Source organism: Geotalea sp. SG265, assembly GCF_022808985.1.
Classification (GTDB): domain Bacteria; phylum Desulfobacterota; class Desulfuromonadia; order Geobacterales; family Geobacteraceae; genus Geotalea.
Window position 1 is genome coordinate 173,015 of record NZ_JAKZFT010000006.1, and the last position, 115,343, is coordinate 288,357.

Annotated in this window: 106 protein-coding genes, 1 tRNA gene and 2 riboswitches (2 of these 109 running past the window's edge); of the genes, 39 read left to right on the forward strand and 68 right to left on the reverse strand. The window is 55.5% G+C overall.

The features are described from left to right. Positions 1-560, reverse strand: partial view of a Sir2 family NAD-dependent protein deacetylase gene (locus ML541_RS09385; protein WP_243372514.1) — the 5' portion only. 220 nt of this gene lie to the left of the window's left edge; 560 of the gene's 780 nt are visible here — the first part of the coding sequence; it begins with the start codon at positions 558-560; the stop codon falls past the left edge of the window. 81 nt (positions 561-641) lie between these two features. Continuing rightward, positions 642-1,130 carry an aminoacyl-tRNA deacylase gene (locus ML541_RS09390; protein WP_243372515.1) on the reverse strand — a complete coding sequence of 163 codons (489 nt, stop codon included), beginning with the start codon at positions 1,128-1,130 and terminating at the stop codon, positions 642-644. 134 nt (positions 1,131-1,264) lie between these two features. Here ML541_RS09390 and ML541_RS09395 point away from each other — a divergent pair, with 134 nt between their 5' ends. Continuing rightward, the gene (locus ML541_RS09395; protein ID WP_243372517.1) at positions 1,265-1,678 is read left to right on the forward strand and encodes a response regulator; all 414 of its coding nucleotides are present in this window, start codon (positions 1,265-1,267) and stop codon (positions 1,676-1,678) included. Positions 1,679-1,684: 6 nt separating this feature from the next. Here ML541_RS09395 and ML541_RS09400 read toward each other — a convergent pair whose 3' ends face one another. After that, positions 1,685-2,023 carry a DUF2845 domain-containing protein gene (locus ML541_RS09400; RefSeq protein ID WP_243372519.1) on the reverse strand — a complete coding sequence of 113 codons (339 nt, stop codon included), beginning with the start codon at positions 2,021-2,023 and terminating at the stop codon, positions 1,685-1,687. A gap of 107 nt (positions 2,024-2,130) precedes the next feature. Between ML541_RS09400 and ML541_RS09405 the strand changes: the two genes are divergently transcribed. Further along, the gene (locus ML541_RS09405) at positions 2,131-2,370 is read left to right on the forward strand and encodes a TIGR03905 family TSCPD domain-containing protein (RefSeq protein WP_243372521.1); all 240 of its coding nucleotides are present in this window, start codon (positions 2,131-2,133) and stop codon (positions 2,368-2,370) included. Between the two features lie 27 nt (positions 2,371-2,397). Next, complete coding sequence (locus ML541_RS09410) at positions 2,398-2,646, forward strand: hypothetical protein (protein WP_243372522.1); 249 nt, start codon at positions 2,398-2,400, stop codon at positions 2,644-2,646. Between the two features lie 15 nt (positions 2,647-2,661). Here ML541_RS09410 and ML541_RS09415 read toward each other — a convergent pair whose 3' ends face one another. Next, a complete protein-coding gene (locus ML541_RS09415; RefSeq protein ID WP_243372523.1) occupies positions 2,662-4,278 on the reverse strand; it encodes an HD domain-containing phosphohydrolase in 1,617 nt (538 codons plus the stop codon). Between the two features lie 139 nt (positions 4,279-4,417). Between ML541_RS09415 and ML541_RS09420 the strand changes: the two genes are divergently transcribed. The 9 genes from ML541_RS09420 (at position 4,418) to nuoB (ending at position 15,106) form a co-directional block, all read left to right on the forward strand. After that, positions 4,418-5,188: an enoyl-ACP reductase gene (locus tag ML541_RS09420; RefSeq protein ID WP_243372524.1), complete on the forward strand. Its 771-nt coding sequence runs from the start codon at positions 4,418-4,420 to the stop codon at positions 5,186-5,188. Positions 5,189-5,246: 58 nt separating this feature from the next. Further along, the gene (hflX, locus tag ML541_RS09425; RefSeq protein ID WP_243372525.1) at positions 5,247-6,887 is read left to right on the forward strand and encodes a GTPase HflX; all 1,641 of its coding nucleotides are present in this window, start codon (positions 5,247-5,249) and stop codon (positions 6,885-6,887) included. A 162-nt stretch (positions 6,888-7,049) separates the two neighbouring features. Continuing rightward, entirely contained in the window at positions 7,050-7,739 is a 690-nt protein-coding gene (locus ML541_RS09430; protein ID WP_243372526.1) for a PTS sugar transporter subunit IIA, read from the forward strand. Positions 7,740-7,771: 32 nt separating this feature from the next. After that, positions 7,772-9,775 (forward strand): proton-conducting transporter membrane subunit, encoded by a 2,004-nt coding sequence (locus ML541_RS09435; RefSeq protein WP_243372527.1) that lies wholly within the window; start codon positions 7,772-7,774, stop codon positions 9,773-9,775. 24 nt (positions 9,776-9,799) lie between these two features. After that, positions 9,800-10,708 (forward strand): NADH-quinone oxidoreductase subunit H, encoded by a 909-nt coding sequence (locus ML541_RS09440; RefSeq protein WP_243372528.1) that lies wholly within the window; start codon positions 9,800-9,802, stop codon positions 10,706-10,708. A gap of 3 nt (positions 10,709-10,711) precedes the next feature. After that, positions 10,712-11,350 carry a hydrogenase gene (locus ML541_RS09445; RefSeq protein WP_243372529.1) on the forward strand — a complete coding sequence of 213 codons (639 nt, stop codon included), beginning with the start codon at positions 10,712-10,714 and terminating at the stop codon, positions 11,348-11,350. Positions 11,351-11,354: 4 nt separating this feature from the next. Continuing rightward, the gene (locus ML541_RS09450) at positions 11,355-12,788 is read left to right on the forward strand and encodes a proton-conducting transporter membrane subunit (RefSeq protein ID WP_243372530.1); all 1,434 of its coding nucleotides are present in this window, start codon (positions 11,355-11,357) and stop codon (positions 12,786-12,788) included. Next, positions 12,785-14,308, forward strand: coding sequence for an NADH-quinone oxidoreductase subunit C (locus ML541_RS09455; RefSeq protein ID WP_243372531.1), 1,524 nt, complete (start codon positions 12,785-12,787; stop codon positions 14,306-14,308). The genes ML541_RS09450 and ML541_RS09455 overlap by 4 nt, the downstream gene beginning before the upstream one ends. 27 nt (positions 14,309-14,335) lie before the next feature. Further along, complete coding sequence (gene nuoB, locus ML541_RS09460; RefSeq protein ID WP_243372532.1) at positions 14,336-15,106, forward strand: NADH-quinone oxidoreductase subunit NuoB; 771 nt, start codon at positions 14,336-14,338, stop codon at positions 15,104-15,106. A 32-nt stretch (positions 15,107-15,138) separates the two neighbouring features. Here the strand turns inward: nuoB and ML541_RS09465 are convergent, their stop codons facing one another. Next, positions 15,139-16,173 (reverse strand): cache domain-containing protein, encoded by a 1,035-nt coding sequence (locus ML541_RS09465; protein ID WP_243372533.1) that lies wholly within the window; start codon positions 16,171-16,173, stop codon positions 15,139-15,141. 332 nt (positions 16,174-16,505) lie between these two features. Here ML541_RS09465 and ML541_RS09470 point away from each other — a divergent pair, with 332 nt between their 5' ends. From ML541_RS09470 to ML541_RS09485, 4 genes are all read left to right on the forward strand, one after another. Further along, the gene (locus tag ML541_RS09470) at positions 16,506-16,841 is read left to right on the forward strand and encodes a hypothetical protein (RefSeq protein ID WP_243372534.1); all 336 of its coding nucleotides are present in this window, start codon (positions 16,506-16,508) and stop codon (positions 16,839-16,841) included. 102 nt (positions 16,842-16,943) lie between these two features. After that, entirely contained in the window at positions 16,944-18,422 is a 1,479-nt protein-coding gene (locus ML541_RS09475) for a tetratricopeptide repeat protein (protein ID WP_243372535.1), read from the forward strand. Positions 18,423-18,430: 8 nt separating this feature from the next. After that, on the forward strand, positions 18,431-19,426 hold the full coding sequence (locus ML541_RS09480) for a FecR family protein (protein WP_243372536.1): 996 nt from the start codon (positions 18,431-18,433) through the stop codon (positions 19,424-19,426). A 15-nt stretch (positions 19,427-19,441) separates the two neighbouring features. Then, the gene (locus ML541_RS09485; protein ID WP_243372537.1) at positions 19,442-21,361 is read left to right on the forward strand and encodes a hypothetical protein; all 1,920 of its coding nucleotides are present in this window, start codon (positions 19,442-19,444) and stop codon (positions 21,359-21,361) included. 288 nt (positions 21,362-21,649) lie between these two features. Here ML541_RS09485 and ML541_RS09490 read toward each other — a convergent pair whose 3' ends face one another. Then, on the reverse strand, positions 21,650-22,156 hold the full coding sequence (locus ML541_RS09490) for a DinB family protein (protein WP_243372538.1): 507 nt from the start codon (positions 22,154-22,156) through the stop codon (positions 21,650-21,652). A gap of 92 nt (positions 22,157-22,248) precedes the next feature. Here ML541_RS09490 and egtD point away from each other — a divergent pair, with 92 nt between their 5' ends. Together egtD and ML541_RS09500 are read left to right on the forward strand one after the other, a co-directional pair. Then, on the forward strand, positions 22,249-23,316 hold the full coding sequence (gene egtD / locus ML541_RS09495) for an L-histidine N(alpha)-methyltransferase (protein WP_243372539.1): 1,068 nt from the start codon (positions 22,249-22,251) through the stop codon (positions 23,314-23,316). Continuing rightward, positions 23,317-26,721, forward strand: coding sequence for an IscS subfamily cysteine desulfurase (locus tag ML541_RS09500; RefSeq protein WP_243372540.1), 3,405 nt, complete (start codon positions 23,317-23,319; stop codon positions 26,719-26,721). It begins immediately after the preceding gene. On the opposite strand, the gene ML541_RS09505 is transcribed toward ML541_RS09500, so the two are convergent. From ML541_RS09505 to ML541_RS09590, 18 genes are all read right to left on the reverse strand, one after another. Next, positions 26,665-27,003, reverse strand: a complete 339-nt coding sequence (locus tag ML541_RS09505) for a PQ-loop repeat-containing protein (protein WP_243372541.1) — start codon at positions 27,001-27,003, stop codon at positions 26,665-26,667. The two genes, ML541_RS09500 and ML541_RS09505, sit on opposite strands and share 57 nt — an antisense overlap. Before the next feature lie 155 nt (positions 27,004-27,158). Continuing rightward, positions 27,159-27,243: riboswitch (cyclic di-GMP riboswitch) on the forward strand. An 82-nt stretch (positions 27,244-27,325) separates the two neighbouring features. Continuing rightward, positions 27,326-29,158, reverse strand: a complete 1,833-nt coding sequence (locus ML541_RS09510; protein WP_243372542.1) for a glycoside hydrolase family 15 protein — start codon at positions 29,156-29,158, stop codon at positions 27,326-27,328. Positions 29,159-29,162: 4 nt separating this feature from the next. Further along, positions 29,163-29,783: a DNA-3-methyladenine glycosylase gene (locus ML541_RS09515; RefSeq protein ID WP_243372543.1), complete on the reverse strand. Its 621-nt coding sequence runs from the start codon at positions 29,781-29,783 to the stop codon at positions 29,163-29,165. Between the two features lie 11 nt (positions 29,784-29,794). Further along, positions 29,795-30,430: an O-methyltransferase gene (locus tag ML541_RS09520; protein WP_243372544.1), complete on the reverse strand. Its 636-nt coding sequence runs from the start codon at positions 30,428-30,430 to the stop codon at positions 29,795-29,797. A gap of 80 nt (positions 30,431-30,510) precedes the next feature. Next, on the reverse strand, positions 30,511-31,083 hold the full coding sequence (locus tag ML541_RS09525; protein WP_243372545.1) for a hypothetical protein: 573 nt from the start codon (positions 31,081-31,083) through the stop codon (positions 30,511-30,513). A gap of 98 nt (positions 31,084-31,181) precedes the next feature. Beyond that, positions 31,182-33,437 (reverse strand): hypothetical protein, encoded by a 2,256-nt coding sequence (locus ML541_RS09530; RefSeq protein ID WP_243372546.1) that lies wholly within the window; start codon positions 33,435-33,437, stop codon positions 31,182-31,184. 49 nt (positions 33,438-33,486) lie between these two features. Further along, a complete protein-coding gene (locus tag ML541_RS09535; RefSeq protein WP_243372547.1) occupies positions 33,487-34,260 on the reverse strand; it encodes a cytochrome C in 774 nt (257 codons plus the stop codon). 16 nt (positions 34,261-34,276) lie between these two features. Next, positions 34,277-35,503, reverse strand: a complete 1,227-nt coding sequence (locus ML541_RS09540; protein ID WP_243372548.1) for a hypothetical protein — start codon at positions 35,501-35,503, stop codon at positions 34,277-34,279. A 295-nt stretch (positions 35,504-35,798) separates the two neighbouring features. Continuing rightward, on the reverse strand, positions 35,799-36,581 hold the full coding sequence (locus ML541_RS09545) for a DUF3108 domain-containing protein (RefSeq protein ID WP_243372549.1): 783 nt from the start codon (positions 36,579-36,581) through the stop codon (positions 35,799-35,801). A 479-nt stretch (positions 36,582-37,060) separates the two neighbouring features. After that, a complete protein-coding gene (locus ML541_RS09550) occupies positions 37,061-38,857 on the reverse strand; it encodes a hypothetical protein (protein WP_243372550.1) in 1,797 nt (598 codons plus the stop codon). Between the two features lie 28 nt (positions 38,858-38,885). Then, positions 38,886-39,587 carry a cytochrome C gene (locus tag ML541_RS09555; RefSeq protein ID WP_243372551.1) on the reverse strand — a complete coding sequence of 234 codons (702 nt, stop codon included), beginning with the start codon at positions 39,585-39,587 and terminating at the stop codon, positions 38,886-38,888. Positions 39,588-39,602: 15 nt separating this feature from the next. After that, on the reverse strand, positions 39,603-40,817 hold the full coding sequence (locus ML541_RS09560) for a hypothetical protein (RefSeq protein ID WP_243372552.1): 1,215 nt from the start codon (positions 40,815-40,817) through the stop codon (positions 39,603-39,605). 165 nt (positions 40,818-40,982) lie between these two features. Further along, positions 40,983-41,330 carry a hypothetical protein gene (locus ML541_RS09565; RefSeq protein WP_243372553.1) on the reverse strand — a complete coding sequence of 116 codons (348 nt, stop codon included), beginning with the start codon at positions 41,328-41,330 and terminating at the stop codon, positions 40,983-40,985. Beyond that, positions 41,317-42,495, reverse strand: a complete 1,179-nt coding sequence (locus ML541_RS09570) for an MFS transporter (protein ID WP_243372554.1) — start codon at positions 42,493-42,495, stop codon at positions 41,317-41,319. The genes ML541_RS09565 and ML541_RS09570 overlap by 14 nt, the downstream gene beginning before the upstream one ends. A gap of 134 nt (positions 42,496-42,629) precedes the next feature. After that, on the reverse strand, positions 42,630-44,540 hold the full coding sequence (speA, locus tag ML541_RS09575) for an arginine decarboxylase (protein WP_243372555.1): 1,911 nt from the start codon (positions 44,538-44,540) through the stop codon (positions 42,630-42,632). A 296-nt stretch (positions 44,541-44,836) separates the two neighbouring features. Further along, positions 44,837-45,991 (reverse strand): carboxynorspermidine decarboxylase, encoded by a 1,155-nt coding sequence (gene nspC, locus ML541_RS09580; RefSeq protein ID WP_243372556.1) that lies wholly within the window; start codon positions 45,989-45,991, stop codon positions 44,837-44,839. 155 nt (positions 45,992-46,146) lie between these two features. Beyond that, positions 46,147-47,340, reverse strand: a complete 1,194-nt coding sequence (locus ML541_RS09585) for a saccharopine dehydrogenase family protein (protein WP_243372557.1) — start codon at positions 47,338-47,340, stop codon at positions 46,147-46,149. A 284-nt stretch (positions 47,341-47,624) separates the two neighbouring features. Next, positions 47,625-48,173 carry an XRE family transcriptional regulator gene (locus ML541_RS09590; protein WP_243372558.1) on the reverse strand — a complete coding sequence of 183 codons (549 nt, stop codon included), beginning with the start codon at positions 48,171-48,173 and terminating at the stop codon, positions 47,625-47,627. A gap of 256 nt (positions 48,174-48,429) precedes the next feature. Between ML541_RS09590 and proC the strand changes: the two genes are divergently transcribed. Then, on the forward strand, positions 48,430-49,242 hold the full coding sequence (proC, locus tag ML541_RS09595) for a pyrroline-5-carboxylate reductase (RefSeq protein WP_243372559.1): 813 nt from the start codon (positions 48,430-48,432) through the stop codon (positions 49,240-49,242). Positions 49,243-49,474: 232 nt separating this feature from the next. Here proC and ML541_RS09605 read toward each other — a convergent pair whose 3' ends face one another. From ML541_RS09605 to truD, 6 genes are all read right to left on the reverse strand, one after another. Next, positions 49,475-50,299 carry a polysaccharide deacetylase family protein gene (locus tag ML541_RS09605; RefSeq protein ID WP_243372561.1) on the reverse strand — a complete coding sequence of 275 codons (825 nt, stop codon included), beginning with the start codon at positions 50,297-50,299 and terminating at the stop codon, positions 49,475-49,477. Between the two features lie 312 nt (positions 50,300-50,611). Beyond that, positions 50,612-51,421: a sugar phosphate isomerase/epimerase gene (locus ML541_RS09610; RefSeq protein WP_243372562.1), complete on the reverse strand. Its 810-nt coding sequence runs from the start codon at positions 51,419-51,421 to the stop codon at positions 50,612-50,614. A gap of 6 nt (positions 51,422-51,427) precedes the next feature. Beyond that, positions 51,428-52,660 carry a putative nucleotidyltransferase substrate binding domain-containing protein gene (locus tag ML541_RS09615; RefSeq protein WP_243372563.1) on the reverse strand — a complete coding sequence of 411 codons (1,233 nt, stop codon included), beginning with the start codon at positions 52,658-52,660 and terminating at the stop codon, positions 51,428-51,430. 70 nt (positions 52,661-52,730) lie between these two features. Further along, a complete protein-coding gene (locus ML541_RS09620) occupies positions 52,731-54,254 on the reverse strand; it encodes a VC_2705 family sodium/solute symporter (protein ID WP_243372564.1) in 1,524 nt (507 codons plus the stop codon). Continuing rightward, positions 54,247-54,570 (reverse strand): sodium/substrate symporter small subunit, encoded by a 324-nt coding sequence (locus ML541_RS09625; RefSeq protein WP_243372565.1) that lies wholly within the window; start codon positions 54,568-54,570, stop codon positions 54,247-54,249. Before ML541_RS09625 ends, ML541_RS09620 begins: the two co-directional genes overlap by 8 nt. A gap of 25 nt (positions 54,571-54,595) precedes the next feature. Continuing rightward, a complete protein-coding gene (gene truD / locus ML541_RS09630) occupies positions 54,596-55,792 on the reverse strand; it encodes a tRNA pseudouridine(13) synthase TruD (protein ID WP_243372566.1) in 1,197 nt (398 codons plus the stop codon). 204 nt (positions 55,793-55,996) lie between these two features. Here truD and ML541_RS09635 point away from each other — a divergent pair, with 204 nt between their 5' ends. The 3 genes from ML541_RS09635 (at position 55,997) to ML541_RS09645 (ending at position 59,801) form a co-directional block, all read left to right on the forward strand. Then, the gene (locus ML541_RS09635; RefSeq protein WP_243372567.1) at positions 55,997-57,568 is read left to right on the forward strand and encodes a hypothetical protein; all 1,572 of its coding nucleotides are present in this window, start codon (positions 55,997-55,999) and stop codon (positions 57,566-57,568) included. Between the two features lie 36 nt (positions 57,569-57,604). Next, positions 57,605-58,570: a rhomboid family intramembrane serine protease gene (locus tag ML541_RS09640; RefSeq protein WP_243372568.1), complete on the forward strand. Its 966-nt coding sequence runs from the start codon at positions 57,605-57,607 to the stop codon at positions 58,568-58,570. 85 nt (positions 58,571-58,655) lie between these two features. Continuing rightward, positions 58,656-59,801: a DUF1343 domain-containing protein gene (locus ML541_RS09645; protein ID WP_243372569.1), complete on the forward strand. Its 1,146-nt coding sequence runs from the start codon at positions 58,656-58,658 to the stop codon at positions 59,799-59,801. A gap of 132 nt (positions 59,802-59,933) precedes the next feature. Here ML541_RS09645 and ML541_RS09650 read toward each other — a convergent pair whose 3' ends face one another. The 14 genes from ML541_RS09650 to fdnG (ML541_RS09715) form a co-directional block, all read right to left on the reverse strand. Further along, the gene (locus ML541_RS09650; protein ID WP_243372570.1) at positions 59,934-60,350 is read right to left on the reverse strand and encodes a hypothetical protein; all 417 of its coding nucleotides are present in this window, start codon (positions 60,348-60,350) and stop codon (positions 59,934-59,936) included. A gap of 137 nt (positions 60,351-60,487) precedes the next feature. Continuing rightward, the gene (locus ML541_RS09655) at positions 60,488-61,831 is read right to left on the reverse strand and encodes a porin (protein ID WP_243372571.1); all 1,344 of its coding nucleotides are present in this window, start codon (positions 61,829-61,831) and stop codon (positions 60,488-60,490) included. Positions 61,832-62,066: 235 nt separating this feature from the next. Continuing rightward, the gene (locus ML541_RS09660) at positions 62,067-62,231 is read right to left on the reverse strand and encodes a YezD family protein (protein ID WP_243372572.1); all 165 of its coding nucleotides are present in this window, start codon (positions 62,229-62,231) and stop codon (positions 62,067-62,069) included. A gap of 21 nt (positions 62,232-62,252) precedes the next feature. Further along, complete coding sequence (locus ML541_RS09665; RefSeq protein WP_243372574.1) at positions 62,253-63,323, reverse strand: sulfate/molybdate ABC transporter ATP-binding protein; 1,071 nt, start codon at positions 63,321-63,323, stop codon at positions 62,253-62,255. Positions 63,324-63,352: 29 nt separating this feature from the next. Further along, entirely contained in the window at positions 63,353-64,225 is an 873-nt protein-coding gene (gene cysW / locus ML541_RS09670; RefSeq protein ID WP_243372575.1) for a sulfate ABC transporter permease subunit CysW, read from the reverse strand. Between the two features lie 86 nt (positions 64,226-64,311). After that, a complete protein-coding gene (gene cysT / locus ML541_RS09675) occupies positions 64,312-65,139 on the reverse strand; it encodes a sulfate ABC transporter permease subunit CysT (protein ID WP_243372576.1) in 828 nt (275 codons plus the stop codon). Positions 65,140-65,175: 36 nt separating this feature from the next. Continuing rightward, entirely contained in the window at positions 65,176-66,180 is a 1,005-nt protein-coding gene (locus ML541_RS09680) for a sulfate ABC transporter substrate-binding protein (protein ID WP_243372577.1), read from the reverse strand. 77 nt (positions 66,181-66,257) lie between these two features. After that, the gene (locus ML541_RS09685; RefSeq protein ID WP_243372578.1) at positions 66,258-66,719 is read right to left on the reverse strand and encodes an Rrf2 family transcriptional regulator; all 462 of its coding nucleotides are present in this window, start codon (positions 66,717-66,719) and stop codon (positions 66,258-66,260) included. 78 nt (positions 66,720-66,797) lie between these two features. After that, entirely contained in the window at positions 66,798-67,568 is a 771-nt protein-coding gene (fdhD, locus tag ML541_RS09690; protein ID WP_243372579.1) for a formate dehydrogenase accessory sulfurtransferase FdhD, read from the reverse strand. A 236-nt stretch (positions 67,569-67,804) separates the two neighbouring features. Then, entirely contained in the window at positions 67,805-68,476 is a 672-nt protein-coding gene (locus ML541_RS09695) for a molybdenum cofactor guanylyltransferase (RefSeq protein WP_243372580.1), read from the reverse strand. Beyond that, a complete protein-coding gene (locus ML541_RS09700; protein ID WP_243372581.1) occupies positions 68,466-69,308 on the reverse strand; it encodes a formate dehydrogenase accessory protein FdhE in 843 nt (280 codons plus the stop codon). The genes ML541_RS09695 and ML541_RS09700 overlap by 11 nt, the downstream gene beginning before the upstream one ends. A gap of 3 nt (positions 69,309-69,311) precedes the next feature. Further along, entirely contained in the window at positions 69,312-69,923 is a 612-nt protein-coding gene (locus ML541_RS09705; protein WP_243372582.1) for a formate dehydrogenase subunit gamma, read from the reverse strand. Further along, positions 69,916-70,689, reverse strand: a complete 774-nt coding sequence (locus ML541_RS09710) for a 4Fe-4S dicluster domain-containing protein (protein WP_243372583.1) — start codon at positions 70,687-70,689, stop codon at positions 69,916-69,918. The genes ML541_RS09705 and ML541_RS09710 overlap by 8 nt, the downstream gene beginning before the upstream one ends. A 5-nt stretch (positions 70,690-70,694) precedes the next feature. Continuing rightward, positions 70,695-73,862, reverse strand: coding sequence for a formate dehydrogenase-N subunit alpha (gene fdnG, locus ML541_RS09715; protein WP_243372585.1), 3,168 nt, complete (start codon positions 73,860-73,862; stop codon positions 70,695-70,697). Between the two features lie 461 nt (positions 73,863-74,323). Between fdnG (ML541_RS09715) and ML541_RS09720 the strand changes: the two genes are divergently transcribed. Beyond that, complete coding sequence (locus tag ML541_RS09720) at positions 74,324-75,163, forward strand: hypothetical protein (RefSeq protein WP_243372587.1); 840 nt, start codon at positions 74,324-74,326, stop codon at positions 75,161-75,163. Between the two features lie 82 nt (positions 75,164-75,245). On the opposite strand, the gene ML541_RS09725 is transcribed toward ML541_RS09720, so the two are convergent. Together ML541_RS09725 and ML541_RS09730 are read right to left on the reverse strand one after the other, a co-directional pair. Then, the gene (locus tag ML541_RS09725) at positions 75,246-75,659 is read right to left on the reverse strand and encodes a type II toxin-antitoxin system MqsA family antitoxin (protein ID WP_243372588.1); all 414 of its coding nucleotides are present in this window, start codon (positions 75,657-75,659) and stop codon (positions 75,246-75,248) included. Continuing rightward, positions 75,652-75,969, reverse strand: coding sequence for a type II toxin-antitoxin system MqsR family toxin (locus ML541_RS09730; protein WP_347710797.1), 318 nt, complete (start codon positions 75,967-75,969; stop codon positions 75,652-75,654). The genes ML541_RS09725 and ML541_RS09730 overlap by 8 nt, the downstream gene beginning before the upstream one ends. A 269-nt stretch (positions 75,970-76,238) precedes the next feature. On the opposite strand from ML541_RS09730, the gene ML541_RS09735 reads away from it, so the two are divergent. From ML541_RS09735 to ML541_RS09755, 5 genes are all read left to right on the forward strand, one after another. Next, positions 76,239-76,709, forward strand: a complete 471-nt coding sequence (locus ML541_RS09735) for a mobile mystery protein A (RefSeq protein ID WP_243372590.1) — start codon at positions 76,239-76,241, stop codon at positions 76,707-76,709. Continuing rightward, positions 76,706-77,290 (forward strand): mobile mystery protein B, encoded by a 585-nt coding sequence (locus ML541_RS09740; protein WP_243372591.1) that lies wholly within the window; start codon positions 76,706-76,708, stop codon positions 77,288-77,290. Before ML541_RS09735 ends, ML541_RS09740 begins: the two co-directional genes overlap by 4 nt. Before the next feature lie 27 nt (positions 77,291-77,317). Next, entirely contained in the window at positions 77,318-77,482 is a 165-nt protein-coding gene (locus ML541_RS09745) for a hypothetical protein (RefSeq protein WP_243372592.1), read from the forward strand. A gap of 140 nt (positions 77,483-77,622) precedes the next feature. After that, complete coding sequence (locus tag ML541_RS09750; protein ID WP_243372593.1) at positions 77,623-78,534, forward strand: pirin family protein; 912 nt, start codon at positions 77,623-77,625, stop codon at positions 78,532-78,534. Positions 78,535-78,563: 29 nt separating this feature from the next. Beyond that, positions 78,564-79,817, forward strand: a complete 1,254-nt coding sequence (locus ML541_RS09755) for an amidohydrolase (protein ID WP_243372594.1) — start codon at positions 78,564-78,566, stop codon at positions 79,815-79,817. Between the two features lie 78 nt (positions 79,818-79,895). On the opposite strand, the gene ML541_RS09760 is transcribed toward ML541_RS09755, so the two are convergent. The 5 genes from ML541_RS09760 to fdnG (ML541_RS09780) all read right to left on the reverse strand — a co-directional run bounded on the left by ML541_RS09760 (position 79,896) and on the right by fdnG (ML541_RS09780) (position 85,956). After that, a complete protein-coding gene (locus ML541_RS09760) occupies positions 79,896-80,060 on the reverse strand; it encodes a twin-arginine translocase TatA/TatE family subunit (RefSeq protein WP_243372595.1) in 165 nt (54 codons plus the stop codon). Continuing rightward, complete coding sequence (locus tag ML541_RS09765; protein WP_243372596.1) at positions 80,060-80,722, reverse strand: molybdenum cofactor guanylyltransferase; 663 nt, start codon at positions 80,720-80,722, stop codon at positions 80,060-80,062. The genes ML541_RS09760 and ML541_RS09765 overlap by 1 nt, the downstream gene beginning before the upstream one ends. A 17-nt stretch (positions 80,723-80,739) precedes the next feature. Further along, on the reverse strand, positions 80,740-81,939 hold the full coding sequence (gene nrfD / locus ML541_RS09770; protein ID WP_243372597.1) for an NrfD/PsrC family molybdoenzyme membrane anchor subunit: 1,200 nt from the start codon (positions 81,937-81,939) through the stop codon (positions 80,740-80,742). Between the two features lie 133 nt (positions 81,940-82,072). Beyond that, positions 82,073-82,927, reverse strand: a complete 855-nt coding sequence (locus ML541_RS09775) for a 4Fe-4S dicluster domain-containing protein (RefSeq protein ID WP_243372598.1) — start codon at positions 82,925-82,927, stop codon at positions 82,073-82,075. Next, on the reverse strand, positions 82,924-85,956 hold the full coding sequence (gene fdnG, locus ML541_RS09780) for a formate dehydrogenase-N subunit alpha (RefSeq protein ID WP_243372599.1): 3,033 nt from the start codon (positions 85,954-85,956) through the stop codon (positions 82,924-82,926). The genes ML541_RS09775 and fdnG (ML541_RS09780) overlap by 4 nt, the downstream gene beginning before the upstream one ends. A gap of 252 nt (positions 85,957-86,208) precedes the next feature. Between fdnG (ML541_RS09780) and ML541_RS09785 the strand changes: the two genes are divergently transcribed. Together ML541_RS09785 and ML541_RS09790 are read left to right on the forward strand one after the other, a co-directional pair. After that, positions 86,209-87,588, forward strand: coding sequence for a sigma-54 dependent transcriptional regulator (locus ML541_RS09785; RefSeq protein ID WP_243372600.1), 1,380 nt, complete (start codon positions 86,209-86,211; stop codon positions 87,586-87,588). A 1-nt stretch (position 87,589) separates the two neighbouring features. Further along, positions 87,590-89,584: a cache domain-containing protein gene (locus tag ML541_RS09790; RefSeq protein ID WP_243372601.1), complete on the forward strand. Its 1,995-nt coding sequence runs from the start codon at positions 87,590-87,592 to the stop codon at positions 89,582-89,584. A gap of 51 nt (positions 89,585-89,635) precedes the next feature. Here ML541_RS09790 and ML541_RS09795 read toward each other — a convergent pair whose 3' ends face one another. Next, complete coding sequence (locus ML541_RS09795) at positions 89,636-90,076, reverse strand: MOSC domain-containing protein (protein WP_243372603.1); 441 nt, start codon at positions 90,074-90,076, stop codon at positions 89,636-89,638. A gap of 17 nt (positions 90,077-90,093) precedes the next feature. Then, a complete protein-coding gene (gene moaA / locus ML541_RS09800; protein ID WP_243372605.1) occupies positions 90,094-91,074 on the reverse strand; it encodes a GTP 3',8-cyclase MoaA in 981 nt (326 codons plus the stop codon). A gap of 164 nt (positions 91,075-91,238) precedes the next feature. Further along, positions 91,239-91,369, forward strand: a riboswitch (molybdenum cofactor riboswitch). Positions 91,370-91,497: 128 nt separating this feature from the next. Here moaA and ML541_RS09805 point away from each other — a divergent pair. The 4 genes from ML541_RS09805 to pta all read left to right on the forward strand — a co-directional run bounded on the left by ML541_RS09805 (position 91,498) and on the right by pta (position 95,155). Continuing rightward, entirely contained in the window at positions 91,498-92,187 is a 690-nt protein-coding gene (locus ML541_RS09805) for an ABC transporter permease (RefSeq protein WP_243372607.1), read from the forward strand. 84 nt (positions 92,188-92,271) lie between these two features. After that, positions 92,272-93,489 (forward strand): gephyrin-like molybdotransferase Glp, encoded by a 1,218-nt coding sequence (gene glp, locus ML541_RS09810; protein ID WP_243372608.1) that lies wholly within the window; start codon positions 92,272-92,274, stop codon positions 93,487-93,489. Positions 93,490-93,507: 18 nt separating this feature from the next. After that, positions 93,508-93,987 (forward strand): cyclic pyranopterin monophosphate synthase MoaC, encoded by a 480-nt coding sequence (gene moaC / locus ML541_RS09815; protein ID WP_243372609.1) that lies wholly within the window; start codon positions 93,508-93,510, stop codon positions 93,985-93,987. Positions 93,988-94,153: 166 nt separating this feature from the next. After that, the gene (gene pta, locus ML541_RS09820) at positions 94,154-95,155 is read left to right on the forward strand and encodes a phosphate acetyltransferase (protein ID WP_243372610.1); all 1,002 of its coding nucleotides are present in this window, start codon (positions 94,154-94,156) and stop codon (positions 95,153-95,155) included. Between the two features lie 110 nt (positions 95,156-95,265). On the opposite strand, the gene ML541_RS09825 is transcribed toward pta, so the two are convergent. After that, positions 95,266-96,531: an acetate kinase gene (locus tag ML541_RS09825; RefSeq protein ID WP_243372638.1), complete on the reverse strand. Its 1,266-nt coding sequence runs from the start codon at positions 96,529-96,531 to the stop codon at positions 95,266-95,268. Positions 96,532-96,564: 33 nt separating this feature from the next. Here ML541_RS09825 and ML541_RS09830 point away from each other — a divergent pair, with 33 nt between their 5' ends. Then, on the forward strand, positions 96,565-96,702 hold the full coding sequence (locus ML541_RS09830) for a hypothetical protein (protein WP_243372611.1): 138 nt from the start codon (positions 96,565-96,567) through the stop codon (positions 96,700-96,702). Positions 96,703-96,790: 88 nt separating this feature from the next. After that, positions 96,791-96,958, forward strand: coding sequence for a 4Fe-4S binding protein (locus tag ML541_RS09835; protein WP_243372612.1), 168 nt, complete (start codon positions 96,791-96,793; stop codon positions 96,956-96,958). A gap of 142 nt (positions 96,959-97,100) precedes the next feature. Here ML541_RS09835 and ML541_RS09840 read toward each other — a convergent pair whose 3' ends face one another. Continuing rightward, complete coding sequence (locus tag ML541_RS09840; protein ID WP_243372613.1) at positions 97,101-99,056, reverse strand: DUF3426 domain-containing protein; 1,956 nt, start codon at positions 99,054-99,056, stop codon at positions 97,101-97,103. Between the two features lie 20 nt (positions 99,057-99,076). Continuing rightward, a complete protein-coding gene (hpt, locus tag ML541_RS09845) occupies positions 99,077-99,601 on the reverse strand; it encodes a hypoxanthine phosphoribosyltransferase (protein WP_279342422.1) in 525 nt (174 codons plus the stop codon). A gap of 138 nt (positions 99,602-99,739) precedes the next feature. Between hpt and ML541_RS09850 the strand changes: the two genes are divergently transcribed. After that, complete coding sequence (locus ML541_RS09850) at positions 99,740-100,426, forward strand: DUF1573 domain-containing protein (RefSeq protein WP_243372616.1); 687 nt, start codon at positions 99,740-99,742, stop codon at positions 100,424-100,426. 1 nt (position 100,427) lies between these two features. Here the strand turns inward: ML541_RS09850 and ML541_RS09855 are convergent, their stop codons facing one another. Continuing rightward, positions 100,428-101,309 (reverse strand): MBL fold metallo-hydrolase, encoded by an 882-nt coding sequence (locus tag ML541_RS09855; RefSeq protein ID WP_243372618.1) that lies wholly within the window; start codon positions 101,307-101,309, stop codon positions 100,428-100,430. A 126-nt stretch (positions 101,310-101,435) separates the two neighbouring features. Between ML541_RS09855 and ML541_RS09860 the strand changes: the two genes are divergently transcribed. Next, a tRNA-Arg gene (locus tag ML541_RS09860) sits at positions 101,436-101,512 on the forward strand. Between the two features lie 293 nt (positions 101,513-101,805). On the opposite strand, the gene ML541_RS09865 is transcribed toward ML541_RS09860, so the two are convergent. From ML541_RS09865 to ML541_RS09895, 7 genes are all read right to left on the reverse strand, one after another. Next, entirely contained in the window at positions 101,806-102,138 is a 333-nt protein-coding gene (locus ML541_RS09865; RefSeq protein ID WP_243372620.1) for a hypothetical protein, read from the reverse strand. 47 nt (positions 102,139-102,185) lie between these two features. Then, positions 102,186-103,121, reverse strand: coding sequence for a TniQ family protein (locus tag ML541_RS09870; protein WP_243372622.1), 936 nt, complete (start codon positions 103,119-103,121; stop codon positions 102,186-102,188). Continuing rightward, positions 103,114-104,247, reverse strand: coding sequence for a TniB family NTP-binding protein (locus ML541_RS09875; RefSeq protein WP_243372623.1), 1,134 nt, complete (start codon positions 104,245-104,247; stop codon positions 103,114-103,116). The genes ML541_RS09870 and ML541_RS09875 overlap by 8 nt, the downstream gene beginning before the upstream one ends. Further along, a complete protein-coding gene (locus ML541_RS09880) occupies positions 104,244-106,973 on the reverse strand; it encodes a DDE-type integrase/transposase/recombinase (protein WP_243372624.1) in 2,730 nt (909 codons plus the stop codon). The genes ML541_RS09875 and ML541_RS09880 overlap by 4 nt, the downstream gene beginning before the upstream one ends. Before the next feature lie 271 nt (positions 106,974-107,244). Next, the gene (locus ML541_RS09885) at positions 107,245-108,030 is read right to left on the reverse strand and encodes a hypothetical protein (RefSeq protein WP_243372625.1); all 786 of its coding nucleotides are present in this window, start codon (positions 108,028-108,030) and stop codon (positions 107,245-107,247) included. Positions 108,031-108,144: 114 nt separating this feature from the next. After that, positions 108,145-109,386: a type II toxin-antitoxin system HipA family toxin gene (locus ML541_RS09890; RefSeq protein ID WP_243372626.1), complete on the reverse strand. Its 1,242-nt coding sequence runs from the start codon at positions 109,384-109,386 to the stop codon at positions 108,145-108,147. Next, positions 109,379-109,672 (reverse strand): helix-turn-helix domain-containing protein, encoded by a 294-nt coding sequence (locus ML541_RS09895; RefSeq protein ID WP_347710798.1) that lies wholly within the window; start codon positions 109,670-109,672, stop codon positions 109,379-109,381. The genes ML541_RS09890 and ML541_RS09895 overlap by 8 nt, the downstream gene beginning before the upstream one ends. 230 nt (positions 109,673-109,902) lie before the next feature. Between ML541_RS09895 and ML541_RS09900 the strand changes: the two genes are divergently transcribed. Beyond that, positions 109,903-110,685: a type IV toxin-antitoxin system AbiEi family antitoxin domain-containing protein gene (locus ML541_RS09900; protein ID WP_243372628.1), complete on the forward strand. Its 783-nt coding sequence runs from the start codon at positions 109,903-109,905 to the stop codon at positions 110,683-110,685. A 12-nt stretch (positions 110,686-110,697) separates the two neighbouring features. On the opposite strand, the gene ML541_RS09905 is transcribed toward ML541_RS09900, so the two are convergent. From ML541_RS09905 to ML541_RS09920, 4 genes are all read right to left on the reverse strand, one after another. Continuing rightward, a complete protein-coding gene (locus ML541_RS09905) occupies positions 110,698-111,579 on the reverse strand; it encodes an Abi family protein (RefSeq protein ID WP_243372630.1) in 882 nt (293 codons plus the stop codon). Between the two features lie 573 nt (positions 111,580-112,152). Further along, complete coding sequence (locus ML541_RS09910) at positions 112,153-112,605, reverse strand: hypothetical protein (protein WP_243372631.1); 453 nt, start codon at positions 112,603-112,605, stop codon at positions 112,153-112,155. A 71-nt stretch (positions 112,606-112,676) separates the two neighbouring features. After that, positions 112,677-113,681, reverse strand: a complete 1,005-nt coding sequence (locus ML541_RS09915; protein ID WP_243372632.1) for a hypothetical protein — start codon at positions 113,679-113,681, stop codon at positions 112,677-112,679. 86 nt (positions 113,682-113,767) lie between these two features. Next, on the reverse strand, positions 113,768-115,343 hold the 3' portion of the coding sequence (locus tag ML541_RS09920) for an SEC-C metal-binding domain-containing protein (RefSeq protein WP_243372633.1). Its footprint extends 899 nt past the window's final position; the window shows 1,576 of its 2,475 coding nt (coding positions 900-2,475); its start codon lies off the right edge, out of view; the stop codon is at positions 113,768-113,770.

Genomic DNA, 115,343 nt, shown 5'->3' on the forward strand with positions numbered 1-115,343 from the left:
CAGCCGTAGTCGCCGAACATGAGGATATTGGGGCGGGCCACGCCTTTACAGCTGATGCAGCGGGGGATGGAACGGGCGCGCATGGTGTGGGTATCGACGGGAATGGTTTCCCGGTTGTCCCAGATATTAAGGGAACAGGGAACGGTGCACTGGAGATGGTGAATGGAGCCGTGAACCTCCAGCATTCGATCATCGGCAAAGCCCGCCTTCTGGAAGTGGCCGTCCACATTGGAAGTGACGACGAAGTGCTCAAGGCGGAACCGCTCGATCCAGGACATGAGCAGGGAAAACCCGACATGGGGCATGGTCTGGCGATAAAGGTTGGTGCGGTGGCCGTAAAAGCCCCAGCCGAAGGCGGGATCTCGCTCGAAATGCTCGGGATTGGCGGCACCGACAAAGCTGATGCCGAGCCGCTCGTACATGGGATAGGCCTGCCAGAAGCCCTTATCGCCGCGGAAATCGGGAAGACCAGAGTCCACCCCCATCCCGGCACCGGCAGTTATGACCAGCGCCTCCGCATTCCTAACAGCCTCGGCAGCCCTGCAGCAGACATCGTCCATCCCCTCACCCCTCACCCCTCACCCCTCACCCCTCACCCCTCACTCTTCACTCTTCACTCTTCACTCTTCACCCTTCACCCTTCACCCTTCAACCGCCACCCGCACCAGTACCGGCTTCAGGAGCCGCACCGCTTCCTTCGGGTCCATGGCGACCAGGAAGCCCCGCTTGCCGCCGTTGATATATATCTGCGGCAGGTCGAGGATCGTCTCCTCCATGTAAACCGGCATCGCGTGCCTGGTACCGAAGGGGGAAGTGCCTCCCACCAGGTATCCGGAATGCCGGTTGGCAACATCCGGAGCGCAGGGGGCAACACTTTTTACTCCACGAACCCTGGCCAGTTCCTTGGTGGAGACCTGGCAGTCACCATGCATGAGCACAATGAGCGGCTGCCTGGCGTCATCCTCCATGATCAGGGTCTTGATGACGCAATGTTCATCAACCCCCAATTCGCGAGCGGAGACAGCCGTGCCCCCTTTTTCTTCGTAATGGTACAGGTGTGGAACGAAGTTGGCTTTTTCCGCTCGAAGCATGCGTACTGCCGGTGTAACCGGTATTTTTTCCTTTGACATTGTCCTCTTCCCTGTGTTTCCATACCGGCAAGAGGTAAACTGCTGCATTTATCCCACTTGCCATGGCCGTCGTATACCTTAATATTGTTCAGGAGCAAGCATTTCTCGGCCGTCTGCGCATGGAAGGATAGAGCATGGAAAAGCTGGAGTCATTACCGGCAAAGAAGATTCTCGTCATGGACGACGATGAGATGATCCGCTTTATTGCCGAGCAAACCATGAGCAAGGCCGGCTACGAGGTTATCTGCGTTGCCGATGGGACAGCGGCAGTGGAAGCATACCGCGCCGCCCACGATGGGGGAAACCCATTCGCGGCTGTGTTTCTCGATCTCAACATCCCCGGAGAAATGGGGGGCAAGGAGGCGATGATACGCCTTCTGGAAATAGATCCGGCGGCCAAAGGCTTCGTCATGAGCGGAGACCCTACTGATCCGATCATGGCGGACTATGCCCTCTACGGCTTCCATGGTGCGGTAGAAAAGCATATTCTTTACATGAGGACGGAGATGGATGCCCTTCTGAAAGCCACAGTTGATGGTGCAGCTTAATCTCTCTTAATATCCGTAATCGAGGCTGTCGATCCGCTCTACCCTGCCGTCGGCAAACCTGATGGCATACATGAAGGCATTGGGACCGAAGTTGTAGCTCCACTCATCGATGGTGACGATGCTGAAGCTCTTCTTATTCCTGTCTTTGTCCTGCAGCACCCTTTTTTCCTCGCGCTGGGTCTTGACAGTGGGCTCGCCGCACTTGGCAATGACCTCAACCATTGCGTCGCCGATGGAAACGATGCCGTTGCCGCAACGACAGGTTTCTGATTCCGTCGCGGCAGCCGAAGAAAAGAAGGCCAACGACAACATCCCGGCAAAAGCGAAACAGAACAGACTCTTCATGGGTTCTCCCTCCGATCGTTTAAGTAAGTGATCGTGTTTTAGCAGAAAAACCGTAAAATCTGAATAAAAAATCATTGGGACCGGCTGTCCCGAAAGAAGGAGATGCAGTGCAGATACGATACACGACCCATGGCTCATGCGCATCGAGGATCGACATAGAAGTGGAAAACGGCATCATCCAGTCGGCTTCCTTTATCAATGGCTGTGCCGGAAACACCCAGGCTGTCGGCGCACTGGTAAAGGGAATGGCCGTGGAAGAGGCGATCAGAAGGCTCAAGGGAATTGCCTGCCAGGGGGACACTTCGTGCCCCGATCAATTGGCCAGGGCGCTGGAACAGGCGCTGTAACCGACCCGCACCAGGAAGGAGAGCTCCATGGAGGTATTCGGCGGTTTCATGATGATGGCTTCGATCCTCGGGTTTTTCCTGACGGTGATCTGGTTCATTCTCCCCTTCGTCATCTTCAGTATCAAGGGCAAGGTTGACCGGATGGTGATGCTGGCGGAAGAGGGCGAGCGGAGACTGACGGCAATCGAAGCACGGCTGGCAAGGCTGGAAGCGGTTGAAACGCCTCCACCGGGCGATACGGCCCCAATATCACCGGTAGAGTCCGCCGGGGACTGACCTGAAAACAGGCCGCTACTGATTCTTCATTTTATCTCGAATGTGACGGCAGAAACATTCAACAACGCGCGGATCGAACTGGGTCCCGGCGCATCGCTGCAATTCCTGCAACGCATCCTCCACCGAATACCCCTTTTTGTAAGGCCGCACTGAAACCATGGCGTCGAAGGAATCCGCCACGGTGATAATCCGCGCTTCGAGCGGGATATCCTCGCCTTTCAGCCGGCCCGGATAACCAGTGCCGTCGTAGCGCTCGTGGTGGTGCAGTATGCCCGGCAATATATCTTTCAACTGCTCGATGGGCGCAAGTATCGCCACCCCCTTTTCGGGGTGAAGGCGCATGGGAGGAAAATCGTCTTCAGCGATTTTTTCCGGCTTTTCCAGGAGCGCTTCGATGATGCCGATCTTGCCGATATCATGGAGCAGCCCTCCGATCTTCACCCGTTCTATGGTTCCCTCATCCAGCTTGAGAGCCTTGGCCAGGTCGCCCGCAACGCGCATGACCCGCTCCGAGTGCCCTTTGGTCCAGGCCGATTTGGCATCTATGGCATTGGCAAGGCTTGTAACGGTACCGATGAAGAGATTTTCCAGGTCTTCGTAAAGCTGGGCATTGACAAGCGCCACGGCTATCTGCCCGGCAATTTTCTCCACGGCAAAGATATCATCCTTGAGAAAGCGGTCAGCATCGGCATCGCCAAGCAGCAGCACACCTCCTACCTTTTCCTTGCTTATCATTGGAAGGGCCAGCAAAGACTGCATTCCTTTCGAGCAGAGCAGATCATCCAGGTAGGACAGCCCCCCCATCGTCCTCAAGGTGCCGATGGAACAACTCTCGCCACTCTCGAAGGCCTTGTTGACACAACTTCCTTCCAATTGAGGACGGGCACCCTTTCGCAGCTCCTCGGAGAGATCCGCAGAAAAGCAGGCCGAGGCCATAATGGCGAGAGCGCCGTTCTCCGCACCGAAAAGGACCACCAGATCGCATTGGATGAGCCGCTCTATGTTCTGCATGGCCGTAGCAATGATCTTTTCCCGGCTCAAGGAGGACGAAATGGCCTTGTTGATTTCATCCAGGGCGAAAATGATATCAACCCTTCGCCCCATCTCCACGGCCAGATCGAGAGATTCGTCCAGCAAGATAGAATAGCTGGCGGCAAGCGCGGCATTGGAGACGATGTCCTGAACGAGGCTTATCTCCGCCGTGCTGAAGGGTTGATGCACCCCTTCCCTGGCAATCAGAGCAACGCCCGTCATCCGTTTGTTGACCAGCATCGGCACAAAAATCAGATGGAATTCCTCTCGGAAATGGTCGAGCACCGGCGCAAACAGCGACAGGCCCTCCGGCTCTTCCGGGAGAAGATAGCCTCTTTCCTGAAGAAGCTTTTTCAGGAGATGGCTCTTTTTCGGCAACAAGGGCATGCTGCCGAGCAGGTCGAGCCGGGCGGAAGAATAGTCGCAGCTGCGCCCCTGGGTGAATTCCTTCAAGTCCCTGTCGAGCAGATAAATGACGACCCAGCTGCAGTGCGCCGTTTTTGCCAGTAACCGGCAAAGGCTCTGCACGGCATTATCCACATGGGCCATCCGGGCTCGCCGCTCGGTCTCCTCCACGATTTCGGAAAGATTTTCTGGCACAGCCGGTCTCCTCCAGTGTTATTAAACCATATTGCAGCCATATTTCTTGCCAAAATAAGTATTTTTTACTAATATCGCCGTTCATTGCGCATTAAGACATGAGGGTTTTGCAGCCTTTGAATTTAGAGGAGGTAGCAGCATGGGTTTGCTGAAAGGAAAAAAAGCTTTGATATTCGGCGTCGCCAACGACAAGAGCATCGCATGGGCCATAGCCGAGTCTTTCCGGCAGCAGGGAGCGGAAGTCGCCCTTGCCTATGCCAACGAAGCGGTCGCCAAAAGGGTCATTCCCCTTGCCGAGAGCATCGGTGCGGCAATGACCATCCCCTGCGATGTGAGAAACGACGACGACATCAAACAGGTCATGGGCCAGGTGGGGGAAAAATGGGAAGGTCTCGATATTCTCGTCCACTCCATTGCGTTTGCCAACAAGGATGAGCTGAAGGGTTCCTTTCTCAATACGACCAGGGAAGGCTTCGCCATGGCCCTGGACATCAGCGCCTATTCCCTCATCGCCCTGGCACGGGAAGCGATGCCGCTGCTGCAGAAGAATAACGGCAGCATCCTGGCCCTCACCTATTACGGCGGCCAGAAGGTATTCCCCAATTACAATGTGATGGGGGTCGCCAAGGCAGCACTGGAGATGAGCATCCGCTACCTTGCCGAAGCGGTGGGACCGGATGGCATTCGAGTTAATGCCATCTCTGCCGGACCGTTGCGCACGCTGGCATCGTCCGGCGTCGGCGGCTTCAACCAGATAGCGGGGCACGTGGCATCCAAAGCACCCCTGCGCCGCAACATCACCCAGGAAGACGTGGCCGGAGCGGCAGTCTACCTCTCCAGCGAGCTGGCACGGGGCGTTACCGGAGAAATACATTTCGTCGATTCGGGCTATAATATTATAGGACTTTGAGTGTAATTCTCGCCTCGGGAGAACTCATATAAAACAACTTCACGGCAATCTCACCGGCTTGAAGCCGAGCCAGCACAAGGGACTGGAGCGGCTCTACCGCCGGCGCGTCCCTCCCCATGAGGTCGTTACCACTGACCTTGCCCGGGAACTGGTGGAACTCTCCCGGGAAATACGGCGCCAGTTGGGACTCCTGGTCAACCGTTCCGGCGATGTAGAGTACGTCATCGTCGGCGACGAGCGGGGGCTCTATATCCCGGAGCTTTCCGATTACCCGCTGGGCAAGAAGCTACTGCGGGAACTCCGCCTGATCCACACCCACCTGAAGGGCGAATCCCTGACCGACGACGATTTGACCGACCTGGCCCTGCTCAGGCTCGACCTGGTGGCCGCCCTGCAACTCTCGCCGGTGGAGGGTCAGTTTTCCATCCAGATAGGCTACCTGGCCCCCCACACCCCCGGCAAAGCCCCCTACAGAACGGACCGTCCCCAGCCCTTTAGCCGCTTCGATCTGGATTTCAGCGCCTTCGTCGAAACGCTTGAAACCTCCCTGCACCAGGCTGCCAACGGCACGCGGGTGGTGAAGAAAGGGGAAGAGCGCGGCATCCTTATTTCCGTGACCAAGGCATCCCTGGACGAGGCGGAGGACTCCATTGAAGAGCTGAAGGAGCTGGCCAGAACCGCCGGGGTGGAAGTTCTCGATACGGTCATCCAGCGGCCGCGCCAGTTCAACCCCCGTTTCCTCATGGGAGAAGGGAAGATGCGCGATGTGGTGATCCGTGCCCTCCAGCTGAATGCATCGCTCCTGGTTTTCGACCAGGAATTGAGCCCGACCCAGATCCGCTCCATTTCAGCCATGACCGAACTGAAGGTCATCGACCGCAGCCAGCTGATTCTGGATATTTTCGCCCGCCGCGCCCAAAGCCTGGACGGAAAGGTGCAGGTCGAGTTGGCCCAGCTCAAATACCTGCTGCCGCGCCTGACCGGACGGGGTGTGCAGATGTCGCGCCTGATGGGGGGGATCGGCGGCCGCGGACCTGGTGAAACGAAGCTGGAAATAGACCGGCGACGCATTCGCGACCGGATTGCCCGGCTGGAAAAGGAACTGAAGGAGCTCTCCCACGGCCGTTACCAGCGCAGGCAGAAACGGGTCCGGGCGGGATTGCCGATCATCTCCATCGTCGGCTACACCAATGCCGGCAAATCGACCCTCCTCAATACCCTCACCCAGAGCGACGTCTTCACCGAAGATCTGCTCTTCGCCACCCTCGACACCTCGACCCGGCGGCTCCGCTTCCCCCGGGACCGCGAGGTGATCATCACCGACACGGTCGGATTCATCCGCTCCCTTCCCAAATCGCTCATGGGTGCATTCAAGGCCACTCTGGAAGAATTGCAGGATGCGGACCTGCTGCTCCATTTGGTGGATTGCTCCAATCCGCGCTTCGAGGAGCACATTTCCCAGGTGGAAACGATCCTGGAAGAACTGGACCTGGGTGCCAAACCGCGACTGCTGGTCTTCAACAAGGCCGACCTGCTCCCCGACATGAAAAAACGAGATCCCTTGACCGCCATGAAGGTGCGGCAGGTCTCCCGCCGCCTGGACGCCATCGCCATCTCCGCTACCGACCGCAAGAGCCTCGCACCGCTCATGGACGAACTGCAGCGCCGGTTCTGGTCGAATGAAGCTGCTGCCGAATAGAGACAAACTCCCGCCCCGCCCTGCCGAAAATCGCCACATTCCAGCTGCTGCCGATTCTTTTCTTTAATTTCAGGCTTTCTAATTATTGACATCCCCCCCTGCGGGGTTATATCATTACAAAATCTGTCAAGTATTCATCCTTAACGTGCGTAGAGGAATTTCATGCTCCTGACCGTCTCACAGGCGGCAAAACTGCTCCATGTCCCTGAAAGAACCGTTTTGCGCTGGATAAAAAAGGACCAGATCTCGGCCTGCAAAGTTAACGAGGAATACCGCCTCAACCGCGTGGACCTTCTCGAATGGGCCACGGCACAGCGACTGAGCCTCTCCCCGGAGATATTCACCGAACCAGAAGAACCCGACATAAACATGCCCAGCCTGTCACAGGTCCTGAAGGCGGGGGGAACCCACCAGGATATTGCGGGAAAAACCAAGGATGAGGTGCTGAAGAATATCATCTCCCTCCTCAAGCTCCCCCCCCAGGTAGATAAGGATTATATTCTCCAGGTGCTCATGGCCCGGGAAGCGCTGGGGACCACTGCCATCGGCGACGGCATCGCCATTCCCCACGTAAGAAATCCCATCCTGCTCCACGTGGACACCGCCATGATCACCCTCTGCTTTCTCGCCAATCCCATTGATTTTAAAGCCATTGACAATAAACCGGTAGATACCATTTTCCTGCTCATCAGCCCCACGGTAAAAGTCCACCTGCACCTGCTGTCCAAGCTGGCTTACGCCCTGCGCGATCCACGATTCAAGTCCGTTCTGCAGCGCCAGGGGCCGCAAAGCGAGATTTTCGCCACCGTGAAACTTATCGAAGGCGAACTGGCAGTCGGCACCGCCCGCTAAGTATACAGAAGTATCCCACAGGAGTATAAGCCATGAACACAACGGAGATTATTGACCCTGCCCATATCATCATGACAGGGGCAATTTTCGCCGGTCTTTCAGGAGTCCCCGGCCTTTTCCCACGCCTTGGCGCAACGGTTGCGCAAAAACTGGCGACCATCATCGCCTGTCTGGGCTCCCTCCTCGGGCTCGGTGGAGCGATCGTTGTTGCCGTCTCCGGCATGACGGAGCACCTTGTTCTGGACTGGAGCCTTCCCTTTGGTCCCTGCGATATCTGGATCGACCCCCTGGCGGCATTTTTCCTGATCCCCATATTTCTCGTCTCGGGTGCCTGCGCAGTTTATGCCAATGGGTACTGGCCGGCGGGAAAGCACCCCGGCACCTCAAGGGTTCTCGGCTTTTTCCTCGGCCTGCTCGCCTCGTCCATGGTGCTGCTCATCACTGCCGGCAACAGTGTCTTCTTCCTCATTTCCTGGGAGGTGATGGCGGTCTCGGCCTATTTTGCCATCACCGCGGAGAACGAGGACCACGAGGTCCGCAAGGCAGGTTTCGTCTATCTGGTTTGCACCCACGTGGGGACATTGGCCCTGTTCGTCATGTTCATCGTCCTGCGCCTGATGACCGGCTCCTTTGCCATTCCCCATGCCGGAACCCTCTCCCCCCTCGCACCGGGAGCGGCGGTCATTTTTTTCACCGCCATCTTCGGCTTCGGCATGAAGGCAGGCATCATGCCGCTCCACATTTGGCTTCCGGCCGCCCATGCCAACGGGCCGAGCCATGTTTCTGCCATGATGTCCGGGGTAATGCTGAAGATGGGCATTTACGGCATCATCCGCATTGTCTCCCTCTTCTCTCCCATCCCGCTTTGGTGGGGGGTCGTCATTCTCGGAGCCGGCATAGTCTCCGGCCTGGCCGGTGTCATTTCCGCCATTGGCCAGCACGATCTGAAACGCCTTCTGGCATACAGCAGCATTGAAAATATCGGCATCATCACCATCGGGCTGGGTACGGCACTGATCGGCATGGCTGTGGGGCATCCCCCCCTGGTCATCATGGGCATGGGGGGATGCCTGCTCCATATGCTCAACCATTCCCTGTTCAAATCCCTGCTCTTTCTGGGAAGCGGTGCGGTCATCCATGCCACCGGAACCAGGGAGCTTTCCCGCATGGGGGGGCTTGCCCGTCACATGCCCCGCACCGCGCTGCTCTTTTTCATTGGTTGTGTCGCCATCTGCGGCTTGCCGCCGCTCAACGGCTTCGTCTCTGAATACCTGCTCTATTTCGGCTTTTTCAACGGCATCAACGGCAGCAGCATTCCGGTCTTTTCGACCATGGTGCTGGCCATCTTCTCCCTGGCCCTCATCGGCAGTCTGGCCCTTGCCTGCTTCGTCAGGCTCTGCGGCATCGCCTTTCTCGGCCAAAACCGCTCCTCGGAAACGGGAGCCCTCCATGACGCTCCGTTGACCATGGTGGCCCCCATGGCCCTCCTTGCTCTCTGCTGCCTGGGAGTCGGTCTGCTGCCGCTCTCCGCGGTCCATCTTGTGGAAATTCCGGTTCTGGCCGTATTTCCCCCAGCCATGACGGCAGGAAAGAACATTTCCTCCATTGCTCCGTTGGCATGGCTAGAGGCATGCGGACTGCTCCTGACCCTGGTCATCGTCGCCTTTATCGGGCTGTACCTGCGGCGGCTGAAGGCGAATCCGCCGGTCCCTGCCTCCACCTGGGGTTGCGGCTACCTGCAACCCACGGCACGAATCCAGTACAGCGCCACCTCCTTTGCCGAAATGCTGGTACACTTTTTCCGCGGCGTCCTGCAGCCCCGGTATGCCATGCCCAGGATCAGCGGCTTTCTTCCCAACACGGCACGGTTTTCAAGCCGTATCCCGGAAACGGTGCTGGAAGGCCTGCTGCTTCCCTTCATGCGGCTCACCGGCCTTGTTTTTTCGTTCCTACGCCGCCTGCAGCACGGCGAACCGAACCTATACGTGCTCTATATCTTCGTCACCCTGGTAATGATGCTGGCCTGGTCCTACTAGCAACTGCCGAAAGAGGGTTCATTCATGACCGACATACTGATCCATGCACTTCTCGTCATCCTCATGCCGCCGCTCCTCTTGGGGGTCATCGGCAAGACCAAGGCTGCCTTTGCCGGCAGGGTCGGTCCGTCGTACTTTCAGCACTACTACGACCTGGCGAAACTGATCCGCAAGGGAACGGTGATCAGCGATACCACCACCTGGATTTTCACCGCCGGGCCGGTCATCACCCTTGCCGCAACACTGGTTGCCGCTCTGCTTCTTCCCTTGGGAAACCACGCTGCCCCCATTGCCTTTGCCGGCGATATGGTGCTCTTTGCCTATCTCTTTGCCCTCGGCCGGTTTTTCACCACCCTGGCCGCCCTCGATACGGGCTCCAGTTTCGAAGGGATGGGGGCCGCGCGGGAAGCGACATTTGCCTGTCTCGCCGAACCGGCGCTCTTCTTCGCCCTGATAACCCTGAGCAGAATGAGCGGCACCCTTTCCCTGTCCCCCATGATGACCAACCTGTCGGTCTCCCTGTGGTTCAGCTCCGGCGCCGCGCTCCTTTTGCTCATCGGCGGACTGTTCATCGTGCTTCTGGCGGAAAACTGCCGCATTCCCTTCGACGATCCCACGACCCACCTGGAACTGACCATGGTTCACGAGGTAATGGTCCTGGATCACAGCGGCCCCGCCTTTGCCTATATCCTCTATGGCGCCGCCATGAAGCTCTTTGTCATGGGGGCATTCTTCATCAACATCGCCCTCCCCCTGAAAAGCGGCAACGCCATGCTCGATTGGGGCATCTTCATCCTGCTCATGCTCGGACTGGCGGTGGCCATCGGTGTCGTGGAATCCATCATGGCCCGGCTCAGGCTTGTCCGCATCCCCCAGATGCTGGTCGCCGCCTGTATCCTGTCCGGCTTTTCAATGCTCTTGATCCTGAGGTGACACATGGATATATTTGCCGATCAATTACTGGTCTTCGTCATGCTGATCAATTTCGTCGTCCTCGGCTCAAGCCGGATGACAATGGCCATCCGCGCCGTTGCCGTACAGGGGGTGGTCCTGGGGCTTTTGCCAGGCATCATTCACCATTTTTCCTGGCACCTGGTCGCCATAACCGTCGGCATCATTCTCGCCAAGGGGGTCATCATTCCCTGGCTGCTTTTCCGCGCCATGGACAGGATCCAGATCAAGCGCGAGGTGGAGCCGTTCATCGGCTATGTCTCGACGCTGATCATAGGCGCCGTCACCACCGCCCTCGCCTTCGTCTTTGCGGCTAAACTGCCCCTGGCCCCGGAGCATCAGGGGCTGCTCTTTGTACCGGCCTCCATCGCCACCATGATGACCGGCTTCCTCACCCTGACCACGCGGCGCAAGGCCATCAGTCAGGTCATCGGCTACCTGATCCTGGAGAACGGCATTTTCATTTTCGGTCTGCTCCTCACAACGGCCATGCCGGTCATGGTCGAGGCCGGAGCGCTTCTCGACCTGCTCGTCGGCATCTTCGTCATGGGCATCGTCATCAATCATATCAGCAATGAATTTTCATCCATCGACACCTCGCGCCTGACGGCACTGAAGGAGTAAACAGATGTACTACAGCCTGATTCTGCTACCACTGGTCGGCGCACTGGCGGCCTGGTTCATCCCCTCCAACCGTCACCGGCCCCTGGTACTTCCCCTTTTTGCCGCGCTGCACCTCAGCCTGACCATCGATCTCCTCGTCGCCACCCCTCCCCCGTCTCCAGGAGGATGGCTGGTGCTGGACCCCATCGGCAAGCTGTTTCTCGGCGTAGAGACGGTGCTCTTTTTCACCTGCGCCGTCTATGCGGTTGGCTACCTCTCCCATCGGCAGGAGCGCTCCAACAAGGTCCTGTGCATGGGACTTCTCGTTTGCCTTTCCGCCATGAGCCTCGTCACCGTCGCCCATCACCTTGGGCTGCTCTGGGTCGCCCTTGAAGCCACCACCCTGACAATGGCGCCGCTGATCTATTTCAACCGCAACGCCCGCAGCCTGGAAGCCACCTGGAAATATATGCTCATCTGCTCGGTGGGGATAGCCCTGGCGCTTCTCGGTCTCTTCTTCCTCGCATATTCCACCGTCGTCGCCCAAAAGGAGGCAACCCTCCTCCTGGAGCCCCTGATCGCCTCGGCCCGGCAGCTTTCACCGGCCTGGCTCAACGCCGCCTTCATCTTCCTGCTGGTCGGCTTCGGCACAAAAATGGGGCTGGCCCCCCTACACACATGGAAGCCTGACGCCTACGGCGAGGCACCGGGTCTGGTGGGAGCACTGCTCGCCGGAGGGCTGGTCAACTGCGCCTTTCTGGCCATCATCCGGGTCTACCAGATATGCATGAAAGCCACCGAAACTGCCTTTTACCATAATGCGATGATTGTCATGGGCCTTGTTTCCATGGCCTTCGCCGCCGTGTTCGTGGTGCGGCAGGCAGATTTCAAACGGATGCTGGCCTACTCAAGCGTCGAACACGTCGGCATTCTCGCCATCGCCCTGGGGATCGGGGGTGACGCCCTCTTCGGCGCCCTGTTTCATGTCATCAACAACGGCCTGACAAAGGGGGTGCTGTTCCTGACCTCCGGCAACATCCACCGCTCCTACGGCAGCAAGAATTGTGAACAGGTGAAAGGGGCTCTCCACCGGGTACCATGGTCAGGAGCACTGTTCCTGGCTGGCTTCATCGCCATTACCGGCTCCCCCCCCTTCAGTCCGTTTCTCAGCGAATTCACCATCGTCAGCAGCATCTTCGGCCAACGACAGGCGCTGGTCGGCACCCTGTTCCTGATCTTTCTCGCCATCATTTTCCTGGGCATGGCATCCTCGGTGCTGCCGGTGGTCATGGGCAAGATGACCCCCGCGGTCGTCCGGACCTCCTACCGGGACAGCTTCCTTACCGTCGGTCCACCGCTATTCCTGATGGCGGTCATCCTGGTGCTAGGGCTGTGGCTGCCGGCCCCCCTGAAGACACTGCTGCAGCAATCGGCCCAGCTTCTGGAGGTACGGCCATGACAGACGCCTCCTTCATGAAGACCTTCTACAATGGCGAATCCCTCCCCCTTGATGCAGTTCCCGAGGTAAAGCTGAATGACTTTCTCCAGGCGATCATCGATGCGGCCGACCATGGCTGGAGAATTTCCGCTCTTTTCGGTGAAGGAACCGGACCCGAATTAACCCTCTACGCTGTGCTCTCCGCCACCGGCGATGGGCTGATCGGCGTCATGCGCAGCCGCTGCAACGGCAATTTTCCGTCCATCACCCCCTACTGTCCTCAGGCAAACCTCTTCGAGCGCGAAATTGCGGAGCAATTCGGGGTTGTGCCGGAAGGACATCCTTGGTTCAAGCCGCTCCGCTTTCACCAATCGTTCCGGCCCGGTTACGATGCCTGGGGGCGTGCCGACAGGAGCGCCATCCTCCCCGGCATCACCGATTTCTACCGGGTGGAGGGTGACGAAATCCACGAAGTGGCCGTGGGACCGGTCCATGCCGGGGTGATCGAACCGGGGCACTTCCGTTTTCAGTGCCACGGCGAAGAAGTCTTCCACCTGGAAATCGTCCTGGGATATCAGCATCGGGGAATCGAGTCGGCGTTGATCGGCGGGCCGAAACCGGGAACCCTGCATCGGATGGAGACTATAGCCGGAGATACTACCATCGCCCATACCTGGGCCCATTGCATGATCCTCGAATCCCTGGCAGCGGTTCATATCCCCGCCAAGGCAGAGGTGCTCAGGGGCATCGGCCTGGAGCTGGAACGGCTGGCGAACCATACTGGCGACCTTGGGGCCATCGCCGGTGATACGGGCTACCTCCCCACCTCCTCCTACTGCGGCAGAATCAGAGGGGACTTCCTCAACATGACCGCCGTTATGTGCGGCAGCCGCTTCGGCAGGGGGCTGATCCGTCCGGGGGGCACCGGCTTCGACTGCAGCCAGGATCAATCTGATGAGCTCCTGCGACGGATTGCCGCGGCCCGAGCCGACCTGACCAACGCCGTCGATCTCATCTGGGCCACCCCTTCGGTGCTGGCCCGTCTCGAAGGTACCGGCATCGTCGCCAGGGAAACGGCCAAAGAGCTGGCCCTGACCGGCCCCGCAGCCCGTGCATGCGGCATTGCCATGGATGTGCGGCAGAACTTCCCTTACGGCATCTATCAGATGAGCCAGATTCCGGTGGTCACCGCCAGAAGCGGCGACGTCTACGGCCGCACCTTGGTCCGGTGGCTGGAAGCGGAAAAGTCGCTGGAGTTCCTGGAAGAGCAGCTGAGCCAGCTTCCCAGCGGCCGTTACGCCACCCACATGAAACAACCTGCCGGCGAAAAAATCGCCGTGGCACTAACCGAGGGATGGCGCGGCGAGGTCTGCCATGTGGCCCTGACCGACAAAGCGGGCAGATTCAGCCGTTACAAGATTGTCGATCCGTCGTTTCACAACTGGCCGGGCCTGGCTATGGCCCTGCGCGGTCAGCAGATATCGGACTTCCCCCTGTGCAATAAGAGCTTCAACCTGTCCTATTGCGGTTTCGACCAGTAATCGCCGCAATAGTTCTTAGAGGATATCATGCTCAAAACCATACTCGCCCGCATCCACCAGAAACACCGCACCATGAAGTATCCCGACGAACCGGCGCAGCTGCCCGAGCTCTTCCGAGGTTACCCCGTCCTCAATGCCGAAGCCTGCCCGGCCGGATGCCGGCTCTGTGCCGATGCCTGCCCCTTCGGCGCCTTGAGCCATGAGACAAAGACTCTCTCCCTGGACATGGGCAAGTGTCTCTTCTGCCGGGAATGCGAACTGGCGTGTCCACATGGGGCCATCAGTTTCAGCCGTGACGAGAAACTGGCAGCGAGAAATCGCGGTGATCTGATTGTGCGGTCGGATGGGGAACGGAAGCTGACCGAAGCGCTGGAAGCCAAGATGCGCTCACTCTTCGGTCGGTCGCTGAAACTGCGTGAAGTAAGTGCGGGGGGATGCAACGCCTGCGAGGCGGATGTCAATGTCCTGTCTACGGTGGCCTGGGACTTGGGGCGGTTCGGCGTCCAGTTCGTGGCATCGCCGCGCCATGCGGATGGGATACTGGTGACGGGGCCGGTGACTGAAAATATGAGGGAGGCGCTGCTGAAGACCTATAAGGCGGTGCCGGCGCCGAAAATCGTCATTGCCAGCGGCGCCTGCGCCATCAATGGGGGACCGTTCATCGGTTCGCCGGAGGTGCATGACGGCGTGGACGGGCTTCTCCCCGTCGATCTATATATCCCTGGGTGTCCTCCCCACCCCTTCACTATCCTGGACGGGCTGCTCAGGCTGCTGGGCCGGATCGAGCAGCGGGGATGAAGTTCGCTCTGCCGTTACCTATGGAACCGGTTTCAGGGCTCCTTGACCGCTGAGGCCGTCTCCTTCGGTGGAGTATTCTCCTTGTGATGGAGATATTTGATATACCAGTCGAAGAAAGCCAGCGCCAGCCCGGAGATTGCCAGCGTCAGCAACCCGAGCCTAAGCAGCAGATTATAGATGCTTCTTTCTTCCCTGGACACATCCGAAAATAGCACGAATTTGCCGACAATGTTTCCCGCTGCATCGATGGATGCGTCAAACCCGCCATTCAGCCTCCGCCCACCTGAATTCATCATGAACGTCCGCGTTTCTGTCACATCCAGAACCCGGTCTAATCCGGGGTATTTACGGTCATTATTTGTGGAAACGACAACGTAGTGCTTGTACTGGTCCCAGTCGCCGTAGCGACCGGACATTTTCAATCCCTGCTCCCATTTCCCCTTGTCGAGAAATTTTTTGTCCACAACTGAGATCAATTCCATGTTCATCAGTTTTGAGATCCGTGCAGTCAGCTGCTCCACGTCTTCACCAAGCTCGAGATAGCCGGCCAGCCTGCCCTTTATGAACCAAGGATGGACCGAACGCAATGCCACTGTCCCATACGGACCCATTTCGATCCCGTTTGCAGGTTTACCCAGATGGGCAGCAATGTCCAGAGTGGTGCGATCAATCATGTCGCCGAAGGCGTCAGGCTTGTGTACCCGGAGGAAACATTTCTTATCGGAGGTGATGAAGTAAAAGTGGGTAATCAGACTCCGCTTGCGTATCTCGTCGAAAATGGGTTGAGCAGCATGCAGCACAGCCTGTCGGTCCCCGGAGAGCCAGGCTCTCTGCAGACTTTCATTCTCTTTGAGCAGCACGAGAAAGCCGTTGAGAAGGTCGGTTTCGTTTTGGATCTGATACTGATAGTTCTTGTGGAAAGCATCCAGCCGGCTTTCCGTGTCGGCCTGGATATGGTCCCACTGCAACCGGTAGACCGTGTAGATGAGGCCGCAGAGGAACAGGAGCATCGACATTACGAGGGGAATGAACAGCTTTCTCCGTACCTTTTCTATCTTAAAAGCCATAGAACCTACCTACCTGGGTCATCGGACCCCACGAGCATGATCCGCCATAATAGGATACTCACCACCCCTTTTCAAGAAAAACCTGAATCCGAATCCGGCGCCGCCATGACCGACAAAACTCCTAACAGCTTGCTGAAAAATGTCATAAGGAGATCGCTATGCAAGGCTTAAGCGAGCGAGGAGACGAGGTACCCTCTGTACGTTGAGTTTCCCAGTGAGCGGCAACACAGCAGCGCGGGCCCGCATAGTTTTTCAACAACCTGCTAAAGCCGCTGCCTCACCTGCCGATATATACCATTATCGCAACTCTATAAAAGTATCGGAGAAAAACCATGGCTGATCTGATAGACGTGCCACCCGACATGACCGTCAAAGACATCATCATCATGAAGCGCCTCCAGAACGACTATTTCGCGGAAGTGCGACTGGTAATGAGAAACGGTCAGTATGAGGCCGCCCTGTTTCTCAACGACCGATTCAAGCCGGGTCCGCCGATTCCCCAACCGCTGGACAATCCCAGCGGCGACCTCACCCACTGGATGGGGGTCAGGCCGAGCGTCGGGCTTACGGCAGAAGAAGCAGAGCGGATACTGGACGAGGTCAGTTCGGAAAATGCCATCCACCACAAGAAGATGAACGAGCGCTGGGGCAAAAACAACGATTACTAACCTCATTAGATCCATTAAATCGTCAGGAAGTGTAAAGAAATTTGACATTGGCGAAAAATTAGAGAAAATCTCACACAATATAACGCTGTTTCAGGAGCTGCCATGCTACGCCTATTGTTACTGCTGGTGGTAACTCTGCTGCCGTCTATATCACTGGCAAGTCAGGAACTGCTTGAACGGGGCATAGCCGAATACCGGGAGGAGCGCTTCGAGGAAGCGCAGGAAAGCCTGGCGGCAGCGCAACAGGAGCAGCCCCTGTCCTCGACTGCAGCCTATTACCTGGGGCTTGCCCTGAAAGAGACCGGCAACCCAGAGAGAGCCGTCGCCAACCTGAAACAGAGCCTGAAACTCGATCCACCGGTCACCGATGCGTACCCTGAGCTCATCGAGCTTCTTTATCAGCAGAACAATCTCGCCGAGGCCGAAAAATTCATCGCCGGAGCCGAAAAAGCCGGAGTCAGGCCGGCCAGGGTGTCCTTCCTCAGGGGACAGGTACTTGCCGGAACCGGTGACAATCAAGGAGCAACGGACGCCTTCGTCAAGGCCAGGGAACTTGATCCGGCACTGACGCAGCAGGTGGACTTCCAGCTGGCCCAGATCTATCTGAAACAGGGAAACCGGGAAAAGGCCCAGGAAAGCCTGGAATCAGTCATTTCCGGCGACCCGTCGTCGGACCTTGCCGGTTTCGCACGGGAATACCAGAGGAGACTCACTGCGGCCGCGCCTCGCAACTGGCATCTGTTTGCCGGAGTAAACCTGCAGTACGACGACAACGTGGTGGTGAAGCCCTCACAGGACATACCTGGCCTGGTTCTGCCCGGTGCACGTGACTGGAGCAGCAGCCAGAATCTGCGCCTCCTCTACGACATGCCTGCCAAAGGGCCGTGGCTTTTCACCACCCAATACTCCCTCTACAACAATTCCTATTTCAAGCGTGACGAGTACAGCCAACTTTCCCAGGGCATCACCCTATCCCCCGCCTATCGCCTGACTTCCGGGACAATGCTCTCCCTGCCCGTCTCCTTCAATTACACCCTTCTCAGGTATGAAGCGTATGCCAACCAGGTAGCCGTAAAGCCAACCGCCACCTTCTTTTTCGCTGAAGATCACCTGGGACAGGCATCGTTCGGTTACACCAGGCGCAACTATCTGCAGAATACCGCAGCAGTGGAAAATCGCGATGCAAACGGCTATGCGGGACAGCTGGGCTATATTTACATCTTTGCCGGGGAAAAGGGCTTTTTTAACCTCCGTTACGAGCTTTCCCTTGAAGACGCCAAGGGAAACAACTGGTCCTACCTTGGAAACAGGCTTAACGCAGACATCCTTCTCCCCATCACCGTGAAAACCAACGCTATCGTAGCCCTGGAAGGATTCTGGCAGAATTACTCCAATGCCCATTCCGTCTACGGCCTGAAACGGAACGATACCACCCTTACGGCCACCATCACCCTCAGTCGCCAGGTCGTGGAGGGGCTTTTCGCCAATCTCCAGTATTTCCACGCATCGGATTTTTCAAATATCCCCCTCTATGAATATGACCGCAATGTCTATTCGGCCGGGGTCGAGGTGCGCTTCTGAGGTGAACCATGTTCCACAGACCGGGAAAAGCCCTGCTCCTGCAGGCGATTCTGCTTCTGGCTCTCTTCTGCGTCGGGACAACACCGGCAATGGCAGCCGAAGAAATTGCTTCCTTCAAGGTGGTCAGCGGCACCGTCGAGGTGCTGCGTAACGGCAAGCTGCCGGCAGTGTCGGTCAAAATCGGGGACAGCCTCGGTGAAGGCGATTTCGTCCGCACCCGAAGCGGCAGCTTTGCCGAGATTCGCTTCAAGGACGGTACCATCCTTAAGGTGGCACAGCGGAGCCGCATCGATATCGGTTCCTACTTTCCCGCCCAGAAGAAAAACGGTGCAAACGTCCGACTCCCTCGGGGCAAGGTGGAAGCCATCGTCGATCCGGCCAGGGTCAAACAAGCGGGGGAAGGGCGTCGCTTCGAAGTCCATACCCCCAATGCCGTGGCCGGTGTCAGGGGAACCGATTTCATCGTCAGCCACGACCGCAACCTGACCGGCGTCCTGGTTCGCCAGGGAAGCGTCTACACCTATAATCGCCACATGCCCGACCGCATGGTCACAGTTACGGCTGGCAATATCACCACCATCTCTTCCGCCGCTCCGCCGCAGCCACCACGCCAGGCCCTGCCGTCCGAGATGCAGCACATGGAAAGAGGTGTAACGGCGGCAAAAACAGAGAACGGCAGTCAATCCGCCACCCAAGGAAGCAGTCAGCCTGCTGCCACCCAGGCAACCCAGGCAACCCAGGCTGCACAGGGAACCACCTCCGAAACCCGGACGAGCAGTGGCGATCTGCTCAGCCAGTCGGCACCTCTTTCGACCACTCTTGCACCCACAGCGGGGACACCGCTTCTTTCCGGCGCCAGCCTGACCGCGAGTACAGTCACAGCCACGCCCACATCCACCGTCACAACCGCGACCCAACCACCACCGCCACCACCGCCGGTGGTTACCGCTCCACCGCCGGTGGTTCCGACAGCCACCAATGTCAATGTGAATGTCAACTTCTGACAGGGGGACGGGAATATGGGAAAAAGATACTTATACGGCGCCTTGCTCACATTGATATTGTTTACCGCTGCAGCCTGCTCCGGAGGCGGCAGTAAAAGCACCAGCACAGTGACACTCAAGTTCGGCACCAATGGTAGCGCAACTGCCGCAAAAACGGTCTTTGCCGGTTCCACAACGGCAACCGCCGCCGGTGGCATACCTTCCATCGTCAAAAAGGTGGTCATCACCGTCACGGCGGCGGATATGTCGACGATCACTAGGACTATCGCCATTGCCACAGGGCAAACTGCCGTCACCGACTCATTTACCGTGGCGAACGGCACCGGCCGCACCTTTACGGTCGAGGCATTCGACAATTACGGCAACAAGCCCTATGCCGGCAGCACCGTTTCCGACCTGAACGGTACCAATGTCTCCCTCACCATCGGCATGGTCGAAGATGTCAATCAGGCCATAACCGCCAAATTGTACCAGTACTTTAAGGACACCATCGAAGCCAAGGGAACGGCATTGACACCCGCAGACATGGATCCATTCTATGCCCAGAGCTTCGGCATCCACAACGGCATGTCCCGGAAAGCCACCATCGATTATGATGTCAAGGATTACGCCTACGGAGGTGTGCTCACCAAGGGAATGGTCAGCCTTACCGTGACCTCCACCCCCCTCTCTGCCACCCTGGGAAGCCCGGTCAAAGTGACCGGCAAGGGATACTTCAAGGATGGGTCCTACGGTTTTCCCGATGGCGGCTTTCTCATGATCAAGGAAAACGGTGAATGGAAGATCACTGGCAATAACTACCGCTCTGCAGTTGAGATGAGGGGCATTACCACCCAATGGCTGGGTCTGCCCACCGGAGTCCGGGTAGAATCCGGGTTCATGGTCCGAGTGGAAGACCGTGGCAACACCGGTCTTGTCTCAGCGGTGGTTAAAGGACCGGGGCTGCCCACCAGCGGCATTGTCCTCGCCCAGGACACCATGTTCCCGCAGCAGATGCGGCTCGGCAATGCCTACTGGGCTATACCCCAACTGCCGACGAAGCAGTGGGAGATGTACGTCATCGATGATGCCACCCTCGGCTCCATAGCCTCCAACTCCGTCTATACCTTCAGCATTTACGACAGTAGCAATGTGGTAGTGGAAACGAGGACTATAACCATGCCGACACGGCCGTGGCTGCGCTCCGAGGTCACAGCCGCCTATTTCCCGGCACTCTCAGGGCTGTCCCCTGTATCAGCAGCAACTAACGGTCATTATCTCGCCGACGCCCGGCTCGGCAGCACCCTGGCCTACGGCGTTGCCGTGCCCACCGCCTTCAAGGCGAGCTGGTTCGAGACCTCCCTCGACTATTACGGTTGGGACTCCCTCGGCAAAGCTGGGTATTATTTCCAGAGGGACCTGCTATTGAACGATACCAGCGCATCCTTCAGCAGCGCACTGCCGGTCCTGGCCATCGGCGGCAATCTCACCGTCACCGCAGAGGATTTCGACAACCGGCGAGAGATCGAGACCACCTGGCTCTTTTACGGTCCCCCATCTCCCATGCAGATTTCCTCGGTCATACCGTTCATGACCTCCAACTTCCAGGATCCCACCGGGGTAACCGCCCCCGCAGGAGGCACCGTCTGGAAATTCGGCACAGCGCCCCCCACCATTACCTGGGGCGGATCGCTCCTTACCACTTCGGGGGTCGAGATCTTTCTGCTGGCCGACGACCCGGGCAAACTGGCTATACCCGCGGGCTTCGGCGATCCTTTCCCAGGCAGCATGTGGGTCAAGCTGACGCCGACGGTAGTTCCTGCTTCCACCGGCGCCCTCACTCTTTCGGCACCTGTGGAAGCCCTGGGCATCGTCGGCAGCGGCTGCCGGATCATGGTAGTCTCCACCTCCGGCGATGTATGGGCGCTGTCGGCACCATTCACCATTTCGCCCTAAACAGGTTGTCGAAAAACTGTTGCGGGGCCAATCTGCGGCGTTGCCCTCAACCATTCGGCAACTTACTTCCGGGAAAGGCAGTCGCGGCATCGGGAGTGAGCGACGAGCCACAGCGGCGAGCGGACACCCGCCGCATGTCGAACGGAGGCAACCTGCCGGTTCAAGCATCGTGCATTAATTACGAGGACGACACCGCAAGGTCCGCAGCTGTGGCGAAAGAGCGAGCGGACGATGTCGCGACTGCTTTTTATTTCACAGAATTCCCGGATGAAGTATTTTTTATCTGCCTCAGGCCCTGCCGGCCAGATACTCGAACCCCTTTGGCCAGATCCCCAGCACCTGGCGCAGCAGCGCCAGCTCGCCAATGTGGTAGGCATTGTGATCTGCCGCCAGCAGTATCTCCCGAAAGATGGTGTAATTGGGCGCATGGGGAAGCGGGGCAAAAAAATCCGTCGCCCGGTCGGTGACGATTTCCCGCAACTGTTCCAGGTCCTCAAGGACCCCCGCCACGCTCCGCTCCCACCCTGCTTCGTCAGTTTTTTCATCGGGTTGCGGCCGGTACCCCTCCGGGTACTCAGGGGACACATGGTCCGGATTTATGATGAACTGCAAGATATCCCACTGGGCGATGCGCAGGTGCTCCACGAAATGCCAGCAGGAATAGGGCGTATGGGGCGCCTTGCTGTTGATGTGGACCATGGGAAACCGGGCAACCACATCGGCAAAGTCCATGTGCGCCTCCCCTCCCGACAACAGGGCCAGTAGTTCCTTTCGCAGCAGGTCGTTACCCTTCATAGTGCCTCCCGGAGATTGACTCCCCCCTGTCTTTATTTATACTTTTTAATATTATTGCCCATTTCCCCCCTGCTGTCCAAAAGGGAGCTACGATGCAGACAACTCTTCTGTCGACCGGCGGGCCGGTCCGCAAGTCCTTCCGCCAGGCCCTGAACCGTTCCGGCATGATAGTCAGGCAATATACGAGCGAGGCTGAGCAGTTGATGGATTTTGCCGCCTCCACCGCAGCCGGGCTCGGCTCCAGGCCGCGCAGTATCCAATGCCGGTTTCTCTATGACGCCCGCGGCAGTAGGCTGTTCGACCTCATTACCCGTCAACCCGAGTATTACCTGACCCGCACCGAAGCGGGCATCCTTGCAGAGAAGGCGCCTCTCATCAGGAAAATCTGCGGCCCCACCACCCTGATCGAGCTCGGTTCCGGCAGTTCCGAAAAAACCGATCATCTGCTGGATGCATGGCTTGCCCGCGGTTCTTCGGTCAGATACATTCCGGTGGATGTGAGCGAGTCGGCACTGAGGGAAGCCTCACGCACCATTGTCGCCAAGTACCCGGCAGCGCAGGTCCTCGGCATCAGCAGCGATTACCGTGGAGCGTTCCCTCTCTTCCGCGACACCTCACCGGTGACACTGGTCTTCCTCGGCAGCAGCATCGGCAATTTCGCCCCGGAAGAGATGACCCTGTTTCTCCATGAGCTTTCCCAGTCCCTGTGCCGGGGCGACTTTTTCCTGCTGGGTATTGACTTGGTCAAGGACCGAAAGATTATCGAGGCCGCATACAACGATGAGGCCGGGGTGACCGAGGCATTCACCCGCAATGTTTTCGTTCGCATGAACCGGGAGCTGGGCAGTTCCGCCGACCCTGCCGCCATCGAGCATGTGGCGGTGTACAACGAGGCAAGGGAACGGATGGAGATCTGCGCCCGGTTTTGCCGCCGGCAGGTAATCCGCATTGCCCCCCTCGGGCAGGACTTTGTTATCGATGACGGGGAAGAGATACATACCGAAATCAGCCGCAAATTCAGGATTGAGCAGTTTATCCCCTTTTTGGAGGGCTTCGGTTTCACGACCGAAGAGGTCTTTACCGATGCTCGGAGCTGGTTCGCCCTTCTCCTCCTGCGCCGCAACGGCAATTCCCCTGCGGGACAGGGAGGGCGATCATAGATGGCCAATGAAGAGCTCGAAATTCGCCATGGCCTGTGCGGCATCTGCCCTGCCGGATGTTTCGTCACGGCAAAACTCAAAAAGGGACGCCTGATACAGGTCGAGCCCCAGGCAGATCATACCCTGGGGATGATCTGCCACATCGGCCGTCATTCTCCCCAGATCGTCCACGATCCGGACCGGCTCCTCCACCCCCTGCGCCGCACCGGGCCCAAGGGAACCTACGAGTTCGAACGCATTTCCTGGGATGAAGCCTTCGCTGCCATCGTCAGCCGTTTCCAGGAAATAAAAGAGACCTCCGGTCCCGAAGCGGTAGCCATCTATACCGGCCGGGGCAGCTTCGACATGGCCCTCTGCGATATTTTCCAGCCGGCGGATGTGGCTGTTTCCTCCGCCTCCAGCGTCCTTTTTCCCTTCGGCTCTCCCAACACCCTGGGGGTGGGCGCCCTCTGCTACGTCTCCTTCGCCATGATCGCCCCCCATGTGACCATGGGTGAAATGCTCGTAACCATGGAGGCGGATATTGAGCAGGCGGAGCTGATCGTCATCTGGGGGGCCAACCCCGCCACCGACTCTCCTCCCCTCAATCACCAGCAGATACTGAAGGCGCGCCGACGGGGCGCCCGGGTTATCACCATCGACCCGCGCCTTGGGGAGACCGCCTTGGAAACCCAGGCACGCTGGGTGCCGATCCGTTCAGGGACCGATGGGGCACTGGCTCTGGGAATGATAGCCGTCCTGCTTGAGGAAGAACTCCATGACGAGAAATTCGCTTCTAACTGGACGGTCGGCTTCGAAGAGCTGCAGCAGCTGGTCCAGCACTACCGGCCGGAGGTTGTGGAGGGGATAACGGGGGTCCCAGCCGGGACGGTCCGGGAGCTGGCGCGGGAAATCGCCGCAGCGCGGGGGGCGGTGCCGGTCATGTACACGGGACTGGAATACTCCGACAGCGGCGTCCAGGCCATTCGCGCCGTTTTCACCCTTTTTGCACTGGCAGGACAGCTGGACGTGCCCGGGGGGCTGGTCTTCCGCATGAAGGAAAACCTCTTTCCCCAGAACCGCTCCAGGCTCATCCCCAATCCAGACATGAAAAAGGCGCTGGGACGGGACCGTTTTCCGGTCTACAGCGCCTACCGGGGCGAATCCCATGCCTCCGCCCTCCCAGATGCAGTACTGTACGGCAGGCCCTATCCGGTTCGCGCCCTGACCGTGCTCGGAGGCTCGATCATCACTGCCTGGCCCAGGCCGGAGCTGTGGCGCCGAACCCTCGCCGCCCTGGATTTCCTGGTGAGCATCAACCGCTACCACACCGCCGACTCCGCCTATGCCGATATCGTTCTCCCCGCCGCCACCTATTACGAGATTACCTCCTACATGCGCTTCGGCCCTCTCTTCAAAATCCGTGAGCGCATGGTGGAGCCACAGGGGGAGGCTCGCAGCGATTTCCTCATCCTGGCGGAGCTGGCGGAGCGCCTAGGCTACGGGCAGCTCTATCCACAATCGGAAGAGGATCTGCTCCGTCACGCCCTGGAGGGGAGCGGCTTCTCTCTGGAAGAAGTGCGGGCTGCCGGGGGGGAGGTCCGCATCAAGGGAACCATGATGCAGTACCGCAAATGGGAAAAGGGACTCCTGCGGCCCGATGGGCAACAGGGGTTCAACACCCCCAGCGGCAAGTTCGAGATCGCCTCCTCCATCCTGGCCGAGCATGGCTACGATCCCCTGCCGGTCTATACGGAACCGGCAGAAGGGCCGCTGGCTGCAGCGGAACTGGCCCGGGACTTTCCCCTGGTATTCAACTCCGGTGGCAGGACCAGGTTCGATTTCCGCAGCCAGCATCACGGGGTGGCATCACTGGCAGAGCACCACGCTTCCCCGCCGGTGGTGATGAACAGGGGGGAGGCACTTGAAGCGGGCATCGCCGAAGGGGAGCAGGTCTGGGTGGAAACTCCCCGTGGCCGCACCCTGTTAACCGCCAGGCTTTCCGATCACATGATGCGTGGCACCATCGACGCCGCTATGGGGGGTGGGGGACCGCTGGGGCCGGTGGAATGGCAGCAGTGCAACGTCAACGATCTTACGGATATGGAGCGCTACGACCCCATTTCAGGCTTTCCCATCTATAAAACCCTTCTCTGCAGGGTTGTCAAGGCCGACGGCCGCAGGAGGGCAACAGATACGGACACGGCAACGGGAGAACAGGCAGCAGCCGGTGCCGGTCCAGCCACTGTAATGATGCCCAAGCAGACAGTCTACCTGGACCACAACGCCACCACCGCCGTGGCGCCCGAGGTGCGCGAGGCAATGCTACCCTTCCTGGGGGAACGGTGCGGCAATCCGTCAAGCATTCACCGCTGCGGCACGGCGGCCCGGACCGCCGTGGAGGCCGCCCGCAGGGCCATTGCCCAGGGGCTCAACTGCACAGCCCGGCGCATCGTCTTCACCGGTGGTGGTTCCGAGGCGGACAACCTTGCCATTTGCGGTCTGGCAGCGGCCAGTGGCGGCACCCGGCGGCATGTCATCACCAGCAGCATCGAGCATCCCGCCGTGCTCGCCCCCTGCCGGGCCCTGGCAGCACAGGGCTATGAGCTGACTATCCTGCCGGTGAACACATCGGGGGTGGTCGAGTCGGCAACCCTTGCTACCGCCATCCGTCCCGATACCCTGCTGGTTTCCATCATGCTCGCCAACAACGAAACGGGTGCCATCCAACCGGTGCGGGAGCTGGCGGAAATCGCCCACCGCTCGGGGGCCGTCTTTCACACCGACGGGGTACAGGCCTTCGGCAAAATTCCGCTGGATGTGGCTGAGCTGGGGGTGGATCTGCTCTCGGTGTCGGCCCACAAGCTTCATGGGCCGAAGGGGGTAGGTGCGCTGTATGTGCGGAAGGATCTGGTTCTGGATCCACTTATCAGGGGGGGAGGACAGGAATGGGGACTTCGTGCCGGCACGGAGAACGTGCCGGGCATTGTCGGCTTCGGCAAGGCGGTGGAGCTGGCGCTCATCCGGTTGAACGGCGATGAACCGGCCCGGCTGGCAGCCCTCTGCGAGAGGCTGGCAAAAGGAATCACGACCATCTTGCCCGAAGCGAAGAGAAACGGGCCAAAGGAAGCCAGGCTTCCCAACACGGTCAGCATGACCCTGCCGGAGATCCGGGGGGAATCGCTAGTACTCATCATGGATCGGCGAGGCATCGCCTTCTCCTCCGGTTCCGCCTGCAAGTCCGGCAATCCCGAACCATCCCACGTCCTTACTGCCATGGGGCTCTCCCCCCACGAGGCCCATTGCTCGGTCCGCTTTTCCCTGGGAAGCGACAACACCGAAGAGGAAATCGATTACCTCCTCCGTTGCCTAGCCGAAATTCTCGGCGAGACGTTCAGCGCCGTCCGCTTTGTTCCGTGCCGCTGATCTGTCCCGTGCGGCACTGCATTTTTTCAGGCGGCTTGCGGCAACCAGGCTGAAGACCGTCCCGGACCCGAGCATGTTGGCCAGGCTCACGGTCCCGAAAAGGGGATCTCGGACGAAGGTCCAGGCATAGAGGGTGGTGATGACCGAGCCCACCGACCAGCCGCCGAAAGTGACGAGAGAGAAGGAGCCGACGTTTGCCCGGTTTTTGAGGATGCTCCTGATCTGCGGCAGGTAAAGCAGTACGGCTACGATGCCGTTCAAGGCATAAAGAGATCGTATCAATGGCGATACTCCTTTCGTTTTCCAATGTGATCTCTTCACCCTACCCGATGGTTTTCGATTTTTGCGTGAGCCATATCACCCGAAAGAATTATAAAATTAATTTCATAATAAACCCTTTACATATCACTACTGTTCGATATAGTTATATCAGCCTGTTTCCGAAAGGGTAATCTGGAAGAAATTCCAGTGACACAAAGCATACGGATCTGTTATTCAATAACAGATAGCCGGGCTGCCGAAGAAACAGGTGAAAAATCAAAAAAAGCCGCGGATCACAACCCTCCGATCCGCGGCTTTTCCCGTTCCTATCATGAGGCTTCCATCATCCCTCTTTTCCCTCCATATCCTCCAGTGCCACCGCCGCCATGATCAGAGAAAGGTGGGTGAGTCCCTGGGGAAAGTTGCCGAGCATCTCTCCTGCCGCAACGTCATACTCTTCGGAGAAAAGCCCCAGGTCGTTGCCGGCGGCTGCCGCCCGGGCAAATGCCAGTCTGGCTTCGTCAAGTCGCCCTTGCCGCGCCAGGCATTCCGCCAACCAGAAAGAGCAGGGCATAAAGATCCCCTCCAGTCCCGGCAGCCGGTCTATCCCCCGCGGATACCGCAGCAGCAGGCCATCCTCCCCTAATTCGGCGCACACGGCATCCACCGTCCTGACCATGATCGGATCATCGTAGGCAACAAAACCGGCCATGGGGAGAAGAAGCAACGCCGCATCCATGGCATGGCTCCCATAGGCACGGATGAAAACACCTCTCCTGCGGTCGTAGCCATGGGTCATGACATCGTTCCTGATCCGATCGCGGGCTTTCTCCCAGGCCGGCACCGGCGCCGGGCGCTCTAAGTCGCGGGCTAGCGAGATGGCACGATCGACGGCAAGCCAGCACATGACCTTGGAGTGAACAAAATGCTGCGACTCCCCCCGCACCTCCCAGATGCCCCGGTCCGGCTTATGCCAGTTGCGAACGGCTCGGTCGGCTATCTGCAACAGGAATTGCCAGTAATCGTCATCGGGTGACTGGCCACTCAGGTGCCACCGCCAGGCGCTGTCCAAAAGCTCGCCATACATATCATGCTGCTTTTGATACGCGGCGGCATTGCCTATGCGAACGGGCCGCGAGGCACGATAGCCGGCGACACCGTGAAGATCCCGTTCATGGAGAAGTCGCTCGCCACCAACGCCGAATAGAACCTGGAGTTCGTCGGCGCTGCCGGCTGCGCTCCGTTCCACGAAGCGTCGAAAGCCGTCCGCCTCCTTCAGGTGCCCCAGTTCGGCGAGAGAACGGATTGAAAAGACCGAGTCCCGCACCCAGGTGCAGCGATAATCCCAGTTGCGGATGCCGCCGATGGATTCGGGCAGGGAGGTGGTTGCCGCAGCGGCAATGGCTCCAGTGGGGGCATTTGACAGTCCCTTGAGGACAATGGCCGAACGCTGCACCAGTTCGCCGCCGCTGGACACCGTTCTCCCCCGGGCACTCCAGTCGCGCCACCAGGTAATGGTCTCCACCAGGCGACGGTCCAGCTCCCCCACCGTCGGGGGGGCTATCCGCTCACCGTCCAAGACTTCGGGGCGTCTGAACATAATGGACAGGTGATAGCGCTGACCAGCCCCTACAGTGATGCTGCCGACCAGGTCGTGCCGGTTTCGTATTTTCAGGGAGATATCACCGGAGATGTGCAGACCGTTGCTGCCGCCGAAGGCAGCAAAGTAGCCGTCTTTCTCGACTATCCACGGCAGGATGCTGCCCAGATGGAAACGGGGGAGAACCTCGATGGCAAACGTAACTTCGCCGCTGCACCCTTCAATCAGGCGCAGGATTTGCTGATATGGCTTTGAACGCCCGCCGCGGCACATGGGGAAGCAATCCGTGACTGTCGCTTCTCCTCCTTCTGTCAGGAAGCGGGTTTCCAGCACCAGGGTTCCGGGAAGATAGCGCCGTTCAACCCGGTAGGCAGCCGGGGCTATCCTGCAATAGCCCCCGTTTTCCCAGTCTAGGATACGGCCGAAGATGCTCCCGGAGTCCAGGCGCGGCATGCAACACCAGTCGATGGAGCCATCCCTGGAAACCAGGGCGGATGAATGGCAGTCGGAAAGAAAACCGTAGTCTGCTATGGGAGGGTAGCGATCATCCCCATCGTTCCGTTTTCGCCTCTTCATGGTTCTACTCTCGGTATCGGGGATGGAGTCCACTGCTGCGAGGCCCGCTGACGAAAGGATTCCCCGCCTCATAGTACCGCCACAGCCGGTAGGCCTCCCGGGTGATGCCGATACGGGTGCTGACGGTGATCTCACCCACTGGCCCAGTTTCCCTCCCGAGCCACAGGCTCTTATCACTGAAGAGATCGATGCCGTCGTAACGTCGGTCGATGCCCAGAGCTGCCGCCAGTCTGCCCGGTCCCCGCGCCAGATCGCGAAGGCGATCGGTGCCCCTGCGCTCTTCCATGAGCCGGATGCCCTCCAGCGGTTCCAGCGAGCGCAGGAGTACGGCTGCCCCGATACCAGCCGGCTCGCTGACCACATTCAGCATATGATAAAGACCGTAAATGAGGTAGACAAAGGCATGGCCGTAATCCAGGTAAAGGGATTCGTTTGCCGCGCTCTTTCCGCTGAAGGCCCTCCCCGCAGCATCTCCGGGTGGATAGGCTTCCGTTTCCACAATCCGACCACTGAGCCGCACGCCCCCCTGCTCCACCACCAGCGTCCGGCCGATGAGAAACCGGGCCATGGCCTGGGTCTCGGAAGGCAGCTCCTCACGCTTCAACGGACGGATATGGAGGCCCATGACGTGACGGATCAGGTTTCCGTCAGTTTGTAGGCAAGGAGGACCCCATCCCGCAGGGGCACTATAGAAGTAAAGAAGTCCTTGCTAGTGAACATATGGCGGTTGAATCTATCAATAGCTTCGGTGTCCCGGTCCTGCACCACTTCGGCAACGTTGCCGTGCCAGAGGGTGTTATCGGCAATAACCAGGGCATTTTTGGCCAGCAGGGGAGTGACGGCAGTGATGGCGTCCAGATACTGATGCTTGTCCAGATCCATGAAGAGCAGGTCTATTCCCTGGTATTCCCGGGCGATCTGCAGGGCGTCCCCCACCCGGAATTCGGCCCGGTCGAAGAGGTCGGCATCGCTGAACACCTTGCGGGCGTGGGCGATATGCTGCGCCTCCCGGTCGATTAGCACGATCTTGCCGCGGAGGCTCAACGCTCTGGCAAACCAGTATGAGGAATATCCAAAACCAGAGCCCATCTCGACGACAAGCTGCGGCTGCTTCAGGCGGGTGAGAAGGTAGAGAAGCCTTCCCACCAGACGCTCGACGATGGGAAAGTCCGCTGCCTTTGCCTTCTTTTCCATTTCCAGCAGCAGGGAATCGTCCTGTTGGGTGAGATTCATGAGGTATGCGTCGATACGGGGATCGGTGATCTCAATCATGACATGACCTCGGCATTAGTGTTATTCACTGAATTATAACAGGGAAGGCGCGCTCTACAAGCCGCGGGAAGAGTGCAGGTCTATTTGAATCTGAAGATGATGCGCGTTCCGAAGCGTTCCTCGGAGAGGGACCGCCCCGATTGGTAGAAATCGAAGGCATTTTGGTCGTAATAGATGGTCATCTCTGCGCCGAGACCTAGGCGAACGCCCACTTCGCCGGTCCAGAGCAGGTTGGATGAAGAAAGATGGGTGAAATCGTAACGATGTACGGCAGTCGGCATCTGCGAGGAAAAGAGACCGAGCCGGGTGTCGGTCAGCCCATAGGTATAGATGGGGAGCTTGGCGGCAGCTGAAAAATAGAAGCGGCGGTCCAGATCGAGCCTTCCACCCGCATGGGCCTGTATCTTGTGAAGCGATTGATCAAACCCGACCCCCGATTCCCGCTCCCTGGCCACATACCCGAGCCCCACCTGTGGTTGCAGACTGTAGTCTTGCTGGACCCGGTATTTCTCCGTCACCGCCAAGAGATAGCGGTCCAGATCGAAGAATTTACGCACCACCAGGCTTTCCGAAAGTTTCGAGGCGCCCAGGTCCAAGGCGGCGGCGGGCGATGTCGCCAACATCGCGGCTATGAAGGCAATGATACCGAACATGATTCCACTATAGCAAAACCTGCTGGCTTTGTGTCCCGGCAAAACAAAAAGCCCCGAAGAAACTTCGAGGCTTTTTGCTTTGCTTCGTCTGGAAAAAGCTACTGGCCGGGGCCGTAGACCGTTGCCGGTCGCACGTCTGCCGGCCTGAATGCGCCGGGAATCGGGGCGCCACTCAAATCTGTGATTGAATCTTGCAGCAGCTGTATGCAGTATTTGTAGTCATGTGCAGCAGCAGAACCGTTTGGCACATTGGCCTGTGAGGTTGCCCCCGAGGGAAGTCCCTTGACCACAAAGGAAAGATTGAATGCTGCTTTGTAGGTTGCCGGGGTCCACGCGGTAAAGCTGTTGGTTGAGGCCGAATCGGCAAAGAAATATGGATATTTCAGGTCATTGTAGAAAATAGGTGTCGCCTGGGCCGCCAGTAAGCCTATCAGCCGCTGCTGCAACGACCGAATTGCATCGGCAATACCTTGGGTGGCGCCGTTAGCATCACCGGAGTAATTGTTTGTGTCGAAGGTCGCACGGTATGTACTTAAATCAGGAGTCACCGTACCGGCAACTGCGGGAATTGGGCCGAACCCGCCATGACAGGATGCGACATTGCAGGTTGCCACGTTTCGTTCCCAGGTATGCCCCCCGGCAAGGTTGTCGGGAGTGGGATTGGCCATGTGGCAGGTTGTGCAATTGGCCGCCTGGTGAGCTGTATTAAAGCTGTAGGATTTGCCAGCATATTCATAGCCGTTTGCGCCCCAAAGCATTGCAGCCGTTCCCAGGTAGTGCGGATTTAAGAAAGGAAGACCTGCGACCGGTTTACCCGGTGCCAGCTTCGTACGATAGAGGGTGAAACCGCTCTCCCGGCCCTGGTGGCAGAAAATGCAGATGGTCGCGTTGGCGTTGTTCTGGGGCACCGGCTGGTTGTCCAGAAAGACGTTGCCGAAGATCTTAACGGCCGCGGTGGAATAATTGGTCATGGCCACCGGCACATTGACATTATTCGTGGTTTGGGCACCGTTGGCAAAGGTTCCATTCTGGTGCGGATCATGACAAGTAATGCAGGTGGCGGTCACATCGCCGAAGATCACCGGTGCCGCCGGCGTTCCCTGGATATTCTGCTGCCAGGCGGTGGAGCCGATACCGTTGTGGCACTTGAAGCATGGGAAGTTGTCATTAAATCTTGTCCCACTGGGCACGGCTGCATTCTGCGTTGCCGTCGCAGTGGCCCCTGATGCCTTCAATGCCATGTCAAAGGGATAGATGGTCTGATGTCCTGTATCCGCAGGGGTATAATTGAGGCCTGTGTTTGGGTTGATATAAGAGGTCGGACTTGCCGAAAATTCTGCCCAGGCAGGATCGTTGTGCTCCGCATGGGCGGAATTGCTCCACTGAGGATAAACATTATTCTGATGGGTGGAGAGGTTGGAGAATTTATACTTACTCACGGTGTGGCAAGCCGCGCAGATAAGCTCCGGGTTTATCTCTTTCTTTGTTGCCGAAACAGTAGGAGTAAGTGTGCTGTTCGGTGCCGTTCCTTCCGGTACGACGGCCCCCCGGAAAGCCCCCAGCTCATGGGTGCTGTAGCGGCGATAGATCGGATAGCCGACCGGAGTGCTGCGCTGGGGGATCTTCACCATCTGCTGGGGCTGGTGGGCATCGTGACAGCCGGCACAGGAGACGGCCGGATTGATATAGCGGTCTCGGAAGTTGGTGCTTTCTTCGCTCTGGTTGTTTCCGGTATCGCTGGGGAATACCCTTTGGGAGGGCCTGAAAAGATTGGTGCTGTAGGCGACGAAGCGCTGATTCGGATTATGGCAGACCGAGCACTCGACGATGTGCTGGGACTTGTTCACCGGCTTCCCATCCGGGGTCACCTCCTGGACGTCCTTTCCGTTTCGCAGTCTCAGGTCTGCCTGGCCGCTGCCGGGATCCCCCTGGAAGAAAAACTTGTCCGGCCCGAAAGGTGTCCCTTGGGCATGGGTGTTGGCATGGGCGGTCTGGTTGAAGCCGGAGAGGAAAGAAGCATGGCATTTGGCCTGACTGCACTGCTCGGCCTGTGGAATGGGGAAGGGCATGGGCCCCACACCCCAATGGAGGCTGCCACCGCCGTGACAATCCTCGCACTGCACACCCTGGACGGTGGTGTGGGTGGTGTTCGCCCAGGTCTGGGCGATGACATTGCCGGTAATATCCTTCGTGGTACTGTGACAAGTATTGGTGCAGCTTTCAGAACCGACCTTGGTTGCAGTTGCAGGCTGGCCCTGCCCGGCGCCTTCCTTTTTCGACGAGCCGCAGCCCGTAACGAGGCCGGACACCAGGAAAGCCGCAATCATGAAGCGTAAACCGTTGCTTCTGCCCATTGATGTTTCCTCCTTTCCGAAGTGTTTGCTTTTTCAGTTATGGTGAAACCTAAAATCTGTCATGGCAGCGGATACAGGTCCTGCCGCTGCTCTTATCCCTGTAGTTGCCCTTTACATCGTTCCAGTTGCGGGGATGGGGATTAACCCTGAGGCCGGTCCGTGCACTGTGGCAGGTCATGCAGACGTCGCCGTCACTGTGGCAGGTGCCGCAGGACTGCAGGTTGCGCCGCGCCTCCGATGCGTGATCGGATGACCATTGATGGCTAGGCAGAATTCCGCCACTGTGACAGGTGGGGCATTGGGCGGCAGTGAAGATGGAATGATTGGGGCCGATGTCGCTCAGCTTGATGTCCCGAAACTGTCGCCGGTGTGACTGGAACTGCAGGTCGGTCGGCCTGAACCGGTCGTGGCACTGCTGGCAGTTCTTTTGGTCGTGGCAACGGGTGCAGGACTGGGGATTGTCCTGGGCCTTGATGGGGTGGATCTCTATCCAGTCGCTTTTGTGGCTTTTGGGGATATAGTCGCGCCGGTAGTTCTGGGTGGACAGATCGGCATTGATGCCTCCACCCGTATGGCAATCGAGACAATAGGACTGATCATGGCACTGGCCGCAATTGGAGCTGCCCCGCTGGGCCAATAGCCGGTGCCCCCGCAACCAATCGGCATCATGGTTGAGGGCGATTCCCTCGTTCTTATGACAGTCGTTGCACTCGGCGATTTTCATGGAGGCATAATCCCGGTGCGTCTGCTTCTGGGCCACTGCCTGCTGCACATAGACAACTGGCAGGGAAATGAACAGAAAAACGAAAAGCCAGTTTTTCACCGCCGTACCCCCCTTTCTAGAAATCGTAATTAAAGATGAAACGTCCCTGGACGTTGTTGTTGTAGGTCACATTGATGTCGTCTTCGATGCGCAGCGAGGCAGACAGGTTGTTGGCCACCTTCAGCCTGCTGCCGAGCCAGTATTTCTGCGCGACCTGCTTGCCCGTGGAGCTCATGAATATCTCCCGGTCATAGGCATCCACAGTCAGGCCGCCCGATAGCTGAAAGACCTTGGTCATGTCCCAGGCAGCTTCGAAAAGGCCCCCATCCAGGCTGCTGTCATCGCTGCCGATGCCGACCCGGCGGTCATACTCGAAGGTCAGCTGCAGATCGGTGAGCGGCCGCAGGTTGACCCCCGCTTCAATAACGTTGGCACTGGCGCCGTCGCCGAATTCTTCACGGGTATAGCCTCCATAGACCGACAGGAAACGGTTGACCGTGTAATCGGCCCGCAGTACCCCTTCCTGGTAACGATCGGCGGCAAAGACGGAGAAAATATCGGTTGTATCGAAGGTAGGATAACTCTGGAACCATTCGCCGGTGAAGACCAGGTTGGCGGTGGGAAAATATTTGACGCCGGCGAGGGCTTCGTTGAAGACCTCGGCAGTAATGTCATAGCGGGCATTGCCGTAGAGCTTTACCCGGTCCAGCAGGTACTGTTTGAAGGAGGCTCCCATGATGTCCCGGGAAACATCTCCCGAGTCCCATTTGCGAAGCCAGCTTACGTCCAGATCCGTCTTTCTCAGGCCGTTCAGGTAAGCCGCAGCACCGAAGGCATAATTGCCCGCATGCCCCAACTCGCCGTCGATACCGAAGATCACATCGCGCCCACCCAGGGCCGTCAGGCCTATGGGTCCGATGTTTTTCACGATCAGTTCGCCACCGTCGATAATGGTGGTTCCTGCCGAAAGATTGACGAACTGACGGCCGACCTTTATGTCGAAGGTGTTGAGCAGATCCCGGTAATCGCCATAGAGGAAGTAGAGGCGGCCGTTCAGCCCCTCACCATTGGTAAAGTCCTGGGTCCCGCGCCCATAGCCGTAAATGGAGAATTTGCCGTCACTGGTCAGCTTTGCTGCTGCAAGTCGAAGATACTCGGCTGCTTCTATCTGGCGACCATTGTAGAAGTCATTGAACCAGAGCACCTGAGTAGAACTGCGGCCATGTATATCCGCTGCCCAGCTGCTTGTCCCGCTCAACAGAAAGACCAGCAACAACCAATACCAGACCCTTTTGTAGCCCATTCAGTGAACCCTCCTTTCCAGTATATGTAAACGCCGATATTTAATTAGTTATAATTAATTTACTTGTACAAATTTACCATCCTTTGGCCTTTATGCCACTGCTCGCGGAAAATTATTTTTCGAGCAGGGCAATCTGCTGTTAAGCGTATTAATCAGTTTTTGGTTTTCCTGTTAACATTCGTGCAGATTCGTGAAAATTCGTGGCTAATAAAGCTTCAAGTCAAGCTGTAGCCACGAATGGACACGAATAAGACGGTGAATTAAGGCGTGGAAAAGACCTTGCGTGCTCAGGGGGTTATTGTTTTTGGGGTGTGGCGGGAGGTGCGGGTGTGGCAGGTTCCAGCTTGTCCACCTGGGACGAAACCAGCTCGGCAGTGATCTTGCCCAGGGGGATGCTCGTTTCGAGACGGACCGGCACGTGATATGCGTCGTCGGTGAGCCAAATGGTCACGTCGCCGGTTCTCTTGAAGATGCCGTCTGTCTTCAGGTTGGGCTTCAACACTATGGTGTCGGCCTGTCTGAACGCTGGGAGGGATATCGGCTCGCGGCGGAGGATCTCCACCGGAACCTGTGTGTAGGTGTCGCTGTCATAGACATGAAGCGCTTCCGTGGTGCCGACCTGGAGCGGCCGGTTTCGCAGATAGTAAAACGCCGACATGAGGTCGAGCACTTGGGAATTGGGGATGGCCTCCCTGCTGCTGCGGTTGCGCAGGAGATCCATCCAGAAGACGCTCCGGTCGCGGAGAAAGATGGTGAAGCCCCGGTGGCTCCTGAAGCTCCCTTCCTGCTGCCTGATCTTGGTGATGATGAAGTTGCCGGCAATGTGGCGGGTCTCAATCAGGTCATCCACCGGGTAAATCGCAGATATGGCGGGTGTCGATTTGACCTTGAGGGAGATGTTGATCTCACCTTTGTCGTTCTTCGCCTGCAGTTCGGCAGTGCCGATGGGCATGCCCAGGAGGCTGATCCGGTAGTTCAGCTGTTCACGTTTGGTAGAGGTAAATTCGACGGCAGTCCGCAGGGGGGGAGGAACGTCCGGCAATGGCGATGAAACCTGAGCCTTTACTTCGGCAGGCACTGAAGGGGCGCCGGCAGCTTTCGCAGTTGGAAGGGGCGCAGGCTCTTGAGGGCCGGGATCATGAGCTGTGCCAGTAGAAACGGCGGGTGAAGGTGCAACAGGTCGCCTTTTGAAAGCTGTTTTTTGCACGGGCTTTGAGAGCGGTTTCTGCGCCGTTAGCGGAACGGGCAGAGTTCTAACTTCCGTGACAGAAAGATCCACCATCACCGCCTGCAGCAGGCTAACCGGGCTCGCAAAATGATAGCTGCCATACTTTGCCAGGGGAAAGAGCAGCAAGATGTGAATTACAGTCGACAGGGCTAAAGCAAGGCGAAACCCGCTATGAGGGTAAGATTGGCTGAACATGGCTACTATTGTTGTTACAGATGAAAGACAGGCTTGCAAGTGAAATCTCAATCTTTTTGTGCTTAGTACGCTCGTGTAAAAAAAGCCCCGCCTCTTTCGAGGCGGGGCAGGTAGAGCCTTAAATACAGACAGATTTATGGACGCTCTGGACTGTTCCAGGTCTTGGCCTTTCTGTCGTAGCCTAACAAAAAGAGCATCGCGTCGGTAGTACCAGTTGCTGTGTCTGCAGACGTTCCTTTAACGAAAATTGTCGGCTGAAGCGTGGTTGCAGTCACGCTAACCGAGCGGTCCATCGCGTTGTTATCCAGGAAATCGATGGTATCATAGGCCAGCCGGCGGCTATAAGTACGTGCGTGGGCGTAGGATGCCTCGTCCTTGGTCAGCAGTTGAATGTTGAAGCAAGCACCCATCAGCCGCTTTGCATCTTTGGCAGACAACGCAGTGGAGAGTACTTTGCTCCGTGTCCAATCTTTGACTGCCTGGGGCTTGCCACTGGCATCCAACCCAAGCTGGTCATCATAGAAGTATGGGTAGGCGTCAGGATTAAAGGTGATCTTGTAGGTGTCCTTAAGTATTTTGCTGGCAAGTCCGATAGCCTCACCAAGGATTGCATGCTGCTCTTCAAGGAAAGTGGCCAGCTTGGTGGCATCGGTATTGGTTGCAGTAGTACCATCTGTGGTGATTTCAGCAGCATGGCATTTTTTACAGACCTGGTCACCGGCATAGATGTCGATCTTGAGAGTGTGGGCTGCTCCATTTGCCCCACCTTTGTTCAGGTGGCATACGATGCATGGTCCGCTGGTGGTCATGTTGGTGTCGCCAGAAGTAATACCGTGATCGCCGATAATGGCTGAGGTGCCGAATTTGCGGTGGGTGCTGCCAAGCTGGCCGCCATCTTCGGTAGTGGTCAGTGATTCAGTATACTTGAATTCCCTGGTAACGCCACTGGTGTCCTTACCCACAGTGCCGCTGAGGGTGTTAGCCGGATCATCTACAAAGGCAGTGAAACCACCTTTTGCATACATGGTAGCAGCGGCTGCAAGGTAGTGAGGGTTTTTGAAGCTGGTATTGCTAATAGCAGTATCGGTGACTGCAAGGACTGTTGCCCCACTTTCGCGGCCACTGTGGCAGGAGATACAGATATTTGAGTTCCCAACATCTGGGAATGTAGCCGGGCTTTTGCCGCTGTTGTAAGGAGCAACGTACTGCTTGGCAGCGCGGACGCTGTTCTTGAAGTTGTAGTTGCTGTGGCAAGCATCGCAGGTCAGGACCTGATAGGTCTTGTCACCTGCAGTGGCAAAGGTCGTTGTCGCCAGCTTCCAGCCGGAGGTGATGTAGTTCTTGTAGCCGGTTGCGGTGTGACAACGGATGCAGCCTGTATTTTCTTTGAAATCCTCGTCCATCCAGGCTGCGCCGTTAACATCACCATGGGCCGACTCAGCCCATTCACCGTGCTGCGGTGTAATGCCTTTATCAGCTTTATGGGGATCATGGCAGCTGGTGCAAGAATTCTGGTAAAGGCTGCTTACGTATTGAGCTGGATGGGTAGCCGCTGTATAAACGGCAAAATGTGCTTTAGGCAGATATTTTTGGTGGCACTCGAAGCACTTGCCTGAAGCATCGGGATTGGTATAGGGGATCGGTCCGACGCCGTTATGCTGTGCGCCACCACCGTGGCAATCCTGGCAACCTACCTTGTGGAAAGTGTTCAAGTTGTGGATAGAACCCAAGTAGTCTTGAAGAATGTTGTCGCCGGTAACAGGCTCAACTGAGGTTGAGTGGCAAACCCTGCAGGAAGCTTCATCCACTTTTGCCACGTTGGCCAAGCTGGATGCCGAACCTTCCTTGTTGCTTGATCCGCAGCCTGCAAAAAGCGCGGTCGCGAGGAGTGAAGCAATTACGGTTGAATAACGAAAGATGTTTCTACTCATGCTGTTTCCTCCTTGGTTTATTTAACTATCAATAGGTCCCGGGCAAGTGGCACTTCGTACAGACCTTGTTACCTGCTTTGTCCTTGTAGTTGTTTTTGATGCTGCCCCAGTTCCTCGGGTGCGGATTGGCTCCACCAGGTTTGGCGCTGTGGCACTGAATGCAGACATCCCCATCGGGATGGCAGGACTGGCAGGCCTGCAGGTTGCGACGTGCTTCGGCAGGATGCTCACCGAAGGCCACACTGTTGATTTTCTGGGTGTCGCCAGACATCAGGTGCGATTTGATGCGCATCTTGCCCTTGGGGAAGCGGTCATGACAGGCGGTGCAGTATTTCTGGTCATGGCAGCGGTAGCAGGTCTGGGGGTTATCCAGTGCCTTGATGGGATGGATGTTGACGAAGTCGCTGCGATGGCTTTTGGGAACGTAATCCCGCCCGAAGGTGTCCACAGTCAGGTCGGCATTTATGCCGCCCCCCTGGTGGCAATCAAGACAGTAAGACTGATCGTGGCATTGGGCGCAATTGTTGCCGGCCTTGCTTGCCAACGTGCGGTGGCTGCGTACCCAGTCACCATCGTGATTGGGGGCTATGCCTTCAGCCTTGTGGCAATCGGCACACTCGGAAAGCTTGGAACCGGCATATTCCTTGTGCGGCTGCTTCTGGGCCGTCGCCTGCTGTACATAGAGGGCAGACATCAGCAGAAGAATGCAGATAAACAACACTTTTTTCACAGTGGCACCTCCTTTCTAGAAATCGTAATCGAACGTCACGCGCCCGGAAACGTTTGTGCTGAAACGGGCATTGACATCATCTTGAATACGGCCGGAGACCGCCATATTTTTGGCAATTTTGTATTTCCCGCCCAACCAGTAACGACGGGCAATTTCATCTCCGGTCAAGGAATCTCTCTGGTAGACGTCGTAGGTGATACCACCGGCAACCTGGGCAACCTTGTTGACGTCGTAAGCAGCATCGATGATAGCACCGTTGGTGCTGCCGTAGTAGCCGTTGCGGTTGTCGTATTCCACATTGAACCGGAGCGGTTCGATGGGGCGCAGGGAAAGACCCACGTGGTAGACGTTGGCATGTGCGCCTTCGCCGTAGAACTGACGGTTGTAGCCGCCATTGACCGAAACCATATCGTTGAAGGTGTAGTCAACGCGAAAGAGACCTTCACGATATTTATCCACGGCAAAGACGGAGTAGAAAGAGGTGGTGTCGAAGGTGGCATAGCTCTGGTAGTATTCGCCGGTGAAGATCAGGTTTGAGAGCGGGAAATACTTCAAGCCGCCCTGCACCTCGTTGAAGGTTTCGGCGGTGAGGTCGTACCGGGCATTACCGTAAACCTTGACATTGTTGAACAGGTACTGCTTGCCGGACAGGCCCAGGATGTCTCTGGCGATGTCCCCCTGATCAAATTTGCGAAACCAGCTCACTTCGGCATCGGTGTTCTTGAAGCCGGCCAGATAAGCTCCCATACCGAGGACGGTGTTGGAGGCATCGCCGATTTCACCGTTGAGACCGAATTGGACATCACGGCCTCCCAGGATGGTGAAACCTACAGGGCCGATGTTTTTGATGTCCACCTGACCACCGTCGATAATGGCGCTTCCTGCGGCAAGATTGACGAACTGACGGCCGATCCTGATGTCCGCCTTGTCGAAGAGGTCGCGGTATTCGCCATACAGGTAGTAAAGACGGCCATTCAGGCCTTCTCCATTGGTGAAGTCCTGCGAGGCCCTGCCGTAGCCGGTGATGGAGAACTTGCCGGCCTTGTCGATGTTGGTAATGGAAAATCGCAGATACTCGTTCAACTCGATCTGACGATGGTCATCCAGCAACTCATTGTTGTACGAGAGAAACTGGGTGGAACTTCTGCCGTGAATCTCTGCCGCCATACCTGTTGAAGCACACAGCAGGGAACCGAACAGAAGCATTCGTAGTAACCCTTTAATCCCCATTAATTGAACCTCCTTTCCTTACGTTAATACATCTGAAACATAACAAGCTGCTTTCGGCTAAGGATCACCTCCCCATGGTTCTATATATTGCCTGTAATGTAAAATGGCTTTTTAATTAGGGGTATAACAGCATAAACCTTGCCATTTTGCATTAACAGAATATAACTACTCATTTTTTAACTCGTATTTGATCCCGCAGATGTACTGCACAGTTAGGCTGGCGATTTTCCGAATAATTAATAAAAGCAGCTCACTAAAGAACAAATCGGCTTTCCTGACCTTGTCGCTAGTCAACATACTGACGTCATGAAGTTGACAGAGATGGCCGGACAGACACGGGGTTTTAACGGAATCAGGCCGATTGGATACACCGTTACCTACTCGACAGGTAGGGTATAAAACTTGAGGCTTTTTTTCGAGGAGGGCATTTTTGCCCTGCGATGGATTTATTTCAAAGGCAGGAATGAGAACAGAACAGGGGGAAACCGGAATAGCAGCATCAGCAGGTGTCACCTGGCCGGCTGCTTCCGGCAGTTATGAGAAAAAACATGAGCAGAGCGGCAACGGCGGCAAGTCCGGCACCGAAGGCAAACGCCGCCCCTGCCCCGGCCGACTGCCAGACAAAACCGAAGAGGAGACTTGCTGGGAGCGCGCCGGCGCCGACTGCAAAATTGTACCAGCCAAAGGCCGTACCACGTTCGCTCACCGGGGCGATGTCCATCAGGAGGGCTTTTTCGACCCCTTCCGTTAGCCCGTAGAAAAGCCCGTAGAAGGCGAAGAGGAGCCACACCTGCAGTTCGTTCGCTGCCAGGGCAAAGCCCAAATAGGTCAGAGCATAGATGCACCAGCCACATAGAATTATGCCGCGGCGGCCAACCCGGTCAGAAAGGGCACCGAAGGGCATGGAAGAGGCCATTTTTATGACATGGAAAAAGGTCCAGAGCAGGGGTATACGCGCCGGAGTGACACCTAGCTGGCCGGCCTTGAGCAGGAGAAACGCATCGGAAGAGTTGCCCAGAGTAAAAAGGAAGAGGATGAGAAGGTAGGTGCGAAGCGTTCCCTTGGGAGCAGCCCTGAGGAAATCGCCGGCGCTTTCTTTTCTGGTACGGGGCACTTCCCTGACCCGCATCAGGATCAAAAGCACCGCCAGCAGCCCCGGCACGGCCGCAAGCCAGAAAACCGTCCGCAGATCTTTCGTCAGGTAAGCCAGGAGAAAAGTCGCAACCAGCGGGCCGATGACGGCACCGGCATGGTCCATGGAGCGGTGAAAGCCAAAGGCCTTGCCGCGCAGGGAGGGATCGACCGAATCGCCGATGAGGGCGTCCCGGGGTGAGGTCCTAATCCCTTTTCCGATGCGGTCGGCAAAGCGGATGAAGAGAACTGCCGCAGGAGATGCAGCGGCGGCCATAAGCGGACGGGCCAGGGAGGACATGGTATAGCCCCAGAAGACGAGCCGCTGCCGGTTTTTTGTCCGGTCGGAGACAATGCCGGAGAAAAGCTTGAGAAAAGAGGCTGTAGACTCCGCCACCCCTTCGATGACGCCGAGGAAGGCGGGGCCGCCACCGAGAACGGTGGTGAGAAACAGCGGCAGCAGCGGATATATCATTTCACTGGAGACGTCAGTCAGAAAACTGACGACGCCGAGGATGAGGACGTTGCCGGTAATGCCGCGGAACACGGAACCTCCAAGAACCCTTTAACCACGAATGTCACGAATTTTCACGAATTAAAATTCAAAACCGATCTATTGATTTTTATTCGTGTCCATTCGTGCCATTGGTGGCTGCTTGACTAAGGCCTTTGCGGGTGTGGCTATTCTCCCAGATAAGTATAGCCCAACAGTGTTTTGTCCAACAGCTCGATGAAATGGCTGCTCTCCTCGATGGAGACCTTGCGCTGGGCGACCCCCTTCTCCAGGTGTTCCCTGACGCACTTGAGGATCTCCGGCCCCTTGTACTGCACGTATTTGAGGCTCTCCCAGCAGACGTCGCCGTTGATGACCGTGTCGATCATGTAGCCGGTCTTCTTGTTGAAGGTGATGTGCACGGCGTTGGTGTCGCCGAAGAGGTTATGCATGTCCCCCAGGATCTCCTGGTAGGCGCCGATGAGGAAGAAGCCGATGTAGTAATCCTCGTCCTTGCGGATCTTGTGCAGGGGGAGGAATTTCGTCCGGCCGTTCTCACCGACGAAGCTGGTGATTTCCCCATCGGAATCGCAGGTGATGTCGGCGATGGAGGCAATAACGTCCGGCTTCTGGTTCAGGCGCTGGATCGGCACAATGGGAAAGAGCTGGTCGATGGCCCAGGAGTCGGGAATGGACTGGAAGAGGGAAAAGTTGGCAAAATAGGTCTGGCGCAGAGCCAGCTGGAAATTCTGCAGTTCCTCGGGGATCGGCTTGATCTTCTCGACGATACTGTTGATTTTGCGGATGATCTTGCCGTAGAGCCATTCGGCCATGGCCCGCTCGTTGAGGGTCAGGTAGCCCAGGTTGAAGAGGCTCACCGCCTCCTGGATCAGCTGCAGGGTGTCGTGGTAGTCTTCCCGCAGGCTGTAGCGGTCGATGCTCTTGTGGATGTCCACCAGCTTCTTGACCGTCGGCGCCAGCTTTTCCGCAGCCGCCAGTTCCTCTTCGAAATCGGGGGTCAGTTGCTGGGTGTTGGTATTGAGGACGTTGGTCACCAGCACCGAGTAATGGGCGACGGTCGCCCGTCCCGACTCGGAAATGATGTTGGGGCACTCTACCCCGGCGTCATCGCAGATGTTCTTGATCTGGTAGATGACGTCGTTGGCATATTCCTCCACCGAATAGTTGACGCTGGAAAAGTAGCTGGACTTGGAGCCGTCGTAATCCACCCCGAGACCGCCGCCGATATCCACGTACTCGACTCCAACCCCCATCTTGCGCAGTTCCGTATAGACCCGCGCCCCTTCGATAAGGGCCGTCTTTATCTTGTCGATCTTGGTGATCTGGGAACCGATATGGAAATGGATCAGCTTGACCTGGCCGATGAGACCGTTCTCTTCCAGAAGGTCGATGGCGGCAATGATTTCCGACATGCGCAGGCCGAATTTGGCGTCTTCTCCACCTGAAGTGGCCCATTTGCCGGTTCCCTTGGAGGAGAGTTTGACGCGGATGCCCAGCCTGGGCTGAATGCCAGTCTTCTTCACCAGCTCGATAACCTTCTCCAGTTCAAAGAGCTTTTCGATAACCAGGGTGATGTCGTAGCCGATGGCGGTGGCATAGAGCACTGTCTCGATATATTCGCTGTCCTTGTAGCCATTGCAGATGATGGGCAGGTTGTTGCCACTGGAAATACCGATGCCAGCCACAAGCTCCGGCTTGGAACCCACTTCGAGGCCGATGTTGTATCGCTTGCCGTAACCGGCGATCGCCTCCACCACCTGGCGCTGCTGGTTCACCTTAATGGGAAAGAACGTTTGGTACTTTGCAGGATAGTCGTTTTCCGAGATGGCGCCTCTGAATGCGCGGTTGATACTGGCAATGCGCCCCTGGAGAACATCCATGAAGCGGAGCAGGATGGGAGGCTTGATCTTTCGCTTGATCAGGTCATCCACCAGCACCCGCAGATCGATCGAGCTCTTGGAGCTGGACGACGGGTGAACGCAGATGTTCCCCTTCTTGTTGATTGAAAAAAGATCCGCGCCCCAGTTGTCCAGGTTGTAGATTTTGGAACTATCATTAATAGACCAACGCTCCGACATCTTACCTCCAGGGCGGCGCCATATTTGCGCCCTTCCGCCGTCTGCTCCTCGTCAGGCTCCTCGACGTAGCGCTGCTACGCCTGCGGGCCTTCCTCGTCACAGCCAACGGAATCATCGCAAATCTGTCACCGCTGCAACTTCTTGCTAGTGAAAAAAGCATTTTACAACAACCGGGGCGAGAGATTTCGGCCAGGTCGGCGCACCCGCAGGAAGCTCCGGCGGAGGCGTAGCAGCGCTACGCCGCACAACGAGAGCTTCCGAGGACGCGTCGAGATGGTCGGAAGGTATCGCCCCCCCTACGACAACCTGCTCTTGAAATCAGGATAACCAAACTGCCGCACCACCTTCAACTGCTCCGTCTCCGGCTCCCAGGTGCAGATGGCCGGATGCTGGATACCGTTGAAGGTGGTGGTCTTGACCATGGTGTAGTGGGACATGTCCTCGAAGGCGAGCCGGTCTCCCGGCTTGAGCGGCTCATCGAACGACCAGTCGCCGATGACGTCCCCAGCCAGGCATGATGGCCCACCCAGGCGATAAGTGTAGCGCTTCTCACCGGGGTCGAAGCCGCCGGTGATTCCTGGACGGTAGGGCATCTCCAGCACGTCAGGCATATGACAGGTGGCGGAAACGTCGAGGATGGCGATGTCCATACCGTTCTTCACCACATCCATCACTTCGCCGACCAGGATTCCGGTGCCGATGGCTATGGCCTCGCCAGGTTCCAGGTAGACCTCCACGCCGTACTTCCCCTTCAGGCACTTCACCAGTTCCACCAGTGCGTCGATATCATAACCCTCACGGGTGATATGGTGCCCTCCCCCCAGGTTGAGCCATTTCATGCCGGCCATGAAACGGCCGAATTTCTCGTCGAAGACCTGTACCGTCCGCTCCAGAGGCTCGAAAAGCTGCTCACACAGGGTATGGAAATGGAGCCCCTCCACCCCCTCCAGGGAACGTCCCTCGAACTCACGTCGCGGTATACCGAGCCTGGAATTGGGTGCACAGGGATCATAAATGGCGGTATGCCCCTCGGAATGTTCCGGATTGACCCTGAGCCCCACCGACACCCTTCCCTGTTCCTTTTCCCATAGGGGCCGGAAGCGCTCCAGCTGGTTGAATGAATTGAATACCAGGTGATTGGAGAGCTGCAGCAGTTCCCTGACATCGCTCTCCTTGAACGCTGCGGCGAAGGAATGCACCTCGCGCCCGAACTCCTCGCGTCCCAGGCGCGCCTCCCACCGGCTGCTGGCGCAAACTCCGTGGAGCGTCTCCCGGATGATGGGGAAGACCGACCACATGGAGAAAGCCTTCAGCGCCAGAAGAATCTTCGCGCCGCTCCGGCGCTGGACGTCATCGAGGATGGCCAGGTTATGGCGCAACCGCCCCAGGTCCACCACATATGCGGGGGAAGGAGCCAGCTTAAGGATTTTGTCGATGTCGATACCAGTCATGGCCTATGCCTTTTTAAAAAGAACATCTGGGGCGAGAGGTTTCCGCCAGGTCGGCGCACCCGCAGGAAGTCCCGCGGAGGCGTAGCCGCGCTACGCCGCACAAGGAGGCCGCCGAGGACGGCGTCGAGATGGGGGGAAGGTATCGCCCCTTTACTTTACAGTTCCGGCCACGCCCCTTCTACCACCACCTCCGGCAGCCCCATCGGCCCCAGCTCCGCCAAAAACACCTCCGGATCGAACTGCTCCATGTTCCACACCCCCGGCCCGTGCCACTTGCCGGTCATCATCATAATGGCGCCGACCACTGCCGGAACCCCCGTAGTGTAGCTAATGGCCTGGGATTTCACCTCTTTATAGCAGGCCTCGTGGTCGCAGATGTTGTAGATATAGACCTGCTTGCGTTTGCCATCCTTGAGCCCACGGGCAATGACGCCGATGCAGGTCTTCCCCTTGGTCAGCGGCCCAAGTGAGCCCGGATCGGGGAGCAGCGCCTTCAGGAACTGGATGGGGACGATCTTCTGCCCCTGGAATTCCACCTCGTCGATGCGGGTCATCCCCACGTTCTGCAGCACCTCCAAGTGCTTCAGGTAATTGTCGGAGAAGGTCATCCAGAACTGGGCCTTCTTGATGGTGGGGATATGCTTGACGATGGACTCCATCTCCTCATGGTAAAGGCGGTAGATGTTCATGGGACCGATACCCTCCGGGAAGTCGAAGACGCGCTTCGTGGACAGCGGCGGAGACTCCTGGAATGCGCCGTTTTCCCAATGGCGGCAGGTGGCGGTTACCTCGCGGATATTGATCTCCGGGTTGAAGTTGGTCGCAAAGGGTTGGCCATGGGAGCCGGCATTGGCATCGATGATGTCCAACTCCTCGATCACATCCAGGTACTTTTTGGCGGCCAGAGCAGTATAGACGTTGGTGACACCGGGATCGAAGCCGGAGCCGAGCAGGGCCATGATGCCCGCCTGTTTGAACCGGTCCTGATAGGCCCACTGCCAGGAATACTCGAATTTGGCCGTGTCCAGCGGCTCATAATTGGCGGTATCCAGGTAATCGACGCCGGTCTCAAGGCAGGCATCCATGATGTGCAGGTCCTGGTAGGGGAGCGCCACGTTGATCACCAGCTTCGGCTGCACCTTTTTTATCAGGGCGACCAGTTCGGGCACGTTGTCCGCATCGACCTGGGCGGTGTTGATGGGGGAGGAAATCTGGGCGGCGATGGCATCGCATTTGGCTTTGGTCCTGGATGCCAGAGTGATCTCGCTGAAGATGTCCCGCCGCTGGGCGCATTTGTGGGTCACGACCTGGCCAACACCGCCGGCACCAATTATCAGTACTTTGCTCATGGAACGCCTCCTGAGAAGGGCCGCCATATTTGCGCGCTAACGACGTGTGCTCGTCGGTCCGGTCCTCGGCGTAGCGCTGCTACGCCTGCGGCCGTCCCTCCTCGCTTCCGCCGTTATCATCGCAAATCTGACGCCCCGTAGGTTTAAAAACCGAGACTGCCAAGGATGCGAGATTTGCGTCAGGTCGGCGCACCCGCAGGAAATCCAAGCGGAGGCGTAGCAGCGCTACGCCGCACAAAGGGATTTCCGAGGACGCGTCGAGATGACGTGAAGATCACATCCCCCTAATAATAGAAGGTGGGGGGTGTCACTACCCACAGTATCTTTGCTGCCGTCTTACCGATGTTCTTGACCGTATGCTTCTTATCGGAAGTGAAATAAAAACATTCCTCTTTTTTGATGGTGTGGGTCTTCTCGTCCAGTTTCAGTTGAATCCTGCCGCTCAGCACATAGCCGAATTCCTCACCCTCGTGGACCGGCTGCTCATCCATCTCCTCACCCGGCTCCAGGGTCACCAGCACCGGATCCATCTCCCGGTTCTGGGCGCCAGGCACCAGTAGTTCCACCTTTATCCCTTCGTCGTCATGGGTGGCCTGCACCCGGGCATCCTTGCCGAAAGCGACGTTTTCGTCATCGGCAACGTCACTGAAAAACTCCTGCATACTCACGCCAAAGACATCGATAATGTCCTTGAGCGTGGCAATGGATGGAGATGTGGCATCGTTTTCCAGCTGCGAGATGTACCCCTTGGTCAGGTCGGCACGGCTGGCCAGTTCTTCCTGGGTCAGAGAATTGACCATTCTCAGCCGTTTCAATCGCTCACCGATCTTCAAACATGCCTCCACAGTTTGCCATTCGACTTCAGGTTTAGTAATGGTAAACTTTTTGTCGGATGCCGAGTTTAGCATTTCTAAACTTTATGTTTAATCTCAGCACAAACGGCTAAGGTTTATAATATAAGTAGTTCCCCATGTCAAATGTTTTTTGCGGGGGGAAGTCCAAGAGAATAGGCTTCTTTTTATTGACTTTTATATATGGATTGATTACCTATCAGGGAGCGAAAAACTTGAGATACAGTTGGAGGACCTGATGATAAAAGAGAACAAAATCGGCTTCATCGGCGGTGGCAATATGGCGGAAGCATTGATCAAAGGGCTGATCAGCGGCGGAGTTCCGGCGAAAGAGCTCCTGGTGGCTGAGCCGCTAGCAGCACGCCGGGATTTCCTGCAAGAGCGATACGAAGTCAGCGTCACCGGGGAAAACAGCGCCGTCATGGGCGCCTGCACGGTCATCCTGCTCTGCATCAAACCGCAGATTCATGCCCAGGCCTTGCAGGCGTTACAGGGTACCGTCCGTCCCGACCAACTGTTCATCTCCATCATGGCGGGGGTAAAGACCGCCGCCGTCGAGGAACTGCTCGGAGGGACACCGCGAGTGGTACGGGTGATGCCCAATACGCCGGCCCTGGTGATGAAGGGTGCGGCAGCACTCTCTGCCGGCAGCCACGCCACCGGTGAAGACCTTTCCCTGGCCTGCAATATCTTCAATATGGTGGGGAAAAGCTGGGTGGTGGAAGAAAAGCTGCTGGACGCGGTCACGGGGCTCTCGGGCAGCGGCCCCGCCTACGTGCTCACCTTCATCGAGGCACTTTCAGACGCCGGCGTAAAGAACGGCCTAACTCGCGAAGCGGCCACAGGCCTGGCGGCACAGACCGTACTGGGCACGGCGAAGCTGCTCCTTGAGACCCACGAGCACCCGGCCGTCCTCAGGGACAAGGTCACCTCGCCTGGTGGCACCACTATTGCCGGCGTGGCCGCCATGGAAAAGGCAGGAATCCGCAATGCGGTCATGGCTGCAGTGGATGCGGCAACTGCGCGATCGGCGGAACTGGGAAAAAAGTAACGAATTGAAATTCTTCGAAAAGAAAAGCGGTTGAGTCGGATGACTCAACCGCTTTTTTTGTCTGCGGATTTCCGGTTCAGGAACTCATAGAGGGCGATCTGCTCTGCGATGGAGAGCTTTCTTTTCCCTTGGCACCCTTTACCCAGGCACATGCGACAGCGGTCATCGGAGCACCACTGGCAGAAGCGGCAGTCGGGGCAGGGATGCTTTTTGGGAGAGCCCTGATCTGCCACTAAAAGGCAATATTCCGCTTCGGTGCCGCGCCGGCAACGATCTGGGCAAAGGCCTTGCCCTGGTCGGCGTTGATGAGCAGGTAGCGCGGAAGCTTCATGATGTTATCATTGGGGCCGGCATGATGGGCCTCGATGGTGAAAGTCGCCTTGTAGCCTGCTTCAGCGGCTTTTTTCAAGAGGTAGTCATCGTAGATGCCGAAAGGCCAGGCAAGCATATCCACAGAGATACCCAATTGCTTGTCCAGCCGCTCCTTGGACTTCTTCAGCTGGGTGTTCACGGACTTCTCGAACTCCACCGGGGTCATCTTTTTCTTGTCCCGTTTGAAGTTTGGATGCCAGAAGGTGTGGGACTGGATGTCGAAGAGTCCGGTCTTTTTCAACTCCCGCAGCTGATCCCAGGTCATGGCGTACTTGGCGTTGGAGATGGCGGACGGATAGACGAAGACGGTGACCGGCACATTGTATTTCTTTGCCAGTGGAAGCATATCGCTATAGACACTCTTATGGGCGTCATCCTCGACGATCACCACCGATTTGGGCGCGGGGGCCGGACCCTTCTTCTGATAGTAATCTATCAGCTTGCGTAGGGGAATGACCTTGTAGCCGTTGTCGCGCAGGAACTTGAGATGTTCCTCGAAGACGGATGTCTTGATGGTCATGCCGTCGGCTACGGTGGGACCAAAGCGATGGTAGAGCAGGATCGGCACATTGGGTGACTGGGTTGCGGCAGGGGTTCCATTCTTTGCTACAGGTGGTGCGGCATGAACGGGAAGGATGGTGAAAAGAGAGAACAACAGGACGAACAGCAGCAGTCGGGACTTCATGGGACTTTCATACCTCCGGAGATTATTGACTCCGGTCAGTGTAACGGAAATTGCAAGGGACGGAAACTAAATTGATGGAAAAATCATTGGGAAGATTAGAGGTGCTTCGTGATTATCCCAGAGATTCCGGCTGTCGCGGCCTCGTCCGTTCGCTCGGTCGCCACAGCTGCGGACCTAGCAGTGCCGACTCCCTAAGCAGCCTATCACAGTGGATGAAACTTCTCGCGCTCCGTTGAACCAGCGGCGGGTGTCCGCTCGCCGCTGTGGCTCAGTCGCTCACTCCCGAAGCCACAACAGCCTTCCGACATCCACTTACAGTTTTACCTCGTCGGGGCCTGGCTGCCTCGTCTCCCGCTCAAGATAACTCCTGATCTCCTTGAGGCTTTCGACGATGATCCGTTCGTCCCGGGGAAATTCGTGGGGAGACAGCTCCAGGGTCAAGGTTTCGCTGTAGTCCGTATTGCGCAGGTGGTTGAGGAATCGGGTCAGGGGGAGGATGCCGCGTCCCGGCAGCAGGTGTTCCCGGCCGTGACCGTAATCGGAAAAGTGGATATTGCGGATGCGCCCCGAGTTATAGAAGAGGTAGAAGTCATTGATAAAGTTGGCTTTCCCCGAACCCATGTGCGTGCAGTCAAAGGTAAGGAAGAGGTTTCTTTCGTGGAGAAAGTCGATCATTTTTTCCGTATTGGCAAGGATGTGGGGGTTGATCTTGTATCTTCCCACCCAGGGCATGTTCTCCAGGGTCACCATCACCCCGGCCCGCCCCACCTCCTCCTGAAAATCCATGATCCGGTAGAGCCAGCGCCAGAAACGGAATTCCCCCCCCAGCCATGAAGGGGGATGAAAGTTGACCAGCGGCACGCCGCAGTCCGCGGCTATTTCCACCGACCGCTTCAAGGAATCCATGGGGGTGCCCCATCCGTCCAGGAGCATGAACGGGGCGTGCAGGGAAAGGATCGGCAGGATCTCCGAGAGGGCCTTGATCAGGCGGCGGCTGTTCACCTTCTGAAATTCGTGGTTGATGATCAGTTCGACGCCGTCGAAGCCGGTTTCTCCGGCGATGGCGAAGACCCTGTCCAGGGGAAAGGTGAAGAGGGTGCCTGTGGATATGGAAAGTTTCATGGCCCCCTACCCTTGCTCCGAAAATAGCTGGTAGACAAGCTTCTGCAGGTTGACAACAGCCTCAAGGGCACCCTTGAACTGATAGGCATCCTCTTCTCCCAGTTCATCGGGATTCAGGTAAAACTCCTGCGCGGCCCAATCATCCATTACGATGGCGTGCCTGATCCGGCAGCCGGCAAGGAGGTGGTAGGCTCTGAGCAGTCGGTCTGCCAGGTCCACCGCCAGATGACCGCCATCGACCAGTCCCTTGATCCGCCCGATGGTCCCCGTTTCCTGCAGACCATGATGCACCGCCAGAATGCGCACGTTGATCATGAGCGGATGCAGAGCGGCTTCGTGCAGCTTGAACCGGCCACGGTGCTCACCGCTGCGAAGGGTTTTCAAGGTGCCGAACATCCCCAGTGCCACCGGCAGGGAAGAGAGTTTTCGCACCGCCTGGGCAAAGATATCCTTTTCCTGCGTTTGTGACAGCGCCTCTGCAGCAACGCTTTTCATGCCTGCCATGAGAGTTTTGTCTCCGGCAACGCCTCTTAAATCACCAAGGAGAGCCAAGGTCTCTCCGACTTTTTCTCCCCGCTGAATCCTGCTGGAGCACCAGCTTCGCCACTGGCTCTCAGAGCCTTGCCACAATCCACTATCATCGGAAAAGCGGTGGCCCATGGCAAAGATGCCACACGATTCCAGGAGGGCGATCAGGCGGTAGCCCATCTCCTCGAAACAGCCCGCAAGCTCTGTCTTTAAGTCGGGATAAATGAGGAAGTACCGGGAAACTGTACCCGGCAGCGACTCGCCACGCCCGGCATCGCCAGTTGCCATAAGGCAGCAGGAATTGGGTTCTGACGGTGCCGTCTCGGTGCAAGCTTCGGCCAAAGCAAGAGCCCTGCGAAGCAGAAGTTCGAGAAAAGCGGCATACAGGCCATGAAAAGCAATGACCGAGCCCCTTCTGTTGAAATGGTCCCGGGCCAGGGCTGTGAAGCGGCTGCAGGCATCAGGGAGCTGGTCGGCAAATTCAAGCCGCGACAATTCCTCCATCTGCAGGCGGAAAAGGCGCGAGCATTCTTCCTCGAAGTCCAGCTCCGCCCCTATACGATCACGCAACCCGCAGAGCAGCGCCTCGTCTTCCCCCACGAGGAGATAGGCCATCTTCGCCGCCAGTTTTTCCCGCACGGCAGCCAGCAGATGGGTAGCGCTCTGGGTGGCAACGATATCACCCCCCTTGGCACCAAGAAAAATCGCCATTCAAGTCACTCCTGTAACATGACTCTGCAGTAAAGCAGGATCCACGCCCTCACTCTTCACTCTTCACTCTTCAATCAAGGTGTCCATGCACCTGTTCGGCAAGAAAGCGCTGCATCTCTTCATCGGGGGGTGGGGTCAACAGCGAAACGGCTATTATCACGGCGATAACTAGCGGCGCCCCGCACAGGGCAGAGGCGGTCAAAGGAAAAAGCTTGCCCACAACTGGCAATGCACCGGCCAGAAGCGGCGACGAAAAGGTAACGACGATGCCGGTGATCATGCCGGCAATGGCTCCCTGGCGGTTCGCCCTCCCCCACCAGATGCCCATGAGGAAGACAGGAAAAAAGGTGTTTCCCGCCAGGGCAAAGGCAACGGCGGTGATTTCGGCGATCATGGCCCAGGGTCGCAGCGCCAGGAGAAAGACGATGCCGGCGAGTGCCAGGATAGCTCCTTTGGCCATGGCCATTTTTCGGGCTTCCGAAGCCAGGGGATTGATCAGCCGGTAATAGATATCGTGGGAAAAGGAGGCGGCGCCGTTCATGAGCAGCCCCGCCACGTTGAAGAAGGTGGCGCTGACGGCGCCGGCGGCAAGGATGCCGGTCAGCCAGACGGGTGCTCCCTGTGCCGCCTTCAGAACGGTAAGATCCGCAACCTGCCGGGCTGTTGCCAAGTCCAGCATGATGCCGTTTCGCGCCTCCAGCAGTTTGGCAAAGACGGCATAGGCAGGGGCCGACCAGTAGATGAGAGCAATGAAGAAGAGCCCCCAGACCAGGCTCCAGCGCGCGTCCCGGATGTTGGGAACCACGTAGAAGCGGGAAAGCACGTGGGGAAGCCCGGCAGTCCCCACCATCAGGGTAAAGCAGAGGGCACTCCACTGGAAAAAGGACCCGGCAACAAAGGGGGTGGCAAAATCGACCCGGAATTCCCGTGCCAGGTCCTGGATTCCCTGCCCATAACCGAACTGGGGCAGTATCCAGAAGTATCCCAGCTTCCAGGCCAGGAACATGAGAGGGACGATGAAGGAGACGATCAGGACGAAGTACTGCATCTGCTGGTTCCTCGCCACCCCCAGCATGCCGCAGATGACTACGTAGGAAACCACCGCCGCCGCCCCCACCATGAGCCCGGTGGTATAGTCGGTCCCCAGCAGCCAGGCGAAGACCATGCCGAGCCCCTTGAACTGGGCCACGCTGTAAATTATGGAAATAACGATGGAAACAAGGGCGGCGATGAAACGGGCGGCATCGGAATCGTAGCGGTCGCCGACGAAATCGGGGGTGGTGAATTTGCCGAAGCGCCGGATCTGCCCCGACATCAGCACCAGGAGCAGCACGTAGCCGCCGGTCCAGCCGATGACGTAGGCAAAGCCAAGGTAGCCTTCCAGATAGATGATGCCGGCGAGCCCGAGAAAGCTGGCCGCGCTCATCCAGTTGCTGGCGATTGCGGCTCCTCCCCCGACACGGCCGATATAGCGTCCGCCGAAACCGTAGCTGGAACTCTCCCGCGTCTTGGCGCTCAAACCGGCCAGAACGAAGGCGATGAGAACGGCAACAACAAAAATCAGCGGCCAGATGGATAGGTTTGGGCTAGTCATAGGATCTGTCTCTCCTGCGGCTGTGACTTTCGCTGAGGCGGTCAATACAAAGATTGAAAGCGATGCAGAGGATGATGAACCAAAGTGGCAGGAATTGGCCGGTAAACCAGAAATGGAAGGGCAAGGTGAAAAAGGTGCGGAGAGTCAAGGCACTCTGCCCGCTTCGGTCCCCGAGCAGAACCAGCAGCAGCTGGAAGCCGAAGGTCAGGATCAGCCAGCCCAGCAGGATCAGGATGGTAATGCGAACCTCATCGCGCATATAACCGCGCTTGGGCCTGAAAAAATTGACGCGGTATGGTTCTTTGCCAGCGTTCATCGTCACACCTCCCCGGTGCTTGTCGCTATGATGGTTTCATCACTTCCCGCAGGACCGTCGTGGCGTAGGAGCCCTTCGGCAGGGAGAACTCCAGCACGAGCCCCGATCCGTCAGTCTCTATCCCGATTTCCTTGACCGGCACCCGCAGGGGGCGGCGTTCTCCCTCCATGCGCAGCCCTCCGTCCAGGGCAAAGCTCTGCAGGGTCAGGCCTTCAGCCTCCAAGAGCCGCCGCTCCCGGACCAGGGGCTCACCTTCCGGCTCCTTCATACGGCAGCCGAACATGGGGCCGGTGGCCGAAATCTCGAAGAGGGACGCCCGCGGCGCCTCGGCAGCGGCATCGGTGACGAGAAAGCAGGCGCCGTTATCGTGCTTATAGGCCACGTCCCCATCAAAAACCCGGTCCAGGCTGTCCAAACGCTCAGCAAGCACCCGGTCGAACAGCTCTGACTGGAAGGCGGACAGGTATAGCTTGCGCAGCCGCGGATGAACGGCACGAAAGGCCTTTTCCGGTGCATCGGGCAGCCTGACCAGTTTCTGCAGCAGCTCCCGCGCAGTTCGGCAATGGGGCGGAAAGACGCCGAGGCTTTTTTCCAGATCCCCCGCCTTGAATGCCTCGATGGCCAGCCGCCAGCGTTCGTCGGTCACCCTGTCCGGCTCCCCGATCAGCGCATTTATGGCGCCTCCATAGTCTCCCCTCAGCATGGCGCCGCCGATCAGATGGGAATTGCCCTGGGCGCCGTAACGCTGTTCGCCGAAGAAATTCGGCACCCCCCTTTTCTCCAGGACGGCAAGTACTGCAGCGGCGCGTGTGCCGGCATCGCCATCGACACCGCCGATGCGGATGCGGAAACGGTTGCCCCGCAGATGGCCCAGCTTCAGTTTGTTTTTGTGGCGCACCGCCGACACGATCTTGATACCCGGCAGCTCCGACCTCAGCAGCTGCTCGGGTGCCACCCGGGGCAAGGAGATGGTCTGGCGGGTGATACCCCGGGCATCCTTCATGCCGGCGTAGCCCACATCGCGTTCCCCTACCCCCACTGTCCTGGCTATGCGGCGGACGGCCTCAAGGGTGGTGATGCCACTCTTTTCAATCACGGCATAGGTATGCTCTCCATCCCCGCAAGGCTCGTACAATGGGATTTCTGTCACACGGAAGTCTTCCGCCGTCTCCTTGAAGATGCCGCCGATGCCTGGTATGTCCCGGGTAAGAAAGGTATGCAACACTCCCTCCAAATAAAACCCTGTTTTTTAATTTCGCCACATAATACCGCCTGCCCGCGCATCTTTCAACAGGATTCAACTGTTTCCGGCAGGAGCAGAAGAATCTCCACCGCCTCCATTTGCCATCCCTGAATTTTCAATTAAAATAACCTAATACCATCACAACCCGCAGGCTCTCTGAACCGCGGCACCCGAGGAGAACAAATGGCATCGGCAGAACATACCTCAACCACGCACATTCAATGGCAGGCACTTAAGGTCCACCACCAGTTGATGAAAAACTCCCATCTGCTTCAGCTCTTTGCCCAAGACCGTCATCGCGGCGAGCGTTTCAGCATCGAAGAAAAAAGTATCTATCTCGACTACTCCAAAAACCTCATCACCGGAAAAACCATGGAGCTTCTCATTGACCTGGCCCGGGCGAGGGGATTGCCGGGGGAAATAGACGAGAGGTTCTCGGCCTACGATGAAATAGGAGGTCTGACGGCCTTTCAGCAGGCACTGGAAAGGGATGGAGAACTCTCAAGAATGACTGCTCTTGCCGACAGGATATGGAACGGCGCCTGGACCGGTTATAGCGGCATGCGCATCAAAACGGTGATCATCATCAACGTGGATGAAAGCGACCCCGCCCCCCCCATGGCGCACGGGGCACTGAAGCAGTTCACCGGCGGCGAATCGGCCACTCTTTTCGTCACCAGAACCAACTCCACGGAATTCGGCTCCATGCTCGGCGAACTGAATCCGGCTGAAACCCTTTTCACCGTGGTCTCCGATACCTTCGCCTGCCGCGAGACCATGGCCTGTGCCCACACCGCCCGCCGCTGGATTCTCAAAGCCATGCGGGATGAGAGCGCCGTGGCCCGGCACTTCATCGCCTCCACCGGCAATGGGAGCGAGGCAAGGAAATTCGGCATCGATCCGGGCAATATCTTCGACAACCGGAACGCCGCTCACCACAACAGGGCAAGGGGGAGACTGATGGATTTTCCAACCATCATCGCCCTCGGGAATTCCATTTTCACGCGGATGCTCGCCGGCATCCGTTCCATGGACCGGCATTTCGGCACCGCACCATTAAATCGCAATCTGCCGGTGATCATGGGGCTGCTTCGCATCTGGTACGGCAACTTCTACGGCAGCAGTCAGCTGGCCATTCTCCCCTACCACCGGCAGCTCTGCAGCCTTCCCGCCCATGTGGATCGACTGTTGGCCGGCAACAGCCGCAACCCGGGGATCGGAGAACCATCCTCAAAAAACGATGAGGCAACGTTCCATGCCCCCGATGCCGTCTGCCAGCAGATCATCGACGGCAACACCCTGTACCCGTGCGACTTTATCGGCTTTTGCCGGGATGAGGAGGACGGGGGAAGCACCAGCCTGCGCATGGCGGAGATGTTCGCCCTGACCAGATCCCTTGCCTTCGGCAGGCATGCAACCGATTTCCGGGACGGAGAATGTCCCGAGGCATTACGGCACTACCTCCCCATGGAGGGGAACCACCCCAGCAACACCATCCTTGCGGAAAGCCTGACCCCCGAAGTATTCGGCGAACTCCTGACCCTCTATGAGCATGCCGCGTTTACCCAGCAGGTCGTCGGCCGATGGGGGGTAACGGACCGACAACGGATGGAGGCGGGAAAGCTGGAGGCCGTGGATATCGCCAGAGAACTGGAACTGGGGTCGGCTGCCTCCGGCCACGACAGCTCCACCAGTTGCCTTATCAGGCACTACCGCAGCCTTTCCGGCACGAATGAGAAGATGTGCGTTTCCTGATGGACGAGACAGAGCCGATCTGCCATACTGGCAGGCATGGAATGGGAGGCTGAAGAAACGGACTGGTTGTGCATCCCGGCGGATCTGGGGGTGTGGAAGGAGAACGGGCATGTGCCGGAGCGGCGGGCACGCCTCTGGACACTGGTGCTTGAAGCCCGGGGCATCCCCTGCCGCACGGAAAAGAGCGGCAGTGATTGGCTGATCCTCGTCCCCGACCGTTACCTCATTACCGCCAGAGAAGAGCTGCGCCTCTTCGAGGGGGAGAATCGTGCTTGGCCTCCTCCCATGCACCAGCTCACCCCCCTGCGGGAAAACACCCTGAGCACCCTGTCGGTGCTGCTGCTCCTGGCGACCTTTCACAACATCACCCGCCTGGACATAGACATCGGCAACCATGCAAACATCCAGTGGCAGGCATTGGGCAATGCCGATGCTTCCAGGATACTCGCCGGAGAATGGTGGCGGCTGGCAACGGCGCTGACCCTGCACGCCGATGCCGGGCATCTCCTGAGCAACCTGGCCATCGGCGGCATCTTTGCCTTCTGGCTTTGCCGGCAGCTGGGCTCGGGCCTGGCCTGGAGCCTGATCCTCCTCTCCGGCATGCTGGGAAACCTGATCAACGCATGGCTGAACAGGCCGCAACATACCTCCATCGGCGCATCCACCGCCGTTTTCGGCGCCGTCGGCATCCTGGCGGCCGTCAATATGCTCCGCCATCCCCATCCCCTGCAGAAGCGCCGCATCCTTCCCATCGCCGCCGCCCTCTCACTTCTGGCCATGCTCGGCACTGAAGGAAAACACACCGACCTGGGGGCCCATCTTTTCGGCTTTATTTCCGGTACGGTCATAGGCTTTCTCGCCGAACCGGCAACGATGCGATTCGGACAACCGAAAGCGCTTGCCAACGCCCTTCTTGCCCTCGCCGCTGCCACCATCGTCCTCGGCGCATGGTGGCTGGCTCTCTTCGGCAGCATTCAAGGCATCACGCCCCCGGGCCGATAAGAAAATACAAACGCAAAAACTATTGTCGCGGCATACGGTTTCGGCTAAGCTGTGCCGGCTTACACTGTATCAAAGGTGACTAACTGTGCTTCGCTGCATCATTGCCGTCATATTCCTTACCTTCCTCGGTATACCCTCCCCCACCATTGCAGCACCGGTCAAAACCGGCGCCGAGCTTTTGGCCGGCAACGATTTTGCCCTGCTGCGCGGCAGAAAATTCGCCCTGGTGACAAACCATACCGCAGTGGTGGGAGGCATCCACCTCATCGACCTGATGCTCAAGGAGCATATCCCCCCCGCGATCATCTTCACCCCCGAGCATGGCTTGAAGGGTGCGTCAGAAGACGGCATCCACATCGGCAACAGTTCCTACGGCGGTATTCCGGTGAAGAGTCTTTACGGAGCAGCCAGGAAGCCGCAACAGGAAGATCTTCAGGGCGTTGACCTGGTAGTTTTCGATATCCAGGACGTGGGGGTAAGGTTTTATACCTACATTTCCACCATGGGGCTGGTCATGGAAGCCGCGGCGGAAAAGGGGATCCCCTTCATGGTCCTGGACCGGCCGAATCCACTGGGGGGCGACTATGTCTCCGGGTTTGTCAGGAAAGACCAGCCAGCAACCTTCACCTCCTTTTACCCCATTCCCATTGCCCACGGCATGACTGTAGGCGAACTGGCGATGATGATCAAGGGTGCGGCGATGCTGCCAGGGCTCGCCCAGTTGGAAATAATCGTCGTCAGGATGGAGGGCTGGCAACGCTGGATGCGCTGGCCCGACACGGGCCTCCCCTGGCTGGCTACCAGTCCAAATATTCCCGACTTTGCCAGCGCCCTCCTATATCCTGGCATCGGCCTTCTGGAAGCAACCGGGGCCAGCGAAGGTCGGGGGACCGAAAAGCCATTCCGCCTGGCAGGCATACCGGGCATCGACCGGGAGGCGCTGGCCAGACGGCTCAATGGGGAACAACTGGCCGGCGTGCGCTTCGATCCGGTACAGTTTATTCCCGTCTCCATGCCGGGGAAGGCATCTCAGCCGAAGCAGATGAACCGGCATGTGGACGGTATCGAGCTGGTGGTGGACGATTACCTGGCAGTGCAGCCTGTAGAGGTGGGAATGGCGGTGCTCTCAGCGTTATATGAAGGGCTTCCCCCGTCCGCCAGGAAGAGCTTCTTTCGCAAGGGCTTCAAGGATATGGCAGGTTCGGACCTGGCGCGACAGGCAATCGAGTAGGGCAAATCTCCCGAAGAGATCGGCCGCCTCTGGGCGGAGGAAATTGCCGATTTCCTGAAACTACGGAAGAACTATCTGCTCTACGAGGATGAGCCGACCAGGGAGATTTAGCGAGAAGGGAAAAAACAGTGGCTATTCCGGCGGAATCGAACAGGAGAGGAGCTTGCCGCTCTCCAGAAAAGTCACGGGTGTCTGCTGATTGCAGCGTTTTCCCTCGATCTCGGTAATCGCCCGCAAAGTGCAGCGCTCCAGCTTTCCGGAGGGGTAAAAGCTGATCCAGCCGTAACGTGCGCAGGGGATGCTGCCGACAGTCGTCTCTTCACTGGTTACACAGCTCTGCAGCCTGCCGTTGCCATGAAAGGTGATGGTTTCCAGTTGATTGCAGGTAATGCCATCGATTCGGTAGAAGTCCTTGAGCCTGCAGGACATGACGGAGCCGTCAGGGAAGTAGCTGACATCCGTTCCCGGGTTGCAGATCGAAGAATCGGCGGCGAGACAGGTACCTGCAGCCATGGCGCTGCATACGGCAATGAGCAGTAAGAGCTTCATGAAATCCCCCACCAATCAGCAGTTTCACCAGCGTCATCTAAAGCATACCTGACTTTTTCACGCCGACAAATCCTTACGGTAAAACGCCGGGCTGCGGTTCCAAATCCGCAGCCCGGAGAGGTTCAGAAGCCATTGTTTCAAAAGGCTATCTGGAATCGGCTCAAAAATATCTTCTCGTCTTCCCGATCTTTCCCCGTGGCCGCACCTCCGTGGAAATCCGTCTGTTCATAATCGAACGCTACCTTGACGTTGTTGTTCAGGTACCAGTTAACCCCACCTCCTGCTGATGAGGCCGACCGTGCCGATTTTGCCGGATCGGCAAAAACCGGAAACGCGTCACGGTCGATGTTGAGCCTGCCGTAACGAACCGCCACCTGGAAGGCGCCGAAGGTACCCTTCTGCAAATCGAAGGCATTCCTGGGAACGACCCCCTTGTAAGAAGCCTTCTCCCCCGTCAGGACATAGGACAAGACCCCTTGCCAGGCATCGTTTTTCAAAGTCGTCACCCGCGAGCCGTTTGCCGCATCCTGTGAAGAAAGCACGTATTCTCCCAGGATCCCCAGTGCATTCCAATAGTAATAGCCTTGGGGAGCAACGCGGTAGTGGTTTCCGCCAGCCGAGGTAGTACTTCTGTAAGAGAAGAATTTCTCCTGGGCCGGTGTCTTGAAGGACGGCAGGGTGCCGGAGGTATCACCATAGGAGCCGCCAATCCCCAAGCCGAGCCCGGACAAGGCGGGCACAGCCGCTGTTTTGAAGGGCCTGAAGAAGATCCGGCCGGCAAATTCCTTGTCGTTCCCTCCATCGCCGTCTGCACTTGCACCGTCGGCAACGCCGTTAAAAACGCCGAAAGCATAGCTCAAGCCGCCCTGGAATGCCTCACCGTGCAGTTGGAACCCCACATCCCGGTTTGGTACCAGGTTTGTAGGCAGGCCTCGCTCCACAAAAAGGATGTCGGTGCCTGACTGGAGCCGTTCTAGCCCCACCGGCGCTTTGAATTTCCCTCCCCGCAGTTTCAGCTCAGGAAGAAAACGGATGTCCAGGTAGGCATCCTGCAGTTCTGTCTTACCGTTGCCGAAATCGGGCATGATCCTGAAGTCAAAGTTGCCGGCAATGGTCCCTTCAATGATGGGACGCACCCGGCGCACCAGGAACTGGTCGGTCCCCGCATCTTTGCTATTGGCAAAGAAGCGCCCATCAGCCTGGACATAACCCCTCAGCTTCAACTGATAGTTCCCGTTGGATGATTTAAGGTAAAAGCCATCCTTCCCCGCCCCGACGATAGCCTCTCCAGCGGAATTTTTCTGGGCCTGTTCTGCCCCCCGCCGTTCCTCCAGCAGTTGCAGCTTGCGGTCCAGTTCCTGGATCCGCTCTTCGACCGTTACTGCCTGTCTTGCCGGTGTTTCCTCCGCCAATACAGCCCCTGCTGTCCCCATGATGACCAATGTCAACGTAGTGCCGATCAATGTTCTCACTTTTCCCATTGTCCTTCTTCCTCCTGAAAATAATAGCTGCAAGTTGCCAGCAAATCTCGGTCTGCCCGGTACGCCGTCCCGGCGACCTCTCCTGAACCATGACCTCCTTTGTTCGTAAAGCCGGTGCCCCTTGGTGAGGATAAAAAAAAGGCTAAGCTATCCCGCGGGATATGACTTAGCCTCCAGTTTGTCCGGTAAACTAATGGTATGTGCTTGCAAGCGGCGCTTTTCGCCGACGCTTCTATTATGTCAGCCTGATCTTTTCGTTGCGGTCGATCTGGATAACCCTTCCGTCCTGAATGACCAGCGTCAAGGTCCCGAAACGGATGGCGGCAAGGGAATCACGTATCTTCTCTTGCAATTCCGTGCTCCATGGCTGTCTCCCCACAATTTCAGCATTGTTCACCATAGTTCCCCCAGTGTTGCCATCTCAGATCTGATAGTCATCGACGAATACGCGGTATTTCCTCGGCCTGACAAAGATTCTCTCCCCAACCAAAAGCGCCAGTTTCTGGTAGGCATCCTTGGTCAACTCGGCTTCCATGGTCTCAAAGGTATCCCCGCGCTCCAGCTCAATACGCACGATGGGACCGACAGCGTGGATGTGACGAACGGCCGCCTCCACCGACGAGCTGTCCGAGTAAGTACGCTCAAGCTCCAAGTCGTGGGGGCGCACATAGCCTACCGCCGGCCGGTCCGGCACCGCCGCCAGTTCCGGGGTGGAAAGCTCCATCGCCCCCATTTTTGCCTGTCCCTGGTCGACCCGGCCATGGAAGAGATTGACGTTGCCGAGGAAGTTGTAGACAAAGGGGGTGGCCGGATGGTCATAGACATCTTCCGGCGTTCCGGCCTGCTCCACCTGCCCGGCATTCATGATCACCACCCGGTCGGCCACCTCCAGCGCCTCCTCCTGATCATGGGTGACAAAGACGCTGGTGATATGCAGCTCGTCATGAAGGCGCCGCAGCCAGCGACGGAGTTCCTGCCGCACCCGGGCATCGAGGGCGCCAAAGGGCTCGTCCAGGAGCAGCACCTGGGGCTCTACGGCCAGCGCCCTGGCCAGCGCCACCCGCTGCCGCTGGCCACCGGAGAGTTGCGAAGGATAGCGGTCGGCCATGCCCTCCAGCTGCACCAGCCGGATGAGTTCGTGCACCTTGTCAGCGATAATATTCTTCGAAGGGCGGGTTTTACGCGGCCGCACCTGCAGTCCGAAGGCAATATTATCAAATACCGTCATATGCTTGAACAGGGCGTAATGCTGGAAAACGAATCCCACCTTCCGCTCCCGCACGTCCCTCCCGGTGGTGTCGGCACCATGGAAGTGGATGCTTCCCTGATCGGGGGTTTCCAGCCCGGCAATGATCCGCAAAAGGCTGGTCTTGCCGCAACCGGAGGGCCCCAGAAGGGCGATCAGTTCACCGGTGGGAATGTTGACGCTGACATCTTTCAGGGCGGTGAACCCCCCGAAGCTTTTCGTTATGTTCCTGACTTCAATGCTCATCTGTTCTTCCCCATTCCTTTGATGCGCCTTCACTCTTCACCCTTCACGGTCCTGATCCGCCACTCGACGAAACTCTTGGCCACCAGGGTGACAATGGCCAGCATCCCCAGAAGGGACGCCACGGCAAAGGCGGCCACATAATTGTATTCGTTGTAAAGGATCTCCACATGCAGCGGGATGGTATTCGTAGAGCCGCGCACATGGCCGGAAACGACGGAAACAGCGCCGAATTCGCCCATGGCCCGGGCGTTACAGAGGATGACCCCATAGAGGATGCCCCAGCGGATATTAGGCAGGGTCACCCGCCAGAATGTCTGCAAGCCGCTCGCTCCCAGCACCCGCGCAGCCTCCTCCTCATCTTTCCCTTGGGATTCCATGAGGGGAATCAGCTCGCGAGCGACAAATGGAAAAGTGACGAAGATCGTTGCCAGGATGATCCCCGGCACTGCAAAAATTATCTTGATGTCGTGCGCCTGAAGCCACGGCCCCAGCCACCCCTGCAGGCCGAAGAGGAGCACGTAGATGAGACCGGAGATAACCGGAGACACCGAGAAGGGAAGATCGATGAGCGTAATGAGGAAGCTCCTGCCTGGGAAATCGAACTTGGCGATGGACCAGGCGGACACCACGCCAAAGATCAGGTTCAATGGCACGCTGATAGCTGCGGTAATCAGCGTCAGCCTGATGGCAGCCAGGGCATCCGGCTCCTTGAGGGCGGCAAGGTAGGCCTCGAAACCCTTTTCCAATGCCTGGCTGAAAACCGCAGCCAGCGGCACCAGCAGGAACAGGCCTAGAAATACCAGCGCCGCGGCGATCAGCAGCCAGCGCACCAGCAACGGCTCCGTCAGCTCATTTCTGCTACTTAGCTCCTTTTTAGTTGTCAGCACTCCAGCAACATTCATTGATTCCTCACATAAAAAATCAAGGTCCAAACCATCAGCCTCTATTCGTGCCAATCGGTGCAATTCGTGGTTAAAGGTTCTTTTTATTACCCAGCGAACCGCCTGCTCCACTTCTGCAACAGGTTCACCGCAAAGAGCATGATGAACGAGGCCAGCAACATCACTGAAGCAATGGCCGTAGCTCCGGCATAATCGTACTGCTCCAGCTTGGTGATGATCAGAAGCGGCGTGATCTCCGAAACCATCGGCATATTGCCGGCGATGAAGATGATCGAGCCGTATTCACCCACCGCCCGTGCAAAGGAAAGGGCGAAGCCGGTAAGTATGGAAGGAAGCATCACCGGAAACAGCACCCTGACGAAGGTCTGCAGGCGGTTGGCCCCCAGGCAGGCGGCAGCTTCCTCCAGTTCCGCCTCCATTTCTTCCAGGACCGGCTGCACCGTCCGCACCACAAAAGGGAGTCCGATAAAAACCATGGCCACGAGAATGCCGAGGGGGGTGTAGGCTACCTTGATGCCGTGGGGCTCAAGCAACTTGCCGATCCAGCCGTTGGGCGCATAGACCGACGCCAGGGTAATACCGGCCACGGCAGTGGGCAAAGCAAAGGGAAGATCCACCAGGGCATCCACGAGCCTTTTGCCCGGAAAGCGGTAACGCACCAGCACCCAGGCTACCAGCACGCCGAAGACCGCATTGATGGCTGCGGCCAGCAGTGCCGCACCGAATGTGACCCGGTAGGAAGCCATCACCCGCGGCGCAGTTACGGCGGCAACGAAATCTCCCCAGGACATGGTCGCCGTCTTGAAGACCAGGGCCGAAAGAGGGATCAAGACGATCAGGCATAGGTAAAAGATCGTGTACCCCAAAGTCAGGCCGAAACCCGGCAGCACGTTATGTCGTTGGCTCTTCTTCACTCTTCACCCCTTCACTCTTCACCCTTGTCTCTCTTCTTACTTGGCATAAATCTGGTCAAAGATGCCGCCATCGGCGAAGTGGACCTTCTGCGCCTTGCGCCAGCCGCCGAACTGCTGATCGATGGTAAGGAGCTTTACCTTGGGAAAGATTTTGCCGTATTTTGCCGCAACCTTTTTGTCCCGGGGGCGGTAGTAATGCCGTGCCGCGATTTCCTGTCCCTCCGGCGTATAGAGATACTTCAGATAGGCCTCGGCCACCTTGCGCGTCCCCTTGCGATCAACCACCTTGTCTATCACCGTCACCGGGGGCTCGGCCAGGATACTCACCGAGGGCACGACGATCTCGAACTTGTCTTTCCCCAGTTCGTTCACCGCCAGGAAGGCCTCGTTTTCCCAAGCGAGAAGCACATCTCCCAGACCGCGCTGGACGAAGGTGGTGGTGGAACCCCGTGCTCCCGAGTCCAATACCGGTACATTTTTGAAGAGCTTGCGGACGAACTCCTTCGCCTGGGCTTCGTTACCACCCTTCTGTTTCAGGGCATACCCCCATGCTGCCAGATAATTCCAGCGGGCCCCCCCCGAGGTTTTGGGATTAGGAGTGATGACGGACACCCCGGGCTTGACCAGGTCGCTCCAATCCTTGATTTTCTTTGGGTTACCCTTACGGACCAGGAAGACGATGGTGGATGTGTAGGGAGAACTGTTGTGGGGCAAGCGCTTCTGCCATGCCTGCGGTATGAGTTTCGCCCGATCGTGGATTTCGTCGATGTCGTAGGCCAGGGCCAGCGTCACCACATCGGCGTCGAGACCGTCGATAACGGCCCGAGCCTGCTTGCCGGAACCACCGTGGGACTGTTTGATGGTGACGTCCTCCCGGGCCTGTTTTTTCCACTGCTTGGCAAAGGCGCTGTTGAAATCCTGATACAATTCGCGGGTCGGGTCATAGGAAACATTCAGCAGATTGACCTGGGCAAAAGCGGTCAAAGGTATGCTTGTTGCCAGGGCTGCGACGAGAAGAGCCTTACCGATCAATGTCTTCATTGTAATACCTCCTTTTATTTGCTGCTCATAATATTACATATCTATCAATTTAGTCGTCTAAAAAGCTAAAAAAATTTTTATATGTAGTAGTGAAGCGCACCCGTCTCCAACTGCTCCGCCTTCTCGCTTCGCTCCAGAACATCCGCCAGTGAAGTTCCATCGAGGATATCCGCAATGGCATCTCGCACATCCTTCATCACCAGGCGTATGCCACATGTGCGCTCGTCCAGACACTCGGTGCACTTGGCGTAGGCGGTCTCACTCACACAGGGAACCGGCGCGAGGGGGCCGTCCAGTATTCTAACGAGCCGACCGAGACTGATCTCTTTGGGTGGCTTCCCCAGGTAATATCCCCCACCTTTTCCTTTTCGACTCTGGAGGATGCCATGGTTTTTCAGGGTAAGCAGGATCAGTTCGAGAAACTTTTTCGGGATCTTCTCTTCTTTTGCCAGATCGGCTATCAGTACCGGCCCGTGGTCGTAGACCTTTGCCAGATAGATCATTGCCTTCAAGCCGTATTTTGTTTTCTTTGAAATCAAATTAATACCCTATCAACTTTATAGGCTAAAGGATAACATTCTTACCTGATATTGTAAAGAAATTTTTCCTGAAAAAATTCACTGCAGGATTATTCGCTGGGGCTGGGTGTATACATTGAATTTTCTGCCGCGCACATAGCCGATGAGGGTTATGCCCAACTGCTCGCTGAGTTGTACCGCCATATCGGTGGGAGAGGTCCGCGAAGCCATGAGGCCGATGCCCAGGATGGATGCCTTTGCCACCATTTCGCTGGAGATGCGACCGGAGGTGACCAGCACCTTCCCGGACAGATCAATCCCCTTGAAGAGCGCCTCACCGGCAATACGATCCAGGGTATTGTGGCGGCCCAGGTCTTCGGCATAGAGAAGCAGATCTTCGCCATCGCCGACCGCTGCAGAATGGATGCCGCCATGGCTGCGGTACTGCTCGGCCCTGCGGGCCAGGTCGTCCATCAGCGCAAACACTGTCTCGGGGGTAATCCGCAAACCATCGAAGCGTGAAACCGGACTTTGCGCATCTGCGCCGGGCAAGGTGAAGGTAACACCGGTGCCGCAACCGGAGGTAAGTATAGGCCGCAGCTTGTCCGGCAGTTCTCCCTTGATGCGGATGTTGGCAATGCCGAAATCGTTGCAGACACTGAACATGACAAAGTCATCAAGGCTCGTGACAAACCCCTGCAGCCGAAGAAATCCGGCCACCAGAAAGCGCAGATCATGGGGAGAGGCAACGAGAGTCGCCAGTTCACGTTCATTTACCAGCAGCTTGAGGGGAAATTCCTTTACCGGATGGACCTGGACCGGAGTAAGAGTGCTTCCGTCATAGTGATAGACAGGGATATCTTTGTTCACAACAAACCTCGCTGCAGAGTCGATTGGTGAATTTTACCGGAAGTCACGGCACAAAAACAAGCACTACCAGGAGAAGCCGCCAAACAAAACATGATTATATTCCGGTACCAGAATACCAGTTTAAGTAACCAATGACAACCATAAATCTAGTAAAAAGACTGAATAGCTTGCGAATCTACAGTTTTACAAAGGTAACTCAAACGTGTATGGCAAAGACATTCGAGACGGCAGGGGGATCAAGACAGGTTCAGGGAAAGAGAACGGGAATCGGCATCGGAGCGAAAATGACGGAAAAAGGGGCTTTCGCTGTGCCGCTCGGCGCGCAACCGGTAGTAATCCATGGGGGTATTTATGTTGCGGAAGTATTTAAAGGCAGGATCGAAGGAGGCGATTTCCTCCTCGGGAACGATCTCAATGTCCACTTCGGCAAAAAAGGAGGAAATCTTCTTTTCTCCCCGGGCAAGGCTCGCTTCCATGGCCGGCAGACAGGCGCGGCCATAGATGGCATGGAGCGGCTCAAGACCAGCGGATCCTTTGGGGATTACCACATCGGCATCGGCGGCACGTAAGGCCATATGACGGATGAAATCACTGTCGAGGTAGGGCATGTCGCAGGCAACGACAAAGGCAACCGGGCTCCCACTGTGGCAGAGCCCGGCGTGGATGCCGGCCAAGGCCCCCCCGCCGGCAAAAACATCCCTTACTTTCATGCAGGGAAGAAAGCGGTACTGCTGCGGTACATTGGTGACGACGAGAACTTCGCTGAAAACGGCAGTCAAGCGGCCGTAGACCGTTTCGATCAGCCGACGCCCCCGATAGGGAAGGAGCGCCTTGTTGCTCCCCATCCTGCTGGACGTGCCGCCGGCCAGGATGACCCCGGTTACCGTCTTCAGAGGGTTATTTGCCACGCTCGAATCCTTCTTTGCCCGCCACGAGATCCAGGTGGATCGTCGCCAGATCTTCCGCCTCCAGGGGCACATCCGCATGCCCCAGGCGCGTATCCCTGGTCTTCAGATAGCGGCTGCATGCCCGGCAGATATCCACCCTCGTCGGACCTTCCCCGGCCATGAAATAGGAGAGGGTTTCCGGATCGTCATTCCCGCAATAGGGGCACTTCAACCGCTTGTAGGGCCATTTGAAGAAGCAGCTGGAACAGGAGAGAAAACGCCTGCCGTCTTCGCCGCAGATTTCACCCATGCCGGCCCGTGAGCCGCAGATGGGGCAATACCCTTCCGACCAGCCTTCTACCTGCTCGGGAAGAACGGCCTCGGCATAGAGTTCCAGGGCAGTCTTCAGGGGAATCTCCAGGACGAACTCCATGAGGGGCGAAGGGATCGCCAACCGCGCAGCAACTTCCTCGACAACGGCTCTTTCCCGGAACAGACATCTTACAAAGAGAGCTTGCAGGTCCAGTTCCCCCGATACGATTGCCTGGCGCAGGCGTTGCAGCTCCTCAAGCCCCTCCCTGCTCAGCTGCAGCATGGTGTCGATCACCGCGGCAAGAAAGGCAATTGTCTGGGGAGCATCGATTTCCAAGTGCTCCGGCGCAAGGAGGGGAAAACCGTTCCTGATTTTTTCCTGCACATGATCCACCGGCTGATTGAAACGGATGCCAGTCCGCCCCTCCTGGCCGTCGATCAGGTTGTAAAGGGCCTGAAACAACGGCAGGATCTCGCCATATTCAGGTTGCAGGCCGGCGGTCCTGCGCAGAAACTCAAGTTTGACAGCAGTAGTAGGCATTATTTATTCCCCCGTCACTTCCTTGTACCACTTGGGATGATGTTTTTTCGCCCAGGCCCGCGATACCTTACCCCAAAGCATCGCCTCCAGTGTACCCGGATTGCCGATAGTCCCCAGGTAGACATGGACCACCACGAACATGATGGATGAGACGAAGAGCAGTCCGTGGACCAGCAGGGACAGCTGGACGATCCAGCGGGGAAACGCCAGCGGCCACCAGATGAAGATGCCGGTAATGCCCAGAAGGATCGTGGCAACGCCGATGAAGACACCGAACAGCTTCTGGCCGGCATTGAATTTGCCCACTTTCAGATGAATTTCCTTCCGGCTCAGATATCCCCCAAGGTAGCGGAACCATTCCATGTCGTCCTTGTTGAAGTCGGTGGTTCGGCGCCGGTTGTGGATGAACAGTACCAGCGAACTGATGAAGAACAGGACGCCAGCCACCTTGTGAATGATGATGGCCTTCTGCCCGCCGCCGAACAGATTGAAATAGCCGGTAAAGAGCCGGGAATAGAGCCCGAGGGCTGAAAGGAGCAGAGTGAAAAAGGTGATGGTGACGAACCAGTGCAGCACCCGCTCCCTGGTGTTGAAACGATCGATATAGTCATTCATGGTGCTCCTCCCCATGCCCGTTTTCATGTTCCGGCCGCTTCGGTCCCACCGTCACGTAATGGAGCAGCATGGCACCGATGCTTCCCCAGAAACCGAGAATCCCCAGGGGCTTGACCACATCCTTCCAAAGGAAGATGGAGAGAGGAATGGAGGGGCTGGCCGGCAGGCCGTAAACGGACGGCGGCCCTTCAAGAGCATAGACCACCCCCAGCCCGTCCAAGTCCTTCTCCCCATAAAGGGTCTTTTTCGCCGCTTTCGCCTTGGCGATCAGCTCGCTGCGGTTGCCGAAACTGATGGCTCCCGTTGGACATGCCTTGGCACATGCCGGCTGCAGCCCCCCGGCAACCCGGTCCTGGCAAAGGTTGCACTTGGCGACCTTGTCATCTTCGCCATAGCGGGGAATGTTGAAGGGACAGGCAGAGACGCAGTACTTGCAGGAAATGCACTTCTCCTTGTTGTAGGCGATAATGCCTTCCCTGGTGCGATAGAGCGCCCCGGGCGAGGGGCAGACCTTGATGCAGCCGGCATCGCCGCAATGCATGCAGCGTTCGCTGAAAAAGGCCCAGGTCACCCCGGCGCCAATTGTCCTCTCCATGAAATGGATGCGGTTATAGAGGTTGGCAGTCAACTGGGCATCTCCCCCCACCCGCTCCTTGCCCGGTTTATCGGCCTCCAGCTTATTCCACTGCTTGCAGGCCACCTGACAGGAACGGCAACCGATGCAGCGGGAGGTATCGATGAGAAATCCTTTCCTGGTATCGTTCATGGCGCTCACCCCCTCCTCTTCAGCGTGACCATGAAGGCCTTGGTTTCCGGGATCATGGTATTGGCATCCCCGGCCGTGGGGGTCAGCAGGTTGGCCGCATCACCCACCCCCGGCGTACACCAGCCAAAGCACCAGGGAAGCCCCACCTGGTGAACGAGACGATCGCCGATCTTCATGGGCTTCAAGCGCGGCGTCACCAGAGCGACAGCTTCGACGCTACCGCGGGCCGAAGCCACCGTCACCTTGTCGCCATTCTTCACTCCCTTTTCCCTGGCCAGTTCAACGCTCATCTCCACGAACTGCCGTGGCTGCAATTCAAGGAGCCAGGGGGTGTTGCGGGTCAGAACGCCGGTCTGCCAGTGCTCGGTCACCCGGTAGGTCGTGGCGACGATGGGGAAGCGGCTGTCGGCCGATGCCAGCACATCCTCCACCGCCGGATCGGCAAAGATTTTCACCGCCGGATTGATCTGCTGCCTGGAAAGCAGGTTCTTCGCCACCGGCGACTCCATGGGCTCGTAGTGCTCGGGAAACGGTCCGTCCTTTAGACCGGGGCCGAACAAGGCACCCAGGCCATCAGTGCGCATGATGAAAGGCTTGCGCCCCTCCTTGGTATCGGCCATGGGTGGCCAAGGGCCGTCGGGCACATCCCCTTCCCACTTGCCCACCTTGCCATCCGGCAGGACCGCAGTGGAATTCCAATAGATGACCGCCTTCTTCACATTGAAGGGTTTACCCTCCAGGTTCACCGAGGCCCGGTTGTAGATGATGCGCCGGTTGACCGGCCAGCACCAGGACCACTCGGGGAACATCCCCAAGCCGGTCGGGTCCTTTTTCACCCGTCGGGCCATCATGTTCCCCTTCTCGTTGTAGCTCTGGCAGTAGATCCAGTTGCCGCAGGCGGTGCTGCCGTCGGCCTGGAGCTTGGCAAAGCCGTCGATCAGCTCACCCTTCTTGCCCAGCAGTTTCTTCTCCCACGGTTTCGGTGCCGGCGGCGGTTCCCCCGGCTTGGCCTTGGGCTTGTCCTCCACTTCCACAATAAAGCTGCCGTTGATCTCCTTGGCCACCGCGTGAATATCCACACCGCGGATGATGCCGTCCGCCCTCTTGAAGCCGTAGTTCCAGGTGAGGTTCGTGAGTTGCTCGGGGAGCGCCCCCCCTTCCTTCTGGTAGAGCCCCTTGATGCGGAAAAAGAGGTCGTTCATGATCTCCGAGTCCGGTTTCGACTGGCCGAGGGGCTTCACTGCCATATAGCGCCACTGGGCCCAGCGCCCCGAGTTGGTGATGGAGCCCTCCTTTTCGAAGGAAGCGGCGGCAGGCAGGAGGAAGACCTCCGTATTCACCTTGGCCGGATCCATTCCCGGTCCCCGCCAGAAGGAAGCGGTCTCGTTGTCGAAGAGATTGACCGCCACCATCCAGTCCAGCTTGGCCAGGGCCTTGCGCACCTTGTTGGAGTTGGCCCCCGAGCAGGCGGGATTCTGCCCCCAGGCAAAGAAGCCGCTAAATTTTCCCTTGATCATCTGGTCGAAGATCACCAGCCAAGAGCCGTTCATCCCCGGGTCCATCTTGGGGAGCAACTCGTAGCGAAAATCATTTTCTTTGGTCGCCTTCGCGCCATAGATGGCCTTCAGGTAGCTGGCGATATATTTGGGGCGATTCTGCCACCAGTTGGCACTCTGAGGATCGCTGCTCTTGGGGGTGTACTTGGCGTTGTAGGCGGCGAGATCCTTCAGATCCGCAGTTGGCATGGGCAGGTAGCCGGGAAGGATATGGAAGAGGAGTCCGTGATCGGTGGAGCCCTGGACATTGGACTCGCCGCGCAGGGCGTTGACCCCGCCTCCGGCGACACCGATATTGCCCAAAAGGAGCTGGATGATGGACATGGCCCGGATATTCTGGGTTCCCACGGTGTGCTGGGTCCAGCCCATGGCATAGAGGGAGGTCCCCGCCTTGTCGGGGGCGCCGGTGGAGGCATAGGCCTTGTACACCTCGACCAGAGTCTCATTGGGGGTGCCGGTAATGCTGGAGACCATCTCCGGCGTGTAGCGGGCGTAATGTTTTTTCAGCAGCTGAAAAACGCAGCTGGGATCGCTGAGAGTCGGGTCGGTCAGGGGATTACCGGTTCCATCCTTCTGGAATCCCCAGGATTTAGCATCGTAGCTGCGCTTTTTCGGGTCATAACCGGAGAAGAGGCCGTCAAGCTCATGGGGCATCCTGAAATCGGCGGATACCAGCATGGCGGCATTGGTGTACTGTTTGACGTAATCGGTGAAGTAAAGCTTGTTCTGCAGGATGTAATTGATCATGCCGCCCAGGAAGGCAATGTCGGTGCCCGAGCGGAGCGGCGCATAAATGTCCGCCTTGGCCGCACTGCGGGTAAAGCGGGGATCGACGCAGATCACTTTGGCCCCTGCGTCCTTGGCCTTCAATATCCAGCGGAAGGAAACCGGGTGATTTTCTGCCGGATTGGCCCCCATGATGAGAATCACATCGGCATTCTTCAGATCGATCCAGTGGTTGGTCATTGCACCGCGTCCGAACGACTCTGCCAGAGCCGCTACAGTTGCACTGTGTCAAATGCGCGCCTGATGTTCGATGTACACCAGGCCCAACCCCCTTAATAATTTTTGGTACAGGTAGCATTCTTCGTTGTCCAGGGCGGCGCTCCCCACCGAGGCGATGCCCATTGTGCGGTTGACGGTGGCGGTCACCTCTTTTTCAACTTCGGCGTCACCCACCTTCTCCTTCACCTTGATCTTGCTGGTGGGGACAAAACTGGCATCGCGGCTTTTCTTCACCCGCTTGGCGATCTCGTCCAGGGCCCAGTCCCAGGAGACCGTCTGCCATTCCTTTGAACCCGCCGCACGGTACATGGGCTTTGTCACCCGGGCGGGATTATCCCGCAGCTGGAACACCGCCGAGCCCTTGGGACAGAGAGCCCCCTCGTTGATGGGATGGTCCGGGTCCCCCTCCACATTGATCAGGTTCCCACCCAGGGTATGCATGATCATGCCGCACCCCACCGAGCAGTAAGGGCAGATGGAAGTGGTCTCCTTGGCGAAGCGGATCGGAAGGTCTTCCGCCTTCGCCTCCAGCGGGGCCAGATCCAACCCCAGCGCCGACGCCGCAAGGCCTGCGCCGGAGAGTTTGAGAAAGTTCCTTCGCGAAACTGCCATAGCACAACCTCCTTCTGTGAAAAAAGTCTGCAATCACATGGCACTTGGTTTACGTCACTATAATACTATGTTTTATATTTTCAAGTCAGCAATCATTACCACCTTTACAGTGGTTAATTTTAGCCAGCAACCAAATATGACATTGTTTTATTGGACCAGCGAACAATATATGGCGCTGCATATTAAAATATCGTCACCTCAATGCCGAAGCTTTAGATATTTCTGCTTTTCCTTTCGTGGACTTGAAAGAAGGTTGTCCCATGGAGACAGGATCTGCCTGATAAATGGGGTTTATCGCCCTTTGACAATCGTTAGAATCAGGTTTATAGTGCGCGTTAATCGACGGGTTTTCATTCGTGAGACGATGGAAAGGTTGGAATAATTGGTAGGTTTACGGTTGCAACAGAGAAATATAGGGAAGTATCCCTAATTTCCTTAAGAAGAGATATGGAGGAATTATCGTGCGACAATTAGTCTGTTTTCTATTATTGCTGGCCCTAACTGGCTGTTCAAAAGATCTGGTGCAGCATGCCTACCTGAAAAACTACACCTTGGGCGAACCGCAATCCGTTCATATTGGCGAGCCTATAATTAAAATCAGGGATATCTATCGAGAATTTGATGAAAATCACCCTAGTGTCAAAGGAGTGTGTCTTGAGCCGTCTAGTGACTTTTCCGTATCCGCTAAATATACGGAACGATTCATTGACAGAAGTCTGAAAGTATCGGGTTCAAGTCAAAAGCAATATCCATTTAATTATGTCACTAAAATCAACAACGCCGAATATTCTGTGTTTTGGATTGGTGGTGAAAATGGCAAGGATTATGGCTTATTGTTCGATGACAGTGGCAAAATTTTTACTGGATATGCTTTCGTTGATAATCATGATAGTAGCAGCATGTACCTATTGAAAGATGTGGTTTTAGACCCAGCAAACATCACCATGAAAATAACCAAAAATTCCACCCCCTGTAGCGGGTTTAATAACTACGACTCTGATGACATAACTATTGGTGACAATAATCTTGAGCTTGTTTATGGCGGAATTAACAACGTTACCATCTCACTCATGTACAGGGAATATACCTGGAACGATCTAGCAAGACCATCCTTCTTCCAAAACCTTGTATACGAAACAGGCGCGAAAGAGATTAGATTCAAAGATTTTAAAATTGAAGTTCTTGAATTAAGCAATGAAAAAATTGTCTACAGGGTATTGGAAGACAAACTTAAAGATACCACTTTGCGCCGTGATGGCCGGGAATGGCAAACCATTGAGAAAGCGAGAAAAAAAGACTAGGGGCGGCGAGAAATGCCCACGCCTTTGCCCCAAGCAAATCGGAGAGAATAGAGAACTGCCTGGTTTCCCCCGAAAGTCATTATTAAGCAGCTTTTCGGTGTGCCTTAAGCACCGACAATGCTGCCGGGTCATGATCCAGCAATACCAGGGCACTGCTTATCGCCCGACTGGGCAGTAAATCACCGCTTTCGTATTTCTGGAAAGCCCTTGGGCCGCCGCCTATTAGAAGGCCGGCCTCTTCCTGGGAAAGGTGAAGCTTCTTGCGGACACGCCGGATTTCATCCGGCTCCAGCAATTTTTCACTTCTGGCTTTAAGGAGATTCAACTTTCGATCGGAAATTTTCATATCCTCGCCAGTATGAATACTCTCCTCGGATTGGTCGCAATACCAGCCAGGCATATCGAAAGTGAGGCTCTCGCCTTTGTAGGTAAGAGTAATTGGACGTACACCGCGATACATTGCCGCACCCGTTTCCGGGCAGACAGGATTATTCATGGTTTTTCTCCTTGAACGACAGCAGCAGGAACTCGGTTATGGTATCGGCTGTGAATTTCAAATACAGCAGCCCCACTGGTGACGGGACATGGTACACGTCCTGCCAAAGTCGGGAATCTGCATAAGCCGTCATAGATTTATAGAAATGGCCCCGTTGCATTGTTTGAATTGTGCTTACAATCTCGGCCCGCCCACACCCAAGCAAAGCAGCGCTTCGAAGCGCTGACCCTGTAACGGCAAGCTTTTCTACGGTCGCGAAAGTGGCCTTAAACGCGTCAAGATCGTATGTAGGTTTCCGCTTCTCGGTCATGAGGATTTTATACACCATAAAGGTGTAGCCTGCAAGGGATAGTTCTACGAGCGCCACCTAAAATCAAGCCGCATCCTTAAGCGACGCCACTTCCCGCTCAATTCAGCCTGCCTGGTAATCTCAGCACATTCGATCATACCCGCCTGAAATTCATTCAACTCACTGTCCGCTGGGCAACCATGAATAACCCAAAGATTATTATTTATATTGCTTAAAATAATCTATATGTTATTATTTTATGGCGGCAGAATAATACAGAGGTTATTTATATGCTACCGAAATACAAGCTCATAGCACGCCAACAGCTCGATAATGCGCTGTCCGACTATGCCGCCTTCAAACTGAACTCACCGCCGGTTAAGGGCTGGATACGAGCAATCCGTGAAGCACTCGGTATGTCGGGTAAACAACTGGCAAACCGACTGAATGTCAGCCAGCCTCGCATTCCCAAACTGGAACGGGATGAGCTGTCGGGCGTCGTCTCTCTGAATACCATGCGGCAAGCTGCTGAAGCTCTGGATTGCGTGTTTGTCTACGCCATTGTTCCCCGTACCACTCTGGAGGAAATCGTTCGGGCGCAGGCTCGCAAGGTTGCCGAATCCAGAACTCAGAGGGTGGCGCACACCATGCTGCTCGAAGCGCAGAACCTGTCTGACCAGGAGCAACAGGCATCGATTGACGCCGCCGTTGATGAACTCGTGCGGGAAATGCCGAAAGAACTTTGGGAAACTGCGCCATGAAGTTTGATTATGCAGAGGGGGCAACGCCGCTTGACGCGGATGAAGCGCAAGGTCTGCTGCTTTCTCATATCACCAGCCGGGTTGAGCTTGACCGCTGGGAACAGGAAAATATCAGCGAAGCGGAAGCATGGGCATTTCGCCGTAAGCCGAAAGATATTCTTACCATTGGCTTCATCAAGCGGATGCACAAAAGGATGTTCGGCAATGTCTGGCGCTGGGCAGGAGAAAGGCGCAACAGCGGTAAGAATATTGGTGTGGCGGCATGGCAGATAGATACCGACTTGCAAAATCTCTGTGCCGACTGCGCCACCTGGATTGAATACGGCACCTACCCACCGGATGAGATAGCAGCTCGCTTTCATCACCGCCTTACGGCAATTCATCCCTTCCCCAACGGCAACGGACGCCACGCCCGGCTCATGACCGATATTCTTCTGGTACATCTGTTGGGACAACCGCACTTTACCTGGGGTAGCGGTAATCTGGTTAATGCGGGTGACTGTCGGCAACAGTATATCAATGCCCTCCGTGCCGCAGACAGGCACAATTACAGCCAGCTGCTGGCATTTGTACGCTCGTAAATTTTCCATGGCCATTTTTCAGGAACGATGGCAGCAATGATGCTGCTGGCCGTCATTCCCATGGTGCTGGCTTTTTGCAACGGTGAACTGGCAGAATGGAGACAACGGCGCGTTCGTGTGGGGGTGCTGCTGGCTGTTGATGCTGATCTGCTTAGGTTTTGGCGTGATGAACCTAGTCTGGATGGCGTTTGACCGGTTGCCCGGAACGGGTGAATTGAATTTGTGCATTACTCAAGTACACTTTTCTTGGTGTCTAACCTCCACCGAATACTATCAGGTGAATGTGGACGAAGCCGTGGTTCAGTCTGTCACGGCCTCGAAGGGGAGTACTTATGGCTGCTATCCGCAGAATCAAGCTCATAAGGAAAGGCCAGCCGACCATCGAGGGGGCGGGTGTCCACCTCAAACGGGCCTTCGGCAATGCACAGGTGCCCCAGTTCGACCCGTTTCTGATGCTCGATGATTTCCATTCCGACAACCCCGCCCATTACCTGCCCGGTTTCCCCTGGCACCCCCACCGGGGGATCGAGACCATCACCTATGTGCAGGAGGGACTGGTGGAGCATGGTGACAGCATGGGGCACAAGGGGGTGATCGGCGCCGGCGACGTGCAGTGGATGACCGCAGGCAGCGGCATCATTCACCAGGAGATGCCCAAGGAGAGCCCGACCGGCACCATGTGGGGGTTTCAGTTCTGGGCTAACTTGCCCGCCAGCCAGAAGATGATGCCACCTCGCTACCGTGGCGTGAAGGCTGCGGATATACCGGAAGTGACCATTGAGGGTGGCATAACCATCAAGATTATTGCCGGGAAGATCGGCAACGTGCAAGGCCCGGTGCAGGGCATCGTCATCGAACCTGAAATGCTCGACATCAGCATCCCACCCGGGACCGTTTTCCGGCACCCCGTACCGGCAAGGCATACTGCCTTTGCCTATGTTTTATCAGGCGAGGGATATCTCGACGAATGCCGCGATCCCTATGCCCACGACACCGCCGGCGCAGGTTGGTCCGATACGGAACGCCGCTGCGTCTGCCAGCCGGAAACGGTGGTGCTGTTCGAGCATGAAGGGGATGCCGTGCAGGCCACGACGACAGAAAAACCGGTTCGCTTTCTTCTCGTTTCAGGAAAGCCCATTGGGGAGCCGGTTGCCTGGTATGGCCCCATTGTCATGAACACCCAGGAAGAGCTGCGGGTCGCTTTTGAGGAATACCAGCAAGGGACCTTCATCAAGCACAAATAGCACCATCCGCATATATTACGGGGGAAATCATGTCACAATTCGTCAGCCGGCTCTCCGACACGATCAAACAGGTGGTGCCGCTGATCGAGGCACTCTATAAAGATATCCACCAGAATCCGGAACTGGCCCTGCAAGAGACCCGTACCGCCGGTATCATCGCCCGGCAGTTGCGTGAAGCAGGTTTCGAGGTGACGGAGAAGGTGGGCCGGACCGGGGTGGTCGGGATTTTGAAAAACGGCGACGGCCCTACCGTCATGATGCGGGCCGATATGGACGCTTTGCCCATGAAGGAAGAGACCGGTGTGCCGTACGCCAGCCGCAAGGAAGGGGTCAACGCCAAAGGGGAGACCGTGCCGGTGGCCCATTCCTGCGGGCACGACATGCACACCTCCTGGCTGCTCGGCGCCGGCATGGCATTGTCCCAGGCACGGGATGCCTGGCACGGCACGCTGATGGCGGTTTTCCAACCGGCGGAAGAAACCGCCCAGGGTTCCCAGGCCATGCTCGATGACGGTATGACCGACCTTTTTCCCCGCCCAGACGTCATCATGGGGCAACATCTGCTGCAGCATCGCGCCGGCACGGTGTGCTGCCGCCCCGGACAGGTCCTGACATCGGGCGATAGTCTGTTGGTGCGCTTTTTCGGCAAAGGTGCCCACGGGGGCATGCCCCAAAACAGCATCGATCCCATCGTAATGGCCGCAGCAGCAGTCCTGCGTCTGCAAACCATCGTCAGCCGCGAAATTCCTCCCCAGGCGCAGGTGGTGGTGACGGTGGGGGAATTTCATGCCGGCACGGCGGAAAACATCATTCCTGCCGAAGCCCATATCAAGCTGAATGTGCGGACCACGGACGAAGGGGTGCGCGACCACGTGCTGGCTGCCATTAAAAGGATCTGCATCGCCGAGTCCCGTGCCTCCAACGCGCCGAAAGACCCGGAGTTCGAGGAAATCAACAACTACCCACTGACCGTCAATGATGCCGAGGTTGCCCAAAAGGTTATCGACGCCTTTCACGGCCAGTTCGGCGAGCGGTTTGTGGACATGCCGCCCCAAGGAGCCAGCGAGGACTTCGGCCGCTTCGGGAAAGCCTGGAAATCCCCCTATGCATACTGGTTCGTCGGCGGCTGCGCACCTGAAACTTACGATAAAGCGGTGCAAGAAGGGACGGTGGCACACCTTCCCGGCCCCCATTCCCCATTTTGGGCCCCCGCCCTGCATCCCACCATACAAACCGGCATCGAAACCCTGCTGACCGCTGCCGGTATCTGGCTGGCAAGATAGGCCTGTGCATATCCAAATAAAAAGGCAGAACGGCCCACAATCAGCCTGGTCTGCCTCTCTTCGTTCAGGAAAAATCTCCTACTCTTTCTCGATCTTCACCATATCCTCGCCCTGACTGGCTTTCTTGAAGTTCCTGATGCTGCTCCCCAGGGCCTGGCCCAGCTGGGGCAGTTTCGACGGCCCCGCCACCACCAAGGCGATGATTGCGATTATGATTGCTTCCGGCATGCCAAATCCAAACATTACTGACTCCTTTTGCTTAAAGCGGTGCTGTTGTTACTGCTGTGAACGACTGAAGGCTCCCCACGCAGACTGAAGTACTCGGTGGGGGTGTTGATGTTGCGAAACGAGTTGAACCCTCCGTCGAAGCAGGCCACCAGACCAGCCGGCACGACCTCCACGGGAACCGCATCGAAAAAAGAGACCACCCGCTTCTTCCCCGCCGCCAGGCTCCTCTCCATGGCATCCAGGCAACCGCGCCCATAGACGGCATGGAGCGGTTCGAGGCCACCGTCGCTTTCGGGAATGACCACCCCGGCCGGATTGCAGCGGCCGGCGAGGTAGCCGATCAGTTCGTCACTCAGGTAGGGCATGTCACAGGCGACGGCGAAGATGGCCGGGTTGGTGCTGTGGAAGAGCCCGGCATGGATGCCCGCCAGCGCTCCCATACCGGGGAAGATATCCCCTACCGTGCGGCAGGGGAGAAACCGGTACTGCTCCGGCGTGTTGGTGACGACGATCACCTCGCCGAAGTGCCGGGCGAGCTGGCGATGGATCGCCTCGATGAAGCGCCCGCCACGGTAGGGAAGGAGCGCCTTGTTGCTCCCCATGCGGCTCGATGCGCCACCGGCCAGGATGACGCCGGTTACATTGGTACACGTGCTGATCCGCTGCATCAGTCTCATCCGCGCTCCATTGCCTTTCACGCCCCTGCCGCCACTGAACCATGCTTCTCCACCTTACGGAACTTGTCCGGCAGGGAGTAATCCACCGTCTCCGGGTGGTGTTCGAAGATGGGGAAGTACTTGGCGATGAGGACAAAGAAGAGTATCTCCGCCGCAATGATGCCGATGGTGACCAGGGTTTCCAGGAGCGACGGCACGTAGGGAGCCCCCTCGTGGATCATGCCGTACATGGAGACGTTGAAGCGGTTGACCACCAGGCCGAAGATGACCAGCCCGGCGGCAATGGCGCGAAGGCGGTTATTGTTACGCACCTTTTTCTGCATAAACATGAAGAACGGTACGAAGACACCGGCAAGGACCTCGATGCCAAAGAGAACTAGCATTCTTGGCCGGTCGAAGAATGGACCTTCACTGAGGAAAAACAGGGCGTAGGCCTTGACTAGGATATAGACGCCGATTACCCAGGGGATGATCCTGGCCAGTGTTTCCAGAAGTTCCGACTCGTCCTCCTGCCCCAGCCACTTATGGGTCATGGTTGCTTCGAGGATGATGATGGAGAGGCCGCTGAAAATAGCGGAAATCCAGAACAGAAGCGGCAGCAGCGGATTATACCAGAGGCTGTGCAGCTTATCGACGGCGATGAGGAAGAAGGTACCCAAAGATGACTGGTGCAGGGTGGAGATGGCGGCAGCAGCCACGACCAGGGGCATCTCCAGGGTCCGCAGCACCCGCAGCGGCAGGTAGTAACCTAATTTCTCGCAGACCGGCGACAGGAACTCCAGGAACAGCACTGTTGTATAGGCCATGATGCACATGGAAACCTCGAACATGGGTGAATGGGGGTTCCAGAAGACCATGGTGTGCCAGCAGCGCTGGGGCTGCCCCAGATCGAGCAAAAGCCCGACGCTGACCAGGGAATAACCCAGGAAGCCGGTGACGATTGCCGGCCGCACCAAAGGCTCCAGCTTCTTGATATGGAAGCAGTGGGTGATGGCCCCCAGGGTGAAGGCGCCGGCGGCCAGCGGCACGGCAGTGACCACGTCGAAGGAGACCCACAGCCCCCAGGGGTAGGTATCGTTGAGGTTGGTGGTGACCCCGAGGCCGAAGATGAAGCGGACCAGGGATGCCAGGGCGCCGAGCCCCACCAGCACCATGAGGAATTTGAGGAAGCGGTGGTAGCCCTTTATTTCGTTGATGATCAATCTAGCAGCAGTCATTTATTGCCTCCAATAGCCATATAAGGATTCCCCCTCCCTTGATGGGAGGGGGTTAGGGGGAGGGTGAGGTCTTCAGTTTCCCCCCTCTCCCTAACCCTCCCCCACGGAGGGGGGAGGGAACTTAAGATGTCGGCTATTCTGTTTTTTCTTGATTCTGGTCCGAATGTTTCCTGCTTTGAGTTCTCTGTTCCTCTTCCTTCTTCAACCGGTCCTTCCTGTGGGTGAACCAGGAAAGGAGCGACAGGGACCCGCCGACGGTGAGGAAGATCCCCGGTACCAGGCGCAGCGCCTGCCAGGTATAGGAGGGAAGCGGCCGCTTGGTCACCGGTTTGAAGCCCAACTCGTCGAAGGGGAGCGCGGTCAGGTAGATGACGCTGGTGCCACCCGCTTCCTCCTTTCCATAGATCTTCTTCAGGTAGCGATCGGGGCGGGCGGCGATGCGCCGTTCCGCTTCCTTCAGCATCTCCGCTCGGGGACCATAGGTGATGGCGGACGGACAGGCGGTGGCGCAGGCAGGCTTGTGGCCGTTTTTGATCCTGCTGTAGCAGCCGGTGCATTTCTTCACCAGAGGAAAGGCCTTGCTCCACTCGTACTTGGGGACGCCGAAGGGGCAGGCGACCATGCAGAAACGGCAACCGATGCAGCGCTTGGTGTCGTAGATGACCGGCCCTTCCGCCGTCTTCTTGAAGGCACCCACCGGGCAGACCGAGGCGCAGGCTGGGTCGTTGCAGTGCATGCACATTTCCTTGTAGAAGGCGAACTCGTTCTGGCCGTTTTTCTGGTAGTCCCGGAACTTGATCCGGGTGAAGGTGTATTCGGACATGGCGGGGGGATTCTGGTATCCCTCGCCGTTGAAGAATGTGGTGTTTTCCGCCTTGAGCTGGTTCCACTGTTTGCAGGCCACCTGGCAGCCACGGCAGCCGGTGCACTTGGTCATGTCGATGAGGAACGCTCCAGTTTTGTTGAAATCCTTGATATCGCCGCTCATGAGCGCTTACCCCCTTTTTCGATGTTGCAAAGGAAGGCCTTGAACTCGGGGATGCTGGTATTGGCGCAACCAACGGATGGCGTCAGGACGTTGCCGCTATCCCCCTTGGCCAGACCGGCATAGCCGAAATGCCACGGCATCCCCACCTGCTCGATCTGCTTGCCCCCCACGATGAACGGCTTCAACCGCGCCGTCACCAGCGCTGTTGCCTCAATGGTGCCGCGCACCGTGGTAATGCGGACCTTGTCTCCTTTGACGATGCCTTTCTCCTTGGCCAGGGTTTCGGAAAGCTCAACGAACATGTCAGGCACCAGTTCCACCAGCCAGGGGAGGTTGCGGGTCATGGCCCCCGCCTGCCAGTGTTCGGTGACCCGGTAGGTGGTGCCGATGTAAGGAAATTTGCCCAGATCCGAGGAGACGTTCTTCGGCAGCTTGACCACCGGGTTGTTCTGCACCGGAGACAGGAGGTTCTTAGCCGGGCTCTCCACCGGTTCGTAGTGCTCGGGGAACGGGCCGTCTTTCAAATCCAGGCCGTAAAGGCGGGCATGCCCCTCGGCCAGCATGATGAAGGGATATTTGCCTTCCTTGTCGTCCTTCATGGGAGGCCACGGCCCGTCGGGCACGTCCCCTTTCCACTTCTTCTCCAGCCCATCCCAGGCGATAAGCGCCCGTTTCGGATTGAAGGGCACGCCGTCGGGATTGACTGAGGCCCGGTTGTAGATGATGCGGCGGTTGACCGGCCAGCACCAGGACCACTTGGGGAACAGGCCAAGACCGGTGGGGTCACTGGCGTCGCGGCGGGCCATCTGGTTCCCCTCTTTGGTGTAGGAGCCGCAGTAGATCCAGCAGCCGGAGACGGTGGACCCATCGTCCTGCAGGTATTTGAACATGGGCACTTGGTCGCCGGCCTTGAATTCCAGGGTCTTGTCCTTGTCCTTGATGGTCATGTCTTTCGTGAAGTAGCCGTTGATCTCCTTGGCCACCTGATGCACATCGGGCTCATGGCCGGTGCCGTAGTTCCAGGCAAGCTTGGTGAGCGGCTCGGGGAATGTGCCCCCTTCCTTTTTGTACAGGTCTTTCACCCGGGTGAAGAACTCGTGGATGATGTGCATGTCGCTGCGGGACTCGCCCACCGGCTCAGCGGCCTTGTAGCGCCACTGGGTCCAGCGCCCCGAGTTGGCGATGGAGCCTTCCTTCTCGACGCTGGAGGCGGCGGGTAGCATGAAGACCTCGGTATCGATCTTTTTCGGATCGACGCCGGGGCGCTTCCAGAAGATGGAGGTTTCCGTCTCCCACAGATCGACGGTCACCAGCCACTTGAGTTTCCCCAGGGCATCCCTGGCGCTCGTGGAGTCGGGTCCCCCCATGGCCGGGTTCATGCCCATGCAGACCAAGCCTTCAACTTCCCCCTTGCCCATCTTCTCAATCAGCTTCATGTAGGAGTAGTTGCCGCTCCGCTTGGGCAGGTAGCTGTAGCAGAAGTCGTTGTCCTTGGTGGCGTTGTCGCCGTACCAGGCCTTCAGCAGGCTGACGGTATATTTCGGCGTGTTGCCCCACCAGTTGGCGCTCTTCTTGTCCTGGGTCTTGGGGGTCCATTTCTCCAGGTAGCCCTTCAAGTCCACGTTGTCGAACTCGGGAGACTTGAGATAGCCGGGCAGGATGTGGAACAGGAGCCCGTAGTCGGTGGAACCCTGGACGTTGCTTTCGCCGCGCAGGGCGTTGATGCCGCCGCCGGCGATGCCGATATTGCCCAGGAGCATCTGCAGGAGCGAAATAGCCCGGACGTTTTGGGTGCCGTGGGTGGACTGGGTGATGCCCATGGCGTAGAGGATGGTGCCGGCCTTGTCGGGGCGGCCGGTGCCGCAGAAGGTCTTAGCTACGTTGGTGTAGTCTTCTTTTTTCGTCCCGGTGATGGAGCAGACGGTGTCCACGTCGTAGCGGGAAAAATGCTTCTTCAGCAGCTGGAAGACGGAGCGGGGATGCTGCATGGAGCGGTCCTGCTTCGGATTGCCGGCCCCGTCCAGCTCGTAGGCCAGCATCTTCAGGTCATAGCTCTTTTCCGTATCGTCGAAGCCGCAGAACATCCCCTGTTCGAAGTCGAACTTGTCGTTGACGATGAAGGTGGCGTTGGTGTACTCCCGCACGTATTCCTGGTGGATCAGGTTGTGGGCCAGGGCGTAGTTGATCAGGCCCCCCAGGAAGGCGATGTCGGTACCGGGACGGATCTGGGCATAGATATCCGCCTTGGAGGCGGTACGGGTAAAGCGGGGATCGACGGCAATCAGCTTGCCACCGTTATCCAGGGCCGCCTCGATCCATTTGAAGGAAATGGGGTGGTTCTCGGCAGGGTTGCAACCGATGGCCAAAATGGCATCGGCGTTCTTCAGGTCAATCCAGTGATTGGTCATGGCACCACGACCGAATGAAGCCGCCAGACCGGCGACTGTCGCACTGTGTCAAAGTCGGGCCTGGTGTTCCAGGTTGGCCACACCCATGGCCCGGCCGAACTTGGACCAGAGGTAGCACTCCTCGTTGTCCAGTCCTGCGCCGCCGAGGAAAGCAAGCCCCTCGGTCCGGTTCACCACGTACTCCTTTTTGTCTTTCTTGTTGACCTCGGTGGCCTTGAAGGTCTTGTCCCGGGTCTCCTTCATCCGTTTGGCGATCCGCTCCAAGGCCCAGTCCCAGGACTTTTCTTCCCACTTGTCAGAGCGGGGTGCCCGGTACATGACCTTCTGCAGGCGGCGTTCGTTATTGGCCACCTGAAACAGCGCGCCCCCCTTCGGGCAGAGCGATCCCTGGTTGATGGGATGATCGGGATCGCCCTCGATATTGACGATCTTGCCGTTCTTGGTGTGGACGATCAGGCCGCAGCCCACGGCGCAGAACGGGCAAATGGTGGTGGATACCTTCAGTCCCTTGGTCCGCATCTGGGGTGCATCGACACTCGCCTCCCCCGGTTTGCCGTTAAGGGCCAGCCCTGCCGCTGCCAAAGCGCCCCCCTGCAGGAATTGTCTGCGTGAAACTGCCATGTGTACTCCCTTCCATGAAAATAAACGTGCACGACGTTCTGTAAACAAAATCGCTACAAACCGAAGCCCTATACGGCAACAGCCGTGCCAATAGTGTTTACATGTCTACACAACCCACAACCTCTGAAAGGACGAGCCTTGATACCTTGGACGACGGGGTTAGCCCATGGTAGGGGAAAAGTTGTCTTGCGAACTTCTGTCCAATTCATGTATCATTTTGACACACAAGGCCCTTGAACGGAGTAGGACAAAATGGCACAGACACGAATCTTCATCTGCGATGACGAAGAGGGGATACTCAAATACATGAAGAAGCTGCTGGAGTCTCAAGGGCTGGCGGTCGAGACCTTTACCTCCGGACAGGCGCTGCTGGCTCGGCTGCAGCATGGTGTGGATGCTGATCTGCTGCTGCAGGACGTGCGGATGCCCGACATGGATGGGCTTCAGATCCTGAAGAACGTGAAAGATATCCACCCAGGGCTGCCGGTGGTAATCATGACCGCCTTCGGAACCATCGATGCCGCGGTGGAGGCCATGAAACTGGGAGCATACGATTACGTGACCAAGCCATTCCCCAAGGAAAAGATCCTTGGCGTTCTGGAAAACGTCCTGGAGCGGGAGCTTTTGCGTAAGGAAAACCTGCAGCTCAAGGAGGAACTGGGGAAGACGCCCCTAACGGATGCCATCGTCTTTGCCAGTGACCGTTTCCGCGAGGTCTACGAGCTCACCCTGGAGGTGGCGGCCAGCGAGGCAAACATTCTTATCCTCGGCGAATCGGGGACGGGAAAAGAACTCATTGCCGGCGCTATTCACCGGTACAGCAGGCGCAAGGGACGCAGTTTCCTGTCCATCAACTGCGCCGCCCTTTCCAACACTCTTCTGGAGTCGCAACTCTTCGGCCATGTGCGCGGCGCCTTCACCGGCGCCACCACAAACCAGAAGGGGCTTCTGGAAGAAGCGGACAACGGCACGCTCTTCATGGACGAAATCGGTGACATGAGCCTCGTGTTGCAGGCCAAGCTGCTCCGGGTCATCCAGGAGGGGGATTTCATCCCTGTGGGATCGACCAGGGCGAAGAAGGTTGACATCCGTTTTGTCGCTGCCACCAACAAGAACCTGGAAAAGGAGGTGGCCGAAGGGAGGTTCCGGGAAGACCTCTTCTACCGGCTGAATGTCATCTCCATTCCTCTGCCGCCCCTTCGGGAGCGGAGAGAGGACATCGAGCCCCTGGCCCGGCATTTCCTGAAAAAGTACAACCAGCGTATGAACAAGGGAGTTGACCGTTTCACCAGAGAAGCGCTGGAGTTGATGCGTGGATACAGCTGGCCGGGCAATATCCGGGAGCTGGAAAATGTCGTCGAGCGGGCAGTGATATTGTCTCGCAGCGGCATCGTTACCGCCGACAACCTTCCCCTGTGGCGCAACAGTGTTGCACCTGCGGCTGCTTACCCATCCAGCCCGTCAAACCAGCAGCAACTGGACTCCCTGGAGCATGTGGAACGGGAGCATATTCGCCAGACCCTGGACAGGACCGGCTTTCACAAGAGCAGGACCGCGGAGATCCTCGGTATCTCCCGCAAGACCCTCGATCGCAAGATCGCTGAATTCGGACTGAAACCCGCAGGAGAGTAACTTGCCGCAAAAGCGCTTCCCCATCAAAAGAAAGCTGACCATCGCCATCGTCATTCCCATCGCCATAGCTATCCTTATTTGCTGGCTGGCCGGGGTGTTCATCCTCAACACCAAGATCGTCAGGCAGGCCCAGGAAAAGGTGCGCAATGACCTCAATGCCGCCCGGGAGGTCTATCTCCACGAAGTAGGCCACGTCCGGGATGTGGTCAGGTTCACCGCTTCCGCCCCCTACACCGCCGCGGTTCTACACGGCGACAGGAAGGCCCTGGCCGGCATGCTCGTCCCGCTGAGGCAGACGGAGCAGCTGGACCTCTTCATGGCGTTGGATGCCCAGGGAAACGTCCTCTATCGCGTCAACAACCCCGGCGCCGCCGGTGACGACACCTCTCGGAACCCAGCCATCGCCCGTGCCCTGAAGGGAGAGATCGCTGCCGGCACCTGGGTCGTGCCGGCCGAGGCCATGGCCACGGAAGGCAAACAGCTGGTCGGGCAGGCTGCCATCCCCATCCTCCCCACCCCCCATGCCCGGCCCACCACCGAAACCATGGAACGCGCCGGAATGATGCTCATTGCCGCCGCCCCGGTAAGGGACGGCGCCGGTAGAATTATCGGTGCCCTCTGCGGCGGCATCCTCCTCAACAACAACAACAGCCTGGTGGACAAGATCAAGAGCATCGTCTACGAAGGGGTAAAAGCGGACGGCAAGGACGTGGGAAGTGCCACCATCTTCCTGGGCGACCTGCGCATCGCCACCAACGTTCTCACCTCAACGGGATCGCGGGCCATCGGTACACGCCTCTCCGAGGAAGTCTACAACCGGGTCATCATCCATAAGGAGAAGTGGCTCGACCGCGCCTTTGTCGTCAATGACTGGTACGTTACCGCCTACGAACCGATCCTGTCAGTGGATGGCGTGCCCGTAGGCGCCCTCTACGTGGGAATGCTGGAGAAACCATTCACCGCCATCAAGTTCCGGCTGGGACTCCTCTTCAGCGGCATTCTGCTGGTGGGTGCAATAATCGGCATTGCCGTGGCAGGGTTTTTGGCAACGCGCCTGGCACGGCCGGTGAGGGAGCTGGAAAACGCGGCGCGGCGGGTTGCCGCCGGGGAGCGGGATGTACAGTGCCGGGTGTCGAGCCGGGACGAGTTGGCAGACCTGGCGGAGGAATTCAACCAGATGAACCGGGCGCTGATGCAGCGGGAAAGCCACATAACCGAATTGAACCGGGGACTGGAGGACAAGGTCCGGGAAAGGACGGCGGAACTGGAGGACAAGAACCGGCTGCTGGTGAAGACCAGGGAAGAGCTGCTGCGGAAAGAAAAACTTGCCGCCATTGGCGAGTTGGCCGCCGGCGTTGCCCATGAGATCAACAACCCCCTGGCCATCATCCGCGGCAATGCGGAACTCTTGCAGATGTCGGTGCCGAAAGGGGCAGACAACCGGGACGAGGTGGATACCATTTATCAGCAGGTGGGACGGATAGAGCGGATCATCGGCAACCTGCTCCGCTTTGCCCGCCGGGAAAAGAAACAGCTGGGACAGGTGGACAGCAACAGGCTGTTGGAAGAAATTCTCGCCCAGATCGTCCACCAGGTGCCGCTCTCGGGCATCCGTATCATGAAGGAGTATGAGGCGGGGCTGCCGGTCGTGGAAGGCGACAGCGACCAGATCAGGCAGGTGTTGACCAATCTGGTGCTCAATGCCATTCAGGCCATGGGCCAAGAGGGGATGTTGACTATAAAGACCCGAATGGACGGGGCAGAGGATCGAGTGGCGATTATCATCGCCGACACCGGCGCCGGTATTAAGGCGGAAGATCTACCGCAGATCTTCAACCCTTTCTTCACCACCAAGGCCAACGGTACCGGCCTGGGGCTCTCCGTATCATACGGCATCGTCCATGACCACGGCGGAACAATCGAAGTGGAAAGCGAAGCGGGAAAAGGGAGCAGTTTTAAAGTTTCGCTACCGTTAAAAATAAGTTGCAAGTTCTAAGTTCGAGCCCGAAGCAAAACTCTTTACTCTTTACTCTTTACTCTTTACTCTTTACTCTTTACTCTTCACCGCAACCGCGTCTCCCGGTTTGACCGTTCCCCCTTTGAGGACCTTGGCAAAAATCCCTTCCTTGGGCATGACGCAATCACCGGCCTGGTAATAAATGGCACAGCGGGTATGGCATTCCTTGCCGATCTGGGTCACCTCCAACTCGGTCGGCCCAATGATGAGCCTGGTGCCAATGGGGAGGGAGACCAATTCAATCCCTTCAGTGGTAATGTTCTCGGCAAAATCGCCCGTATCGACGGAAAGGCCGAGTGTCTGCATCTTGCGGATGCTCTCCATGGCCAAAAGGCTCACCTGGCGATGCCAGTCACCGGCATGGGCATCGCCGACGATGCCGTGATTTTCCCTGAATTCCACAGAGGCCACGGGCGTCTTCCGTTCCCCCTTCTTTTCACTGATGCATACTGCCAGAACCTTTGCCGACATACCTTCCTTATCCTTTCCTATCCCCCTACCCGTGACATGGCAAAGGGTTGTAGATCATTGTTGTCGTTATCCAGACCGTGTCCGTCCGGCTTGCCGGCGACGATCAGCCGCAAGGCTTCGCCCAGCCTCGTCCTGTCACCGGATCTCAAAAGAGGCTTCAGATCGAGACCTTCGCCGGAGAGCAGACAGCCCTTGGCCAAGCCTGCAGAAGTGACCCTGATGCGGTTGCAGTCCCGGCAGAAGTGGCCTGAAATGGGGGTGATGATGCCAATGGAACCGGCCGAGCCCTTGATCTTGAAGTTGCGCGACGGTCCCGCCAAATCCTGACTGCCGTAGGGTATCAACTCGTACCGCTTGCCGATCCGCTCCAGGATTTCATGGCCCGACACGGAGAGGGTACGCCAGTTTTCTGCCTGCAAGGTCGGCATGTACTCGATGAAACGGACCGCAAAGGGGCGATCCATGGTCATGGTGGCAAAATCGAGCACCTCGTCGTCGTTTATGCCGCGCATTACCACCATGTTGATCTTATGGGGCGGAAAGCCGGCCCTTTCAGCCGCTTGCAGTCCACGCAAGACTCTCTGCAAATCACCGCCGCGGGTGATATGGGCAAAGGTCTCCTGTTTCAGGGAGTCCAGGCTGATGTTGAGCCGCTGAACCCCGGCCCGGTGCAGATCTTCGGCCAGTTCTTCCAGCAACAGCCCGTTGGTGGTAAGCACCAGCTGTTTCAGCCCCGGAACGGCGGAAATAGCCCTGAGAAAAGGAATGATATCCCTTCGCACCAGCGGCTCTCCACCGGTGATGCGAATTTTTTCGATGCCGATGGCAACCGCTTCCTCAGCCACACAGATCAGGTCCTCATAGGTGAGAATATCTTCGTGGCAGAGCTTTTCCACCCCTTGCTCAGGCATGCAGTAGCTGCAGCGCAGGTTACAGCGGTCGGTTACCGAGAGGCGAAGATAATTGATATGTCGGCCATGGGTGTCCAGCAGCTTCATATTACTACTCCACCATTTTAATCAGCAAAATGCCGTGATAAAAAAATATCACAATTCTGAAATTATTTGTGTTATTTTACAAGTGCATTATTTAATGAGCAGCAGATGTATACAATCTAAGCATTTTACAGATACACTTGCAAGCTTTTTTACATAACAATGTTTTACAAACTAATCTCCGAGTCGCTGACGCCTGCCGGGCAGACCATCTGGTCATGCCAATGGCGAGCGACCACTGGGCATTGCTGGAAACGGCAGCGCCTCCCTTTTGGAAAGGAGAGTCAACAGGCGGCCTAAAGGCCACGCCGAGGTCTCTTTCCATGGAAGGAGACCTTTTTATTTTCTGAACAGCACTTTCTCTCTGCGAAAGCTACCGGCACCCCAGGGATAGCTTCAGCAGATCGACAGAAGGGAACACAATACGTGGGATTCTTTTCCGAATCGCTACATACAGCCCTGGGCCTCATACTCACCATGGACCAGGAAGTCTATACCACTGTCTGGACTTCCCTCTATATTGCAGTCTGGTCGACGCTTCTTGCCTCGTTACTCGGCATTCCCGCAGGCATCATCATCGGAACCGGCACGTTTCCGCTGAAGGGGGCACTGACGACCTTTCTCAACACCCTGATGGCCTTGCCGACGGTGGTTGTCGGCCTGATTGTCTATGCGATCATCAGCCGGCAGGGACCGCTGGGGCAATACGGGCTTCTTTTCACGCCGAAGGCAATGGTGATCGGCCAGACCATTCTGGCTATTCCCATCATTGCCAATTATACCTTAAGCACCGTCGAAGGTGCGGACAAGAGGATTCTTCCCACGGCACTCACCCTTGGAGCCGGCCCTCTGCAAGGGGTGCTGCAACTGGTGCGTGAAGAGCGATTCGGAGTCATGGCCGCCGTCATCGCCGGATTCGGCCGGGTCATTGCCGAGGTTGGCGTTGCCATGATGCTGGGGGGCAATATCCGTGGCTACACCCGCACCATGACAACCGCCATTGCCATGGAAACGAGCAAGGGTGAATTCGCCTTCGGTTTGGCTCTGGGCACGATCCTCATGGCCGTTGCCTTTTTCGTCAACATGGCTTTGAACATCCTGCAACAACGGCGGTGAACCGGCAAAAATAGTTCCTTTCCTGCATGAAACGCTTTTTCTTGTAATATCTTGTAATAATGAATCTAAAAACGAGGTCCATTTATGCCTACCTTCAGTGAAGCCAGGAGAACCATTCTCGACCATGTTTCCACCACAGGTATCGAACGGGTCAGCCTTATTGACGCCATCGGCCGCACCCTTGCCGAAGATATGACCGCGCCGTGGAACATGCCCCCTTGGGACAACTCCGCCATGGACGGTTTTGCCGTACGTGCCGGGGACTGCCAGGCTCCCCAGACACTACTGAAAGTCACCGGCTATATTCCTGCAGGTGCCATCGCCACATCTGCCGTGGAAGCCGGCTGCGCCATCAGGATCATGACCGGCGCGCCCATCCCGCCAGGGGCAGATGCGGTGGTCCCGGTGGAGGAAACGGAAGAAGACGCTGATTCGGTCAAGATCCTGGAGCCAGTAAAAGCACGACAGCACATACGCTTTGCCGGCGAAGACATCAAGACCGGCGACAGGGTGCTGGCTGCAGGCACGGCAATTACTCCATCGGCCATCAACATGCTCGCCTCCCTGGGTACCGCCCTGCTGCCAGTTTTCCGCCGCGTCCGGGTGGCGATAGTCTCTACGGGGGACGAGCTGGTCGAATTGGGAGGACAGATAGGGAAAGGGCAGATCATCAACAGTAATGCCTTATCCCTGGCTGCTGCGGTGAAGGAAATCGGTGGCGAACCGGTCATCGTCGGCATCGCCAGGGACAACCGGGAAAGCCACCTGCACATCCTCCAACAGGGGCTGCAGGCGGATGTGCTGATCACCTCTGCAGGGGTGTCCGCCGGAGATCGGGATCTGGTTCGCGAGATTCTCACTGAGCTTGGAGCAGAGCAGCTTTTCTGGAAAGTTGACATCAAGCCGGGACGACCGACCGCCTTCGCCATGAAAGCAAATACTCCCATCTTCTCCCTGCCAGGCAACCCCGTTTCCAGCATGATCACCTTCGAAGAACTGGTGAAACCGGCCCTCTTAAAGATGATGGGGAGAAAGCAGGTCATCGCCCCCCTCTTCAAGGCAACTCTCACCGAAGAAATCCGCAAGAAGCCAGGGCGCCTGCACTTTCTGCGTGTAGCCCTTGAGAGAGGAAAGGACGGCTACCTGGCAAGCAGCAGCGGCAATCAGGAAACGGGCATCGTCAAAACCATGATCCAGGCGGACGGTCTGGCCATGCTCCCTCCCGACAAAGCGCTCTTCGCTGCCGGCGAACAGGTGGACGTGCATATTCTCAACCAGGATTTTCTGCTGGAAGAAGCATAAATAACGGTGAGGTGATGAATGTTCAACCATTTTGACGACAAGGGTCAGGCCATCATGGTCGATGTGAGCGGCAAACAACCAACCATGCGCACCGCCGTCGCTGCAGCCAAGGTCTTTCTAAAGAAAGAGACACTTGAAGCGATCATCCAGGGCAGGATCACCAAGGGGGACGTTTTCGCCGTCGCCCGGCTGGCAGGGATCAGTGCCGCAAAGAGAACCCCCGAGCTCATCCCCCTCTCCCATCCCCTTGCCATCCACCATGCGGCCATCGAGTTTGGCACTGACGAGGAACAGGGGATCATAACCGTAGAGGCCACAGTTCGGGCCTTCGAGCGTACCGGGGTGGAGATGGAAGCCATGGTCTCAGCTTCTGTGGCCGCGCTTGCCATCTACGACATGTGCAAGGGTGCGGACAAGGGGATCACCATCGGCGAGATCAGCCTCCTGTACAAGGAAGGGGGCAAGAGCGGAACCTACCGTAAACAGCAAAATAGATAATGCAAATCTGCTGAAACCTGTTACCCTTGCTTCAGATAAAAACCCTCTGCCATCAATAGGTTGCCGAGGGTTTTTAATTTTTCAGGCAGGCTTTTTCTATTGACCCCTCCAAAAGGTTGCGGTATAAAATCAAATCTTGTTTTACATTTATAAATAGGAGGACGTTATGCACTTAATGGAGCAGATCAAGGAAAAAGCGAAACGAAAGCTGCAAACTGTCGTATTACCTGAAAGTTATGATGAGCGGATGCTCTTTGCCGCCCAGAAGATAGTGGAACAAGGTTTGGCCAAAATCATCATTCTCGGCAATCCGGTGGAAGTTACTGCCGCTGCACAGGCCAAGGGAGTAAGCCTGGCGGGGGTCGAAATCCTTGATCCCGCCACCTCGCCGAAACTGGATACCTATGTGGACGCCCTGGTGGAGTTGCGGAAAAGCAAGGGTCTGACCAGGGAAGAGGCGCGCAACCTCCTCACCGCCAAGGATTATCTCTATTATGCCGGCATGATGGTCAGACTGGGAGACGCCGGAGGCGAAGTTGCCGGCGCCACCGGCACCACCGGCAACGTCCTCAAGGCCGCCTTTCAAACCGTCGGCACGGCCCCCGGCATCAAGACCGTTTCCTCCTTTTTCCTCATGGTGACGAAGAACGCCGATTACGGCGAGAACGGCATCATCCTCTTTGCCGACTGCGCCGTCAATCCCAACCCGGATGCACAGGCCCTGGCGGAAATTGCCGTCGCCACTGCTTGCAACTGCAAGTCCTTCCTCGATGTTCCCGCCCGGGTCGCCATGCTCTCTTTCTCCACCAAAGGTAGCGCTTCCCACGGCGATGTTGACAAAGTCCTCAAGGCTCTGGAAATTGCCAAGGGCATAGATCCCTCACTGCAGATCGATGGCGAGCTGCAGGCCGATGCTGCCCTGTTGCCCAAGGTCGGCGAAAAGAAAGCCCCTGGCAGCCCCGTTGCCGGCAAGGCCAATGTCCTGGTTTTCCCGGATCTGGATGCAGGCAATATCGCCTACAAGCTGGTCGAGCGTGTTGCCGGTGCCGAAGCCATCGGACCGGTCATACAGGGGCTGGCCAAGCCGGTCAACGATCTCTCCCGCGGCTGTTCGGTGGATGATATCGTTAACGTCGCGGCGATTACCGCAGTGCAGGCACAAGGATAAACGGCTTACGCCGTTGCTGAAACATTTAAAGCAAAAAAAGTCCGACGGAAGCTTCCGCCGGACTTTTTAGTTTTCTGAACTGCCTATTGCAGAGCGCTTGGCGCCTATTGTTATTTTCTGACGAAATCGTGCTTCGAAAAGGAATATTCGAAATGCATGTGATCGGTGTAGGTTCCTTCCAGGATAGCTGCCACATCCTCGGTAAAGACCAGTTCCTCGTCGGTTGGAATGACGAAGACCTTGACCGGCGAGTCATCGGTGGTGATGAGCGTTTCCCGCTTCCTGGTCATGGCTGATTTGTTCCGTTCCTTGTCCAGCTTGATCCCCAGGTGCTCCAGTCCATCGATGGTTCTTTCCCGGATCGGCCAGCCCATCTCCCCAACACCGGCAGTGAAAACGACTGCATCGAGCTTACCGATGGCCGCCATATATGATCCGATATATTTTCTCAAGCGGTAGGCCTCGATCTCCAGCGCCAGCTTGCAGAGCCGATCGCCGTTGCCCGCATGCTCGATGACCTCGCGGCGGTCGGTAAAGCGACCGGTAATGCCAAGGACACCGCTCTTTTTATTGAGGATGCTGTCGATTTCCTTGGCCGAAAGGTTCTCCTTCTGCATCATGAAAGCGGGAATGGCCGGATCGATGTCGCCGCAGCGGGTTCCCATGACCGCACCTTCCAAGGGGGTGAGCCCCATGCTGGTATCGACGGAAATGCCGTTGGCTATGGCACAATGGGAAACACCGTTACCGATGTGCATGGTGATGATGTTGGTATCCTTCGGTGCCTTGCCCAGAAGGACCGCGGCGCGCTTGGAAACATATAGATGGGAGGTGCCATGGAAGCCGTAGCGGCGGACGCCGTATTTCTCGTACCACTCGTAGGGGAGTGGGTAAAGATAGGAATGTTCCGGCATTGTCTGATGGAACGCAGTGTCGAAAATGGCTACCTGGGGAACGTTCGGCAGGATGGCCTGAGCAGCTTCGATGCCGGCAATATTCGGCGGATTGTGCAGCGGCGCCAAATGCTGCACCTCCTTGACCGCCTCCAGCACCTTGTCGTCAATCAGTACCGAACAGGTGAATTTCTCTCCCCCATGAACCACCCGGTGTCCAATGGCGGAAATGCTGTTGATGTCTTTCAGCACGCCATGGACCGGATCAGTCAGGGTTCTGATGATCAGATCGATGGCCACCTGATGATCGGGACACTCGGATTCCTCCCGGTAAGTTTCCCTCCCCGGCACTTCATGCATAATGAAAGAATCACCTATGATAACCCGTTCGACCATCCCCTTGGCGATTACTTCCTTTTTTGCCCAGTCAAAGAGTTGGTATTTTACCGACGAGCTACCACAGTTAAGGGCGAGTATATCCATGTTTTTCATATCCCCCTGGACACAGAAAATATAATGAAAGCAACCGATTATTTCGGTGGTGGTAAAAAAGGCGGGAAAAAGTTTAATGTAAATAAAACCGTTTTTTATAATACCGCAGACTCGTCATCTGTTCAAGGTTTTTTCTGCTATGACCACTATTTAAGAGACTGACCTTTGTGGTGGACTTTTTTTACCGTGTATGTTATTTTCCAGAAAATCAAACGTCTAATCCAAAATTACGACGAAGGAGGTGAATACCTTGGCTCACAAAATTTCCGACGAATGCATCAACTGCGGTGCCTGTGACGAATCCTGTCCTGTAAACGCCATCAGCGAGGACGGCGGTAAAAGAAACATTTCTGCCGATACCTGCATTGATTGCGGTGCCTGCGTTGATACCTGCCCGGTAAGCGCTATCAGCGCCTAATCCTTTCCTACAAGAGGGATTGATGCGGCCGATGCTCCTGGAGCATCGGCCGTTTCCTTTTTCTGGCCCGCAAAGTAGATCGGTCCTCATAAAAAAAGGCCGGTGTGTAACCCGGCCTTCCCCATCCAATACAGAATCAGAACTATTGACCGGCAACAGTCGAGCCGGCCGCCTCGACCCCGAATTCAGATATATCCTGTGGCACCTGGCTGAAAATGACAACAAAGGGTATCTCCTTGCCGGGCTGAACCCCGAGATTGGAAAGGGAATCGCCAAACTGGTTGTTCATGGCGGCCTCCAGCTTTTCGAGGGGCAGTGACTCCAGCTGTTCTTTCGATAGGTGATTGCCGCAGTAAGCCACTTTCTGCTTTGCCGGCGCACCGTTTTTTCCGTAAAGAACGGCCCTCACCTGGATCGATGCTCGCGGCTTCCGGTATTCATTCATCGCAACGCCGGTGACGACGAAAAGCTCCCCGGCCGACCTATTGGTCACAAAAATGCCAACCGGGTTTTTCACGCTGATGTGGCCGTCATCGACAGCTTTAATGCCAAGCCACGGCGGAAGTACCCCCAAGCCCACTTTGCTGAGCAGTTCAGGCTTCGTTTTGAGGATGAAGGTGCCGGCCCCGGCCACCAGCAGCAGGAGCAGCAAGAAGATACCCAATCCTGCAAAGGTAAAGAATGAGCTGGTTTTCCGACGGGATGAGATGGACAATGGCGGGTATTCGTCCTCAAACTCAGGTTGAGGGACTGCCTGAAGCGGCGCTTCTTTCTTCGCCCCGACCACTGAAAGATCTTGCAACGAGGAATGACGGCGCTCCTCAGGGGCAGGGCCCGGAGATACTACCTCGCCGAAGTCTATGGCACCAAGGTCAGCAGCGTTTTCTTTCTCAAACGGTTCCACTGCCGATGGACTACCGGCAACACCTTCCGCAGCGGGTGGGAATGGTGGCGGCTCAGTGAAATCGGCAAAGTCCAGACTGGGGATATCCGCTTTCGCGGTGCCTGCGGCAGGGTCTGCTGTAAGGGACGCATCACCGGCGTCACTCGTCGCCTCACCGAAATCGAATGAAAACTCTCCCGGGACATCACCTTCCCCACCTTCAGAAACGGGCGACTGTTGCAGCTGGTCGGCCGGGCCATTTTCGGCAAAATCTAATTCCATGCCCGGAAATGACTCAGTGGCAGTAGATACGGCAGCGGCAGGCGTGGCGAATGCTGGCGACTCCTCGGGAGGAAGGGCAGCGGCTGGCGGAGCAAAAACTGGCTCCTCGGAGGAGGCGCCGCTTGGCTCTAGCGCAAAGGTATCGAAATCGAGCTCCTCTCCAGGCGCAGGCAGGTTCCCGGCGTCATCGGCAGCCGTATGTTCCTCTTTCTCTTCCCCATCGAAGGAAAACTCGTTGAAGTCAAATTCGCCGCTTGCTGCCGAATCGGCCCCCGCCGAAGGCTGGGGCGGCGCCGGTTGCTCATCGAAGGTAAACTCGTTGAATGCCGATTCCCCAGCCGGACGTTCACCGGCGGCATCGGGAGATTCTGGTTGTCCACCACCATCGAAGTCGAACTCAAAGGGATTGGCGTCCTGCACAGGAGGCTGCGCCTCACTGCCTGCTACGAGAGCGGCACCGGTGTCGCCCCCAACGCCCGTATCGTCAGTCTCAGCATCATCAGGATTGAAGTCGCTCAAATCATAACTTTTTACCGGTTTTTCCCCTTCTTCCTCCGGTGAAGGCTGCTGCTCCTCATTGAAGCTGAAATCGCTGAAATCGAAGCTTTTTTCGTCTACAGCATCGTCCCCGGTAGGTTCCTCCTTGCCGGCACCTGCCAAAGCCTGTTTCAGCTGCGAGAAACCATTTTCCTGACTGGGGGAAGCAGCAATATCCGTCGCCGGACTGCCGCTTGCAGGAGCGGATGCAGAAGGAGCAGGCGCGTCCAAACCCAGTCCTCCCAGAATGGCATCGAAATCGGTCTCTTCCTGCGGCTCCTTGGTGACTAGAAAAACGTGCTTACATTTGGAACAACGGACCTTGACACCGCCTTCCTTTATTTTTGCATCATCCAACTTGAACTTGGTGTTACATTGATCGCACTGTAGTATCATTATGCCTCCACCGGTACATCCTATTCATGCAGCTCGTAAATAGCCGGTAACTCTCTCAATTTTTCGTCCAGATCCAATCCGTACCCAACGAGGAACCCTCCAGGGGATTCAAAACCCGTGAAATCGGCCGTTACCTCGACCTGCCGGCGTTCCCGCTTATTGATCAGGGTACAGATCTTGAGGCTTTTCGGCTTGTGTGCCGACAGCTTCTCGCGGAGAAACGCCAGGGAAAGCCCCGTATCGACGATATCCTCCACAATCAGCACATGGCGATCGTGCAGCGGCATCTCCACATCCTTGATCATGGCCACTGCACCAGTGGAGGATGTTCCGCTGTAGCTCGAAAGTTTGACGAACTCAAGGACGAGCGGCAATTGTATCCGACGGGCAAGGTCCGCCGCAAAGAAAAAAGCACCCTTGAGCACCACCACCAGGACCAGTTCTTCCCCTCTATACGCCAAGGTAATTTCCCATGCCAGTCTGCGGACTTCTGCTGTTATCTGCTCTTCCGAGTACAGCAAGGTTCGCCTGGGACCTACATTCATATAACCCCGCTTCACCTTTACATTTTTTCACGCTCCTCTATAGCAGAATAGAGGCGGCAGGTCAAATCAATATGGCCCGGCTCCTTTTTTTGTGTTATAAGACAACTGTTGGAGAAAACACAAAAAACGGGGAAAGATATGAAAAAAAGGTCTTCTCTTCTTGCAGTCGTCTTCGCGCTGTCGACCATAACGGCAGCCCATGCTGCATCACAGGTGACCGTTCCGGAAGGAAACTTCAATTTCGGCACCATCGTCCAGGGTGAAAAACTGCACCACACTTTTTCCATAAAGAACACTGGCGACTCGCCACTGTCGATTCTGCGGGTGGTTCCCTCCTGCGGCTGCACGGCAGCAAATGCCTCATCACCAGTTATCCAGCCGGGGAGAAGCGGCGAAATCAAGATCGTCTTCGACTCGACCAACTTCTCGGGCAAGGTGACCAAAAGCATCGCTCTCGAAACGAACGACCCGAAGACCCCTTCCTATACCCTGACCCTCAACGGAAACATCATCGAGGAAATTCAGATCACCCCCCGTCAGGTAAGCCTGGGACAGATAAAAGTGGGAAGTTCCGCCAGATCGATGGTAACACTGATCAACAGAGGAAACAGACCCTTAAGCATATTATCGGCAAAAGCCCAGATACCTCAAATAACAGCCGAGGTTAGCAAAAAACAGCTCAGAACCGGGGAAGCCGCAACCATCGAGATTACCGCCACCCCCAGAGCCACCGACAGGATCCTCAGCGGATACCTTACCATTACCACCGACAGTCCCAGAAAGAGCGAAATCATCATACCCGTTTACGGATCGCCGATCAGATAAGCTACTGATCCTTCAATTGCCGGTATGCACGCTCGATGTTCTGGTTGAAAAATTCCCTGTAGCCGGGTAATGACTCATACTTGGGCAGGCGGAAATTCTTTTTCGTCTGCTCAAGGGTTTTCTTCTTTTCCAGATAGTGCAGCATTTCCGTAGTGAAGTCCGTAAAGAAGACGCGAAACCTGCCGATTGCTTCACTGTCCGTCACTTTCCCCAGTCCGGGAACGACGAATCTGGTATCCAGCCCTTCCAGCATTTCCAGGTTCAGCACCCATTCCCGCAGGTAACCATCCCCCATGTAACCTATGACATTGTTAAAAAAGAGGTCTGAGGTAAACAGTACCTTTTCCTCCGGCAGATAGACAACCACATCGCCATCCCCATGGCCCCGCCCCAGATTGCTGGCGACGATGGTGGTTTTACCCAGCCGCAGGGTCAGGCTCTTGTCGAAAAAGATCACCGGGTTTTTCAATTCGCGGTAGCTCTCCTTCAGAGTCTGCCAGGTCTGCCAGGAAGTGACAATCTGGATGCCGAGGGGAAAATCGTAGTCCACATAATTGTAGCCGCGATGGTGGTGGGTCAAAATAACGGTAGCCACGGGTGCTGTCGTGATTTTGCCGACCTCTTCCATGAGTTCGCTGATGCTGTCGGGAACGAAGTGTGCACCCATGATGACAACCTGCGTGCCAGTGACAACGATAACGGCATTGCTCGCAGCCTTTCCCCTTGGCTGGGCGATGGCGGCAAAAACGTTATCCGTTACCTTTTCGATCGCATAACTTCTGGAATAGCCGGCGTTGCTGCCGCCAATGGTGGCGTATGATGGTACGGTGCTGAAGCTGATGCCGACGGCGAGCAGAAGTAAGATGATGACTTTGCCGATCAAGGGAACCTCCTTTTGAAGCCCCTTGATGGTAACAAATTCCTATTAAAAAAGACAGGCTTGAGGCCGGGGGGACGAGATAATAAACCTTGAGTTATAAGCTGAAATAGTGTAAAGATAAAAATTCACGGGCGGTTAGCTCAGTTGGATAGAGTACAGGCCTCCGAAGCCTGGGGTCGTGGGTTCGAATCCCATGCCGCCCGCCAATTACAAGGAAATAGCATAGTTTGTAACTATAACCATAAGTAGTAACGTTTTTTTCAACTTATGGTTCCAACGCCCATATTTCAACTTATGGTTCCAACAGCAGCTAAAAGTTGATTAGGACGCTTGGGGTGCATCCAAACAAAAGGCCACATTCGACAGAATGCGGCCTTTTTGTTTAGGTTTCGTGTTTGTTCAGGTTTCTAACATCCCAGTCCTGCCATATCTCCTACCATTTTAAGCCTAAGAATGCCTCCTCATGTACCGCCCCCTTAAATTGCCAATCTTTAATTTTTCAAAATGTCTTTTTCTGAACGCCCAGTTCCCAAAAAACTTCATTCATTACTTCCCTGACCATTTTCGTATTAATCTTTATCTCGCCTATAATCTTATCCTGAGAAGGGTACTCTCCTTTACACTGATACTGATGTACTAGGACGTGAATCCTCTCTTTAAGGCCAACATACCTTCTCCTAGCTTCCTTAACGCGGCTCTCCGCGTTTATCTTAGCAACCGCCTTACATATATCTGGAACATTATTGTAAAGAGAAGAAATATGTACACCGAATTCAGCAGCAATCAAATTAACTGGCTTGGCTGGAGATTCACCATCAATGATGGCCTGCATTTTTTGTGAAATCTCCTGCCAGTCAGGAATCGATTGTTTTTTCTTCCTTATTGGCAGCGCTCGTTCTGCTTCAAATTCCAGTTTTCCAACATGACTTTTATTGGTACCTGCATGACGAATGTTATCCACAGAATAGCTGGCAGCTGCGGCACATAATCCCCTCTCTTCCATGCTGAAATCGCCTCCCTACTAATCTTTACCACTTTACAAAAGGCTCCTTGACTGCCCTTCGTACATGTGTTGATCAAATGCTCAATGAAATCTGCCACTGCATCCTGACCCGGAAAGTTAGACAGGCTTGGAGCCATCTCCAGTAGGTCTGCAACCGTCTCCGCATACCAGAGGCTCTGGCGAGCGTTTTGCCGAATAGGATATTCATGTCTGCCACCTAACCACCCTTTACAATGGCTACACAAACCGGGCCTACATAATGGCGACAGGTGACTTTGCTTCTTCCAGCAGTGAGGACATGTGTCCTGTAATTCATAGCGATGCACTGGACAGACCAGAACGGCCTGTATTTTCCACAGTAACGGCTCATAGATTGGGAGATCGCTATCTCTCCATTCTTGATAACAAGCTGGGCACCAGGCGCTAGATTTATGCAGCAGATAGTTGTTGGTTAAAATATTCTGGTATGGCAACAAGGTCGTAAACAACAGGTCAGTCCGCAGGGTTAACCTTTTCAATACGTCAACCCAATCGCTGGCTGTACTGTCGATGCCGTTAACCACTTTCGAAAAAGTGTATGACTTGCCGTCGATTTTTTCAGGAGCAAAAGACTTGTTTTTCAGTAGCGGGCCAATTTCACTCTTAATAAGGGTTGACACCTTATTATGATGGGCAGCAGCTAGCCTTGTCACATAGCTGGTTTGGCTCTCAACATACGGCGTACCGACTCCGACAGGCTGAAGATGATCTAGCCTGCTTCTTGGAGGAATGAATGGAAGTGACATATCAAGCTCGTCATAGAGATCACACATAAGCCTCTCCTACATCAGAGTACCCCACATCATCACGTTTAGGGTTTCTCACCCCTGGCTTCCTGTTTCCTTTTTTGGAAGGTGCGTTCTGACTAAAGGATGACGTAAGGGGTTTTGTCGAGGGTTCTTCATAGGAAACTAAGCTATCCAATAGCACACTAGCTTCCGACTGTTTCTTCATCTCCGTCTCCCCGTTAAGTGCATGCTCTGCAAGAACCTGGAGCTCTTTCTCCGGCAGCTGTTCTCGTTCGAGATCTTCAATGGTAATTGTTTCGGCATTTTGTTCTACCGCAGTTCGTAGTGCCCTAAACAGCCAATCTTTCAACAGCCCAGCACATCCAATAGATCTACTAAAGATATAGGCTTCATTATTTATCAGATCTGGCATTTTTTTAAGCGGCATCCGATGAACAAGAGTCATTAGTAGGTTTAAAAATGCTTCTCGGTCTTTCGGAACACGCCCGTCGTAGCGCCGAAAATGAATTGGGGTGATGCGCCTCGAAAATTGTGTGTTCAATCCCATCAGAGCAAGCAATGCGTAAGTGCCAGAAAGCAAAAGAGAAGTTTTGAATTCTTGCCTGTCATGCTTAATGCACTCAATTTGATTCACTAGCGTGCGCCCAGTGCCTGGAGCCAAGATTCGATCAGCTTCGTCAATCATAACAACCCTTGGCTGGCGATTCCTGACCATCGCCTCGACTGCCCTTCGAAGTTCATGACTTGTTACTCTTTCGTCTACGACAAAATCATCACGCAATTTTTTGTTTACCATAGGTTCATTGGCAGCATTCAACAATCGGCAGTTAAAATCCTTGAATACGAAACCGCCATTTTCTGGAGCCGGCGCTTTTACCATTAAAACAGATAACCTCCCTGGGTTATCAATCAGGTTTTGCAAATCATCTCGGATTATCTCCTTCGCTTTAAAGTCCAAAACTGTTGATTTGCCGACACCAGTTGGCCCTACCAAAAGGGGAATTTCTTCAGGGTAAGGGTGGTATATGCAACGCGTCAGTTGCTTTTCAACTTCATCCAAAACAGGATGCCTGCCTCTGTAATTATAAAAATAAGCAAGTTTCTCATGTGCAGATTTATCCAGTAACTCGGCGGGAAATTTCTTAATCATGCTAGCTCCTCGTATAGATCGTCGTCAGTGTATTCTGCCACGTAAAAGTTTTTGGTCGGATTTTGTTTGTTGGAATCAACTTTTGAACCATCTACTTGAGGAGTAGTTTGCCTATTTGCGGATACCGCCAATTCCTGGTCTGGCTCGATAATGAGAGAATCAAGAAGGTTTTTGTTCACGAACATACTCTCCTGTGCCTTTTGCCTCATTTCCTTCAGAACGTTCTCGTGCTCTTTGGCGCTTCGTAGAAATTCAGCCAGCAGCTTTGCCGAGATCTGCTTGTTAGCGGGAAGATTCTTCTTTTTCCTGATTTCAGCAGAGGCATATTGCAATTCTCGTTCGGTGTAGCCTTTTAGCTCTGCATAGTGTTCCGAATAACATGTCACCCAGCCGCGTTTCTTGATGTAAGCATAGGCGATTCCTATGTTAAATGGGTTGTAACGTACTTCTACCGAAGTTCCCTCGATATCCGCGCGGCTGAACTCAGCGCATTTGTAATAAATGTTATTGATCTTCACCCCTTTACCGAAACATACCTTCGCCGTCTTTTTAGTGGTCGTTGGCAAGACCCTAAAAAGGAACCTTTGATCAAAAGCCAGAATGTTTTGAGTCCGATTTCCTGTTAGCTGTAAACCAGCGGCATAAGCCTCTAATGGTGACATAGCAAGTGCAGGATGCGGTGCCATGTGGTAGTACTCATTTATCCAGCGCTCGAAATGCTTTGCAAACTCGGGGAGCGGCCATATAGCATGTTGGTCTGGGAGATCCTTCTTTGTTGCCTGCCGTGGCACCTTAAGTATTTGATTGTTTCCCTCAAGGTTATAGATGTATTGAGTGTTAATCGTTCCGAACAACCTTTCCAGCACGGAGCCAAACCGGCCTTCAGCGGGAGGGCGTGATTTCTTGACTGCGCCAGACATCGCTAAAAGTGTTTCGAAATAGACACTGCCGAATTCCTTACCGCCATCTAGTACTATAGTGTGCGGAATGCGCTTGTGTCGCTTGACGCAGTCCATCACTACCATCATACAAGACCTATAGGATGGCGGCTCGAAGCTAAGGTACCAGCCGATGATCATCCGGGTATTAGCGTCGATCATCAATGTCAGCCAAGCCTTTCCAAGCACGACCCTCAATGTTTTAGAATCGACAAAGAATAAATCCAGTTCAGTATGATCTATGTGGGCTATGTGGAAGGGCCAGTCCCCATGACGTGGGCTGTGATACTCCAAGCAGAGGTAGGTTTCCTTGAACTGATAACCAGCCTTCTTCCCTTTCCTCCTATAGACTTGGTCAACTTTCCTATACTTCGTGTTCAGAACTTTTCTAAAAGTCTTATCACTAGCAGCTATACAACCCTGTTCCTCACATGCCAGTTGATATCGTGCATGAACAACTTTTACGTTTGGACTGACTTTGTTCAGGAGCTCTTCTTCAATAAACTTGATTATCAGGTCAAGGGTTTCCTGTTCCAGTTTAGGCTTTTCGTTACCCTTATCCTTATGCCTCGGCAAAAGCCCTAGGTACCCAATCCCGTATTTGGCTTCTGCCTTTCTGTACTGTCTCAGCCAACGGTAAATCGTACTAGTTCCAACTACAATTACTTCTCCATTCAGATAGGGCCGAATGCAGTCCATGCGACTATTTGCAATCTTCAAACAGTCTTCAGTAGCTTTATTCAGGATTTTGAAGCCTTCTTCAAGCAACTGGTCGTCTTTCTTGACCTGTATAATCGACCCCTGCATAACCATCTGCTCGAAAACGGTAAAAGGCAGCTTAGCTATTTTCGACTCTTCGTCACGAAACATTACCTCCGTATTGCCTGCAAGAATAACTTCGAAAACTCTGCCGTCCCAAAGGCAACGCGTCCCTGGTTCCACGTTAACAGCCAAACAATCCCTTTGTACCCCTGTAGCCTCTGAAAACATGCTGTAAGCAGTCGAGGTGGCCTCATTTATGTAAACCTTTGTGCGATGAGGTTCTGCAAGCACAAACGTGTAAATATCAATGTATAGTTGGTTGTATAGAAGCATCCAGTAAATATCATCCGCTGTTCCTCCTTGCTCTTCAATTTTGAAGATCAAGTCACGAAGGAGTATCCCTGGGTAGATACTTAACATTGCCGTAATCGCAGTCTTTACTTTTTCATCAATTTCCCATAGTGACTCACAGTTTAGATAATCGCTAAGGAACACCATGTTCCTGTAATGGACTTGGTTTATCTCTGCAGTAGACCGCAACCTGTAATAGAGACCATAGGTTTCTGCAGACCTTTCACCAGGAGGGCACCGCCAGATTCCATCGTCATCTTGGAAATACCTGTTTGGTTCTTTTTTTTGTAGCTCAAGAAGTTTCTTTGCGTTCTTACATTCCTCCCATCCTGCACTGTGTCTACGGATAACAAAAAAATCACATGTGTGGATGACGCCGAGTTTGCGTCCTTTTTTGTTCTCGTAAATCAACTTTATGGGATTTGGCTGATCATAATATTCCAGGACATCGTCATCATTTTCATATGTCGCAATGAATGGTAACTCAACAGTGTGAGACTCAAACTGGATAGTCTTGCCCATTTTCCTGCTAGGGAACTTACCAGTAACGTTTCCGACCTTTCCACTTACACGCCGAGAAGGCTCTGATTTTCGTACCCGCTGTATTTGCCTCTTAGCTTCCTCAGAGATGTTATTCTGAAGACACCATGCAAAAAATTCATCATCAGTGAGCATCCTCCTCCAAGTCCTCCCCCCCGTTTAATTTTGCGCCTTTACCCGTTTTGGTTAGCCGATGTTAGAATATTCACGTGGTCGTTTAAATCAATCGGTAAATTTCAAGAACAGCGCAAAAACAGGATGTTATCCCATTTATGGGATAAATATAATGAGGAACCACAATAACGCCTAAAATTGTCCAACTATCTTAATTAACAGTAGAATTTTTATACAGGAATTACGAATGATTTTAATGGTAGGAGAAATTATGCTGGTTTTGACTAGTACATCAAACCGGACAAGGAAGCTTTCTCATTATCCTGAGCAATTGGCGCATGAAGTCGCTTTTTTCTTGGTAGTTAAAACGGAATTCCATCTCCCTCATAAACAAGGGGAAATTTCTCATGTATTGGCCTCGATATTTCATTAGCCAGCTTTTCGAGCAATCCCAAAAGTTTAGAGCACAATGGGAGTCATGTTCCAGTGGTATCAACATGTCTTGTTGATAAGATCGAATATTGAGGGCTTTCCCAGATGACGATGCATAAACCCATGCGATTGGCTGGTTCGTGATATGGGGGTTTCCTCTAATTGGTTTCTGATCCTGCTTGAAAAAAACTACTCGCACTTGTTCCTCAATAATCATCAGGCAGAAGATGGGGATTTTGAGGGATTTATCTTTTAGGATCAATTGCTGGCTCTTTTCAATCGCCTCAACACCCTTGCGAAGACCACCTAGCTGCTCTTCAGCCCTGGAGAAAATCAGGTGCCTAAAGAGACAATAGTAACCTTTGGCCGTATTTGGATGAAGGCCTAAAGCTGTTGCCGCAGATGAAGGCGAGGTCATCCGATAGAATTCTTCGACTATGTTTGAAAGGTGCTTGTTTGAGATTCGGAACTTCTTTGGGCAAGGAGTGTATTTTTTGTGACAAACTTTGCAGGCACGGCGGCCATCCGCCAACATGTAGAAATCAGGAGATCTGCAATCACTTTCAGGGCAAATCAGCTTCTTCCTCCGCAATCGCTTTTTGTGCGACACAGGAGCTTCGTTTGCATGTGAAAGCGAATCTGGCATGGCTTGCGCACTTTAGCACGACCGCCATCAAAAAAATAGAACATGTTCTAACGGCAACAAAGCACTAGCATAAGGCTAGACGCTACGTAGCCATGTGCTTCTCCCATAAGATCTTCAATGAGTTAAAAACAGATGTTCTGCATCCAAACGCTCTTGCGCCGTTAAGCCAAGTTTTTGGGCACGCTTCTCCCACGACCCAAGTACCCCGCATATATGGTTAGTAATCTCTTCGGCTCGATCTTTTTTTAAACGGTAATAAGGAGCAGTTGCAAGCACGGCCTCCATATCGGGATGTCGGTTGTACATATCAAAAGAAAGTACGTGCTCTTGCTTCTTGAAAGACGGATTCATGTCGTATGCAGGTGCCATCCGCCATCCAGCAGGAGTTCGTACAAAGCCGTGGTTGCGCAAATGGTCATCGCGATTAGCGGTAGCGACATTGAATGCTACCCTCGTGAAAAGCTCTTCAAGGTCTTTAGTGATACGCTCTGATTCTCCGAAGGTCGCAATGAAATCAGCAATCTCGATATAACTGGCATCTTCACTATCAACACGATCAAGCATCGTCATGGCAGAGGCGAAGAAATGACGATTGTTACCGCTCCTATCAAACCTCTTAACTAAAAATGTGTGATAACGTTTTCCTATCAACATAACTTTGGATTCAGGGACAGTAATACCGCATTCCCGTGCCAAGTCATGAAGAAGTTTTTCCCAAAGTGCGACATCGTAATCATCATCAGCAGAAGGAAATTTCGCAATCCAAAGGTTGCCATTTTCATCAACTAAATTAGCCTTAGGACGAGCTCCCCCCAGTGAAGATCCGGGAGCAACAAGAACCTTCAACCATTCCTTAATCTGCCCGAGATCCTCCTGCTTCGGTTTGCTTAATTCATAAGCCACAGCTTGTAACTCAGCAATTCTTGTCACAGGAGGCGCAGACAAAGCTTCATTTGCTAAAAAACTATCGTCATTTGGCCGACTGAAGCGTAGTGCTCCCATGCGCGTACAATCCTGGACACCAAGCAAGAATTCCCATGGGCCTAATGTTCTTGGTGTGCGGCCTGCTTCTTTGGCCTCAACTGCCTCCCTGCGTCTCATCAGGATTTGCCCCCATCGGTCAGGACATGAATCCATGAACACCCCGAAATTTGATTCCTTGGGAAAAAATTCTCCAGGGCTCAAATCCAGCACAGGATCCAAAGGAAAGGCGTGAGCGTGTTGAAGCCAACCATCTTCGTAAGCAAAACGAATGCTTCCTTTTTCACCTTTCGACAGTGTGCCTATGTGTTGCAAAGAGCCAAAGACAGGATCATCAAGCCAGACCCATATATGTTCACCACTTGCCTTAGCCATGATTATCTCCGGTTAGCACCTTTTTACGAGGCGCTCTTTTCCGCTGTGGGAGCGATTCATCTTGTAGTCGATGACCCACGGCATCTTCCTGGGCAACACGAGACAAATCGCCGAGTAAGCCAAGGACACGCAACACCTGGATATACGCTCCAATAGCCACAGTCGGGTCACCATTTTCAACTTTGTATAGAGTAGATCGCGAAATATCAGCCCTTGCGCAAACAGTCTCCATAGAAAAACGACGACGCAGTCTTGCGAGTTTAAGTCGCCCCCCCAGCGCCATCATTTCCTTTGCCGACAACGGATATATCGCAACTGATTTCTTAGTCATAACGTGTCATATAATAAACAAATATTTGATTTTTGTCAATTATATAACACATTACGCTTTTAGATTTTGCTTCAACCAGCCCTAACCATGACTTAAAAAAATGTAAAATTGTAAAAACAAACTTGACCTTTTTGCATATCAACAATAATCTAAAATGGTGCCATGCAACTCAACTGGAATTGAGAATGCCTAATCTCGCAGAACGAAACGGCAAAAATTTAAGAAAATCGCTGCACATTTTTCCGACCGGCATGCCAATAACGAGTACACACCTTGCTCAGTGGGGAGTTTCACGACAACTCGCACATTGGTACAAGTTAAATGGATGGTTTGAGCCGCTAGGGCAAGGATACTATCTCCGGGTTGGGGACAAGCTGACTGAAACAGGTGCTATCGCTGCCCTTGAAGCTAATGGTGTCATGGTTCACCTGGCAGGGAAAAGCGCCCTGGATCTGAGAGGGTTTTCGCATTATCTGCCGTTAGGATGCGGGACAATCTACCTGTATGGCAGACATGTCAGAAAAGTCCCCAAATGGCTTACTGATCATTTTGCCGTTGAAATTTCTTCCGGGAAGCTTTTTAACGAGGATGATCGGGTTGAACAGAGGATGTTTGTGAGGAGAATGGATCCCAACGATTCAAATTCACCTTATGCTTCAGATCCAGAAAGGGCCATATTGGAAATGCTCGACAATGTGCCCTTAAAACAAACTCTAGAAGGAGCAAAGCTGATAATGGAAAGTATGTTTTTGCTGGACTCCGAGAAAATGCTACTGCTTCTTCAAGCTTGCCTCAAAATAAAAGTTAAGCGCCTTTTTATATCCGTCGCTACTGAACTTGGTCTCCCGGTTACACATGAAATAAATACAGCATCTATTGATTTCGGTGCCAGCACCCCATATACAATCCGTGGGCGTCGGGGAGGGAAAACTTTGGTGCTCAAAAATCCCCATTTCTGTGCAAACTGACACTTACTAACATCAGTAGCAGGAAATTCTCGCAAGAGCGTTGTTGCGCTTAACGTATATTACCTGTTGTTCAACGCAGACCTGCTTCAGATATAAATTGAGATCGGCCTTAAACTGCTGCGCGGTAAGGCTCTTATTTCCATTACCTATAAAAAGATCGAATGTTTGGCGTGTATTCAGTATCTTGAACTCTTTGAAGGCCGCAGATTGTCTCAGCATCTTCTCTCGGTCGCTATTTATGTGGCCCACGTACCTAAAAATCTTCTCCACTTCACTATCCAGAAAGGCGATGGCATCGTCAATAGTTAACACCGAACCCGATTTCCATAATGGTTCATGATGCGAAAAACGGTTTCTCAGCAGGTTTATGTCCTTCAGCTCGCTAAAGCAGGTGGCCAGAGAAATTCCTTTCGGAGCATTAGGAAATACCTTTGGAAGCAATTCCGGCCATAGCAACGTTTGCGTAGACGACGCGTAATCACCTTGAAACAAGTTCACCCAAAAACCAAGCGTAAGAGACGAAATAACATTAGCGGAAGAAACTACTTTGCCTTCTCTTTTTAGTTTTTCAATTGTATTATAAATTTTCGTCTCATTGACAGTATACTTCCTTTTTTTCCCAGCTTTAGTTTGTTTTGCCCTGGCACGGTTACCTACCACTTTACAGACAGTCTCATACCATGTTTCTTTGCCGATCTTTGCCCAACTCTCGACGTGCAGCGAGTTTCTTAATGTTACTTCCAAGCATTGCAGAAATGTGTAGACAGTTCCCCCAAGCGCCTTGTTCCAGTAATATGCTCCTATGGTCTTATCCAAATCAGTGCATCCTACCAGCGTCGAGTACGTTGAAAGCCTTTCTGCTGATATGTATTTCTCAAGGTCGCTGAAGTTCATGAGATATGGATCCTTCTGTTTTGTCCGAAGATTTTGACTTGCAACCCTACATCAACCACATTATGATAATCAACAAGTTTCAAACAACGCGAAAGCATCGAGTGGCCTGGGAAACATCGCGGACGATAATCGGCATGTGTTATTTCTGTTGACAACGAAAGGGTGCCTAACTATACTTAACTTGAACGCGGTTGGAAGACTTAAGCGTGGCCTCACGGCTTCGAAAGTTCTGACCCACGGAGTACTCTCTAGAAAAGCTGCCCCTCACAAGGGGGCAGCTTTTTGTTTTTGAGGCGAACGGCACTCGAAGTTAGGAGTGGCCTGCCCATTATCCTCCATACCACGCCGCGAGTCCAAGTCACATTTTTTGTATACAGCAACCAGGGCATTGCTCATCCCCACAATTACTTCCCTCGTTCAACATCTTTACCAGCCAATGAATATAGAAGATAGCATCAGATTTTTCACATAACATAAGCAGGAAAAGCCCACGATAGGGATCACCTGGAATTGGCCACTTCAAACGTTCCAACTCGTCTTGCTTAGGAATATCTCTGTGGTATTCGAATGCATTCAACCATAATTAAGAGTTTCTTCGGAATTGACTACCGTACCACTTGATGAAATCTGGATATAATTACGTACCCGCTCACCATTGAACATCTTCCTATGTTCTTTGAGTTTTGCTCTAATCGCCTTATGGTCTAGCCTATGAGAAAGAATCTTGCAGATGTTGTAAAATTGGGTTTTCTCATCCTGTAATATAAAAGGCCTCATTCGATGAAGAAAGGCGGAGATGTAGTCATCATCCGGCATCTCATTTTCCGATGAGAATCCTTCAGATTGACTCCATCTGATCTGGAATTTAAGGGCTTGTTCGCCCTTAAAAAACCGGGATTTCCCTAGAACATCAGCATAATCGGTAAAGAGGTGAAGAGTTCTAATCTCTGGTTCAGTGAATTCAGCATGAGCATGAACAATTTCCCGAGTTCCGGCAGCTCTATATCTGATCCAATGACTTTTCATAATGTTCTATCGTAGTTTGTAGCTTCCTAAGTAGTTTAAGGGTTATTTTTAGCGCTGGTTGCAGTTACTCTTTACTTCAGATGATAAATTTTTGTCCCAACATTCAAATATTCGTAAGCTGCAGCTGCCTTCATAACAAGCCCCTCGTCACGGCACAGGAAGATATGGCAGAAAGATGCCATTCCAGCATGTGTCATATCGCTAAAAGATGCATTAAACCGCCTCTCGATTTTCATTTTCGAGTCCCGATGGTATCCAACGAAATTTAGCTGGTGATATATAGCGTTTACTTTTTCTGCGACGGTGGGTTCTCTCTCCGGGTTGCAACTCCATGGCGTACTTTTGATGCCAAAGAAACTTTCCATATCGATGTCTGCCCCAGGTAATTTCTCTTTCACCAAACCCCAAATCTGCAATAGCACGTCTGGGCCTTTAACGTTATTGAGGATTTTTGGAGCAATGCCTATAACTTCTTCAAATTGACGAACTTGTGGTTCTGATCCTGGGAAACCAGAAAATGAGCCCGAAAGCTGTTGGTTCAGCACTGCTAGTAATTCTGGGAGTTCGTTTACGACTCGATCAAACTGCTTAAGTAGATTTGGGTCTACTCCTTCATCGTCTTTAAGACCTGCTATTGATGAAGTCAGGATTTCCATCAGATTGCTAGTTCCTTGTGCAAATATTTCGTCGAAGGAACTGTCGGGTAGACCACCATAAAATTTTTGCAGCATTCCGATCAGGCCATAATCCGCTCCAGCAAATGGAGCCACAGTTTCATTATATGAATTCAGTGCACGTCCAGGATCAACTTCTAATGTCTCGAATCTGCCGGTTGGCGCAAATTTCTCGTCCAGTACCGCCTTGATGTGCTTGGCATTAATCGCTCGCAATACATCAAGGAATTTGTCTTCATACCCTTTGGACTTGTTGATTTCTTGCAAATTTTCGTTTGAAAAGACGGGGACAAATGATGGGTGATCAAGGAGCCCCTGGATATTGTGAGGATCACCTTTTATCACCGAGTCCAGTATATTATGGTCAAGATATACAAGGCATTCTGTGTCAGAATGGATCATATGTGTGTTCCCTAAAGCCATGGCCTGCGCTATAGCCCATGGATTGCAAATGCTCCTGGCTTCTCATCAGCATCATCATCAAACTTTTACGGGCTAAGGCAGCACTTTTTGTATTTTAACCCGCTCCCACATGGACAAGGCTGGTTCCGACCAATTTTCCCACTTATTTTCTTGAAGTTTTCAATCCTCTTGACCTTTAACTTCTCAGCATCAGCCTTCAGCCGTTCTTGATCTTTTAAAGAGATATCTTGCAGTTTAAAAACCTCAAAATCTACACCAGAAAGGTTTCCCGCTGTGTCAAAAGATAGTTCCAGCAATAACCTCTCAGGATCATTTGTCACTAGCATAGTTGCCATCGTATGCTCTCGTGCAGATGTCTGATTTCTTTCAATGACCCCCTGTTGCCAGCAAAACATCGTAATGTTAGCACTCCCATAGGAGGAAAGGGCCTTGGCCTTTTTAGACTTGGATTGTAGCGCTAAAGTCTCATCTATGTTTAGCGCTATTGAATCGCGTAGATCCTGGCCGGAATTGAGAATCATGCTAGCAACTTTTTGGCAGCCAGGAACATATTGCTTAGCAAGATAATAAACCAGTTCCTCTAGGCGGGGAGGCAGTTCTTGCCTTATCAAGCACTTGGTATCCGAATCTAATAATTTATTTGCAAAATACCCGTCTATTTTTGACCGATAGCCATACCAGGTGATTTTGTCCATCGATTTGAAATCTTCTACGTATTGGGAATATACGTTGTGCTTGATGTATAACCCAAGGTGATCCAATTCATCGTCTGTTTCTATAAGAGCTGAAGCAAATGCCCGCATTCTTTGCTCTACGAAATGAAGAAAAACCAGAGGATTGTCGAAAATTTCGGAATACACTCGCAGATCGTCAATAGAGACCGACCACACTGGATGAGTACCAACATCGATTCCTATTTTTTTGAGATGCTGTATCTGCCCGGCAATTTCGGTAAAAGGGTCGAGTGTAATGGCACAAACGGTAACGTTTTCGAAGTCGTTATGGGAGAGCCTACCAATCTCTTTATGATCGCAATCGAAAAGGGATACTTCATCTGCACTTCTAAAATATTCCAAGAAGCGCTTTCCTTGCTCTGCAGGTTTGTAAACAAGGTTCTTTATTGATTCTAGGTAAGCAGGGAAATCGGTAGTTGGTGGTGTGTATGTGAAAGCACCAGCCTTTACTTCAATAACAAATAGATGTCCTTCGAAGATTATCAAGGCATCAGCCTCACACCATTGCTTTTTCCCACCTGGTGCAGTCTCCCAACGGTAATAAACGGGATGATGGAACTGAGCCCCTGGCAACAATTTAGCAAACAGTTGAAGAGGGATTGACTCTGAAAGCATCTGCTGTTTCTGATTCCACATCGGGCTATAATCGGGATACCTGGCAATAACAGCACGTTGAACTATTCGATAGAGGTTGTCGAACAGGCTATAAATATCAAAACAGTAATAATGACCGTCTAGTTTTATAAACGGACGCTTGAACACTGGCCATATGCGCAACGGCCATCCTTTGTATTGACCGTCAGCAAAAAAACTGGTTTCCTGTCCAGGCTCATACGAAAGATCTTCTAAAAGAGGCTGAGGCAGCGTCGTTATCTTTCCCAGGTCGAAAAGGTCTAGACGAGAAAAC

What these genes read in the sequence shown, in the direction of transcription:
- ML541_RS09390 (WP_243372515.1), bottom strand. Translation starts at nt 1,130, where the DNA reads ATGTCAAAGGAAAAAATACCGGTTACACCGGCAGTACGCATGCTTCGA.
- ML541_RS09395 (WP_243372517.1), top strand. Translation starts at nt 1,265, where the DNA reads ATGGAAAAGCTGGAGTCATTACCGGCAAAGAAGATTCTCGTCATGGAC.
- ML541_RS09400 (WP_243372519.1), bottom strand. Translation starts at nt 2,023, where the DNA reads ATGAAGAGTCTGTTCTGTTTCGCTTTTGCCGGGATGTTGTCGTTGGCC.
- ML541_RS09410 (WP_243372522.1), top strand. Translation starts at nt 2,398, where the DNA reads ATGGAGGTATTCGGCGGTTTCATGATGATGGCTTCGATCCTCGGGTTT.
- ML541_RS09420 (WP_243372524.1), top strand. Translation starts at nt 4,418, where the DNA reads ATGGGTTTGCTGAAAGGAAAAAAAGCTTTGATATTCGGCGTCGCCAAC.
- ML541_RS09430 (WP_243372526.1), top strand. Translation starts at nt 7,050, where the DNA reads ATGCTCCTGACCGTCTCACAGGCGGCAAAACTGCTCCATGTCCCTGAA.
- ML541_RS09435 (WP_243372527.1), top strand. Translation starts at nt 7,772, where the DNA reads ATGAACACAACGGAGATTATTGACCCTGCCCATATCATCATGACAGGG.
- ML541_RS09440 (WP_243372528.1), top strand. Translation starts at nt 9,800, where the DNA reads ATGACCGACATACTGATCCATGCACTTCTCGTCATCCTCATGCCGCCG.
- ML541_RS09445 (WP_243372529.1), top strand. Translation starts at nt 10,712, where the DNA reads ATGGATATATTTGCCGATCAATTACTGGTCTTCGTCATGCTGATCAAT.
- ML541_RS09450 (WP_243372530.1), top strand. Translation starts at nt 11,355, where the DNA reads ATGTACTACAGCCTGATTCTGCTACCACTGGTCGGCGCACTGGCGGCC.
- ML541_RS09455 (WP_243372531.1), top strand. Translation starts at nt 12,785, where the DNA reads ATGACAGACGCCTCCTTCATGAAGACCTTCTACAATGGCGAATCCCTC.
- nuoB (WP_243372532.1), top strand. Translation starts at nt 14,336, where the DNA reads ATGCTCAAAACCATACTCGCCCGCATCCACCAGAAACACCGCACCATG.
- ML541_RS09465 (WP_243372533.1), bottom strand. Translation starts at nt 16,173, where the DNA reads ATGGCTTTTAAGATAGAAAAGGTACGGAGAAAGCTGTTCATTCCCCTC.
- ML541_RS09470 (WP_243372534.1), top strand. Translation starts at nt 16,506, where the DNA reads ATGGCTGATCTGATAGACGTGCCACCCGACATGACCGTCAAAGACATC.
- ML541_RS09475 (WP_243372535.1), top strand. Translation starts at nt 16,944, where the DNA reads ATGCTACGCCTATTGTTACTGCTGGTGGTAACTCTGCTGCCGTCTATA.
- ML541_RS09480 (WP_243372536.1), top strand. Translation starts at nt 18,431, where the DNA reads ATGTTCCACAGACCGGGAAAAGCCCTGCTCCTGCAGGCGATTCTGCTT.
- ML541_RS09485 (WP_243372537.1), top strand. Translation starts at nt 19,442, where the DNA reads ATGGGAAAAAGATACTTATACGGCGCCTTGCTCACATTGATATTGTTT.
- ML541_RS09490 (WP_243372538.1), bottom strand. Translation starts at nt 22,156, where the DNA reads ATGAAGGGTAACGACCTGCTGCGAAAGGAACTACTGGCCCTGTTGTCG.
- egtD (WP_243372539.1), top strand. Translation starts at nt 22,249, where the DNA reads ATGCAGACAACTCTTCTGTCGACCGGCGGGCCGGTCCGCAAGTCCTTC.
- ML541_RS09500 (WP_243372540.1), top strand. Translation starts at nt 23,317, where the DNA reads ATGGCCAATGAAGAGCTCGAAATTCGCCATGGCCTGTGCGGCATCTGC.
- ML541_RS09510 (WP_243372542.1), bottom strand. Translation starts at nt 29,158, where the DNA reads ATGAAGAGGCGAAAACGGAACGATGGGGATGATCGCTACCCTCCCATA.
- ML541_RS09515 (WP_243372543.1), bottom strand. Translation starts at nt 29,783, where the DNA reads ATGGGCCTCCATATCCGTCCGTTGAAGCGTGAGGAGCTGCCTTCCGAG.
- ML541_RS09520 (WP_243372544.1), bottom strand. Translation starts at nt 30,430, where the DNA reads ATGATTGAGATCACCGATCCCCGTATCGACGCATACCTCATGAATCTC.
- ML541_RS09525 (WP_243372545.1), bottom strand. Translation starts at nt 31,083, where the DNA reads ATGTTCGGTATCATTGCCTTCATAGCCGCGATGTTGGCGACATCGCCC.
- ML541_RS09530 (WP_243372546.1), bottom strand. Translation starts at nt 33,437, where the DNA reads ATGGGCAGAAGCAACGGTTTACGCTTCATGATTGCGGCTTTCCTGGTG.
- ML541_RS09540 (WP_243372548.1), bottom strand. Translation starts at nt 35,503, where the DNA reads ATGGGCTACAAAAGGGTCTGGTATTGGTTGTTGCTGGTCTTTCTGTTG.
- ML541_RS09550 (WP_243372550.1), bottom strand. Translation starts at nt 38,857, where the DNA reads ATGAGTAGAAACATCTTTCGTTATTCAACCGTAATTGCTTCACTCCTC.
- ML541_RS09560 (WP_243372552.1), bottom strand. Translation starts at nt 40,817, where the DNA reads ATGGGGATTAAAGGGTTACTACGAATGCTTCTGTTCGGTTCCCTGCTG.
- speA (WP_243372555.1), bottom strand. Translation starts at nt 44,540, where the DNA reads ATGTCGGAGCGTTGGTCTATTAATGATAGTTCCAAAATCTACAACCTG.
- nspC (WP_243372556.1), bottom strand. Translation starts at nt 45,991, where the DNA reads ATGACTGGTATCGACATCGACAAAATCCTTAAGCTGGCTCCTTCCCCC.
- ML541_RS09585 (WP_243372557.1), bottom strand. Translation starts at nt 47,340, where the DNA reads ATGAGCAAAGTACTGATAATTGGTGCCGGCGGTGTTGGCCAGGTCGTG.
- proC (WP_243372559.1), top strand. Translation starts at nt 48,430, where the DNA reads ATGATAAAAGAGAACAAAATCGGCTTCATCGGCGGTGGCAATATGGCG.
- ML541_RS09605 (WP_243372561.1), bottom strand. Translation starts at nt 50,299, where the DNA reads ATGAAGTCCCGACTGCTGCTGTTCGTCCTGTTGTTCTCTCTTTTCACC.
- ML541_RS09610 (WP_243372562.1), bottom strand. Translation starts at nt 51,421, where the DNA reads ATGAAACTTTCCATATCCACAGGCACCCTCTTCACCTTTCCCCTGGAC.
- ML541_RS09615 (WP_243372563.1), bottom strand. Translation starts at nt 52,660, where the DNA reads ATGGCGATTTTTCTTGGTGCCAAGGGGGGTGATATCGTTGCCACCCAG.
- ML541_RS09620 (WP_243372564.1), bottom strand. Translation starts at nt 54,254, where the DNA reads ATGACTAGCCCAAACCTATCCATCTGGCCGCTGATTTTTGTTGTTGCC.
- ML541_RS09625 (WP_243372565.1), bottom strand. Translation starts at nt 54,570, where the DNA reads ATGAACGCTGGCAAAGAACCATACCGCGTCAATTTTTTCAGGCCCAAG.
- ML541_RS09635 (WP_243372567.1), top strand. Translation starts at nt 55,997, where the DNA reads ATGGCATCGGCAGAACATACCTCAACCACGCACATTCAATGGCAGGCA.
- ML541_RS09640 (WP_243372568.1), top strand. Translation starts at nt 57,605, where the DNA reads ATGGAATGGGAGGCTGAAGAAACGGACTGGTTGTGCATCCCGGCGGAT.
- ML541_RS09650 (WP_243372570.1), bottom strand. Translation starts at nt 60,350, where the DNA reads ATGAAGCTCTTACTGCTCATTGCCGTATGCAGCGCCATGGCTGCAGGT.
- ML541_RS09655 (WP_243372571.1), bottom strand. Translation starts at nt 61,831, where the DNA reads ATGGGAAAAGTGAGAACATTGATCGGCACTACGTTGACATTGGTCATC.
- ML541_RS09660 (WP_243372572.1), bottom strand. Translation starts at nt 62,231, where the DNA reads ATGGTGAACAATGCTGAAATTGTGGGGAGACAGCCATGGAGCACGGAA.
- ML541_RS09665 (WP_243372574.1), bottom strand. Translation starts at nt 63,323, where the DNA reads ATGAGCATTGAAGTCAGGAACATAACGAAAAGCTTCGGGGGGTTCACC.
- cysW (WP_243372575.1), bottom strand. Translation starts at nt 64,225, where the DNA reads ATGAATGTTGCTGGAGTGCTGACAACTAAAAAGGAGCTAAGTAGCAGA.
- ML541_RS09680 (WP_243372577.1), bottom strand. Translation starts at nt 66,180, where the DNA reads ATGAAGACATTGATCGGTAAGGCTCTTCTCGTCGCAGCCCTGGCAACA.
- ML541_RS09700 (WP_243372581.1), bottom strand. Translation starts at nt 69,308, where the DNA reads ATGCCTACTACTGCTGTCAAACTTGAGTTTCTGCGCAGGACCGCCGGC.
- ML541_RS09705 (WP_243372582.1), bottom strand. Translation starts at nt 69,923, where the DNA reads ATGAATGACTATATCGATCGTTTCAACACCAGGGAGCGGGTGCTGCAC.
- ML541_RS09710 (WP_243372583.1), bottom strand. Translation starts at nt 70,689, where the DNA reads ATGAACGATACCAGGAAAGGATTTCTCATCGATACCTCCCGCTGCATC.
- ML541_RS09725 (WP_243372588.1), bottom strand. Translation starts at nt 75,659, where the DNA reads ATGAATAATCCTGTCTGCCCGGAAACGGGTGCGGCAATGTATCGCGGT.
- ML541_RS09730 (WP_347710797.1), bottom strand. Translation starts at nt 75,969, where the DNA reads ATGACCGAGAAGCGGAAACCTACATACGATCTTGACGCGTTTAAGGCC.
- ML541_RS09735 (WP_243372590.1), top strand. Translation starts at nt 76,239, where the DNA reads ATGCTACCGAAATACAAGCTCATAGCACGCCAACAGCTCGATAATGCG.
- ML541_RS09740 (WP_243372591.1), top strand. Translation starts at nt 76,706, where the DNA reads ATGAAGTTTGATTATGCAGAGGGGGCAACGCCGCTTGACGCGGATGAA.
- ML541_RS09745 (WP_243372592.1), top strand. Translation starts at nt 77,318, where the DNA reads ATGGCAGCAATGATGCTGCTGGCCGTCATTCCCATGGTGCTGGCTTTT.
- ML541_RS09750 (WP_243372593.1), top strand. Translation starts at nt 77,623, where the DNA reads ATGGCTGCTATCCGCAGAATCAAGCTCATAAGGAAAGGCCAGCCGACC.
- ML541_RS09755 (WP_243372594.1), top strand. Translation starts at nt 78,564, where the DNA reads ATGTCACAATTCGTCAGCCGGCTCTCCGACACGATCAAACAGGTGGTG.
- ML541_RS09760 (WP_243372595.1), bottom strand. Translation starts at nt 80,060, where the DNA reads ATGTTTGGATTTGGCATGCCGGAAGCAATCATAATCGCAATCATCGCC.
- ML541_RS09765 (WP_243372596.1), bottom strand. Translation starts at nt 80,722, where the DNA reads ATGAGACTGATGCAGCGGATCAGCACGTGTACCAATGTAACCGGCGTC.
- nrfD (WP_243372597.1), bottom strand. Translation starts at nt 81,939, where the DNA reads ATGACTGCTGCTAGATTGATCATCAACGAAATAAAGGGCTACCACCGC.
- ML541_RS09775 (WP_243372598.1), bottom strand. Translation starts at nt 82,927, where the DNA reads ATGAGCGGCGATATCAAGGATTTCAACAAAACTGGAGCGTTCCTCATC.
- ML541_RS09785 (WP_243372600.1), top strand. Translation starts at nt 86,209, where the DNA reads ATGGCACAGACACGAATCTTCATCTGCGATGACGAAGAGGGGATACTC.
- ML541_RS09795 (WP_243372603.1), bottom strand. Translation starts at nt 90,076, where the DNA reads ATGTCGGCAAAGGTTCTGGCAGTATGCATCAGTGAAAAGAAGGGGGAA.
- moaA (WP_243372605.1), bottom strand. Translation starts at nt 91,074, where the DNA reads ATGAAGCTGCTGGACACCCATGGCCGACATATCAATTATCTTCGCCTC.
- glp (WP_243372608.1), top strand. Translation starts at nt 92,272, where the DNA reads ATGCCTACCTTCAGTGAAGCCAGGAGAACCATTCTCGACCATGTTTCC.
- moaC (WP_243372609.1), top strand. Translation starts at nt 93,508, where the DNA reads ATGTTCAACCATTTTGACGACAAGGGTCAGGCCATCATGGTCGATGTG.
- pta (WP_243372610.1), top strand. Translation starts at nt 94,154, where the DNA reads ATGCACTTAATGGAGCAGATCAAGGAAAAAGCGAAACGAAAGCTGCAA.
- ML541_RS09825 (WP_243372638.1), bottom strand. Translation starts at nt 96,531, where the DNA reads ATGGATATACTCGCCCTTAACTGTGGTAGCTCGTCGGTAAAATACCAA.
- ML541_RS09830 (WP_243372611.1), top strand. Translation starts at nt 96,565, where the DNA reads ATGAAAGCAACCGATTATTTCGGTGGTGGTAAAAAAGGCGGGAAAAAG.
- ML541_RS09840 (WP_243372613.1), bottom strand. Translation starts at nt 99,056, where the DNA reads ATGATACTACAGTGCGATCAATGTAACACCAAGTTCAAGTTGGATGAT.
- hpt (WP_279342422.1), bottom strand. Translation starts at nt 99,601, where the DNA reads ATGAATGTAGGTCCCAGGCGAACCTTGCTGTACTCGGAAGAGCAGATA.
- ML541_RS09850 (WP_243372616.1), top strand. Translation starts at nt 99,740, where the DNA reads ATGAAAAAAAGGTCTTCTCTTCTTGCAGTCGTCTTCGCGCTGTCGACC.
- ML541_RS09865 (WP_243372620.1), bottom strand. Translation starts at nt 102,138, where the DNA reads ATGCAGGCCATCATTGATGGTGAATCTCCAGCCAAGCCAGTTAATTTG.
- ML541_RS09870 (WP_243372622.1), bottom strand. Translation starts at nt 103,121, where the DNA reads ATGTGTGATCTCTATGACGAGCTTGATATGTCACTTCCATTCATTCCT.
- ML541_RS09875 (WP_243372623.1), bottom strand. Translation starts at nt 104,247, where the DNA reads ATGATTAAGAAATTTCCCGCCGAGTTACTGGATAAATCTGCACATGAG.
- ML541_RS09880 (WP_243372624.1), bottom strand. Translation starts at nt 106,973, where the DNA reads ATGCTCACTGATGATGAATTTTTTGCATGGTGTCTTCAGAATAACATC.
- ML541_RS09885 (WP_243372625.1), bottom strand. Translation starts at nt 108,030, where the DNA reads ATGCCAGATTCGCTTTCACATGCAAACGAAGCTCCTGTGTCGCACAAA.
- ML541_RS09890 (WP_243372626.1), bottom strand. Translation starts at nt 109,386, where the DNA reads ATGGCTAAGGCAAGTGGTGAACATATATGGGTCTGGCTTGATGATCCT.
- ML541_RS09895 (WP_347710798.1), bottom strand. Translation starts at nt 109,672, where the DNA reads ATGATGGCGCTGGGGGGGCGACTTAAACTCGCAAGACTGCGTCGTCGT.
- ML541_RS09900 (WP_243372628.1), top strand. Translation starts at nt 109,903, where the DNA reads ATGCCTAATCTCGCAGAACGAAACGGCAAAAATTTAAGAAAATCGCTG.
- ML541_RS09905 (WP_243372630.1), bottom strand. Translation starts at nt 111,579, where the DNA reads ATGAACTTCAGCGACCTTGAGAAATACATATCAGCAGAAAGGCTTTCA.
- ML541_RS09910 (WP_243372631.1), bottom strand. Translation starts at nt 112,605, where the DNA reads ATGAAAAGTCATTGGATCAGATATAGAGCTGCCGGAACTCGGGAAATT.
- ML541_RS09915 (WP_243372632.1), bottom strand. Translation starts at nt 113,681, where the DNA reads ATGATCCATTCTGACACAGAATGCCTTGTATATCTTGACCATAATATA.